The organism is Sphaerobacter thermophilus DSM 20745 (genome assembly GCF_000024985.1).
Classification (GTDB): domain Bacteria; phylum Chloroflexota; class Chloroflexia; order Thermomicrobiales; family Thermomicrobiaceae; genus Sphaerobacter; species Sphaerobacter thermophilus.
This window is the reverse complement of record NC_013523.1, coordinates 686,869-802,211: the sequence shown is the minus strand read 5'-3', so window position 1 is coordinate 802,211 and position 115,343 is coordinate 686,869. Positions and strand designations below refer to the sequence as shown.

General features: G+C 68.4%; 107 protein-coding genes and 1 tRNA gene (1 of these 108 running past the window's edge). 41 read left to right on the top strand and 67 right to left on the bottom strand.

The window, feature by feature from the left end; all coding sequences use genetic code 11:
• The first annotated feature begins 53 nt into the window (after positions 1-53).
• Positions 54-1,235 (top strand): site-2 protease family protein, encoded by a 1,182-nt coding sequence (locus STHE_RS03595; protein ID WP_012871208.1) that lies wholly within the window; start codon positions 54-56, stop codon positions 1,233-1,235.
• A 15-nt stretch (positions 1,236-1,250) separates the two neighbouring features.
• Here the strand turns inward: STHE_RS03595 and STHE_RS03590 are convergent, their stop codons facing one another.
• A complete protein-coding gene (locus STHE_RS03590; RefSeq protein ID WP_148219887.1) occupies positions 1,251-2,465 on the bottom strand; it encodes an MFS transporter in 1,215 nt (404 codons plus the stop codon).
• 304 nt (positions 2,466-2,769) lie between these two features.
• On the opposite strand from STHE_RS03590, the gene STHE_RS03585 reads away from it, so the two are divergent.
• Entirely contained in the window at positions 2,770-4,818 is a 2,049-nt protein-coding gene (locus STHE_RS03585) for an acyltransferase family protein (RefSeq protein WP_012871206.1), read from the top strand.
• A gap of 73 nt (positions 4,819-4,891) precedes the next feature.
• On the opposite strand, the gene STHE_RS03580 is transcribed toward STHE_RS03585, so the two are convergent.
• Positions 4,892-5,395: a fumarylacetoacetate hydrolase family protein gene (locus STHE_RS03580; RefSeq protein WP_012871205.1), complete on the bottom strand. Its 504-nt coding sequence runs from the start codon at positions 5,393-5,395 to the stop codon at positions 4,892-4,894.
• A gap of 261 nt (positions 5,396-5,656) precedes the next feature.
• Here STHE_RS03580 and prfB point away from each other — a divergent pair.
• Positions 5,657-6,767 (top strand): peptide chain release factor 2 gene (gene prfB / locus STHE_RS03575; RefSeq protein ID WP_012871204.1). Its coding sequence is split into 2 segments (ribosomal slippage): positions 5,657-5,728 and positions 5,730-6,767, totalling 1,110 coding nucleotides; the frame shifts between segments, so codons are not numbered across the junction.
• Positions 6,757-7,866: a peptidase MA family metallohydrolase gene (locus STHE_RS03570; RefSeq protein WP_012871203.1), complete on the top strand. Its 1,110-nt coding sequence runs from the start codon at positions 6,757-6,759 to the stop codon at positions 7,864-7,866. Before prfB ends, STHE_RS03570 begins: the two co-directional genes overlap by 11 nt.
• A 22-nt stretch (positions 7,867-7,888) precedes the next feature.
• Here STHE_RS03570 and STHE_RS17760 read toward each other — a convergent pair whose 3' ends face one another.
• A complete protein-coding gene (locus STHE_RS17760) occupies positions 7,889-8,482 on the bottom strand; it encodes an RDD family protein (protein WP_012871202.1) in 594 nt (197 codons plus the stop codon).
• Positions 8,483-8,512: 30 nt separating this feature from the next.
• A complete protein-coding gene (locus STHE_RS03560; RefSeq protein ID WP_012871201.1) occupies positions 8,513-9,055 on the bottom strand; it encodes a DUF3995 domain-containing protein in 543 nt (180 codons plus the stop codon).
• A 225-nt stretch (positions 9,056-9,280) separates the two neighbouring features.
• Between STHE_RS03560 and hrcA the strand changes: the two genes are divergently transcribed.
• From hrcA to dnaK, 3 genes are read left to right on the top strand one after another with little or no spacing between them, the layout of a single operon-like run.
• Positions 9,281-10,324 carry a heat-inducible transcriptional repressor HrcA gene (gene hrcA / locus STHE_RS03555; RefSeq protein WP_012871200.1) on the top strand — a complete coding sequence of 348 codons (1,044 nt, stop codon included), beginning with the start codon at positions 9,281-9,283 and terminating at the stop codon, positions 10,322-10,324.
• Between the two features lie 30 nt (positions 10,325-10,354).
• Entirely contained in the window at positions 10,355-10,942 is a 588-nt protein-coding gene (locus STHE_RS03550) for a nucleotide exchange factor GrpE (protein WP_012871199.1), read from the top strand.
• A gap of 42 nt (positions 10,943-10,984) precedes the next feature.
• Positions 10,985-12,901, top strand: coding sequence for a molecular chaperone DnaK (gene dnaK / locus STHE_RS03545; RefSeq protein WP_012871198.1), 1,917 nt, complete (start codon positions 10,985-10,987; stop codon positions 12,899-12,901).
• A gap of 178 nt (positions 12,902-13,079) precedes the next feature.
• Here the strand turns inward: dnaK and STHE_RS03540 are convergent, their stop codons facing one another.
• From STHE_RS03540 to rny, 11 genes are all read right to left on the bottom strand, one after another.
• Positions 13,080-14,246: a hypothetical protein gene (locus STHE_RS03540; RefSeq protein ID WP_012871197.1), complete on the bottom strand. Its 1,167-nt coding sequence runs from the start codon at positions 14,244-14,246 to the stop codon at positions 13,080-13,082.
• Between the two features lie 17 nt (positions 14,247-14,263).
• The gene (locus STHE_RS03535) at positions 14,264-16,045 is read right to left on the bottom strand and encodes a hypothetical protein (protein ID WP_012871196.1); all 1,782 of its coding nucleotides are present in this window, start codon (positions 16,043-16,045) and stop codon (positions 14,264-14,266) included.
• On the bottom strand, positions 16,042-16,905 hold the full coding sequence (locus STHE_RS03530) for a zinc ribbon domain-containing protein (protein WP_012871195.1): 864 nt from the start codon (positions 16,903-16,905) through the stop codon (positions 16,042-16,044). The genes STHE_RS03535 and STHE_RS03530 overlap by 4 nt, the downstream gene beginning before the upstream one ends.
• A gap of 276 nt (positions 16,906-17,181) precedes the next feature.
• On the bottom strand, positions 17,182-19,725 hold the full coding sequence (locus STHE_RS03525; RefSeq protein WP_052295254.1) for a putative bifunctional diguanylate cyclase/phosphodiesterase: 2,544 nt from the start codon (positions 19,723-19,725) through the stop codon (positions 17,182-17,184).
• A gap of 490 nt (positions 19,726-20,215) precedes the next feature.
• Entirely contained in the window at positions 20,216-20,665 is a 450-nt protein-coding gene (gene dtd / locus STHE_RS03520) for a D-aminoacyl-tRNA deacylase (protein ID WP_012871193.1), read from the bottom strand.
• A gap of 33 nt (positions 20,666-20,698) precedes the next feature.
• Entirely contained in the window at positions 20,699-21,169 is a 471-nt protein-coding gene (ispF, locus tag STHE_RS03515; RefSeq protein WP_041399433.1) for a 2-C-methyl-D-erythritol 2,4-cyclodiphosphate synthase, read from the bottom strand.
• A complete protein-coding gene (ispD, locus tag STHE_RS03510; protein ID WP_012871191.1) occupies positions 21,169-21,873 on the bottom strand; it encodes a 2-C-methyl-D-erythritol 4-phosphate cytidylyltransferase in 705 nt (234 codons plus the stop codon). The genes ispF and ispD overlap by 1 nt, the downstream gene beginning before the upstream one ends.
• The gene (locus tag STHE_RS03505) at positions 21,870-22,967 is read right to left on the bottom strand and encodes a PIN/TRAM domain-containing protein (protein ID WP_012871190.1); all 1,098 of its coding nucleotides are present in this window, start codon (positions 22,965-22,967) and stop codon (positions 21,870-21,872) included. Before STHE_RS03505 ends, ispD begins: the two co-directional genes overlap by 4 nt.
• Before the next feature lie 192 nt (positions 22,968-23,159).
• Positions 23,160-24,011: a PHP domain-containing protein gene (locus STHE_RS03500; RefSeq protein WP_012871189.1), complete on the bottom strand. Its 852-nt coding sequence runs from the start codon at positions 24,009-24,011 to the stop codon at positions 23,160-23,162.
• A gap of 99 nt (positions 24,012-24,110) precedes the next feature.
• Positions 24,111-24,530: a stage V sporulation protein S gene (locus STHE_RS03495; protein ID WP_012871188.1), complete on the bottom strand. Its 420-nt coding sequence runs from the start codon at positions 24,528-24,530 to the stop codon at positions 24,111-24,113.
• A 428-nt stretch (positions 24,531-24,958) separates the two neighbouring features.
• Positions 24,959-26,491 carry a ribonuclease Y gene (gene rny, locus STHE_RS03490; RefSeq protein ID WP_012871187.1) on the bottom strand — a complete coding sequence of 511 codons (1,533 nt, stop codon included), beginning with the start codon at positions 26,489-26,491 and terminating at the stop codon, positions 24,959-24,961.
• Between the two features lie 308 nt (positions 26,492-26,799).
• Between rny and STHE_RS03485 the strand changes: the two genes are divergently transcribed.
• The 3 genes from STHE_RS03485 to STHE_RS03475 all read left to right on the top strand — a co-directional run bounded on the left by STHE_RS03485 (position 26,800) and on the right by STHE_RS03475 (position 29,533).
• A complete protein-coding gene (locus STHE_RS03485; protein WP_012871186.1) occupies positions 26,800-27,471 on the top strand; it encodes a protein-L-isoaspartate(D-aspartate) O-methyltransferase in 672 nt (223 codons plus the stop codon).
• Positions 27,472-27,536: 65 nt separating this feature from the next.
• Positions 27,537-29,186, top strand: a complete 1,650-nt coding sequence (locus STHE_RS03480) for an amidohydrolase (protein WP_012871185.1) — start codon at positions 27,537-27,539, stop codon at positions 29,184-29,186.
• A 74-nt stretch (positions 29,187-29,260) separates the two neighbouring features.
• Complete coding sequence (locus STHE_RS03475; RefSeq protein ID WP_012871184.1) at positions 29,261-29,533, top strand: DUF5808 domain-containing protein; 273 nt, start codon at positions 29,261-29,263, stop codon at positions 29,531-29,533.
• 101 nt (positions 29,534-29,634) lie between these two features.
• Here STHE_RS03475 and panC read toward each other — a convergent pair whose 3' ends face one another.
• From panC to STHE_RS03445, 6 genes are all read right to left on the bottom strand, one after another.
• The gene (gene panC / locus STHE_RS03470) at positions 29,635-30,477 is read right to left on the bottom strand and encodes a pantoate--beta-alanine ligase (RefSeq protein ID WP_012871183.1); all 843 of its coding nucleotides are present in this window, start codon (positions 30,475-30,477) and stop codon (positions 29,635-29,637) included.
• A 16-nt stretch (positions 30,478-30,493) separates the two neighbouring features.
• A complete protein-coding gene (gene panB / locus STHE_RS03465; RefSeq protein ID WP_012871182.1) occupies positions 30,494-31,363 on the bottom strand; it encodes a 3-methyl-2-oxobutanoate hydroxymethyltransferase in 870 nt (289 codons plus the stop codon).
• Between the two features lie 12 nt (positions 31,364-31,375).
• On the bottom strand, positions 31,376-32,254 hold the full coding sequence (locus STHE_RS03460) for a Rossmann-like and DUF2520 domain-containing protein (RefSeq protein ID WP_012871181.1): 879 nt from the start codon (positions 32,252-32,254) through the stop codon (positions 31,376-31,378).
• On the bottom strand, positions 32,251-33,027 hold the full coding sequence (locus STHE_RS03455) for a type III pantothenate kinase (RefSeq protein ID WP_012871180.1): 777 nt from the start codon (positions 33,025-33,027) through the stop codon (positions 32,251-32,253). Before STHE_RS03455 ends, STHE_RS03460 begins: the two co-directional genes overlap by 4 nt.
• A 305-nt stretch (positions 33,028-33,332) precedes the next feature.
• Positions 33,333-34,769: an L-seryl-tRNA(Sec) selenium transferase gene (gene selA, locus STHE_RS03450; protein WP_012871179.1), complete on the bottom strand. Its 1,437-nt coding sequence runs from the start codon at positions 34,767-34,769 to the stop codon at positions 33,333-33,335.
• A gap of 248 nt (positions 34,770-35,017) precedes the next feature.
• A tRNA-Pro gene (locus STHE_RS03445) sits at positions 35,018-35,092 on the bottom strand.
• 493 nt (positions 35,093-35,585) lie between these two features.
• Here STHE_RS03445 and STHE_RS03440 point away from each other — a divergent pair.
• The 7 genes from STHE_RS03440 to STHE_RS03410 all read left to right on the top strand — a co-directional run bounded on the left by STHE_RS03440 (position 35,586) and on the right by STHE_RS03410 (position 42,818).
• Complete coding sequence (locus STHE_RS03440; protein ID WP_012871177.1) at positions 35,586-36,449, top strand: ABC transporter ATP-binding protein; 864 nt, start codon at positions 35,586-35,588, stop codon at positions 36,447-36,449.
• Positions 36,450-36,504: 55 nt separating this feature from the next.
• A complete protein-coding gene (locus tag STHE_RS03435; protein ID WP_012871176.1) occupies positions 36,505-37,344 on the top strand; it encodes an ABC transporter permease in 840 nt (279 codons plus the stop codon).
• Positions 37,345-37,488: 144 nt separating this feature from the next.
• Complete coding sequence (locus STHE_RS03430; protein ID WP_012871175.1) at positions 37,489-38,010, top strand: GNAT family N-acetyltransferase; 522 nt, start codon at positions 37,489-37,491, stop codon at positions 38,008-38,010.
• On the top strand, positions 38,003-38,593 hold the full coding sequence (locus STHE_RS03425; RefSeq protein ID WP_012871174.1) for a GNAT family N-acetyltransferase: 591 nt from the start codon (positions 38,003-38,005) through the stop codon (positions 38,591-38,593). The genes STHE_RS03430 and STHE_RS03425 overlap by 8 nt, the downstream gene beginning before the upstream one ends.
• Before the next feature lie 108 nt (positions 38,594-38,701).
• Positions 38,702-39,412, top strand: coding sequence for a DUF6391 domain-containing protein (locus STHE_RS03420; RefSeq protein WP_012871173.1), 711 nt, complete (start codon positions 38,702-38,704; stop codon positions 39,410-39,412).
• 273 nt (positions 39,413-39,685) lie between these two features.
• Complete coding sequence (locus STHE_RS03415) at positions 39,686-40,894, top strand: diphosphate--fructose-6-phosphate 1-phosphotransferase (RefSeq protein ID WP_012871172.1); 1,209 nt, start codon at positions 39,686-39,688, stop codon at positions 40,892-40,894.
• A 157-nt stretch (positions 40,895-41,051) separates the two neighbouring features.
• A complete protein-coding gene (locus STHE_RS03410; RefSeq protein ID WP_012871171.1) occupies positions 41,052-42,818 on the top strand; it encodes a dynamin family protein in 1,767 nt (588 codons plus the stop codon).
• On the opposite strand, the gene STHE_RS03405 is transcribed toward STHE_RS03410, so the two are convergent.
• Complete coding sequence (locus STHE_RS03405; protein WP_012871170.1) at positions 42,795-43,115, bottom strand: putative quinol monooxygenase; 321 nt, start codon at positions 43,113-43,115, stop codon at positions 42,795-42,797. The two genes, STHE_RS03410 and STHE_RS03405, sit on opposite strands and share 24 nt — an antisense overlap.
• A 212-nt stretch (positions 43,116-43,327) precedes the next feature.
• Between STHE_RS03405 and STHE_RS03400 the strand changes: the two genes are divergently transcribed.
• From STHE_RS03400 to STHE_RS03365, 8 genes are all read left to right on the top strand, one after another.
• Positions 43,328-43,780, top strand: a complete 453-nt coding sequence (locus tag STHE_RS03400) for a M67 family metallopeptidase (protein ID WP_012871169.1) — start codon at positions 43,328-43,330, stop codon at positions 43,778-43,780.
• Positions 43,777-44,520, top strand: a complete 744-nt coding sequence (gene cuyB, locus STHE_RS03395) for a cysteate racemase (RefSeq protein ID WP_012871168.1) — start codon at positions 43,777-43,779, stop codon at positions 44,518-44,520. The genes STHE_RS03400 and cuyB overlap by 4 nt, the downstream gene beginning before the upstream one ends.
• A complete protein-coding gene (locus STHE_RS03390) occupies positions 44,504-44,965 on the top strand; it encodes a DinB family protein (RefSeq protein WP_012871167.1) in 462 nt (153 codons plus the stop codon). The genes cuyB and STHE_RS03390 overlap by 17 nt, the downstream gene beginning before the upstream one ends.
• A gap of 325 nt (positions 44,966-45,290) precedes the next feature.
• Positions 45,291-45,617: a zinc-ribbon domain containing protein gene (locus STHE_RS03385; protein WP_012871166.1), complete on the top strand. Its 327-nt coding sequence runs from the start codon at positions 45,291-45,293 to the stop codon at positions 45,615-45,617.
• A 227-nt stretch (positions 45,618-45,844) separates the two neighbouring features.
• Complete coding sequence (locus STHE_RS03380) at positions 45,845-46,639, top strand: FadR/GntR family transcriptional regulator (RefSeq protein WP_012871165.1); 795 nt, start codon at positions 45,845-45,847, stop codon at positions 46,637-46,639.
• A gap of 112 nt (positions 46,640-46,751) precedes the next feature.
• Complete coding sequence (locus STHE_RS03375; protein ID WP_012871164.1) at positions 46,752-48,455, top strand: ABC transporter substrate-binding protein; 1,704 nt, start codon at positions 46,752-46,754, stop codon at positions 48,453-48,455.
• Between the two features lie 57 nt (positions 48,456-48,512).
• Positions 48,513-49,457: a nickel ABC transporter permease gene (gene nikB / locus STHE_RS03370; RefSeq protein WP_012871163.1), complete on the top strand. Its 945-nt coding sequence runs from the start codon at positions 48,513-48,515 to the stop codon at positions 49,455-49,457.
• A gap of 45 nt (positions 49,458-49,502) precedes the next feature.
• Positions 49,503-50,411 carry an ABC transporter permease gene (locus STHE_RS03365; protein WP_012871162.1) on the top strand — a complete coding sequence of 303 codons (909 nt, stop codon included), beginning with the start codon at positions 49,503-49,505 and terminating at the stop codon, positions 50,409-50,411.
• An 83-nt stretch (positions 50,412-50,494) separates the two neighbouring features.
• Here the strand turns inward: STHE_RS03365 and STHE_RS03360 are convergent, their stop codons facing one another.
• The 4 genes from STHE_RS03360 to STHE_RS03345 all read right to left on the bottom strand — a co-directional run bounded on the left by STHE_RS03360 (position 50,495) and on the right by STHE_RS03345 (position 54,890).
• Positions 50,495-51,886, bottom strand: a complete 1,392-nt coding sequence (locus STHE_RS03360; protein WP_012871161.1) for an aminotransferase family protein — start codon at positions 51,884-51,886, stop codon at positions 50,495-50,497.
• Between the two features lie 188 nt (positions 51,887-52,074).
• Entirely contained in the window at positions 52,075-52,326 is a 252-nt protein-coding gene (locus STHE_RS03355; RefSeq protein WP_012871160.1) for a hypothetical protein, read from the bottom strand.
• Positions 52,326-52,952 (bottom strand): RNA polymerase sigma factor, encoded by a 627-nt coding sequence (locus STHE_RS03350; RefSeq protein ID WP_012871159.1) that lies wholly within the window; start codon positions 52,950-52,952, stop codon positions 52,326-52,328. Before STHE_RS03350 ends, STHE_RS03355 begins: the two co-directional genes overlap by 1 nt.
• A 162-nt stretch (positions 52,953-53,114) precedes the next feature.
• Positions 53,115-54,890 (bottom strand): SulP family inorganic anion transporter, encoded by a 1,776-nt coding sequence (locus STHE_RS03345; RefSeq protein ID WP_012871158.1) that lies wholly within the window; start codon positions 54,888-54,890, stop codon positions 53,115-53,117.
• A 287-nt stretch (positions 54,891-55,177) separates the two neighbouring features.
• Here STHE_RS03345 and STHE_RS03340 point away from each other — a divergent pair, with 287 nt between their 5' ends.
• The 4 genes from STHE_RS03340 to STHE_RS03320 all read left to right on the top strand — a co-directional run bounded on the left by STHE_RS03340 (position 55,178) and on the right by STHE_RS03320 (position 59,953).
• Positions 55,178-55,774 carry a rhodanese-like domain-containing protein gene (locus STHE_RS03340; protein WP_012871157.1) on the top strand — a complete coding sequence of 199 codons (597 nt, stop codon included), beginning with the start codon at positions 55,178-55,180 and terminating at the stop codon, positions 55,772-55,774.
• A gap of 40 nt (positions 55,775-55,814) precedes the next feature.
• Positions 55,815-57,266, top strand: a complete 1,452-nt coding sequence (locus tag STHE_RS03335) for an MBL fold metallo-hydrolase (protein WP_012871156.1) — start codon at positions 55,815-55,817, stop codon at positions 57,264-57,266.
• A gap of 148 nt (positions 57,267-57,414) precedes the next feature.
• Positions 57,415-58,329 (top strand): serine hydrolase, encoded by a 915-nt coding sequence (locus STHE_RS03330; protein WP_012871155.1) that lies wholly within the window; start codon positions 57,415-57,417, stop codon positions 58,327-58,329.
• A 400-nt stretch (positions 58,330-58,729) separates the two neighbouring features.
• Positions 58,730-59,953, top strand: coding sequence for an MFS transporter (locus STHE_RS03320; protein ID WP_012871154.1), 1,224 nt, complete (start codon positions 58,730-58,732; stop codon positions 59,951-59,953).
• A 105-nt stretch (positions 59,954-60,058) separates the two neighbouring features.
• Here STHE_RS03320 and mutS read toward each other — a convergent pair whose 3' ends face one another.
• The 5 genes from mutS to STHE_RS03295 form a co-directional block, all read right to left on the bottom strand.
• The gene (gene mutS, locus STHE_RS03315) at positions 60,059-62,674 is read right to left on the bottom strand and encodes a DNA mismatch repair protein MutS (protein WP_012871153.1); all 2,616 of its coding nucleotides are present in this window, start codon (positions 62,672-62,674) and stop codon (positions 60,059-60,061) included.
• An 89-nt stretch (positions 62,675-62,763) separates the two neighbouring features.
• Complete coding sequence (locus tag STHE_RS03310) at positions 62,764-63,735, bottom strand: phosphotransferase enzyme family protein (RefSeq protein ID WP_012871152.1); 972 nt, start codon at positions 63,733-63,735, stop codon at positions 62,764-62,766.
• Positions 63,732-65,060 (bottom strand): DUF1015 domain-containing protein, encoded by a 1,329-nt coding sequence (locus STHE_RS03305; protein ID WP_012871151.1) that lies wholly within the window; start codon positions 65,058-65,060, stop codon positions 63,732-63,734. The genes STHE_RS03310 and STHE_RS03305 overlap by 4 nt, the downstream gene beginning before the upstream one ends.
• A gap of 120 nt (positions 65,061-65,180) precedes the next feature.
• Positions 65,181-66,902, bottom strand: coding sequence for a gamma-glutamyltransferase family protein (locus STHE_RS03300; RefSeq protein WP_012871150.1), 1,722 nt, complete (start codon positions 66,900-66,902; stop codon positions 65,181-65,183).
• Positions 66,903-67,013: 111 nt separating this feature from the next.
• Positions 67,014-67,403: a hypothetical protein gene (locus STHE_RS03295; RefSeq protein WP_012871149.1), complete on the bottom strand. Its 390-nt coding sequence runs from the start codon at positions 67,401-67,403 to the stop codon at positions 67,014-67,016.
• A 453-nt stretch (positions 67,404-67,856) separates the two neighbouring features.
• Here STHE_RS03295 and nhaA point away from each other — a divergent pair, with 453 nt between their 5' ends.
• On the top strand, positions 67,857-69,521 hold the full coding sequence (gene nhaA / locus STHE_RS03290) for a Na+/H+ antiporter NhaA (RefSeq protein ID WP_245534877.1): 1,665 nt from the start codon (positions 67,857-67,859) through the stop codon (positions 69,519-69,521).
• Positions 69,522-69,546: 25 nt separating this feature from the next.
• Here the strand turns inward: nhaA and STHE_RS03285 are convergent, their stop codons facing one another.
• Genes STHE_RS03285 through STHE_RS03270 form a run of 3 tightly spaced genes read right to left on the bottom strand, consistent with a single transcriptional unit; the run spans position 69,547 to position 73,398 of the window.
• Positions 69,547-70,722 (bottom strand): glycosyltransferase, encoded by a 1,176-nt coding sequence (locus tag STHE_RS03285; protein WP_012871147.1) that lies wholly within the window; start codon positions 70,720-70,722, stop codon positions 69,547-69,549.
• Positions 70,719-72,485: a glycosyltransferase gene (locus tag STHE_RS17755; RefSeq protein WP_012871146.1), complete on the bottom strand. Its 1,767-nt coding sequence runs from the start codon at positions 72,483-72,485 to the stop codon at positions 70,719-70,721. Before STHE_RS17755 ends, STHE_RS03285 begins: the two co-directional genes overlap by 4 nt.
• Positions 72,478-73,398: a glycosyltransferase family 2 protein gene (locus STHE_RS03270; RefSeq protein WP_012871145.1), complete on the bottom strand. Its 921-nt coding sequence runs from the start codon at positions 73,396-73,398 to the stop codon at positions 72,478-72,480. Before STHE_RS03270 ends, STHE_RS17755 begins: the two co-directional genes overlap by 8 nt.
• 188 nt (positions 73,399-73,586) lie before the next feature.
• Here STHE_RS03270 and STHE_RS03265 point away from each other — a divergent pair, with 188 nt between their 5' ends.
• The 3 genes from STHE_RS03265 (at position 73,587) to STHE_RS03255 (ending at position 76,155) form a co-directional block, all read left to right on the top strand.
• A complete protein-coding gene (locus STHE_RS03265; RefSeq protein ID WP_012871144.1) occupies positions 73,587-74,345 on the top strand; it encodes an NERD domain-containing protein in 759 nt (252 codons plus the stop codon).
• Between the two features lie 29 nt (positions 74,346-74,374).
• Complete coding sequence (gene holB, locus STHE_RS03260; protein WP_012871143.1) at positions 74,375-75,415, top strand: DNA polymerase III subunit delta'; 1,041 nt, start codon at positions 74,375-74,377, stop codon at positions 75,413-75,415.
• An 86-nt stretch (positions 75,416-75,501) separates the two neighbouring features.
• On the top strand, positions 75,502-76,155 hold the full coding sequence (locus tag STHE_RS03255) for a hypothetical protein (RefSeq protein WP_148219885.1): 654 nt from the start codon (positions 75,502-75,504) through the stop codon (positions 76,153-76,155).
• Positions 76,156-76,157: 2 nt separating this feature from the next.
• Here STHE_RS03255 and STHE_RS03250 read toward each other — a convergent pair whose 3' ends face one another.
• The 4 genes from STHE_RS03250 to STHE_RS03235 form a co-directional block, all read right to left on the bottom strand.
• Positions 76,158-77,603, bottom strand: coding sequence for a TolB-like translocation protein (locus STHE_RS03250; protein ID WP_012871141.1), 1,446 nt, complete (start codon positions 77,601-77,603; stop codon positions 76,158-76,160).
• 138 nt (positions 77,604-77,741) lie between these two features.
• Positions 77,742-80,183, bottom strand: a complete 2,442-nt coding sequence (locus STHE_RS03245; RefSeq protein WP_012871140.1) for a hypothetical protein — start codon at positions 80,181-80,183, stop codon at positions 77,742-77,744.
• A 263-nt stretch (positions 80,184-80,446) separates the two neighbouring features.
• Complete coding sequence (locus STHE_RS03240) at positions 80,447-82,603, bottom strand: tetratricopeptide repeat protein (RefSeq protein ID WP_245534876.1); 2,157 nt, start codon at positions 82,601-82,603, stop codon at positions 80,447-80,449.
• Positions 82,604-83,596 (bottom strand): threonine ammonia-lyase, encoded by a 993-nt coding sequence (locus STHE_RS03235; RefSeq protein ID WP_012871138.1) that lies wholly within the window; start codon positions 83,594-83,596, stop codon positions 82,604-82,606. It abuts the gene before it with no gap.
• A 154-nt stretch (positions 83,597-83,750) separates the two neighbouring features.
• Here STHE_RS03235 and pyrF point away from each other — a divergent pair, with 154 nt between their 5' ends.
• The gene (gene pyrF, locus STHE_RS03230; RefSeq protein ID WP_012871137.1) at positions 83,751-84,584 is read left to right on the top strand and encodes an orotidine-5'-phosphate decarboxylase; all 834 of its coding nucleotides are present in this window, start codon (positions 83,751-83,753) and stop codon (positions 84,582-84,584) included.
• 70 nt (positions 84,585-84,654) lie between these two features.
• Here the strand turns inward: pyrF and STHE_RS03225 are convergent, their stop codons facing one another.
• The 3 genes from STHE_RS03225 to STHE_RS03215 form a co-directional block, all read right to left on the bottom strand.
• Positions 84,655-84,981 (bottom strand): hypothetical protein, encoded by a 327-nt coding sequence (locus STHE_RS03225; RefSeq protein WP_012871136.1) that lies wholly within the window; start codon positions 84,979-84,981, stop codon positions 84,655-84,657.
• Positions 84,982-85,122: 141 nt separating this feature from the next.
• A complete protein-coding gene (gene rpsU / locus STHE_RS03220; protein WP_012871135.1) occupies positions 85,123-85,335 on the bottom strand; it encodes a 30S ribosomal protein S21 in 213 nt (70 codons plus the stop codon).
• A gap of 178 nt (positions 85,336-85,513) precedes the next feature.
• Positions 85,514-86,677, bottom strand: coding sequence for a citrate/2-methylcitrate synthase (locus tag STHE_RS03215; protein ID WP_012871134.1), 1,164 nt, complete (start codon positions 86,675-86,677; stop codon positions 85,514-85,516).
• Positions 86,678-86,861: 184 nt separating this feature from the next.
• Between STHE_RS03215 and STHE_RS03210 the strand changes: the two genes are divergently transcribed.
• The 3 genes from STHE_RS03210 to STHE_RS03200 all read left to right on the top strand — a co-directional run bounded on the left by STHE_RS03210 (position 86,862) and on the right by STHE_RS03200 (position 87,933).
• A complete protein-coding gene (locus STHE_RS03210) occupies positions 86,862-87,113 on the top strand; it encodes a helix-turn-helix domain-containing protein (RefSeq protein WP_012871133.1) in 252 nt (83 codons plus the stop codon).
• A gap of 87 nt (positions 87,114-87,200) precedes the next feature.
• Positions 87,201-87,635, top strand: a complete 435-nt coding sequence (locus STHE_RS03205; protein WP_245534875.1) for a response regulator — start codon at positions 87,201-87,203, stop codon at positions 87,633-87,635.
• The gene (locus tag STHE_RS03200) at positions 87,607-87,933 is read left to right on the top strand and encodes a hypothetical protein (RefSeq protein ID WP_012871131.1); all 327 of its coding nucleotides are present in this window, start codon (positions 87,607-87,609) and stop codon (positions 87,931-87,933) included. Before STHE_RS03205 ends, STHE_RS03200 begins: the two co-directional genes overlap by 29 nt.
• Before the next feature lie 26 nt (positions 87,934-87,959).
• Here the strand turns inward: STHE_RS03200 and STHE_RS03195 are convergent, their stop codons facing one another.
• From STHE_RS03195 to STHE_RS03115, 18 genes are all read right to left on the bottom strand, one after another.
• Positions 87,960-88,589, bottom strand: a complete 630-nt coding sequence (locus tag STHE_RS03195; RefSeq protein WP_012871130.1) for a DUF1989 domain-containing protein — start codon at positions 88,587-88,589, stop codon at positions 87,960-87,962.
• A gap of 28 nt (positions 88,590-88,617) precedes the next feature.
• Positions 88,618-89,571, bottom strand: a complete 954-nt coding sequence (gene speB / locus STHE_RS03190; RefSeq protein WP_012871129.1) for an agmatinase — start codon at positions 89,569-89,571, stop codon at positions 88,618-88,620.
• Between the two features lie 27 nt (positions 89,572-89,598).
• A complete protein-coding gene (gene fabF, locus STHE_RS03185; protein WP_012871128.1) occupies positions 89,599-90,942 on the bottom strand; it encodes a beta-ketoacyl-ACP synthase II in 1,344 nt (447 codons plus the stop codon).
• 190 nt (positions 90,943-91,132) lie between these two features.
• The gene (locus STHE_RS18690) at positions 91,133-91,279 is read right to left on the bottom strand and encodes a lmo0937 family membrane protein (RefSeq protein ID WP_012871127.1); all 147 of its coding nucleotides are present in this window, start codon (positions 91,277-91,279) and stop codon (positions 91,133-91,135) included.
• Between the two features lie 267 nt (positions 91,280-91,546).
• On the bottom strand, positions 91,547-92,644 hold the full coding sequence (gene apbC / locus STHE_RS03180) for an iron-sulfur cluster carrier protein ApbC (protein ID WP_012871126.1): 1,098 nt from the start codon (positions 92,642-92,644) through the stop codon (positions 91,547-91,549).
• Positions 92,645-92,781: 137 nt separating this feature from the next.
• Positions 92,782-92,982 (bottom strand): PspC domain-containing protein, encoded by a 201-nt coding sequence (locus STHE_RS03175; RefSeq protein WP_012871125.1) that lies wholly within the window; start codon positions 92,980-92,982, stop codon positions 92,782-92,784.
• A gap of 522 nt (positions 92,983-93,504) precedes the next feature.
• Positions 93,505-94,704, bottom strand: a complete 1,200-nt coding sequence (locus STHE_RS03170) for a hypothetical protein (RefSeq protein WP_148219884.1) — start codon at positions 94,702-94,704, stop codon at positions 93,505-93,507.
• 366 nt (positions 94,705-95,070) lie between these two features.
• Positions 95,071-95,337 carry a DUF2249 domain-containing protein gene (locus STHE_RS03165; RefSeq protein ID WP_012871122.1) on the bottom strand — a complete coding sequence of 89 codons (267 nt, stop codon included), beginning with the start codon at positions 95,335-95,337 and terminating at the stop codon, positions 95,071-95,073.
• Positions 95,334-96,686: a hypothetical protein gene (locus STHE_RS03160; protein WP_012871121.1), complete on the bottom strand. Its 1,353-nt coding sequence runs from the start codon at positions 96,684-96,686 to the stop codon at positions 95,334-95,336. The genes STHE_RS03165 and STHE_RS03160 overlap by 4 nt, the downstream gene beginning before the upstream one ends.
• Entirely contained in the window at positions 96,683-97,528 is an 846-nt protein-coding gene (locus tag STHE_RS03155; RefSeq protein ID WP_012871120.1) for a DUF2249 domain-containing protein, read from the bottom strand. Before STHE_RS03155 ends, STHE_RS03160 begins: the two co-directional genes overlap by 4 nt.
• 15 nt (positions 97,529-97,543) lie before the next feature.
• Complete coding sequence (locus STHE_RS03150; protein ID WP_012871119.1) at positions 97,544-97,873, bottom strand: metal-sulfur cluster assembly factor; 330 nt, start codon at positions 97,871-97,873, stop codon at positions 97,544-97,546.
• Between the two features lie 132 nt (positions 97,874-98,005).
• Positions 98,006-98,551 carry a DUF488 domain-containing protein gene (locus STHE_RS03145; protein ID WP_012871118.1) on the bottom strand — a complete coding sequence of 182 codons (546 nt, stop codon included), beginning with the start codon at positions 98,549-98,551 and terminating at the stop codon, positions 98,006-98,008.
• A 62-nt stretch (positions 98,552-98,613) separates the two neighbouring features.
• Complete coding sequence (locus STHE_RS03140; RefSeq protein ID WP_012871117.1) at positions 98,614-98,907, bottom strand: hypothetical protein; 294 nt, start codon at positions 98,905-98,907, stop codon at positions 98,614-98,616.
• Between the two features lie 434 nt (positions 98,908-99,341).
• Positions 99,342-100,301, bottom strand: coding sequence for a DNA-3-methyladenine glycosylase family protein (locus STHE_RS03135; protein WP_012871116.1), 960 nt, complete (start codon positions 100,299-100,301; stop codon positions 99,342-99,344).
• Positions 100,302-100,385: 84 nt separating this feature from the next.
• Positions 100,386-102,281, bottom strand: a complete 1,896-nt coding sequence (gene ctaD, locus STHE_RS03130; protein ID WP_012871115.1) for a cytochrome c oxidase subunit I — start codon at positions 102,279-102,281, stop codon at positions 100,386-100,388.
• A 114-nt stretch (positions 102,282-102,395) separates the two neighbouring features.
• Positions 102,396-102,638, bottom strand: a complete 243-nt coding sequence (locus tag STHE_RS03125; protein ID WP_012871114.1) for a 4Fe-4S dicluster domain-containing protein — start codon at positions 102,636-102,638, stop codon at positions 102,396-102,398.
• A 117-nt stretch (positions 102,639-102,755) separates the two neighbouring features.
• Positions 102,756-102,986 (bottom strand): DUF1858 domain-containing protein, encoded by a 231-nt coding sequence (locus tag STHE_RS03120; RefSeq protein ID WP_012871113.1) that lies wholly within the window; start codon positions 102,984-102,986, stop codon positions 102,756-102,758.
• Between the two features lie 111 nt (positions 102,987-103,097).
• On the bottom strand, positions 103,098-103,844 hold the full coding sequence (locus STHE_RS03115) for a Crp/Fnr family transcriptional regulator (protein WP_012871112.1): 747 nt from the start codon (positions 103,842-103,844) through the stop codon (positions 103,098-103,100).
• 176 nt (positions 103,845-104,020) lie between these two features.
• Here STHE_RS03115 and STHE_RS03110 point away from each other — a divergent pair, with 176 nt between their 5' ends.
• Together STHE_RS03110 and STHE_RS17750 are read left to right on the top strand one after the other, a co-directional pair.
• Positions 104,021-105,469, top strand: a complete 1,449-nt coding sequence (locus tag STHE_RS03110; RefSeq protein WP_012871111.1) for a bifunctional folylpolyglutamate synthase/dihydrofolate synthase — start codon at positions 104,021-104,023, stop codon at positions 105,467-105,469.
• Complete coding sequence (locus STHE_RS17750; RefSeq protein WP_012871110.1) at positions 105,466-106,185, top strand: HAD family hydrolase; 720 nt, start codon at positions 105,466-105,468, stop codon at positions 106,183-106,185. Before STHE_RS03110 ends, STHE_RS17750 begins: the two co-directional genes overlap by 4 nt.
• A 110-nt stretch (positions 106,186-106,295) precedes the next feature.
• On the opposite strand, the gene STHE_RS03100 is transcribed toward STHE_RS17750, so the two are convergent.
• Both STHE_RS03100 and STHE_RS03095 read right to left on the bottom strand, forming a co-directional pair.
• Entirely contained in the window at positions 106,296-106,871 is a 576-nt protein-coding gene (locus tag STHE_RS03100; protein WP_012871109.1) for an HDIG domain-containing metalloprotein, read from the bottom strand.
• Between the two features lie 232 nt (positions 106,872-107,103).
• Positions 107,104-107,700, bottom strand: a complete 597-nt coding sequence (locus STHE_RS03095; protein WP_012871108.1) for a hypothetical protein — start codon at positions 107,698-107,700, stop codon at positions 107,104-107,106.
• A gap of 202 nt (positions 107,701-107,902) precedes the next feature.
• Here STHE_RS03095 and recD2 point away from each other — a divergent pair, with 202 nt between their 5' ends.
• On the top strand, positions 107,903-110,116 hold the full coding sequence (gene recD2, locus STHE_RS03090; protein WP_012871107.1) for an SF1B family DNA helicase RecD2: 2,214 nt from the start codon (positions 107,903-107,905) through the stop codon (positions 110,114-110,116).
• A gap of 212 nt (positions 110,117-110,328) precedes the next feature.
• Complete coding sequence (locus STHE_RS03085) at positions 110,329-110,745, top strand: endonuclease domain-containing protein (protein WP_012871106.1); 417 nt, start codon at positions 110,329-110,331, stop codon at positions 110,743-110,745.
• 85 nt (positions 110,746-110,830) lie between these two features.
• Here STHE_RS03085 and STHE_RS03080 read toward each other — a convergent pair whose 3' ends face one another.
• The 6 genes from STHE_RS03080 to STHE_RS03055 form a co-directional block, all read right to left on the bottom strand.
• On the bottom strand, positions 110,831-111,820 hold the full coding sequence (locus tag STHE_RS03080) for a GerMN domain-containing protein (protein WP_012871105.1): 990 nt from the start codon (positions 111,818-111,820) through the stop codon (positions 110,831-110,833).
• Between the two features lie 122 nt (positions 111,821-111,942).
• Entirely contained in the window at positions 111,943-112,872 is a 930-nt protein-coding gene (cysK, locus tag STHE_RS03075) for a cysteine synthase A (RefSeq protein WP_012871104.1), read from the bottom strand.
• A gap of 101 nt (positions 112,873-112,973) precedes the next feature.
• Entirely contained in the window at positions 112,974-113,855 is an 882-nt protein-coding gene (locus STHE_RS03070) for a sulfurtransferase (protein ID WP_012871103.1), read from the bottom strand.
• A gap of 75 nt (positions 113,856-113,930) precedes the next feature.
• Positions 113,931-114,308: a helix-turn-helix domain-containing protein gene (locus tag STHE_RS17745; protein ID WP_012871102.1), complete on the bottom strand. Its 378-nt coding sequence runs from the start codon at positions 114,306-114,308 to the stop codon at positions 113,931-113,933.
• A gap of 4 nt (positions 114,309-114,312) precedes the next feature.
• A complete protein-coding gene (locus STHE_RS03060; RefSeq protein WP_012871101.1) occupies positions 114,313-114,729 on the bottom strand; it encodes a secondary thiamine-phosphate synthase enzyme YjbQ in 417 nt (138 codons plus the stop codon).
• Positions 114,730-114,744: 15 nt separating this feature from the next.
• Positions 114,745-115,343, bottom strand: the 3' portion of a protein-coding gene (locus STHE_RS03055; RefSeq protein ID WP_012871100.1) for an SDR family NAD(P)-dependent oxidoreductase. It continues 166 nt past the right edge of the window; only the last 599 of its 765 coding nucleotides appear in the window; its start codon lies off the right edge, out of view; the stop codon is at positions 114,745-114,747.

The following is a 115,343-nucleotide window of genomic DNA, read 5'->3' as shown; positions in this document are numbered from 1 at the left end:
CCGAATCCGCAGGACGAACGCCAAACGAACCCGCAACAGGAGGGCCAAAGCCCATGGAAGCCTCAATTCGACTCGGCCGCGTGCGCGGCATCGTTATCGGGATCCACTACACGTGGCTGATCGTCTTCGGCCTGTTGACCTACTCGCTGGCCGTCGGGTTCTTCCCTTCCCTGTACGAGGCATGGTCCACCACCCGTTATTGGCTTGCCGGGGCGCTCGCGACGATTCTCCTGTTCGCCTCGGTCTTGGCTCACGAGTTGGGACACGCGCTCGTCGCACAGTCTCGAGGCATCCCGGTCCGGTCGATCACCCTCTTTATCTTCGGCGGCGTAGCCCAGCTCAGCCAGGAATCGGAGACGGCCGGAGATGAGTTCCGGATCGCCATCGCCGGGCCCGCGGTGAGTCTTGTGATCGGGCTCGGGTCACTGGCCCTGTGGTGGCTCGTTCGCGGGGTGAACACGTTCGCGGCCGCCATCCTGTTCTACCTGGGAGTGGCGAACGTCATCCTGGTGGCCTTCAACCTGATTCCAGGCTTCCCGCTCGACGGCGGACGCGTCTTCCGGGCCATCGTCTGGGGTATCACCAACAGCCTGGAACGCGCCACGAAGATCGCGGCGACCGTGGGCGTCATCATCGGCTATCTCTTCATCGTCGCGGGCATCTTCTATGTGTTTGCCTCCCCGATCCAGGGCATCTGGCTGATCGCCATCGGCTGGTTCCTCCAGAGTGCGGCCGAGCAATCGTACCGGCAGATGCGACTCGAGCGAGCCTTCTCCGGCGTGCGCGTCGGAACGATCATGGACCCGAACCCCGTCGTGGTCCGGCCTGAGGTCACGCTGGACGACCTGGTCGATCGCTACGTGCTGGCTCGCAACGTCCGTGGACTTCCCGTCGTCGACAACGGGTATCTGGTCGGGATCATCACCCTGACCGACCTGCGGGAGATCCCGCGCGAGGACTGGGGTCACATTACGGTGCGCGAGCGGATGACCCCACGCCAGGAGTTGATCACGCTCGGCCCCGACAGCGAGCTGACCGACGCCCTCAAGGCGCTCTCGGCCAAAGACATCCACCAGATCCCGGTCATCGAGGGCAATACGCTGGTCGGCCTGCTGACCCGGAGCGCGGTTATCCGCTACATGCAACTGCGGGATGAACTGCCCGAGTCGGCGGTCCAGCCGCGAGAGCCGGTGCCCGGCGCCGGACGCGAACACGAGCACGGCCCGGCCATGTGACGCAGCCCGCAGCGGCTAGTCGTCGCCGCGGGCTCCCGCCGCCTGCGGGACGGCGGCACGCTGCGATGCGTCACGCGGAATGAGCAGCGCCAACGCCACCGCCAGGACCAGCAGCACCGACAGGGACGACAGCGCCATGGGCATCCCAACCTGATCGGCCAACCGGCCGACGAGCGGGACGCCGATCCCTCCGGTCACGAACCCGAGTCCCAGAATGAACCCGGAGGCCATTCCGGTCCGCCCCGGCAGCGCCCGTTGGGCCATCACCAGCGTAATCGACAACGACGAGTCGGCCAGCATGCCGTACAGCGCGCCGGTTAGCAGCGCGATCGGCCCGGGCACGCCGACGAAGAGAAGCAGCGCGGGGAGCGCCCCCACCAGCGAGAGCATCAACACGCGCCGCTGGCCGAAGCGGTCCGCCAGCAGTCCGCCCAGCAGCGTCCCGAGCGCCCCAGCCCCGATCACCAGCGTCGTCAGCGGCCCGTAGAAGCTCGCACTGTAGCCCAGGTCGGCATACCACAGCGGGATGAACGTGATCAGGGACAGGGTGACCCACGAGCGCAGCATCGTCACCCCCACCACCGGCAACAGCCCGCGCCAGGCAATGCGCTCGCGCCCGTGGGACGCGTCTGCGACCGAACCCCCACGCCCGGCCACTCGCGCGGGCAACCCCCGCAGCGAGCGCGCGATCAGCAGCGCCGAAACCAGTCCGATCGGCAGCATGAACACCGACCCGGCAGGCCCAATCGCGCCGAAGGCCAGCGCGCCGAGGAGCGGTCCGAGGGCGTAGCCCACCGAGCCGCCCACGGTGTAGATCGACATCGCGGTGTTCTTCTGGAGGTCCCCGGTCACAGCCGATGCACTGGCGGCGCCAAGGGGGTGGTAGGCACCCGAGCCCAGTCCCGCAAGCGACGCGGCCAGCATCAGGAAGCCAAGGGTTGGTGCCAGGCCGGCTACGGCCACCATCAGTGCCGCCCAGGCGACGCTCGCCGGGGCCAGCACCCGGCTGCCGAAGCGGTCGGCCAGGTAGCCGAAGATCGGTTGGACGATCGACGAGGTCGCGGTGAAGGCCAGCGCTACGAGGCCGACGGCTTCCTTGGTCAGGCTGAACTCGAGCGCCATCAGGGGGTAAAGGACCGGCAGCAAACCTCCATACATGTCCACCGTGAAGTGGCCCAGCATGAAGGTGAGGAGCGCCCGATTACGCATCAGTTGTCTCAGCGTCTGCACGCTCCCCCTGCCCCCCGACGGAGTCTGACGACGCCCGCGGCGCCGGATGATACCGCCACACCCGTCTCACGACCACTGTACGTACGGACGGGTAACGAAACGCGATGGACATCGTTGAATCTAGTGAGGAACGACGGAGCGAGGCGAATCCTACTCCGGCCTAGGTTAACGGTGATGCGACACTCCCCACGCCGCACGCTCCGCATGCATGGTATCATCAGCGATCCGGTGATGGCCGTCTGCCGGTGGTGGCGCCGGTGGCGTTCGGCTACCGGCTCGGCGTGAGGCCAGGGGAGGATCCTGCGTGCAGCCGCCCGATTTGCGGCGCCTGCGAGCGTCAAGTCCAGCCTTCTGGGAGCGCTACAGCGCTGCGGCGGACTCCTCGGCCGCGCGATCGTCGCCCCCTTCATCCGGGACGCGCGGGCCACGGCTCCCGTATCTGGCCGGGCTCGACGGCGTGCGGGCCATCGCCGTGCTCGCAGTGCTCCTCTACCACCTCGATGTCGCCTGGCTGCCCGGCGGCTTCCTCGGCGTCGAGGTCTTCTTCGTCCTGAGCGGCTATCTCATCACCGCGCTCCTCCTGGCGGAATGGCGGCAGCGCGAGCGGATCGATCTGGTCGCGTTCTGGCTGCGCCGGGCGCGACGGCTCCTGCCGGCCGTCGTCTTCCTCCTGATCGGCACGCTCGCCCTCGCTGTCGTCGTCGCACCGGAGGAGGTGGCGCGCACCCGGTCTGCTGCGCTGGCCGCTGCCGCGTACGTCACCAACTGGTACCTGGTGTACCAGCAGGAGTCGTATTTCGAAGCGATCGGCCGGCCTCAACTGCTGCAGCACCTCTGGTCACTGGCCGTCGAAGAGCAGTTCTACCTGCTGTGGCCGCTCGTCTTCTTCGGGGCGATGCTCGTCGCGCTGAAGCTCGGGCGGCGTTGGGTGGCGCTGGCCATCACGCTGGGCGGTGCCGTCGGCTCGACCGCCCTGATGTGGCTCCTGTACGACCCGAGCGTCGACCCCTCGCGCGTTTACTACGGCACCGACACCCGCGCCGCCGAGCTCCTGTTCGGCGCCGCCTTGGCCTTCGTCTGGGAGCCTGACACGCTTCGCTCTGGGCTTGAGCAGGCCGCCCGCCCGATCCGCTGGCTCGATGCGTATCGCCGCGCGCCACTCCTGCTCGACGGGGCCGGCGTGGCCGCCATCGTCGCCCTGTGCATCGCTTTCTGGCAGTTCGGAGAGTACGATCCCTACCTCTACCGGGGCGGATTTCTGGGCGTCGCCCTCGCCACGGCGCTGCTGGTTGCAGTGGTAGCACATCCACGTGCCCGGATGGTGCCGGGGGTGCTCGGCCGGCAGCCGCTCAAGTGGATGGGGCTGCGCTCCTACAGCATCTACCTCTGGCACTGGCCGATCTTCATGCTCACACGGCCGCACCTCGACATCGCGTTGGACGGCCTCCCGGTCGTCGGACTACGGCTCGGATTGACGTTCCTTCTGGCCGAAATCTCCTATCGCTACGTCGAGACGCCGTTCCGCAATGGTGCCGCGGGACGCGTCTGGCGCAGCCTGCGCGATGCCGACGGCGCCTGGCGCCAGACCCTGCCAGCGCGTTGGGCCGTCTTCGGCAGCACCGTGGGCGTGGCTATGCTGGTCCTGGGGGTCATGGTGGTGCGCGCACAGCCGCCCGGGCCACCGTCCTTCCTGCCCGTCAGCGAAATCCACGCCACGCCGGCCCCATCGCCGACCCCGACACCATCCCCGACAACCGCGATGGGACCGACGCTCGACGACATCCTGCCCGGCCCGCCCGCGCCGACGGTCTTGCCCACCGTCACGCCGACGCCCGAGCCGACGCCGACCCCGACGCCCATCCCGGAGCCGCGCGTGACCGCTGTCGGCGATTCGGTCATGATCGGCGCCGCGCAGGCGCTGCAGGAACAGATTCCCAACCTGAGCATCGACGCGGCCGTCGGCATGGCGCCCACCGCCGCGATCCAGGCGCTCCAGGCCCATCAGGCCGCGGGCAGCCTCGGCGACGTCGTCGTCGTGCACATGGGCAACAACGGGCTCTTCACGCCTGAGGAGTTCGAGCAGATCATGCAGGTTATCGGGCCGGAGCGCCGCGCGATCTTCGTCAACTTGAAAGTCCCGCGCCCGTGGGAGGGGGTCAACAACGCCACCATCGCCGACGGTGTCGCCCGCCACCCGAACGCCGTCCTGGTCGACTGGCACGCCGCCAGCGTCGACCACCCGGAGTACTTCTGGGGAGACGGCATCCACCTGCGCCCCGAAGGCGCCCGCCGCTTCGCCGAGCTGATCCGCGAGCAGATCATCCCGCCGCCCGCGCCGTCTACCGGGAGCTAGCGCCGGCCCCCTGATGCATCGGCCCGAAACCCGCGAAGGTGTCGAACGACTTGCCGAGAAAACTATTGATCCCCTAGCGGCCCAGCCCACGGGCGGACACATCGTTGAACACCGTGTAGCCAAAGACCGCGTCCATCGCCTCGTCGGCCGCGAGGTCCTTCGCCTCGCGGCCGACGATGACCGCCAGCTCGGCCTCATGGTGGAAGATCGTGGCGGGGTGCGGCGGGAGGATTACCGTGTCGCCAGGCCCCACGATCCCCTCCGGCGACTTGAAGAAGATGTCGAGAATTTGCGGCGGACGATCGGTGCCCTCACGGTAGTTGCCGATCAGGCAGATGATCTTCGACGGGCGCACCACCGGCGACCGAAGCCTCACACGCTCGAGTGGTACCCCGCCCCCGGCTGCGACTCGCTGTGAGAGGGTGTCCCGCAGCTCCTGGAAGTGGGTGATGAGGTCCGGCAGGAGGTCCTCGGGACCGAGCGGATCGAACTGTTGCAAGAGATCGCCGACATCGACGAAAGAACTGTCAACCGCGATGACGCCGATCCGACTGCCATCGGCCATAGCGATGCGCATGGCGCCTCCTCACACGCACGCGGCGCCTATTCACTTAGCAGGAATCCTTAGCTGCGATACTCGTATCATCACTTGTACACGCGAACATGTCAATAAATCCTTGGATGACGAACATGTCATCTACGCATCCCTGTTCTGTCAGCAGCTCGACGCGGCCTCCCTGAAACCGCGCGGGCGATGCTATACTTGATCGGATACTGTGAAGCACGACGCGCGGGGGATAGCTGTCAGGATGTTCGCGCGTCATTCGGGAGCTGATGCATGACGATCGAGAACCTGGAAGCCACTGTCACTGGGATGCTTGAGCGCCTCGACCGGATCGGGGTGCGTCTTTGACTTGCCTGCCAAGCAGCGCGAGATTGAAGAACTGGAAGCTCGCTCCGCGGACCCCGAGTTCTGGAACGACGGCGCAGGCGCACAGCGCGTGATGCGCCGCCTCGGCGCGCTCCGTAACCAGGTTGAAACCTGGACGGAGCTCCACCAGCAGGCCGCCGACCTGCGTGAACTCATCGACCTGGCTGAAGCAGACGACGACCTCCGCGACGAGATCGCGGCCGAGACCGAGCGTGTCCTTCGCGGCGTCGAGCAACTCGAATTGAACCTCCTGCTCAGCGGCCAGTACGACGAGCACGACGCCATCATGGCGATCCACGCCGGGACCGGTGGCGTCGACGCCCAGGACTGGGCCGAGATGCTGATGCGTATGTACCTGCGCTGGGCGAGCAACCGGGGATTCCAGGCTCAGGTGCTCGACGTTACCGAGGGGGAAGAGGCCGGGATCAAGAGCGCAACGATTGAGATCCGGGGCCCGTATGCCTACGGGTACACCAAGGGTGAGGCCGGAACCCACCGGCTCGTGCGGCTCTCGCCGTTCGATCAGGCCCACCGGCGGCACACGGCCTTCGCGCTGGTTGAGGTCTTGCCCCAGGTCGAGGAGGATACCGAAATCGTCATCCGCGACGATGAGATCCGCATCGACACCTACCGCTCCTCCGGTGCCGGCGGCCAGCACGTCAACAAGACGGACTCGGCGGTGCGCATCACCCACCTGCCGACCGGGATCGTGGTCACCTGTCAGAACGAGCGGTCCCAGATCCAGAACCGCGAGACGGCGATGAAGATCCTGCGCGCCCGCCTGACCGAGCTCGCCATCCGCAAGCGCGAGGAGGAGCAGGCGAAGCTCAAGGGAGAGCACGTCGCCGTCGGCTGGGGCAACCGGATTCGCTCCTACGTGCTCCAGCCCTACACCATGGTGACCGACCACCGGACCGAGTACAGCACCAGCAATGTCCAGGCGGTGTTTGAGGGGGAAATTGACCCCTTCATCGAGGCCTACCTCCACCAGCAACTCGGTGCTGCCGATGAGCAGTAGCACGCGCGCCCGGCTCAGCCTCGCGCTGATCTTGGCGCTCGTGGCCCTCGCGGCGTCGGCCCTCTTCAGCACGGCCGGCGCCGCGACGCTCACCGTGCACCTGAGCGAAGCGATCCCGGACTTTCCGAATGGAATCACCTTCCGCCTGCAGGCCGATGTCTCCGATCCGGTCACCCGGGTGGAGTTGCGCTACTTCCCCGACGGAGTTCCGGTCATCAACGTCGCCCGTCCTCAGACCCGCACAGGCACCCACGTCGATGTGACACACACCGTGGACCTGCTGCTTGATTACCTGCCACCCGCAGTCGATGTGCGCTACTACTGGCAACTCACGCTGGCAAGTGGCGAGTCGGTCAGGACGCCCGAGCAGCGCCTCTTCTACATGGATGAGCAGCACGACTGGAAGTCGCTCCAGGACGGAATCGTCACCCTCTACTACTACGCGGGCAACCAGAGTTTCGCCCAGCAGGCCCTCGACATCACCGTCCGGGCAATCGAACGGTTCGATCGCGCCTTCGGCGTCACCACCGAAGGCCCGATCCGAGTCGTCATGTACGCCAACGACCGTGACTTTCGCGCCGCGCTCCCGGTCGGCAGCGACGACTGGGTGGGAGGTTTCGCCGAGCCTGACCTCGGCCTGATCGTCGTGGCGATCCAGCCCGGCGACACCGGCGAGGTCGCCCGCATGCTGAGCCACGAGGTCGTCCACGTCGTCATGGCTCAGGCGACCGCCAACCCCTACAATGCGCCGCCGCCCTGGCTCAACGAGGGGATCGCGAGCTACTACCAAGAGGTGCCGGACGATCGCTTCGCGCCGGTGATCCAGCGCGCCGCGCGAGAAGGGCGGCTCGACACCGTCCGCGCGCTCAACTCCGCTTTCCCGGCGGACCCTGCGGCCGCCATCCTGGCCTACGCCGAGAGCGAAAGCATCGCGCGCTTCATCATCGAGGAGAAGGGAACCGACGCGATGGCCGATCTCATCAACGTCTTCCGCGAGGGTGTCTCCTACGACGAGGCCGTCCAGCGCGCGCTCGGCATCAGCCTCGACGAGCTCGACCAGGAGTGGAAAGCCTGGCTCGGCTACCCGGGTGACGCCTGATCCACGCGAGCGGACCTTCTCTCTAACTTGGTATCTCTGCACGCTCGCCGCGCCTCGGCTCCGGCACCACGACCGTCCCGGCGGCCAGATCGTGCAGCGCCTGCCGGCGCGGAGTACGAACCACGGCTACCAGCGTGAGCGCGAGCACCGCATACGCGAGCAGGAATCCAGGACGGAAGTCACCCCGCGTCCAGTCGAGCGCGCCGGTGTTCGGGTCAATGAAGAGTGGCCTCGGCAAAGCAACCGTCACGTGGGCAATGTCCCAGGGGAGCAACTTCACCACCGTGCGGAGGAGCGCCCGCCCCCACCCCACGCGCTCTCCGGTCGCAGTGACGACGCGTAATCCCAGGAGCCGCTTGCCGACCGTCGCCTGCCACCGCGATCCCTCGCAGAGCGTGAAGTAGCACCAGACGGGTAGCGAGATGGTGAGGAAGATATACCCTTCGAGGCGCGGGCCCGATGTCATCCACACCGGGTCAAGCCGGTTGCGAATGGGGGTGAGCGCCGTTTGGACGCCCACAAACACCCCGTAGGCGAGCGCGACGTCGATTGCGTAGGCGAGGCACCGCCGAAGCACGATCCGGGCAGGCAGTGCGGTCGGTACGGAGATGGTCATGAGTCCCCCTCATCCCCGGGCGTGGCCCGGCTACTCGGAATGAGGCCCGGGTGGAACAGGCGCCGAGCCGTCCTGGTCGCGGCGCTGGTAGCGCCAGGTGGCCAGGCCGAAGAGGATCCCGCCGAGCAGCCACCACGGGTCCCAGAGGGCGAGGTGCCAACGGGCGGCCGTCGCGCCGAGGCCAGCCGGGATGTCGATCACCCCGGCCACCATCAGCGCATGCTGCACCAGGCTCGCAGCTCCCTCGTAGACGGCCATCACCGCGACCGCGCCCCACCCCGCCATCAGGAGCAGGCGGCGCGGGAGGAGCCGGCCCCACGGACGCACCAGGGCCAGCGCCAGCAGCGCCGCGGCGACCTTCAACCCGCCGGTGATCCACATGGCCGCGACCCACAGCGGCTCACGCGCCAGCACGGGTTCGGCGATGGCCGGCCCGATCGTCTCCGCTCCCGCCGTCCCGCCTGCCGCGTGGTAGAAGCTCTGCGCCGAGAAGATGAGCGCCCAGGCACAGGCTGCGTAGCCCACGCCGTCCAACCAGGATCGAGGCGGCCGTCCGGGCGGCGATAACGCCATCGTCAACTCATTCCCCTGCCCCAGCCACGAGGGAGATCGACCCACCATGCAAGTCACCCCGGCAGGGTCTAGCCTACGGCCTGGGGGCGCTGGGAGCAAGCGAACCGAGGCGCCGTGCCGAAACTCCCCTGGCTCAGCGCCCGGGAACCTTGACACAAGTAGTATCAACTGGTATCCTACGCTGAGTTGGCACTCGGCAACTAGGAGTGCTAACCGAGGTGAACGGTGCAGCCAGAACTGAGTCAACGGCAGCAGACGATTCTCAAGCTCATCGTGCAGGAGTACATCCGCACGGGGCGCGCGGTGGGCTCAAAAAGCCTGATCGAGCGCTATGACCTGGGGATCAGCCCTGCCACCGTGCGGAGCGAGATGGGCGAGCTTGAGGAGCATGAGTACCTGGCGCATCCCCACACCTCGGCGGGCCGCGTCCCGACGGATCGTGGCTACCGCTACTATGTCGAGTACCTGCTCGATGAGGCACGGCTGCCGATCCCCGAGCAGATCACGATCAGCCACCAGTTCCGCCAGGTGGAGGCTCAGATCGAAAGCTGGGCCAAGCTGGCCGCGGTGGTGCTGGCCGACATGAGCGGCAACCTGTCGCTGGTGACGCCCCCGCGCAGCAGCGTGGAGCGCATGCGCCACTTTGAGTTGATCAACCTGCGCGGGCGAGTCGTCCTCCTGGTCGCGGTCACACAGACCGGCACGGTGCGGGAGGTGGTCCTCCAGCTCCAGGACGAGGTCAGCCAGGAGGAACTGAGCGCCCTCAGCCAGCGGCTCAACCCCGAGATCCGCGATCTGACACACGAGCAGATCCGGCAACTCGCCCCGGGTGCAGGTGGCCTGGCCTCGTTCATCCTGGAGCAACTGGCCGACCTGCTGCGCCTGACCGAGCAGGAGTCGCAGACCGAATTCTTCGCTGAGGGGCTCGACTACGTGCTGCAGCAGCCGGAGATCGAGGGCGGGCCGATCGCCCAGCGTCTCCTCGAACTCCTGCGGGGCGGCGCCATCCTGTCGCTGCTGCTGCCGCAACTCCAACCCGGCGACGATGTCCAGGTCATTATCGGGAAGGAGCACCGGGCGGCCGACCTTCACCCGTTCGCGGTCGTGGCCGCGAGTTACGGGGCGCGAAACCAGGTGGCGGGGCTCCTCGGGGTTGTCGGTCCAACGCGCATGCCGTATGGGCGCTCGATCTCGACCGTGCGCTACATCGCGCAGGTCATGACCAATCTCTTGCGAGATATCTACGACGCAGAGGAAGACGAAGACTAAGTCGCGCGACGTGGAGGGCCGCTGAACGTTATGGACGAGCGACAGGATCCAACCCCGGCGCCGGACGAGACCACTACGACCGGCGACGACCAGGCAGAAGCACCACCGACGGAAGAACCCAGCGCGCAGGAACTGCAGAACCTGCTTGAGCAGGAGCGCGCGCGAGCCGCGGAGTACCTGGAGCAGGCACAGCGCGCGCGCGCCGAACTCATCAACTTCCGGCGCCGCACCGAGCAGGAGGTCCAGGAGATCCGCAAGCATGCTAGTGAGAACCTGATCGCTCGCCTGCTCCCGGTACTGGATGACTTGAACCGCGCTGTGGAGTCGGTGCCCGCCGAGCACCGCGACGACCCGTGGATTCAGGGGATTCTGCTGATCGAGCGGAAGCTCTGGTCGATCCTCGAGGCAGAAGGCGTCCGCCCGATCGAAGCGGTGGGCAAGCCGTTCGACCCGGCGCTGCACGAGGCCGTGACCGTCGAGGAGGGCGCAGAGTCGGCCGACACCGTGGTCCAGGAGTTCCAACGCGGCTATCTGCTGCACGACCGCGTCCTACGCCCCGCGATCGTGAAGGTCGGGCAGGCGACCAGTGGAGATGGGCGGGCCCCCACGGATGCGTAACGCGGGTCGCGCGGACGTTCGAGTGTGACGGAGGACTGCAGCATGGGACGAACAATCGGTATCGATCTCGGCACCACGAACTCGGTCATGGCAGTCATCGAGGGTGGCGAGCCGAGGGTTATCCCCAACGCCGAAGGGGAGCACGTTACCCCATCGGTCGTGGCCATCACCTCCAGCGGTGAGCGCCTCGTCGGGCGCTTTGCCAAGCGCCAGGCCGTGACCAACCCGAAGAACACCATTTTCTCGGTCAAGCGCTTCATGGGTCGCCGCTACGACGACCCAACGGTGCAGCGTGACCTCAAGCTCGTGCCGTACGAGATCCGGCGTGCCCAGAACGGCGGCGTCGAGATCAAGATGGGCGACCGCTGGTACAGCCCGCCGGAAATCTCGGCGATGATCCTGCAGAAGCTCAAGGCCGACGCCGAGGCCTACCTGGGCGAGACCGTCGACAAGGCCGTGATCACCGTCCCGGCCTACTTCGACGACAGCCAGCGTAACGCCACCAAGGACGCGGGCCGCATCGCCGGGCTGGAGGTGCTGCGGATCATCAACGAGCCGACCGCCTCGTCGCTGGCCTACGGCCTGGACAAGAAGGAAGACGAGAAGATCGCCGTCTACGACCTGGGCGGCGGTACCTACGACATCTCGATCCTCGATCTCTCCGAGGGCGTCTTCCAGGTGCTGGCCACCAACGGTGACACCCACCTCGGTGGTGACGACTTCGACCAGCGGATCATCGACTGGCTGGCCGACGAGTTCAAGAAGCAGGAGGGCATCGATCTCCGCGGCGACCGGATGGCGCTGCAGCGGCTCAAGGAGGCCGCCGAGAAGGCCAAGATCGAGCTGTCGAGCACGCAGCAGACGGAGATCACCCTGCCCTTCATCACCGCCGACGCGAGCGGGCCGAAGCACCTCAACATCACCCTGACGCGCTCCAAGCTGGAGCAGCTCGTCGCCGACCTGATCGACCGCACCGTCGAGCCGATGGAGGCCGCGCTCAAGGACGCCGGCCTGACCAAGGCCCAGATCGACGAGGTGCTGCTGGTCGGTGGCCAGACGCGCATGCCCGCGGTGCAGCGCAAGGTGGCCGAGTTCTTCGGCAAGGAGCCGCACAAGGGGCTCAACCCGGACGAGGTGGTCGCGATCGGTGCTGCCATCCAGGCCGGTGTGCTGGGCGGCGAGGTGAAGGACGTCCTGCTCCTCGACGTCACCCCGCTTACCCTCTCGATCGAGACCCTGGGTGGCGTCGCGACGCCGCTGATCGAGCGCAACACCACCATCCCGACCCGGAAGAGCCAGATCTTCAGCACCGCGTCTGACAACCAGACGCAGGTCGAGATTCACGTGGTGCAGGGCGAGCGGCCGATGGCAGCCGACAACAAGAGCCTCGGCCGGTTCATCCTCGACGGCATTCCGCCCGCACCGCGCGGCGTGCCGAAGATCGAGGTGACCTTCGACATCGACGCCAACGGGATCCTGAACGTCACCGCACGGGACCAGGCCACCGGCCGCGAGCAGAAGATCACGATCACCGCCTCCAGCGGGCTCACCGAGGAAGAGATCCAGCGGATGATCCGCGAGGCGGAGCAGCACGCTGCCGAAGACAAGAAGCGCCGCGAGGCGATCGAGTTCCGCAACCAGGCCGAGGCGATGAGCTACCAGGCCGAGCGGACGCTCAACGACTACGGCGACAAGATCCCGGCGGAGCTCAAGGCCGAGCTGGAGCAGAAGATCGGGGTCGTGCGGGACATCCTGGAGAACGACCGGGAGAACATCGAGCGGCTCCGGACCGCCTACGAGGACATGACGCAGACGCTCTCGCGGGTCGGCACCACCATGTACGAGCAGGCAGGTGCCACCAGCACCGGCCCGGATGGTGGCGATGCCGGTCAGCAGGCGAGTGCCGAAGAGGAAGCCACCGTCGAAGGCGAGTTCCGCGAGGTCCGCAACGAGGAGTAGATCCCCGCGGCCAACGCCGAACGCCACACGAAACGAGCCGGAGCGTTGCGCTCCGGCTCGTTTCGTGTGGCGCGGACGCCGCGCTCGTGGTCGTGCCCCGTCACCCTCTGGCCCCCTCTCCTGCAGCGGGAGAGGGGGCCAGAGGGTGACGGGGCTCGGACCGCTCAAGAACAAAGCCTTAGCTCGACTGCGCCTCGGCGGTGAGCAGTTCCAGATTCGCCAGAGGAACGCGACGGCGGGTGCCCGTGGTGAACTCGACCTCCACCACCTCCTGGGCACCGAACGGCCCGCGCTCGAGCAGCACGCCGCCGCGGCAGGTCACGACCGTGCCGAGGTGTGTCGGGTCAACCAGCCGCGCAACCACGCCGTCGGCCGGCTCGATGCGCTGGATGCTCGCGTCGTCCTCAACCGTCGCCACTGTGAAATACAGTTCCGGCGGCGCTTCGGGTGCCGCGCCGTCCCGCGGTACCAGCAGACTGGCGACCTGGCCCTCCCGGCGCGCCAGGAAGTCGAAGATCGGCGCCGCCATCGGCCAGCGGCCGAAGCCCTCGGTGACGAAGACGGTCACCGGTGCCCGTTCGGAACCGGCCGCCAGGGCGCGACCGCGGCCGAGAGACCGCCACACTCCCGCAGGCGGCAGCACCTCCGACGGAGAGAGCACCCTGCGCACCTCGGCCTCGCTGACGCTGCCGACGATGACGGCCCGGGCACTGACCTCGGCCAATCGGCGCATGGCCGCGGCACCGAGGGTCATCCCGCCCAGCACCACCGCCCCGGAAAGGTCGGGCGTAATGGCGTCCGGGGTCAGCTCCCGGTCGGGGCGGTCGATCGCCACCTTCAGCGGGCCCCAGACCTCGCCTCCCACGGCGAATGTGCCGCGCAGCCGGGCACCGCTGGCGCGGATTAGCGCGCCGCGCCCTTCCAGCACCGTGTCCACCTGACCGTAGACCAGGGCCGGCAACTCCCTGGTCGGAGCCTCCGGCGCCAGGGTTGCCGTCCCGGTCGCCTCGTCGACCGCCGTCAGCGTCCCCGCGCTCGGCGCTGAGGCGGTGATGACGCGCAACCCGCGCCGCGTTCGGGCCACGGCCTCGCCGGCCTGGAAGGCCGAACCGATCGGCTTGGTCAGGTAGCGCGATACCGTGTTGGGCGCGACGCCCAGTTCGCGCGCCAGGTGGAGCGTCAAGGTCCGACCGGCCTCACTGGACTCAGTTGCCAGCTTCGTCTCCGGCTCGACCAGGTCGTTCACGCGCGCCGTGACCTCGCCCGCGGTCCTGACTACCCGTTCAATGAGAAAGACCGCGTCCTCGACGATGACGGGCTCGAAGGTCGTCACCTGCAGCGCCATTCGGCCGCTTCCTCCGTCTATTCCGCCGGTACACCGAGGTCTGCGAGCCAGGACTGCAGCCGTGCCACGCGTGCCTCGCGGTCGTCCGGCAGGCTGATCGGCCGGCCGCGGGCGTCGATGATCACGCCCAGCTCTGCCCCGAAGACCTGCTGCTCACCTTCCAGCCGCACTACCTCGCCCGGCTCGCGCTTCCCGACGGCGAAGCCCGGCTCCGGCTCCAGGATCAAGGTAGCAGTTTCCCCCTCGGGCAACGGTAGCCGGTGCAGGCTCCCGGCCGGAACGCTGAAGCGGGTGGACTCGCCGCCCTCGCGCCGCAGTTCGCCGCGCACCGCCAGCGCGCCTTCGGGGGCGCTCCCGGTGATCACGATGCAGGTCGCAAGCGGTGTGAGGAAGTCCTGCTCCAGGACATCGCGGGCGTAGGCCGGGTCGCTGCCGGCGATGGCGCCCGCGGATACCATCATCCCCTCCAGATCCGCCGCCACCGACACCACGCCCGCAGCGGGGGTCGGCTGAATTCCATCGAGCAGCGTGAGAACGGTCAGCATGAGGGACTCGCCGGGGGACGCCGGCCCCGCCGCGATCAGATCCACGTCCGGTTGCTCTGGCAGCCCGGCCTCACGGACCAGCCGCACCAACAACTCCCGCTGCAGCGCGGCGGCCATCAGGCGATCGGCCTGGGATTCCATGACCGTGAACGGGCGAAGGGCACGGTTGAGGATCCACTGGGTGACATCCTCGGTGGAGGTCCGAGCCGGCAGCCAGCGCAGCACTTCTTCAGGCGGGATCGCCAGCAGCGAGCGCACCCCGCTGCCAAGGTCGCGCTCGGCGCGATGCACCGCTGCACCACGGCCTTCCAGCGCCGCCTGGAGGACAGTGCCCTCGCTCATCGATATGGCCAGGACATTCCTGCCCATGCGCCGGTTGAGGAAGGCGGTGACCGACTGCACCGCATGCGGCCGATCCACGAATCGGGCGGCCGCCAGCAACCGCCCGCTGGACGCCTCACTCACCCGCCGAGCGTAGGCGGCGCGCAGCTCCGACTCCAGCGCGCTCGCGATCTCGCGCGCGTCGACCGTGCTCGGATCCGTCCCGCTGAGATCGAGGATGCTGCCGAGCGCAGCCGCTGCCTGCTGCTGGTGTGCGTCGTCGCTGACGACGATCCCCGACCGGACCACACCGTCCCGCGCCAGGTCGGCCACCGCGTCGAGCACCACCGTCCAATCGTCCGGCGTGCCGCCCGCGCAGAGCAGTACGACGGTCTCCGGTCGTGCCAGCGCCAGCCATTCGCGCAGGGCCGTCGACGAGACGGTTCCGTCCCCTTCGGGCAGATCCTCAGTTGAGTCGGCCAGAATGGTCGTCGTCCGCCGAGCCGCAGACGCCAGCTCCCGGCGCAGGTCGGATTGGCCGACGGTGATCAGCGCGGTGCGCAGCGGCGGCACAGGCATTCCGGTCACGAAGCAGGCGTCGATCCCGTCACCGTTCGGGCGCTGCGGGGTGATGAGCTGCTCGCCGTCGATCAATGCGCGCCCGGTCTGCTCCTCCAGGTCGCGGATAGCGCGGACGATCCCAGGAGCGGGGTCATCCAGCGGCGGTACCGCTGTCGAACGGCTCACCCCCACCGCGACGAAGCGCGGCGAGCCCTCGACCATGTCGAATAACAGCGCCCTGGCTGCGGCCCCGTCGACGTCCACCACCAGGACCGCGTCGCGCGTCTGCGGGCCATTCACCCCTGCCTGCGTCGGGAATGTCTCGACGCCGCTGCTGGCGTCGCTCGAGCGCTCCACGTTGATCCCTGTCATGCCAGGCTGCCTTCCGTGTAGAGCACCAGCAGGAGAGCCAGGACCGCCAGCGCCAGCAGCAGAATCAGGATGCGCACCCGGCGCTTCCGCCGCTCGGCGTCGTTCTTGGGCGGCACTACACCAACCGGCTCCGCGGGTACCGGCTCCACGGGACTCACGGATGCGGGCGCTGCCGCGGGCACGGCCCCAAGAGCGACACTCCCCGCGACGGACTCACCTTCAAGGGGAGCGAACTGCTGGCGCGCCGACGCCTCCGCTGCCGGGTCGATCGTCCGCGGCCGCTCGAGCCAGGCGCGACTAACGCGCGGCACCTCCGCCACCGCGGCCACGGGAGCGGGCGACTCGTCGCGCATCGGGGACGCCGGGGCATCGGTCTCTTCCTCGCCCAGCGCGCGTAGCCACTCCGGCAGGTCATCCTCACCGATCAGGGAGAAGCCTCCTGCCGCCCCGACCGGCTCGCTGCTCGTCTCCGCGCCCGGCGGGACCGGCGCCGCGGACGGTCCGAAATCGGGCCGCGTCGCCCGGAGCCATTCCGGCATCTGCTCGCCATTCAGCGACTCGGTCGCCGGCTGGACGGTGGCGGGTGAGCCGTCGACCACGTCCCGCAGCCAGGGCGGAAGCGTCGCCGGATCGACCTCCAGGTTGGAGTCGTCAACAAAGCTCGGCCCCGGCTCGTACCGTGCGGCTTCCGGCCCGACGAGCGACGCCCCACACGACCCGCAGTAGCGGTCATGAACGGAGATCAGTGCGTCGCACGACGGGCAGCGCTCCGGGCCGGCTCCAGCCGTCAGCGGGGCACCACACACATCGCAGGTGTCGCCACCGGGGTCATTGCTCGTACCGCACTGTGCGCAATACACCTGGACCTCCCGTTACCTTCGAAGCCGCCCGTTGCTCTCGCCGCGCCCCGGCGGAGTACCGGGTCGTCGGGGCGTCGAGCCTGTCCCTTCGCGATCCGAGTCTATCATTGGACAGGAGATTGGCACGTTAGCCTAGAAGTCCTGAAACGGGAGAATTCGGGTATGAAGCACCGAGATCCGTCCGCCGAAGCGGGCCCACCCCGGCTCGGTGCCTTGCGCGTTGCGTGTGACTTGTTGTCACGAGTTCCGCGTCAGTGATCCGCGGCGGGGGCTGGTCTAGGCGTCGTGCACGATCAGCATCTCCGTAGTGCCGTCGTTCCCTCGGGAGGCGCCACACGTCTCGCCGCGGAGCAAGCGGTAGATGGCGTCACCGGTCAGCGGACCGGAGAAGTAATACCCCTGCCCCCGGTCGAAGCCAAGTTCCCGGAGCTGGCGCGCCTGTGCCGCCGTCTCCACCCCTTCAGCGATGATGGTCAGACCCTTGGCCTTGGCGAAGGCCACAGCGCCGCGCACCAGAGCCGACTCGCGTGCTCCCTCCCCGAGAGTGGCCACCCAGACTCCGTCGATCTTCAGCGCGTCGACCGGCAGTTGGGTCAGGGGTGTTAGCGCCGCCGCGGTTGCACCGAAGTCATCGATGGCGATGCGGACACCGAGCGCTCGCAGCGCCTGCAGCGTCTTCACCGCTTCCGGCTCGGCCAGGACGACGGCCTCGCTGACCTCCACCCTGAGGTGGCGCGGGTCAAAGTCGGTCCGCGCCAGCACTCGCCCGATCGCGGCCGCGACACCCGGCTCCCGCAGTTGCCGGGCAGACAGGTTCACCGCCAGCGTGAGCGGCAGCGTGCTCGGGCGCTTTTTCTGCCAGGACCGCACCTGCCGGCATGCCTCCTCCAACGCCCAGTAGCCGATCGGCAAGATCAAACCCGTCTCCTCGGCCAGGTCGAGGAACTGGGAGGGCAGGAGCAGGCCGCGCTGCGGGTGATCCCAGCGCAAGAGGGCTTCGACTTCCCCGATCCGCCCATCGAGCAGCACGACGAGGGGCTGGTAGTAGAGCGTGAGCCTGCCGGACTCGAGCGCGGCCCGCAGCTCCCGAGCCAGTTCTCCCTGCTCCAGCGCCGGTCTCGCCAGTTGTTCGTCGTAAAGGGCATAGCAGGACTTGCCGGCCCGCTTCGCAGCGTACAGCGCGCTGTCGGCTTGCCGGAGAACGGTGTCCGGCCGATCGCGACCGGGCGTCCCAAGCGCGATGCCGATGCTGGCGCGGATCGGGATGGGCTGGCCGTCCAGCAGGACCGGCTCCCGCAGGCGGTCCAGGATCCGCTCGGCCGTCTGCACGGCGTCATTCGGTTCCACCACATCGACGAGGACGATGGCGAACTCGTCGCCGCCCAGGCGCGCGATCACGTCCTGTTCGCGCAGGGCGCGACGGAGTCGGTCCGCGAGCTCGACCAGTAGCCGGTCCCCTGCCTCATGGCCGAGGGTGTCGTTGACCTCTTTGAACCCATCCAGGTCCACGAAGAGGACCGCCACCGCGTCGCTCCGGCGCTGTCCCGCTGCGAGCGAGGACTGGAGGCGATCCATGAAGAACGCGCGATTCGGGAGGTTCGTGAGCGGATCGTGATATGCCCGGTGCCGCCACTCGGCCTCGGCGCGCTTCCGCTCCGTGACATCGCGGGTCGTGAGCACGATCCCGCCGACATGCGCGTCGCGCAGCAGGTTGGTGGCGACCGTTTCTGCGTGGAGCCACGAGCCGTCGGCGCACCGGAAGCGCCACTCGGCCGGCCCTAAGCGTCTTTGCGTCGCTGCCACCCTGTCGATGAACGCGGCAACCGTCTGTGCGTCATCTGGGTGAACCAGCTCAACCAGCCGCCGTCCCACCAGCTCGGCAGAGCGGTAGCCGAGCAGTCGCTCCACTGCGGGCGTCTGGTATCGGATGCGGGAGTCCAGGCCGACGATCAGGAGCATGTCGGACGAATGCTGCACCAACGCCCGGAAGGAGGCTTCCCGACGTCGCAGGTCGTCGGTCGACGCCAGCCGGTTGAGCGCCACCAGGGCCGGCTGGGCGAGGGCCTCGGCGGCGTAACGCAGTCCGTCCGGCACTTTCGGGCTGGCGGCTACGACGATCAGCCCGGCGAGGCGACTCCCGTGGACCAGCGGCACCACGACGGCCTGTTCGGCCTCCTCCTCGATCCCGAATGCCCCTCGATCGGCCTCTCCAAGGGCACACTCGACGACCCGCCCGCTCTGGAGGTCGGCCGCATACGTCCAGGGGAGCGAGGGTGGTTCGGCCGGGCCAAGGCGCACAGTCCTTCCCGGACCGGCAACCGCTTCGATCCAACGGCCGCCCCTCACCGCCGCAACAGCCCGCACCGCCACGGAAGCCTGGTCCGCAATGCTCTGGAGCGCCTCCACGACCGACTCCAGGACCTGCTCGGCGCTCGACATGCCCGCCAGCGTCTTCCCGGCACGCAGCAGAACCCGCTCCCCGGCCGCGGCACGCTCGTGCCGCTCCAGCACCTCGGCCAACACCCGGGACACCACCGCCGAAACGGCGAATCCCGGCGCCTGCAACACCCCAGCGAGCAACTCCTGGTCTGCCGGATGTCCTGACGCTGCGGCGATGACTCCCGCCACGTGCGCCACCAGGTAGAGCACCACCCCTCCGACGACTTGCGGCCATGACGCACCCAGCGAGCGGTAGCACAACCCCGCGTAGATCAGCGCCAGCGCCAGCAACCCCTGGGGCGACAGCCACCCGCCACCGGCAGCGGTCACGAGCAACACGGCGAAGGCTTCGAGGACGGTCCAGAGGGGCCGCGGCGGCACGCCCCGGTATCGCCGCAGCCAGCGGTAGACGAAACTGGCGGCTCCGAGCCCGGCGAAGATGGGCGCAAGGGGGCTGGTCGCCGAAACGGGGAGAAGCGCAGTCGTCAGCGTGAGACCCAGGGCGAGGACACCGATGACGACGAGCAGCGCAAGTTGGACACGCCGGGACCACTCGCGCGGACCGATGGTGCGGAGGCGCCCAGACCATGCGCGGCTCCTCGCTGACCTTGCGCGTCCGAGATCCGCGCCCAGAGCCCTTGGGCGGGCCCAGCCTCCCTCGTCCAATCGCCACCCCCGTACCCAGTTCGGCCCGGCTGCGATGACGCGCCGGACGATACCACGTGTCTGCGGCTCCAGCGGGAAAATACACGGTACGGAGCGCGGTACCGGAGGGACATCAGTCCAATCTCAGAGGGCCGATCGTTCCGACGTGCAGGTCCGGCCGGCCAAGGAGGCGGGACGAAGGTACCGCGAGCCGGTTGGCTGGGTATTAGCGAAGCTCGTCCGTGTCGAGCCAGATGGTGACCGGGCCGTCATTGACCAGCGAGACGTGCATATGGGCTCCGAACTCGCCGGTGGCCACATTCAAGCCGAGCTCGCGGAGCTGCTGGGCCAGATAGTCGACCAGGGGACTGGCAACCTCCGGCGCGGCGGCTCGGATGAAGCTGGGGCGTCGGCCCTTGCGGGTGTCGGCGTACAGGGTGAACTGCGAGACAACCAGCGCGCTCAGCCCCAGCTCGAGGGCCGAGCGGTTCATCTTGCCTTCCTCGTCCTCGAAGATACGCAGGTTGGCCACCTTATTGGCGAGGAAGGTGGCCTCCTCCTCAGTGTCCCCATCCGTTACGCCGACGAGGAGCAGCAGACCCGGGCCGATCTCCCCGACGACCCGGTCGTCGACGCGCACCGCGGCCTCGCTCACCCGCTGAATCAGTACCCGCATTCCTCTCCCTCTCCGCAGTCCACGGCCTGGCCGTTACCGCTGCTGCAGCGTCGCGATCGCCAGAGCCGCGATCCCTTCCCCGCGCCCGATGAAGCCCAGCGCCTCGTTGGTCGTCGCTTTGACGTTGACGCGCCCCGGCTCGATCCGAAGCGTGGCGGCGATCGCCGCGCGCATCGCCTCCCGGTGCGGCCCGATGCGCGGCCACTCGGCGATGACGGTGGCATCGACATTGGCGATGACCCATTGCTCGCCAAGCAGCTGCACAACCCGGCGCAGCAGGTCGCGGCTGTCGGCGTCGCGCCAGCGTGGCTCCGAAGGCGGGAAGTGCAGGCCGATGTCCCCCAACCCGGCCGCGCCGAGCAGCGCGTCGGCGATGGCGTGCAGCACCACGTCGGCGTCGGAGTGCCCGGCAAGTCCGCGCTCCGCCGGGATCTCGACGCCACCGAGCACCAGCCGCCGCCCCTCCGAGAAGGGGTGCACGTCGTAGCCGATGCCGGTTCGGATCATCGCACCACCTCATCGAGGCGACGGCGCACGATCGCTTCGGCCAGTGCCAGGTCGGCTGGCGTGGTCAGCTTCAGGTTCTCGTAGCTCCCGGGGTAGACGTGGACCACCCGCCCGGCACGTTCGAGCAGGCTGGCTTCGTCGGTGAAGGCGGACAGATCGTCCCCGACATCGGCATAGGCGGACAGCAGCCAGTCACGCCTGAAGACCTGCGGCGTTTGGGCCGCCCGGAGATCATCGCGTGGGAGCGTCGCCACGATCTCCCCATCGGGTCCAACCTGCTTGATCGTGTCGGCAACCGGGACAGCCGCGACGGCAGCCCCCCAGCGCTCTGCCGCGGCGATCCCATTCTCGATCAGTTCAGGCGTGACCAGCGGCCGAGCCGCATCGTGGATCATCACCAGGTCCACGTCGGGGCTGAGACGAGCGACTCCGGCGGCCACCGACTCCGCGCGCGTCGCGCCGCCCAGGCAGGCAGTGGCCGGTGGCAGTTCCGGCCGAGCGGCGATCTCGCGGCGGACCGCCTCCAGGTTGTCCGGGCTGGCGACCACAACGATCTCATCGATGCCGCGCGCTGCTGCGAAGGCATCCAGCACCCAGCCAATAACCGGGCGTCCCGCCAGGGGCCAGACCGTCTTATCGAGTGCGGCACCCATACGCTGGCTGCGCCCGGCGGCTGCAATCACCGCCCCGCAGCGGCTCACGAGGTGGTCTCCACCGGCTTGAGCTGGGCGAAAGCCATGCGCCCGGCTCCGGTCTGCAACGTCCGCGTCACCACGACCGTCACATCCTGTCCGATGTAGCTCTTCCCCTCCTCGACCACCACCATCGTGCCGTCTTCGAGGAAGCCGATCCCCTGGCCGTACTCCCGGCCCGGCTGGATGATCTTGATCGGGATCTCCTCCCCGGCCACGATCGCAGGCCGCAAGGCGCGGGCAAGCTCGTGCAGGTTCAGCACGGTGACCCCGTGCAGCCCCGCGACCCGGTCCAGATTCTGGTCGCCGGTGAGGATGGTGAAGCCGTACATCGCGGCCAGCTTGACCAGCTTACTATCGACGTCGGGCTCCTCCGGAGCGTCGAGGTCGCTGATCTCGAGCCGCACCCGCTCGTCGCGCCGCATGCGCTCCAGGATGTCGAGCCCACGCCGCCCGCGGACCCGCCGGGACGGTTCGGAGGAGTCGGCGACAAGTTGCAGTTCGCGCAGGACGAAGTGCGGGACGACCAGGTCATCACGGAAGAACCCCAGGTGGGCCAGCTCAGCCACCCGGCCGTCGATAATGGCACTGGTGTCGAGCAACATCCGGCCGCGTTCGATCGGCTCGCCCACCTTGTCGGCCTGGTGAAAGCGCCTGCTGAAGATCCCAAGGATCTCCCGCTTCTTGGTGACGAATGCGACGACCGTGAGCGAGCAGATCAGCACGGCCGCCAGCGACGGCAGCACCTGGCCCCATGGGTTCGGCAGCAAGGAGATCGGCCAGGCCAGCAGCGAGGAGAGGAAACCGCCGACGAGCAGCCCTCCCCCGGCCGCGACCAGGTCGATCGCCGGCAGACCGCGGATCTCACGCCGCAGCCAGCCAAAGAATCCGAGCGTCACGTAGGGAGCAACCAGGAAGAGGAGCGCACCAAAGGACGCGGCGAAGAGGATGGGCATCCCGTAGTAGTCGGCCAGCGGGCCCTCCGGCCGGAGGAGCGAGCCGACCTGCCAGCCGACGGCGATACCGACGAGCAGCCCCAAGTACCGCAGAACGCGACCTAGCGTCGAATTCGCGCGCTGCACGCGGCTGCGTCGGTCAGCCATGACGCGCACCCTCAATGCTAGAAATGCCCCGGCCGAGCGGCCAGGCGACTCCGGCCGGCGCTCTGCGCACCGAGACCGGACAGGAGGAAAGGCTCTGCCACGCAGGGAGCGGGTCGTTGCCGGCCTCGGAACAACGCTCCCAGGTGATACGTGCACCCCGGATGGCAGTGTAGCACCTGGCCGTCGCGACGGTCAACGCGCCCGGCGCGCTGCCTGCCGCAGCCGCTCGACTGTCTCCATCGGCACCGGCGCCGTCCCCAGCTCGCGCCCTTCCTGCTGGCCTGGACCGTGGTAATCGCTCCCTCCGGTCGGGATCAGGCCGTAATGATCCGCCAGGTCACGCAGTGCGTCGCGCTGCTCGTCGCTGTAGATGGCGTAGTACACCTCAAGCCCATCCAGACCCGCGTCAACGAGGTCGGCCAGCGTCTCGTCCAGGTCAGCCACGGTATACGGGTGAGCCAGAACCGCCGCCCCGCCGGCCCGATGGACGAGCGCCACCGCCTCACGCGGGGTCAGCCGGGGCCGCGGCACGTAGGCCGGGCGCCCGAACGCCAGGAAGCGCGCGAAGGCGTCGTCAACCGAGTCTACGTACCTGGCGGCCACCATAACGCGCGCCACGTGGGCGCGCCCAATCGAGCCACCGGCGGCCAGCCGTTGCACCTCCGCGAGGTCGATCGGCATACCGAGTTCGCCGAGGCGTTCCACGATCCGTGCGACCCGGCGCTCCCGCCCCTCGCGGAACTCCGTCAGACGTGCCTGGAGCGCCGGGTCGCGGTGGTCGATGAAGTATCCAAGCAGGTGCACCTCGCCGTGCTCGGTCTCGGTGCCCAGCTCGATACCCGGGATGACCGTCACTCCCAGCCGCTGCCCCGCAGCGATCGCCTCATCGATGCCGTCGGTGGAATCGTGGTCGGTCACGGCGAGAACACGAAGCCCCCGCTGGCTGGCCAGTTCGACCAGCTCAGCGGGGGATATGACACCGTCGGATGCGGTGGTATGTGTGTGAAGATCAACCGTGGAGAGTGACTCGCCCGTCGCTGCCATCTGGTGTCGGTACCCTACGTTAGCGCCCATCAAGTCCGATCCGGTTGCGCTCAGGCGATGGGCAGCACGGCGGACGAGACGCCACGCGGGCGCTCGGCCCTAGCGCGGCTCAACGATGAGCCGGATGGCGGTCCGGTTCTCCTCGTCGATGGTCACATCGATAAACGCCGGCAGGCAGACGGCCTCAATGCCGGTCTCAGCCAGGTAGTCCCGCGCGATGGCAACCGCCTTCACGGCCTGGTTGGTCGCGCCGGCCCCGATGGCCTGGACCTCGGCACGCCCCGACTCCCGCACGACGCCGGCGATCGCTCCGGCAACCGCGCTCGGCCGAGACCGGGCCGACACCTTCAGAACGTCGCTGCGCCGAGTCTCCGTCGCCACCGCGGTCGAGTCACCCGTTTCCCCGTCCCAGGTGCTCACCGACTCCGTGGACTCGTACGCATCCTCGTCCGGCGGAAAGCTCGCCTCGGGATCGATCTTGATATCGCGCAGATCGAGTTTGCTGAAGAACCGATCCATCCTGCTCCTCCATCAGAGCGACAGGAGTCGCCCTGCCCAGTGTACCGTAGCTCTAACGAGGTGACGTCGTGCTGCTTCTGTCGCTCGCAACCCTCCCACGATTGTCCGTTGAACATCACCCGGCTGGGAAGACGGCCACCGCGGTCGAAGAGCGCGGGTCCCCGCATGCGATCGCTGGGCCGGCTGCGTCGCCGTCGCCCGGCGGGTCGTGCCGCCTTCTCCCGGCCTGACGCAGGCACACATGGGCCCACCCCAGACGTTTCCCGGAAAAGGCTTACCACAGCCTTTGAGAGCCCGTCAACCGGCCCAAGCCGGGAAATCTCCTGGTGCGGCAGCCGGCATCCGTTCTTAGAACGGAAAACGCCGGGATCGGACACAAGACATGCCCGATCCCGGCGTTTGTTTGCTACGGGATCACAATGCCCCGGTCAACGCGCGTACTCGACGGCGCGCGTCTCCCGAATGACCGTGACCTTGATCTGACCGGGGTACTCCAGGCTCTCCTGGATCTTCTTGACGATGTCGCGTGCCAGGCGCATCGCACCGAGGTCGTCGACCTTGTCCGGCTGGACCAGGATACGGACCTCGCGCCCGGCCTGGATGGCATAGGCCTTCTCGACCCCCTGGAAGGAGTTGGCCACCCCCTCCAGCGCCTCCAGTCGCTTGATGTATGCCTCAACCATCTCACGCCGCGCACCGGGGCGCGCGCCGCTGATGGCGTCCGCCGTGGCGACGATGAATGCCTCGACGGTCTGCGGCTCCTCCTCACCGTGGTGAGCGGCGATCGCGTGCACGATCTTTGCCGACCGCCCCAGACGGCGGGCGATGTCGGCGCCGATCAGTGCGTGGGGTCCGTCGACCTCATGGTCGACTGCCTTACCGATGTCATGGAGCAAAGCCGCCGTCTTGCACACGTTGACGTCGGCACCCAGCTCGGCGGCCAACGCACCAGCGATTAGGGATACTTCAAGCGAGTGCTGCAGAACGTTCTGTCCGTAGCTTGTGCGGTACTTCAGGCGACCCAGGAGCTTGATCAGATCGGGATGCAAGCCCTGCACGTTGGCCTCCAGGGCCACCCGCTCCCCCTCTTCGCGGATGATCTGCTCCACCTCTTGGCGCGTCTTGTTGACGACCTCTTCGATGCGCGCCGGGTGGATGCGGCCGTCCTGGATGAGTTTGGTCAGGGCACGGCGCGCGATCTCACGCCGCACTGGATCGAAGGATGAGAGCGTGACGGCCTCCGGCGTGTCGTCGACGATGAGATCGACACCGGTGGCCTGTTCGAGCGCGCGGATGTTGCGACCCTCACGCCCGATGATGCGACCCTTCATGTCGTCGCTTGGAAGGGAGACGACGGAGACGGTGGTTTCGGCTACGTAGTCGGACGCGATGCGCTGGATTGCAGTGGCGAGGATGTTCTGCGCGCGCCGCTGGGCTTCCGCCCGGGCCTCGGCTTCCATCTCGCGAACCATCCGGTTCATCTGCTCGCGCATCTCGCGCTCGGTCTGCTCGAGGATCAAGCTGCGCGCTTCGTCCGTCGTCAGTTGCGCGACGCGCTCCAGCTCGGCTCGGCGCTCCGCTTCGATGTCCTGCAGCTTCTCTCGCGCCTCTTCGAGCTCGCGCTCTCGCGCCTGTGCCCGGCGCTCACGCCGCTCGAGCCCTTCCAGTCGCCGGTCGAGTTGCTCTTCTTTCTGCTGGAGCCTGCGCTCGATACGCTCCAACTCCTTGCGGCGTTGGTTGTACTCCCGCTCCAGCTCATCCCTCAGACGGATTGCTTCGTCCTTGGCCTCGAGGATCATCTCCCGGCGCCGGGCCTCTGCCTCGTCGAGTCGTCGCTGGACCTCTGCCTCAGCCTGATGCACCTTCGACATCGCGGTCGAGCGCAGGTAGAGGTGCGTCGCGACTGCGGCGAGGATGCCAACGACGAGCGCCGCGAGGAGGACCAGGATTTCGGTCAGCATACGGTACACTCCTCGTCTCGTTGGACCGTTCGGTTGTTAAGGTTCCAAAAAGTTCTGCGCCACGAGCGCGGCTCGCCTGTCGTGCGCCGCGTCGCGAGGGACCTCTCTCCCTGAGCGCAGATCCTCCCGAATCATAGATGGCGGCTTCCAGCGATGTCAAGGAAAATCGCGCCCCGACGCCCTGCGCACACCCCACGCACTTGGACAATTATTGCGCGTAAGTCCGATCAGCAGAGCCGCCCCTTGCCGGTTCCGTGACATCATGGCACGCTACCGGCGACGCTCAGCGCAACCAAGGAAACCTGGCGATGTCCGACTCACCGCGCACGAGGCAGATCAAGGACCTCCTCCGCTCGCTCAACCGGGCCGGGGTACGCGATCGAGACGTGCTTCTGGCGATCGCCACCGTCCCGCGGGAGTATTTCGTCGCCCCGTCTCTCCGCCCCGTCGCCTGGACCGACCACGCGCTGCCGATCGGCGCCGGTCAGACGATCTCCCAGCCGCTGGTGGTGGGTCTGATGACCCAGGCGCTGCGACTGACTGGCACCGAGCGCGTGCTCGAGATCGGTACCGGCTCCGGCTACCAGACCGCTATCCTATGCGAGCTGGCACGGTGGGTCCTGAGCATTGAGCGCCACACGTCGCTGGCGATCCAGGCACGCCGGCGGCTCGACGCGCTCGGCTACCGGAACGTCGCGATCATTGTGGCCGACGGGTCCGAGGGCTGGCCGCCAGCCGCGCCGTTTGACCGCATTCTGGTCACCGCGGCCGCGCGGGAGGTCCCCGCAGCTCTGCTGGAGCAACTATCCCCCGACGACGGCGCACGCCTGGTGATCCCGGTTGGCCCGCCCGACGAGCAGGAACTGCTCGTCATCGAGCGCCGCGAGGGGCGCTTCCATCGCCATAGCCTCGGCCCCGTCCGCTTTGTCCCGCTCGTGCCCGGCGCTCCCCGGCCGGAGGAGGACGAGCACAACTGGTAGCGGCCACGTCCGCCATCGGCTACCATGTCCCCGCAAAGCCAACCAGTGCAGGAAAGGGAGCGGGCATGGGCACGTCACCGAGCGCCCCGGATCGTATCCTCGTCAACGGCCACATTCTCTGCGTCGATCCGCAGTTCCAGGTCGTCGAGGCTGTGGCGATCCGTGGCGATCGCATCCTGGCGACCGGGCCGTCCAGCGAGATCCGCGCGCTGGCGGGTCCCGACACCACCATAGAAGACCTGGGCGGTGCAGGCGTGTTGCCGGGGCTGATCGACGCACACAACCACCTGCTGTCGACCGGACAGGTCTTACAGCAGGTCACGCTCTACGACTGCCGCTCCATCCCCGAGATCCTGGATCGCGTCGCTGACCGGGCACGCACGATCCGCCCTGGAACCTGGATCATTGGACGGGGATGGGACGAAAGCCTGCTCGCCGAGGGGCGCCACCCGACCCGATGGGAACTCGACCGCGCGGCGCCGGACCACCCCGTCGTCCTCCACCGAGTGTGGAACAAGCTCGTCGCCAACAGCGCCGCTCTCGCCGCAGCGGGCATCACCCGTGAGACCCCCGACCCGCCTAGCGACCAGCGCTACAGCGGCAGTTTCGAGCGGGACCCGTCCACCGGCGAGCCCACCGGGCTCTTCCGCGACCGTGCCAAGGACCTCATCCTCAACGCCATCCCAGCACCCACCGCCGACGAGCTGGTGGCGGCTGTCGCCGCAGCCTGCCGCGCCTACAACGCGGTCGGGCTGGTCGGTGTCGCCGAACCGGGTCTCGACGACGACGGGATCGCCGCGTTCCGGACACTGCGCGAACAGGGCGAGCTGACCGTCCGCACGCTGATGCTCCTCGGCGCCTGGGGCTACGTCCCGGCGGAGCGTGAGGCGGATCTGAAGAGCTGGATCGCCGACGTCCGGTCCCGGCCCGACGAGGCCGACGATCTCCTGCGGATCGACGGCGTCAAGTTCATGCTCGACGGCGGCATCGGCGACCGCACTGCCCGCATGGACGTCCCCTACATGGACGAGCCGGACAATGTCGGCCAGTGGGTCGTCGACCCCGAGGAGTACCCCCACCTGGTCCGCTGGGTACACGACCTCGGCTACTCGATCGACACCCACACCTGTGGCATTGCGGCGCAGGACCTCGCCGTGCGAGCCTATTCCTCAGCACTCGAGGCCGCGCCCAACGAGCGGATCCACCACCGGGTGCACCACGCCTACTTCCCGAGCGCCGACGCCATCGCGCTCATGGCCCGGCACCGCATCCCGGCCCTCGTGAGTAATCCGTTCCTCGTCCACCTGGGCGAGAGCTTCGTTGCCAGCGTCGGGTCGGATCGCGCCGCGCGGGCCATGCCGATGGCCAGCTACCTGCGGGCAGGCGTGCCCTTGGCCGGGACATCCGACTCGCCGATTGCCGACTTCAACCCCTTCGTCGGGATGTACGCCGCCGTCGCCCGCCGTACCGTGGTCGGGCGCGACCTGGCCCCGGCCGAGCGGATCAGCCGTGCCGACGCGCTGCGCAGCTATACAATCTGGGCAGCGGCCGCCACCAGCGACGCAGCCACCCGCGGTTCGATCGAGCCTGGGAAGCTCGCGGATCTGATCGTCGTCGACCGCGACCCGCTGACCGTCTCCGACGAGGAGCTGCGCGACACGCAGGTGCTGCGCACCATGGTCGGTGGTCGCTGGGTCTGGGAACGCACCGGGTGACGCGGTTCGGCACGCGCGTTACCATGCTGGTTGACGAAGCGATCGACGGCACCATACAGGTAGGGAGGGACACAATGGAGCGAGTCCGCAAGCTGATCTCCTGGATCATGTTCGGCTTGGTTGTCGCGGCTATCGCGCAGCAGCTCCGACGCCCGGCGAGCGAGCGCACGTGGCACGGGAACGTCGCCTTCGTGCCCTATGACTTCCGGATCCCCACGCTGGAGCGCATCAAGGCCGCCTGGTGGAACCCGGACGACGAGCGCATCATCACGCCCCGCGCCTTCGGCGTCGGCTGGGCTATCAACCTCTACCAGCTCCGCCGCCGCGCCCTCATGCTCGTCGCCTGATCCAACACCACCCACTTGGAGAACTCTCCCCCTCTCCCACCAGGGGAGAGGGGGCCGGGGGGTGAGGGGGACGTATGACGCATGACGCCTGACGCCCCCTCTTAGTCGCCCTCCCCCAGCACCACGTTGTCGATCAGCCGCGCGCGGCCGACCCGTGCCGCCAGCGACAGGAGCGCCGGCCGGTCTACCACTGTCAGCTCTTCCAGCGTCTCGGCGTCGGCGAGGCTGACGTACTCGGGCTGCACCAGTGGCTCGGCCTCCAGGTGCTCCATTACCACCGCCCGCAGGCGCGCCGCGTCTCGCTCCCCGGCCTGGAATGCCGCCTCCGCCGCGAACAAGCCGCGCGGAATCGCCAGCGCGGCGCGGCGCTCCTCCGGACCCAGGTACACATTCCGGCTGCTGAGCGCCAGGCCGTCCGCGTCGCGCACGGTCGGCACGGTCACGACTTCCACCGGCATGTCCAGGTCGCGCACCATCTGCCGGACCACCAGCACCTGCTGGGCGTCCTTCTGCCCGAAGTACGCCCGGTCGGGTTGAGACTGGTTGAACAGCTTGGCGACCACTGTGGCCACGCCCCGGAAGTGCCCCGGCCGGGCCGCCCCTTCCAGCCGCTCAGTTACGCCGCCGACCTCCACCGCCGTGCTGAAGCGCGGGGGATACATCTCCTCGACCGGCGGCAGGAATACGGCATCCACGCCCTCCCCGCGCAGCAGCGCCAGATCCCGCTCGGTGTCCCGCGGGTAGGCCGCGAAGTCCTCGCCCGGCCCGAACTGGGTGGGGTTGACGAAGATGCTGACCACGACGTGGTCGTTCTCGGCCCGCGCCCTCCGCACCAGCGCCAGGTGTCCCTCGTGGAGGTAGCCCATCGTGGGTACCAACCCCAGCGTGCCGGGCAGCGCGCGCCGCCAGGAGCGCAACGCCGCGACCGTCTCGATGACCCGCATGGCCTGGTTCCCCTCGCTAGTCCTCGCCACCCGCCGCGGCGCCCAGCGCCGCAACATCGTCGGGCGTCACCCCCTTCGGCAGCCGGAAACTCTCCTGTTCCGTCGGGAATGTGCCCGAGGCGACGTCCGCCGCGTACTGGGCGACCGCCTGCTGGATCATCTCTCCGACGTTGGCGTACGCCTTGGCATGCTTCGGCAGCGGGCCCGGAATGAGGTGGAGCAGGTCATGGATCACCTGCACCTGGGCGTCGCAGTCCGGTCCGGCACCGATGCCGATAGTCGGGATCGAGAGGGACTTCGTCACCACCTTGGCGACCGGAGCCGGGATGCACTCCAGCACCACCGCGAACGCCCCGGCCTCCGCCAACGTCTTCGCGTCGGCGATCAACTGCTCGATCGCCTCAAGCGTCCGCGCCTGCACCTTGAACCCGCCGAACTGGTGGACCGACTGCGGCGTGAGCCCCAGGTGGCCCATCACCGGGATACCGGCCGAGGTCAGCCGCCTCACGGTCGGCACAACGTCGGCACCACCCTCGACTTTGACCGCTTGCGCGCCGCCCTCCTGAATCAGCTTCCCGGCGTTGCGCAGCGCCTCTTCGACGCTTACCTGGTAGGTGAGGAAGGGCATGTCGGCCACGACGAGAGCGCGCTTGGTGCCACGCACCACCGCCTTGACATGGTGCAGCATGTCGTCGAGGGTCACCGGCAACGTCGTGTCGTACCCGAGCACGACCATGCCGAAGGAGTCACCCACCAGCAGGGCGGGGATGCCCGCCTCATCGAGCAGGCGCGCCGTGGCGTAGTCGTAGGCGGTGAGCATGGCGAAGCGCTCGCCGCGCGCCTTCATGGCCTTCAGGTCCGCGATGGTGACCCGCGCGTCCTTCATGTTCCGGTCCTCTCATTCCCCACCCTCGCCGCACCCATCGAGGAGAGCGAGGAGGGCGTCCGCCATCCTATCCGCCGCGCCGCCGGGGTCGCGCTCCCGTGCCAGCGGCACGGTATGCCGCCCCAGTTCCCGATAGAGCGGCAACAGGTCCGGCCGATAGTCCGCCAACACGTTCAGGTGCCGCTCGAGCGTCCCGGCGTCGCCCCGGGCAATGGGCCCGGTCAATGCGTTCGGGACTCCATGCTGCTCCAGGTTCGCAACCGTGCCCTGCAGCAGAGGCAACAGCGCCCGGAGTCCGTCCCGGCGGTCCACCCCGAATGCCTCCCACAGCCCGGCGGCCGTTGCCGCCAGCGTCACGGTGTAGTTCGAGATCAGCACCGCCGATGCGTGGTAGAGCGCCTTATCCCGCGCCGACAGGAACACCGGCCGCCCGCCGATGCGCTCCACCAGGTCCGCCAGCATCCCGCGGAGCGGCTCTTCCGCCTCGATCCCGAAGACGCTGCCAGCCAATCGGGCAGCGTCCTCCGGGGCGCCGGTGAGGGTCTGCAAGGGGTGGCAGCCGCCGACCAGCGCTCCCGCTGCCCGGGCCGGCTCCAGCACGTCGAGCGAGTGCGCGCCGCTGCAGTGGACGACCGCCGCGTCCGCACGCCACCGCACCGAGGCGCACACCTCCGCGATGGCCCGATCGGGCACCGCCAGCACAACGAGGTCGGCGCGATCCGCGACATCTTGCGCGGTCGGCACGGCGGCGCACTCGGGGATCGCGGCTGCGAGTGTGTGCGCCCGCTCCGGGCCTTTCCCGGTCACGGCCACCACCGGCACGCCCGCCGCGGCCAGCGCCCTGGCCAGTGCGCCTCCGGCCGCCCCGGCGCCGACAAACCCGACCTTCACCGCGACGATCCTTCCCCCGCGTTCAACTCCCAGATCAGGTGCAGCCCGTCGAGCGTGAGCATCGGGTCGACCACGTCGATGCTCCGCGCTTCCGCCTGGACCGGCCCCACGTCCGGCCCGGTGGCGATCACGCGCCCGCCGCCCAGCTCCGACTTCATCCGCTCGGCGATTCCGTCGACCAGCGCGGCGAACCCGAAGACCAGCCCCGACTGGATGGCAGCCACGGTGTTCCGGCCGATAACCCGCTCCGGCCGGAGCAACTCCACCTCACGCAACTGCGCCGCCCGCTGTGCCAGCGCGCCTGATGCCATGTCCAGCCCCGGGGCGATGGCCGACCCGAGGTAGTCCCCTTGGGCGGAGACGGCGTCGAACGTTGTCGTCGAGCTGAAATCGACCACCACCGCCGGCCCACCGTAGCGGCGGAAGGCTGCCAGCGCGTTGGCGATCCGGTCGGGACCGACCTCGCGCGGGTTGTCGGTGCGCACCCGCACGCCCGTCCGCACCCCCGGCCCGACCACGAGCGGCTCCAGTCCCAGGTAGCGGGCGCACGCCTGGCTGACCGTCCGCGTCAGCGCGGGCACGACCGAGCCCAGGACCGCACCGCGCAGCCGGGTAGGATCGACGCCACGGTGCCGCAGCAACGTCTCCAGCAGGAGGCCGACCTCATCGGCTGTTCGGTTGGGGTCGGTGCTGATCCACCAGGGGCCGGACCGGTCCGCGTCGAAGAGGGCGACCGCGGTCTGCCGGTTGGAGACATCGAGGACGAGAAGCATCCTGCCTCCCAGCTAGGCGCGGCTCCTCCACCGGCCAGGCGCCGATGTGCCCTCCCACTCAGGAGGGCGGAGGCAGGCTTCCCTATTCCTCCGTCTCGGTCACCAAGGATCCAAGCGGAGTGAGCAGCGCGATGCACGGATCACCTGCGGCTGGCGTCCGGACCACCGGTACACCGCCGCAAGGCCATCCTACGATGGACACAGGAAGCCGGTCAACAACGCTCCGCGACCGGTAGCAGAGACGAGAAGCCCCTTCCCCCTCCGTGGAGCGGGACAAGGATGCGAGCCGCCCTCAGCAGCTTCTGTCAATTCATGCTGGGAACCACCACGCCGAGCGCCGTCGCCACCGCCCGCACCACGCCGGCGTCCTGGTCCGGCAGCACGGTGCGCGCGTCGATGAGCAGGTGATCCTCGGCCACGTGGGGCATGAGGGAGGGTGACCCGGTGCGCAGGCGGGCCGCGAGGGCGTCAAGCGTCAGTCCGTGCCGGGCCGCCACCGCAGCGTCGATCGCCAGTGCCCGGCTCTCGAGCGTCTCACCCGGGAGTGAGCCGCCACCGACCGCCGCCCGGCTCGGCACCACCCGCAGCGGCCCGGCCGCCTCCAGCGCGGCCGCCCAGGCGCGACATCGCTCCTCCAGCGCCTCGACCGGCGCCGCGATCATGCGCCAGATCGGCACCGTCTCGGTCACGTCCCCGCGCAGGTAGTGCCGCAGTGTGGCCGCCACGCCGGCCAGTGCCGTCTTGTCTGCCCGGACCGCCCGTGCGAGGGGATGCGCCGCGATCCGGCGGATCAGGTCTGCCCGGCCACTGATGATCCCCGCCTGCGGGCCGCCGAGCAGCTTGTCGCCGGAGAAGCACACCACGTCCACCCCGGCAGCGAGGCTCTCTCCCACTGTCGGCTCGTGCGCCAGCCCGTAGGGTGCCGTGTCGATCAGGCAGCCGCTCCCCAGATCTTCGATCAGCACCAGCCCCCGCCGCCGTGCGATCTCCGACAGCTCCTCCAGCGAGGGCTGGGTGGTGAAACCGATGATGCGGAAGTTGCTCCAATGCACCGCCAGCAGGGCCGCGGTCTCCTCCGTGATGGCGGCCTCATAGTCGCGCGCGTAGGTCCGGTTGGTGGTACCCACCTCAACCAGCCGCGCGCCACTCTGCGCCATCACGTCCGGCACGCGGAAGCCGCCGCCGATCTCGACCGCCTGCCCGCGGGAGAGAATCACCTCGCGCCCGGCACAGAGCGCGCTCAGGGTCAGGAGGATCGCCGCGGCGTTGTTGTTCACCACCAGTGTCGCCTCAGCGCCGGTGAGTGCCCGCATCAGCCGGGTCACCTCGTCCATCCGACCCCCACGGCGGCCCGTCTCGATCTGCAACTCGAGCGGCGTGTAGGTGGTGGCCGCGTCCAGCATCGCCTGCGCGGTCTCCGCGCTGACCGGCGCTCGACCCAGGTTGGTGTGGATGACGACGCCTGTGCCGTTGATGACGGTCGCCAGCCTCGGCTCCAGCAGCCGCGCCAGCTCCGCCCGCACCTCCGGGATCACCTGCTCCGGGTCGGCGCCCTCCTCACCGGCGAGGATGGCCCGTCGCACCCGCTCCACCACCCGCTGCGCGACGGCCGTGACGATCTCCGGCCGCAGCCCACGCGCGACGTCCGCCACCGTCGGGTCCGCCGTCACGGCCGCGATGGACGGCAACCGCCGGAGCGCCTGGTAGTCGATGCTGCTCTCCACGCCGTCACCCTGCCCCATGACTCGCTTCCACCTCCGGCCCGGATCATAGCATTCGGGAGAGCCACCCGCGGGAGTTGCAGGGCACGAAAAAAGGAGCCTTGCGGCTCCCAAAATCTGAGTGAACGACCCTCGGTGGCCCTGGACCGACAGGTCACATTGACCTGATCGTCACGGTCGCCCATCGGTCATTCGTTGTCGACCCTTGTCGGGGAAAGTACCGACCCCGGAGCCCGTTTCCCCTATTACGTACTAGGCAAAATCAAGGGTCGGGGAGAGAGGATTTGAACCTCCGACCTCCGCGTCCCGAACGCGGCGCGCTAACCGGGCTGCGCCACTCCCCGAAACAGTTGGAGTATAGCAGACGAAGCCGGGCAATGCAAAAGCCATGACGCCGCCCGCGGCTCGCACCACTCGATTCCGTTCTACCGGAACGTTTCAACACCCGCCAACCTCGGAGGGACATGGCCCGCCGGCTCGGATCCCCACCCGACTACCGCCCGACTCCACACGTGACCACCTCCCCCTCCTTGACAGCGACCTGCAACGGCCCTAGAATGGCAACGTTGACCCCTAGGGTCGCGCTAACGTGACGTGCCAGGAGGACGCGGGTGTTGAACCGCTTGGCCGCAAACATCAGCCAGGGAGTGAGCTGCTGCCAGGGCGGTAGCGTGCTGGCTGGTGTGCTGGGTCGGAGTGTGCCCGCGTCGGGGGAGCCTTGAGCTAACGTTCTAGAGTCCAGAGTATCCCACCGCGGGCAGAGAGACTCCGTCGTCTCGCCCGCGGTTTTGTTTCTCCCGGCCGTTCATGAAACGTGTCAGGCAGAGAGGACACCCGATGAGCGTTACCGTGCAGTCACCGGCCACCCGACGACCCACCGCTTCGGTCCCGGCCGTCACCGTCGAGCACCTGTCCAAGGTGTTCGTGCGCTACTCGCTGGTGCGTCGCCGGCCGCTGCAGACGGTGCACGCCCTGGATGACGTCAGCTTCGATGTCCACCGCAAGGAGATCTTCGGCATCCTCGGCGTTAACGGCTCGGGCAAGTCGACGCTGATCCGCGTCCTCTCGACGCTCCTGATCCCGGACGCCGGCACCGTCCGCATCTTCGGGCTCGACCTGCGCAAGGATGAAGCGCAGATCAAGCGGTTGATCAACCGGGTCTCGGTCGAGGCCTCCTTCTTCAAGAAGCTCTCGGCCATGGAGAACCTGCTGTACGCACTGCGGCTCTACGGCCGGGCCGGCGGCGGGTTGCGCACCGACATCGTCGAGATCCTGGAGCGGCTCGGGCTGGATCGCAGCCGGGTCAATCAGCCGCTGGAGCAGCTTTCTCGCGGGATGCAGCAGAAGGTCGCCATCGCGCGAGCCTTCCTGACGTCTCCGGTGCTCCTGCTCCTGGACGAGCCCACCACCGGCCTCGACCCGCGCTCGAAGCGGGACGTGCAGGAGTTCATCCTGCAGCTCCGCAACGAGCACGACGCGACGATCATCCTGTGCACCCACGACATGGCCGAAGCTGAGCGGCTGTGTGACCGGATCGCCGTGATCGACAGCGGCCGGTTGATCGCCGTCGACGACGCCGAAGGGTTGAAGCGGCGGGCGGCGGCTATCGCCGGGATGCCGGTCGACACGCTAGAGGAAGCGTTCTTTCACCTCACAGGGCGGGACCTCCACGAGGACGAAGCGCCCAGCGAGGTGGACTAACCCGCGGCGGCCGGCGCAGAGACGGACGCGCGGGCGGACGAATTAGGGAGATAGCATGGCTCAATCAACTCAGGTGCGTCCCCTAAGCCGAAGGTGGCTTCGGCACGAGGCCCTCGCGTCGTACGCCTTCGTTGAGCGCAACTTCTTTCTGGTGCGACGCTACTGGGGCTGGGAGATCGCCTTCCTGATCTACAACGTCACCTCGTCGCTGAGCGTAATGTACATCGGGAAGGCCCAGCAGTTGCCTGGCCAGGATCTGATCCTCTACCTGGGCATCGGCACGCTGGTCTGGTCCTACCTGCGCTCCGTCTTCGCCAACATCAGCGAGATGATCGCGTGGGAGCGCTGGGAGGGCACGATCGAGTACACCATGATGGCGCCCGTGTCGCGGCTGACGCACATGCTCGGCGTCTCGCTCTTCAGCGTGCTCTACGGCATCGCCCGGACGGCGATCCTGTTCATCACGCTGGCGGTGTTCTTCGACGTGAACCTGGCGAACGCGAATCTAGGCGGCGCGCTGGTGGTGATCCTCTTCGGCAGCCTGAGCTTCATCGGCGTCGGGATCATGGCGGCCATCCTCCCGCTGCTGTTCACCGAGCGCGGGGAAGAGATGACGTTCATCATCTCGTCGGTGTTGCTGCTGGTCTCCGGCGTCTACTACCCGATCTCGGTGTTGCCCGGCTGGATGCAGGGTCTGGCCCGCGTGTCCCCCGCCACCTATGTGCTGGAGGGCATGCGCGCGACCGTGCTCGACGGCCGGGCCACGTCCGAACTTGGGCAATACCTGCTGCCGATGGGAGTGATCGGACTCCTGACAATCCCCCTCGGCATGGCGATCTTCACGGCGGTCGAACGCTACGCCAAGCGCACCGGCCGGCTGAAGCGCAGCGGCTAGCGTGCGCGCGGTAGGATGGATTGGCAAAGCCATGAGGAGGAGCCCCGGTTCGAGAGGAGGCATCGGCTCGGACCGCGTTCGTTGGGCGGAGTAGCCGATGAGCATGGATCGAGACGACAGGCTCGGAGTGGAGGAGAGTGCTGAATGCAAGCCGTCTACCTGACGGGTCCGACCGTCTACCTCCGCGCCATGGTGGAGGACGACAAGCATCACGCAGCCGCGTGGTTCGACAGCCGGTTCCCGGTCAACGCCGCTCGTGCCGAGGCGTTCCTCAAGGAGAAGCTCCAGGGTGATCCCTGGGACGCCCGCTGGCATCTCCTTGCGATCGTGCGGCGGAGCGATGAGGCGGTCGTGGGGAGCTGCCGGATCGAATTCGGGAAGCAGACGGCTTCCCTCCGCTTTCACATGGCGCCCTGGCTCGACGACGCCGACGTCCTGCGCGCCGAGGCGCTCGAGCTCGTCGTCCCCTGGCTACGCGACGAGCATGAGTTGCTGGTGATCACGGTCGAGATCGCCGCGGATGAGCAGCGGACGCTGGCGGCGGCGGAGGCGGCGGGGCTCAAAGCTGCCGTGCGCATGCGCGAGGCCATTGCCCGCGCCGGGCACCGCGTCGACCTGCTGATCTACCAGGCTGTCGACCCGAAGGTGGAGGCAGATCATGCGTAATCCGATCATGGTAGGCCAGCGCGTCTATCTCCGCCCCTTGGAGGAGGGTGACGCGGAGCTGCTGGCACAATTCGCGGCCCAGGAGCCCGAGCCCTTCTGGGAGCACCGGATGCCCCTCAGCCCCATCGCGTTCGCGTCTTGGATCCGGGACGCATACACGAAAGAGCCGCCCGAGCACATCGCGTTCGCCGTCTGCCTCAAAGAGAACGACCAGTTCATCGGCACCGTTGACCTGTGGAGCATCGACTGGGTCAACCGTACGGCGGAGACGGGGAGCTACATCGGCCCCGTTGAGTTCCGGGGCAAGGGCTACGGCCCGGAGGCAAAGCATCTCCTGCTGGAGTACGCCTTCGACCGGATTCAATTGCACATGGTCTACTCCTGTGTCTGGGAGCCGAACTTCCGCTCCGCAGCCGCCGTGCGCCGCCAGGGCTATCGAGAGGCCGGCCGGTTCAAGGGCATGACGCGGAGGGACGGGCGCTACCGCGATTGGCTGATGTTCGACTTGCTCCGGGACGAGTGGCTCGCGGCGCGGGAAGAGTACCGGCGGCGGCTCGCGGGACGGACCGAGCGCGAGGGTTGACCCGGGTCATAGTAGCAGTTGTGACACGGGTCAACACGGCGCGGCGCTGGTGTGGCACAATTGCACCAGCGCCGCGCTCGCTCGGCGGCAGACCAAGGTGGGAATCGCATGCTCTTTCTGCTCTTCGTCTTCATGCTCTTCGTCGGCCTGGCCGGCCTGGCGATCCTGACCACGGTCGGGGTAACCCTCGCCTCGCTGGTCACGCTCGTTACCGCGCCCGGCCAGCTCTGGCGGCTGCTACGCGACCGCACGCTTCGGCGCAACCACGCGCTGGAGCACGCCACCGTCAACGTGATCGAGGAACGCTACGGCCGATCCCACCTTGCCGGGCTGGCAAAGCCCGAGGGATTCATCATCCAGGGCGGCGCGCCACCAGCACTGGTGGCGGACGCGGCGCAGGAGGCACTGGCCCGTTTGCGGGCCGGGGAGCGTCGGCTGGCAATTCACCCGCGCTGCGGCACCACGCTCGTCGCCGCCCAGCTCGTGATGGCGCTGGCATTCATCGCCACGCTCGTCATCATTCGGCAGTTCACGCTGCTGCCGTTCCTCGTCGGCATTGTGGCCGCCGTCCTGCTCGGGCCGCGGCTCAGCCCGATCCTGCAGCGCTACGTCACCACCGACGCCGACGTGGGCGACCTCATCATCACCGGCGTCGAGGTGCAGCCCATGACAACCTCGCGCGGCTTCTTCAGTCTCTTGACGTTGAGGCCAATTCTCGTGCGTACCGCACCCGCCTCCGGCGGCCAGTCGTCCGCCGAGGCGACGCTGATCACCGGCGACCGCGAGGAGATCCCGATCGGCGACTTCCGCGTGCGGTAACGAGCCGGCTAACGCCGGGGGCGGGTATCGTCGCGAACCGGAACGGGGACCGGCTGCGGGCGCAGCCGTCGTGAGGGGTCCAGGAGGTCGCGGAGCCGGTTCACACCGTCCCGGATCAGGTCGCGGATCGCATCCAACATCAACACGCTGCCTCTCTGCTCTGCTCGCCGGCCGGTTGCTCGTCCCCGCGCTCTATTGCTATAACGCATCAGCCGTGCCGCGTATGCCCAGCATGGCAAACATCGCATAGTCGGCAGAGGAGCGGAGCAGGGAGTGGGAGCTGGCGGAAACCTCTTAGTGGCGCAGTCGGGCGGCGCGACGGCAGTCATCAACGCCAGCCTGGCCGGCGTCGTCCGGGCAGCCCTGGAGCATCGCCAGTTCGGCGCGATCATCGGTGCTCGCCACGGAATCGATGGCGTTCTGACGGAACGCTTCGTCGATCTGGGCCGCCAGCCAGCAGAGATCCTCGACCAGTTGCTTACCACCCCGTCGGCGGCGCTGGGCACGACCCGAAGGCGCTTGACCGACGAGACGGCGGCGCGGGCCGTGCGCATCCTCGCCCAATACGACATCCGCGCGGTGGCCTACATCGGCGGCAACGACTCGGCCGACACCGCGCTGCGCCTGGCCGCGGCCGCTCGTGATGCCGGCTATGACCTGCGCGTCGTCAGCGTCCCCAAGACGATCGACAACGATCTGCCCGGCACGGACCACTGCCCCGGCTACGGCTCCATCGCCCGGTTCCTCGCACTCGCCGCGCGCGATGCCGTGCGGGATACCGAAGCCACCGCCGCCCTCTACCCGGTCAAGTTCATCGAGGTCATGGGCCGTAACGCCGGGTGGGTTGCTGCGGCTACCGCGCTCGGCCAGGACGGCGACGGCGACGGCCCACATCTGATCTTCTTCCCGGAGCGGCCACCCCGCGACCTGCACGGCCTGCTGGAAGAGGTTCAGCGCGCCTACGACCGCCACGGCCAGGTCGTCGCCGTGGTGCCGGAGACGCTCAAGGACGCTCAGGGTCGCCCCCTTTCCGGCGAAGACCTGAGCTGGACCGACCCGTTCGGTCACCGCTACTACCCGAGTCCCGGCCCGGCCCTCACGCGAGCGGTCGAGGAGCATCTCGGCCTGCGTGCGCGGTTCGACAAGCCCGGCACCATCGCGCGCATGTTCGCCGCGTGCGTCTCGTCGGTCGATCGCCGGGAAGCCTACGAAGTCGGCGCCGCCGCGGTCCGCCTGCTGGTCGAGGGCGCGTCGGAAGTGATGGTTACGCTTGAACGGGTGAGCGACGATCCATACGCCGCCACCACCGGCGTGATCGCCGCGGCCAAGGTCGCCAACCGAGAGCGCCGCATGCCGGACGCCTTCATCGGCCCCGACGGCCGCTCGGTCACCGATGCCTTCCGCACCTACGCGCTGCCACTGATCGACGGCCCGCTCCCGCCCTACGCACGCCTGCTCGACCTCCCCTACCTGCGTGCCTGAGTGCTCGGGCATCCCTGATTCGGCTCTCTGCGTGCTGCCCGGGCAGAGCATGCAACCCTCACTAGTTGCCGAGGCCGCCCGTAACCGGCATACTCCACAATACACGCATGCCCGTAGGTAACTGCAGGCATCGCCTATCCGCGAGGAGCGCCGTGTCATGAGCGACACCCCCGCGTTGCCGCCAGATCGCATCCTCTCCGGCCGCGAGGAGGAGATGCGCCAGCGCGCCGCCGGCATCGTCGAGGAGCTGGCCCGGACTATCCGGCAGTTCCCGGCCGAGGCCGAAGACCTGGACCTGCTGCGCGACGCGGCCGAGCGCCTCGGTGCCCTCTTCCTGCTCGTCATCGCCGGGGAGTTCAACTCCGGCAAGTCGGCCGTCGTCAACGCCCTGCTCAACGACACGGTGATGCCCGAAGGCGTCACGCCGACCACCAGTGCCATCCATATCCTGCGCTATGGGCCGAGTACGAACGAGGTCGTGGGGATCGACGGCATCGTCGAGCACACGTACCCGGCGGACTTCCTGCGCGACGTGAACCTGGTCGACACCCCCGGCACCAACGCCATCATCCGTGAGCACGAGGCGCTCTCCCAGCGCTTCGTTCCCCGCGCCGATCTCGTGCTCTTCGTCACCTCGGCCGACCGCCCGTTCACCGAGAGTGAGCGGCAGTTCATGACCGAGATCCGCGGCTGGGGGAAAAAGATCGTCGTCGTGCTCAACAAGATCGACCTGCTGCGGAACGATGAGGAGATCGCCGAGGTCATCGAGTTCATCCGCACCAACAGCGTCCGTTTGCTCGGGCTCGAGCCACAGATCTTCCCCGTCTCGGCGCGCCTTGCGCGCGAAGCGCAGACCTCCGAGGCCCCGGAGGAGCGCGAGCGGCTGTGGGCTGCCAGCCGCTTCGGCGCCCTGGAGGAGTTCATCCTCTCCACCCTCGACGAGCAGACGCGCATCCGCCTCAAGCTGCTCAACCCGCTCGGCATCGCCGACCGCGTGGGCGGTCGCTACCGCGCCATCGCGGCCGAGCGCCTCGATCTGCTCGACCGTGACCTGCAGACGATCGAGCGCATCGAGCAGCGGATCGCCGTCTTCGAGTCGGAAATGCGCGCCGACTTCACCGCGTACCTGTCGCGCATCGAAGCCATCGTCTATCGCATGAATGAGCGTGCCGACCGCTTCTTCGACCGGACCATCCGCCTTGGCCGCGTCTTCGACCTGCTCGACCGCGAACGCATCCAGCGCGAGTTTGAGCAGGAGGTGATCGCCGACACCGAGCAGCAGATCGACGCGGCGGTCGCGGAGATGATCGACTGGATGGTCGAGCGCGACCTGCGGCTGTGGCAGAGCGTCACCGAGTACATCGACCGCCGCCAGCTCGACCGGCACCAGGATGAGGTGGTCGGCGAGAGCGGCGCACAGTTCACCTACGACCGCCAGGCGCTGCTCGGAGCGGTTGCCCGTCGGGCCGGGGAGGTGGTCGAGCAGTTCGATCCCGGCCGAGAGGCGCAGGTCATCGCCGAGGCACTGCGCGGTGCAGTGACGCAGACCGCGGTGGCCGAGGTAGGCGCGATCGGCCTGGGAGCGGCGGTGATCGCACTCGCGACGACGGCGGCAATGGACGTGACCGGGATTCTGGCGGCCGTGACCGTCGGTGGGCTGGGTCTGCTCATCCTTCCCGCGCGCAAGCGGCACGCGCGGGAGCTGCTGCGGCGCCGCTCCGTCGAGTTGCGCGAGCGGCTGGCGGAGGCGCTGAGCGATCAGTTCGACCGCGAGGTGAGGCGCTCGACGGCGCGGGTGCGCGACGCGCTCTCGCCTTACGCCACCTTCGTCCGGACGGAGCGCGACCGCTTCCAGCGCCTTGCCCAGGCCCTGGAGGCAGTCGACGCCGATATCACCGAGCTACGACGCGTGCTCGAAGGGTGAGGTGCGGTCGACTACGTAGCCCTCAGCTTCGCGCTCGACCAGCCGTGTGGAGTAGCGACCGATGTCCGGCATGTTCGGCAAGGTCTGGCCGAACAGGATCTCATTGAAGGCGTTGTGCTGCTCCCGGCTCTCCCACCGCTCGACCCAGGCGTAGCGCCGCTCTTCTTCCAGCCGGACCAGGTCCGACGACAGGCACCCCTCTTCCGCCCGCGCCCGCTCAACCACCGGGAGGAAGTCGCGCTCGAAGACGCCCTGCATTCCCTCCTCGACTTCGAAGACGCTGATGTCGACGAACATCGACCCACCTCCTCCGCTACGGCGCACGTCGGGGCCAGGCTCCCCACCACCTTGAATGTGTACCCTATCATCCTTTCGTCGCGCCGGGCATCTCCCGCAGTCCGTTAGTGCTTCGCGAGCCGTCTGTTATACTGCAGGGTGCGCACGGCTACCCGTGTCGGGTCTTCGTTCGAGGCTCCCCGCGCACGGAGCCGATCGGGAGTGACGCGGTCATGGCGCGAGACAGGCAGAATGGCGCGCCCGAGGCGCTGAACATCGGCGCCCCGCTCTACCATCAGATGATCGAGCACGTCCGATCGGTTGCGCCGATCGAGGGAGTCGGGTTGATCGCCTTCAGCGGGTCCCGCGCGGTCAAGATCTATCCCGGCACCAACACCGAGCAGAGCACGACCCGCTACAACATGGACCCGGCCGAGGTCATCGCCGCGCTGAACGAGATCGACCGCCAGGGATGGTACCTCGGCGCCATCTTCCACTCCCACCCGCGGAGCGAGGCAACCCCCTCGCCGACCGACCTGCGCCACGCCTACTACCCGGACGCGCTGATGGTCATCATCTCACTCCTGACTGATCCCCCCACCGTTCGCGCCTTCCGCGTCGACGGTGAAGTCCGTGAGGTCCCGGTCCGGGTTCTCCCCGAGGAAGGGACGGCAGCAACGGCATGACAACGAAGCGAACGATCGGGGTGCTCGGCGGCATGGGGCCGCTGGCCACGGCAGACCTTTACCGCAAGATCATCGAGGCGACACCGGCACGTCGCGATCAGGACCACCTGCATGTCATCATCGACGCCGATCCATCGGTCCCCGATCGCACCGAGGCCCTGCTCCACGGCGGTCCTGACCCGACGCCGTGGCTCATTGCCGGGGCACAGCGCCTTGAAGGGGCGGGGGCGAGCTTCATCGTGATCCCGTGCAACACGGCGCACGCCTTCCTCGGCGCCGTGCGTGACGCGGTGGCGATCCCGATCATCAGCATGATCGATGAGACCGCCGCCGAGGTCGCCGCTCTGCTCCCCCGGGGCGCAGCTGCGGGCATCCTGGCTACCTCCGGCACCGTGAGCGCCGGGCTCTACCAGGACGCCCTGGCGGCAGCCGGCCTGCGCGCCCTCGTGCCCAGCCCGGACGCGCAGGCTCAAGTGATGGCCGCCATTGCGGCTGTCAAGGCCGGTGACCTCAGCCGGGCCACGACAGAGAAAGCCCTGGTCGCCGCGTACGAGCTTATCGAGCAAGGGGCCGGGGCGCTCCTGGCCGCCTGCACCGAACTGCCGCTGATCCTGCAGCCCAATGACATTCCCGTGCCACTCATCGACCCCACCGCGGTACTGGCCCGCGCCGCCGTACGGGAGGCGCTCGCCGCCCGCTCACTGCCTGAGGGAGTGACGCCCGATGCCATCCGAACGTGAGGAATTGCTCGAACGCCTTCTCCAGTACCCGGACCGGGTCGCCCGCATCATCGAGCCACAGCCGGTGGAAGTGCTGCGACGCGCAGGTCCGGACGGAGGCTGGGGCGCCGTCGAGATCCTTGCCCACCTCCGTGACTGGGACGAGGTGAACCTCGACCGTGTGCGCCGCATGCTGGAGGAAGACAACCCGAACCTGGAGAACTTCGATACCGACTTCTGGGCGATCGAGCGGGACTACCATGCTCAGGACCCGCGCAAGGCACTCGCCGCCTTCCGCGAGATCCGCGGGCGCCTTGTCCGGCTGCTCTCCTCGCTCAACGAAGCGGACTGGGAGCGGCGGGGGCGACACCCAGTGTGGGGCGAGATCACGCTGGCTAGCTTCGTCCGCCGGATCGAGGACCACGATCAGGAGTACCTTCGGGCGTTGAAGGACGTGCTGTCGTGACACGTCGTGCGGGATGCGTCCACGCAGCAACCTCACGGCAGCACGTCGGGCTACCCCACCACTCGTTTGCCGTCGGACGCATCAACACCGCACTCCATTCCTAACGGGAGACACGAGTAGGCCGGATCCCCTGTTGCGATCGCGATAACCTCCCCCTATACTGAGAGCACGTTTCGCTAGTAGTATCTGATCCGCTCCCCTGTGCCGGGACGGCGAGCCGCGGCGCGGTCGCCACACATCGCCGGTTGGGCAGCGGACTGACCGCGAGCCGCGGCGCGAGGTGCGGCCGCACCACCGCGCCCGTCCGCGAGGGAGTTGCCCCATCATGGAACAACTGGATAAGGTCCTGGTCTGCCGCGACTGCGGCGCCGAGTTCGTCTTCACCGCAGGGGAGCAAGCCTTCTACGCTGAACGCGGCTTCACCGATCCTGCTCGCTGCCCGAGCTGCCGGGCCGCGCGGCGCCAGGCCCGCCTGGCAGCGAACCCCGACGACGCCGGCACGGTTGCGCTAAGCGCGTCCCGTCCCGAGCGCCGGTTCTACCCGGTGGTGTGCGCCGAGTGCGGTCAGGACACGATGGTCCCCTTCGAGCCGCGCCACGGCCGGCCGGTCTACTGCCGCGACTGCTACCAGCGCCTGACCCCCCGGTACTGACGGCCACCCGGCCCAGATCACGATGCGGCCGGTTGCCCCCTCCTCTGGGGCGGGTAGCCGGCCTGGCGGCGTTTGCCCGTGGACGACGGTCGCCCCGCCATCCCTTTCGATTCGTCCCACGTACGATTGACAGGGAAAGAGGTCAACTCTATACTGGCTCTATCACCTAGTGGTATGACCAGTAGACCTCTTTGGTCTACGGGGTGTGCAATCTGGAGGCGCCCTCCGTGGTCGAGCCGATTCGCCGGCCGCGCAGACTTTCCCAACAGATCGCCGCTCAGCTCTGCCAGTTGATCCGGGAGGGACACTACCGCCCGGGCGACCGGCTTCCGGCTGAGCGCGACTTGGCAGAGCAACTCCAGGTGAGCCGCGCCTCGCTGCGTGAAGCGCTGCGCGGGCTGGAGATCGCGGGGATCGTCGAGTCCCACCACGGTGGCGGGACGTACGTCCGCAACGGGTTCGTCCAGGGGCTGATCTCGCCGCTGGCCCTAGTTCTCGAGGCGAGCGGCGATCTGATCGGCGACCTCTGGGAGGTGCGCCTGATGGTCGAGCCCGACGTGGCTGCACTCGCGGCGCTGCGCGCGACGCCCACCGACATGGCCACGCTGGAGGAGGTGCTCCGCCAGCAGGCAGAGGATCTGGACCACCCCGTCCCGCAGCGCGCTCCCAATCTCGACCGACAGTTCCACGTCGCGCTGGCACAGGCATCCGGCAACGAGGTGGCCGTGCAGGTCATCCAGTTGATCAACCGGGTGCTCCAGGAGGGGCGTCGCCACTACCATGCCTCTCCCCAGCGGCACCTGCGGGCCTACCAGATGCATCAGGAGATCCTGGACGCTGTCCGCGCCCGCCAGCCCGATGAGGCGCGAGACAAGATGCTCCAGCACCTGCGCGAGGTGGAGTCCTTCATCCTCGGCAGCGTGGTGGAAGCCAACACCCACCGGACGCATCGAACCGAACGCCACGCACGATCAGGGTCGAGTGTAAGGAGGAGGAGGAGAGGACCAGACCTGACCGAGTAAGTACCGCAGAGCGTGTGACGCGCCCTTCCTGGCGGCGCCGACGCTCCGGAGCGCGGAGGAGATGAGAGTCGTATTTCCGGGGGAACGGTCCCTCGGGACAAGGGGGTGGACCATGCGTTCGCACGAGGACGTTGAGCACACCGTCGAAGAAGCGGTCGACGCAGTGACCAGAACCTCGATGACCCGGCGCACGCTCTTCCGCCGGGCAGCCGGCGTGGGGTTGGCCGGCGCCAGCATGGCCCTGCTCGCTGCCTGCGGCGGCGGCGACGACACGCCTTCGGGCTCGTCCGGCGATGGCGGTGCGGCTTCAACCGCCACGAGTGAGACGTCCGGCGGCACCCCGGCAGCCACCGAACCGGCGGGCGAGGGCGAGCCGAAACGGGGCGGCAAGATCACCGTCGCGCTCAACTCCGACCTCACGACCATGGACCCGCACAAGTCAACCGCGGCGGTCGACCGTCAGGTCTATCAGTTGATTTATGACAAACTGGTCGACATCGACGAGCAGTTGAACATCGTGCCGTATCTCGCCCAGAAGTGGGAGATCTCCGACGACGGCACCCAGTACACCTTCGCCCTGGTCTCCGGCGTGACCTTCCACGACGGTGAGCCCTTCAACGCGGAGGCGGTCAAGGTCAACTTCGAGCGTATGCTCGACCCGGAGACGGCCTCGCCGCGCCGCAGCGAGGTCGCGCAGGTCACCCAGGTCGAGGCACCCGACGACACCACCGTCGTCCTTACCCTTAGCCAGCCCTATTCGCCGCTGCTGGCCACCCTGTCGGACCGCGCGGGCATGATCATCTCGCCCAAGGCCATCGCGGAGCTGGGCGACGACCTCGCGCGCAACCCGGTGGGCACCGGCGCCTTCACCTTCGTCGAGTGGATCAAGGACGACCACCTGACCGTCCGGCGGAACGAGAACTACTGGCGGGAGGGCCTGCCCTACCTCGATGAGGTCACCTACAAGCCGGTGATCGACGCCACCGTGCGCCTCACGAGCCTTCGCACCAACGAGGTGCAGATGATCGACCAGATCTCGGCCAAGGACGTGGAGGCGACCAAGAACGACCCCTCCCTCGTCTACTCCGAGATCCCCGGGCTGGCCTTCCAGTACATCTCGCTCAACGTCTCTCGCCCGCCCTTCGACAAGAAGGAGCTGCGCCAGGCCGTCGCCTGGTGTATCGACCGTGAGGCGATCATCCGGGCCATCTTCTTCGGCATCGGTACCCCGGCGCAGACGCCGATTCCGCCCAGCTCATGGGCCTACGACGAGTCGGTCCAGGTCTACCAGCAGGACTACGACAAGGCCCGGGAGCTGTTGGCGGCAGCCGGGATGCCCGACGGCTTCGAGTTCACCATGCTCGTCACCAATAGCCCGGACGCCATCCAGCTCGCCGAGGCGTACCGCGCCCAGCTCGCCGAGGTGGGCATCATCGCCAATCTGGAGTTGCTGGAGTTCGGCACCCTGCTCGACCGCAACGATGCCGGTGACTTCGAAGCGGTCAGCCTCCAGTGGAGCGGTCGCCCCGACCCGGACGGCAACATCTACAACTACTTCATCACCGACGGCGGGCTGAACCGGGGTGGCTACAGCAACCCCGAGGTCGACGACCTGCTCAACCAGACCCGGGCCGTGTCGGATCCCGACCAGCGTCGGCAGCTCTATTCGGAAGTGTGCCGCCTGATCGCGGAGGACGCGCCGATGATCTTCATCCGCTTCCCGGCGGAGATCAAGGTGTGGCAGCCGGCCATCAAGGGCTTCGTCCACATCCCGGACGGTATGATGCGGCTGAACACGGTCTGGCTGGAGCAGTAGCCGCGAGAGCGCTGGGCGGGGGGCTGATGCCCCTCGCCCGGAGGCGGGGGTTCCGAGATGTTCCGCTACATCGTGCGGCGCATCCTGGCGATGCTGCCGGTCCTGTTTCTGGTCAGCGTGATCGTCTTCTCGCTGATCCATCTCACGCCGGGAGACCCGGCCATCACCATGCTGGGAGAGGAAGCGACGCCCGAGGCGGTCGCCGCGCTGCGCGCCAAGCTGGGGCTCGACCAGCCGCTGCCTGTCCAGTACCTGCGCTGGGTGGGCTCCGTTCTCCAGGGCGACCTCGGCCGGTCGATCCGCTCCAACCAGCCGGTCAGTGAAGCGATCGCGCAGCGCCTGCCCGTGACGCTCGAACTCGCCATCCTCTCCGTGCTGATCGGCGTCGCCATCGCGATCCCGGTCGGAATCGTGTCGGCCATGCGGCGCAACTCGCCGCTCGATACGGCGTCCACCGGCGCGGCGCTGCTCGGCGTGTCGCTGCCCAACTTCTTCCTGGCCATCTTGTTGATCTTCATCTTCTCGGTCCACCTGCGCTGGTTGCCACCCATCGGCTACACGCCCCTCGCCGACGGGGTGCTTGACAACCTCAAACGGATGCTGATGCCCGCCATCACCCTGGGGACCGCACTCTCGGCGATCGTCATGCGCATGACCCGCTCATCGTTGCTGGAAGTGCTGGACCAGGACTACGTGCGAACCGCCCGCGCGAAAGGCCTGGCCGAGATGCGCGTGATCCGCGTCCACGCGCTGAAGAACTCCCTGATTCCAGTCGCCACGGTGGTGGGCCTGCAGATTGGCGGCCTGCTCGGCGGGGCCATCATCACCGAGACAATCTTCGCGCTGCCGGGCATCGGGCGCCTGCTGGTCGACTCGATCTTCCAGCGGGACTTCCCGCTGGTGCAGGGAGTCGTGCTCTTCACCTCCCTGGCGTTCCTGGTCGTCAACCTGCTCGTCGACCTCCTATATGCGTTCCTCGATCCGCGGATCCGTTACAGCTAACATGGTGGGGCCATGCGCGAGCACTACAAGCGAGGGGGCGTAGGCATGCAAGGTACCAGAACCGCGGCGGCACCCGTCGCGGACCCGTTGGGGCAGCAGGCCCGGCGTCGAGCGACCGGCCTGCGGGCCTTCTTCGCCCGTCTGATGGGCACCCGGATGGCCCCGGTCGCCAGCTTCATCATCGCGCTGCTCGTCCTGACTGCCGTGTTCGCACCGATCATCGCCCCCTACGGGGTCGAGGAAGGCGACTTTGCCGCCACGCTGACCCGCCCCAACCGCGAGCATCTGATGGGAACCGATACCCTCGGCCGCGATATCTTCAGCCGCGTTATCTACGGCTCACGCGTCTCGCTGCAGGTCGGGGTGATCGCGGTCGGCATCGCCATGATCATCGGGACCGCATTCGGACTGGTCGCCGGGTACACCCGGATCGGGCTGCTCGAGAGCACCATCATGCGAGCGATGGACGCGCTGCTTGCCTTCCCAACCCTGGTCCTCGCCCTCGCCATCACCGCCGCCCTCGGCCCCAGCCTCACCAACGTCATGATCGCCGTCGGCATCGTGGGCATCCCGGGCTACGCGCGGCTGGTGCGCGGACAGGTTCTCTCCGTGCGCGAGCGGGAGTTCATCGAGGCGGCACGCACGATCGGAGTGTCGGACCTGCGCATCATGTTGCGGCACATCCTGCCCAACGTGACCGCGCCACTGATCGTGCAGGCCTCGCTCGGCGTCGCGTTCGCGATCCTATCCGAGGCCAGCCTCTCCTTCCTCGGGCTGGGCGTGCAGCCGCCGACGCCGAGTTGGGGTGCCATGCTCGCCTTCGGCAAGGATTACCTGAACCACGCCCCCTGGATGGCGATCGCCCCCGGCGCCGCCATCTTCATCACCGTCCTGGCCTTCAACTTCCTCGGTGACGGCATCCGCGACGCGCTCGACCCACACCTCCACCGCTGACATACAGCACACAAACAGACCGGGCGCCGCGAATCGCGGCGCCCGGCGGAGTGACACCTGATCAGCGACCCAACGTCGCGGGGCTACGACCCGATCTCGCTGGCGAACTCGTTCTCGACCTCGGTCAAGGCCTCGTCGAAGATCTGGACCATGCGGTCGATTTCCTCGTAGGTCACCACCAGCGGCGGCGCGAAGTGGACGATGTCCCAGACGCGGGTCACCATCCCCTTCTCGTTCATGAGCTGATCGAGCCGCTTGAGGAACTGCGAGTCCCGGCCCCACTTGGCCTTGGTCTCCTTGTTCCTGACCACTTCGACGCCGCACATGAGGCCCAGCCCGCGCACGTCGCCGACCGTCGGGTGCGACCGCAGCTTGTTGAGCTGCTCCAGCAGGTAGGCGCCCTTCTCCGCGCTCTGCTGGACCAGGCCCTCGCGCTGGATGATCTCGATGTTCTTCAGCGACGCCGCCGCGGCAACCGCCTGACCGCCGAAGGTGAGCAGGTGGCCCAGCGCCACGTCCTTCTTCTCGGTGAAGATCTCAAAGACCTTCTCGCTGACCGCCACCGCCGCCAGCGGCGCGTAGCCGGAGGTGATCCCCTTGGCCATCGTCATCAGGTCCGGCTGCATGCCGAAGTGCTCGGTCGCGAACATCTTGCCGGTCCGGCCAAACCCGTTGATCACCTCGTCCATAATCAGCAGCACGCCGTATTCGTCGCAGATCTCTCGCAGTCGCTGCCAATACTTGGGCGAGGGGACGTGCACCCCGTTGGAGGTGGAGATCGGCTCACCGATCACCGCGGCGACCGTCTCCGGCCCCTGGTTCTCGATCTCCTGCCGGATGTACTCGGCGCACATGAGGTCGCCCTCTTCGCCCTCCAGGCCGAAGTCGTTGCGGTAGCGGTTGGGCGACGGGACATGGATGACACCGTACATGAACGGGCCGAAGTACGTCTCGTTGCGGCTGGCGGTCAGGCTCATGGCGCCGAAGGTCATGCCGTGGTAGCTACCCCGCCGCGCGATGATCTTGTACCGCTTGGGGAAGCCGCGCATCGCCTGCACCTGCTTGGCGATCTTCAGCGCGCTCTCGACCGCCTCCGAACCGCCCGAGCAGAAGAAGATCCGGTTCAGGTCGCCCGGCGTAAGCTCGGCCAGCACGTTCGCCAACTGCACGGCGGGCACCGAGGTGTAGCTGGCGCTGGAGACGTAGGCCACCTGAGCGGCCTGGGCGGCCATCGCCTCGCCGATCTCGGTCCGTCCATGGCCCGCGTTCACGACCCACAGCCCGGCGATACCGTCGAGGTACTCACGGCCGTGGATGTCCACCAGCGTGCTGCCGTGTGCGCTCTTGAAGACACGCAGGCCGTTCTGCTCCGCGAGCCGGACCCACTCCGCGGAATGGATCCAGACGTGGTCCAGCGCTTCCTTTTCCAGAGCCTGAGCCGACCCCACCCCTGCGGCCTGAGCGCCGTTACCCATGAGTTCCCAACTCCCTCCACAAACCGCCCGCTCCGACCGGCGGCGCGGCGGCGGAATCCGACTCAATCCGATGGGCGCAGTATAGCACTGATGCCGGCGAAATCGTCTAGGATCTGCCGAATCCCAACAATGGGACCGGCCCTGCCGCCGATCCGGCATCACAGGGCGGGGCGCTCAGGTGGTCCGCACTATGATGGATCGGAGCCGGTGAGGCACGCTAGGAGGCGCCGTTCGAGATGCTCCGGCAATGAGGGCTGGTCGGTGCGCCGGTAGCGGTCGATCAGCGCGCTCAGCGCCGCTTCTGATGCGGCACAGGTCGGGCACTCCGCAATGTGCTCAGCGATAATCCGAGCAAGCTCCTCATCGCTCTCGGCTTCGCTCCCGTCGACGAGCCGTTCGAGCCAGGCCCGGCACGCGTCGTCCAGATGCTCGATGCCCATCAGGTCGCTTCCTTCCCGCCGGCGCCGGTGTCGTCGAGGTACGGAGCGAGTGCGGCGCGCAAGGCCAGACGCGCGCGGTGCACACGGACCTTCAGCGCACTCTCCGAGATGCCCAGCTCAGCCGCGGCCTCGCGCGTGCTCAGCCCCTCGATCTCCCGCAACACGAACGCCGTCCGCAGCGTGTCGGGCAGATCCGCCAGCGCACGGTCGATCATCGCGCGCAGCTCGGCCCCCATCACCTCGGCGCTCGGCTCCGTCGTGGCGTCTACGAGTGCGGGCGGTACCGCGGCCCGCTTCTGCAACTGCTCGTGCAGGTCGACCGTGACCGGCTTCCGGCGCCGGAGGCGCATGAGCGCGGTGTTCGTCACGATCCGATGCAGCCAGGTACCGAGCCCGCTGCGTCCCTCGAAGTCCTCAATACGCCTACACGCCTGGATGAGCGCCTCCTGCAGCACCCCCTCTGCCTCGTCGGGGTCACCCATCAACCGGATGGCGAGCTGGTACATACGCGGCCCGAAGCGCTTGAGCAAGCAGGTGCAGGCGACCGGCTCCCGGCGACGGAGCCCGTCGAGCAGCGCCTGTTCATCCTCGTAGACGGTGAGATCAATCTCCCAGGGCTTGACCATTGATGCTCCTGCGGCTGCCATGTGCGAGGCGACCGTGTCACGTGAAGCATACCCCACGCCGCCCGAACGGCTCGCCGCGTCTAGCGCAGTGCCAGGGATAACCAACGAACCCCACCCGCGCCGGATCGCTGTCTCCAACGACATTCCCCCCTCCCGTACCGGTCAGGCGCATCCCAGCGACTGCATCGCTTGGTGTGTGCTGAGGAAGACGCGGTCTCGCCCGATCCGGTCGATGAACCCGGCCGCGCGGAGTCGGTCCATGACCGGCCCCTTGAACTCAGCCAGGTGCAGGGTCACTCCCGCGCCTCGCAGCTCGACGTGGAGCGACTCCAGCACCGCAAGCGCGCTGGCATCGATGAAGTTGATGCCGGAGCCGATCAGGACCAGGTCCGTGGTCTCCGGCCGCTCGGCGACCAGCCGGAGCAGCGTCTCTTCGAGGGCCCGCGTATTCGGGAAGTACAGGCTCTCGTCGACCCGGACGGCCATGACGCGTGGGCAGGTCCGTGTCTCGTGGCGCAGTACGTTGCGGTAGGTCTCGCTTTCCCCGACACGGCCGACGACCGCGATGTGCGGGCGACTCGTGCGCCACAAGTGGAGGAAGATCGCGGTAGCCATACCGGCCAGGATTCCGAACTCAACGCCTCGCACCAGCACCGCCATGAAGGTGACGAGCAGGGATACTGCGTCGGCCTTGTCGTAGCGCCACACGCGCGTGAGCGTGGCCACGTCGATCAGTGACGCCACCGCCACGATCACGATGGCCGCGAGTACTGTCCGGGGCAGGTACTGGAAAAGCGGGGTCAAGAAGAGCACCGTCAGTGCAACCAGCCCCGCCGTGATGATCGATGCCAGTTGCGTGTTGGCGCCGGCCGTGAAGTTGACGACCGAGCGGCTGAAGCCCCCGGTGACCGGGTAGCCGCCAGTCAGCGCCGCACCCAGGTTGGCTGCGCCGAGGCCGATCAACTCCTGGTTGGCCTCGATGCGCTGCCGCTGCTTGCTCGCCAGCGCCTTGGCGACCGAGACGCTCTCCATGAAGCTCACAAAGCTGATTGCAATCGCCGTCGGGAGGAGTGCTCGGACCGCGTCGGGATCCAGGCGAGGCACCGTCAACGGTGGCAATCCGGCCGGTATCGAGCCGACCACCTGCACGCTCGCGGTCGCATGCAGCCGCAGCCCCCAGACGATCAGCGTGCCCATTACCACGACGATGAGTGGGCCGGCCTTGGTGACCGCTCCAATGGCCGCAGGCGGCACCCCCCAACGCGCGAGCGGCCGCCCCAGGGCGCGGCGTACAAAGACAAGTAGGAGAATGCTGCCGAGGCCGATTGCAGTGGTGACCGGGTTCGCGTCGCTGAGGTGCCGCACGAGATTGAGCAGGGTCCGATGCAAGGAGTCGCCTGGGATGCTCAGACCCAGCAGGGTCGCGAGCTGGCTCGCTCCGATCACCAATGCGGCGGCGCTGGTGAATCCGGAGAGGACGGGGGTGCTGAGGAAGTTCACCAGGAACCCAACGCGCGCAACCCCCATCACCACCTGCACGACACCGACTAGCAGCGCCAATAGCAGCGCCAGCGCCACGTACTCGGCGGTCCCCTGGGGAGCCAGCGCGCCGACACTCGTCGCCGTCATCAGGGACACGATCGCCACTGGCCCGACCGCCAGCGTGCGGCTCGTGCCGAAGACGGCATAGAGGATGAGAGGCAGGACGCTGGCGTAGAGACCGGCCTGGGGCGGTAGGCCCGCGAGCATCGCGTAGGCCATGCTCTGAGGGACGAGCATGATCGCCACGACCACCCCGGCCATCACGTCGCCGATCAGGTCCTCACGGCGGTAGCGACCGAGCCAGTCGATGATCGGAACGTACCGGCCGAGATGCACGCCCGCCCCGGCGCGCACCGCGCCGGTGTGGGTCTGCTTCGGTTGAACGTCGGATACCACGGAGATCCCTGTCCGATTCGTCGTTCTTACGCGCGGCGGCTTTACCCGCCTCTATCGGTTGGATGCGTCCCCCGACCACTCGGTTACAGGTCGCTCCGTCGACGCGCCGACCCCCGTGCGCTCGGCACGACGCCAGGGCGGGAGCCAGCGCGGCCCCGTCCGACGCCGGCGTTTTCGAATCGCGCCGATGTAACCAGCCGCGAGGGGGCTGCATCTAAGCCCACGAAGCCGGTCGAGCGGCCGGCACGAGTCGATCAACGGTGAACGAAGGAGTGGGTGACAGGGGCATGCTAGACGTAGCGACGTTGCCGACGACGATCGACGTCGAGACCGCGTCCCGCCTTCTCGCGGAGAACTCACGGGTGCGGCTGCTCGACGTGCGGACACCAGCCGAGTTCGAGTCGGTCCACATCCCCGGCAGCTACAACGTGCCGTTGGACCGGCTGTCGGAGTACCGCAACGAGTTGCGTTCCGCGTTGGCGGATCCTGTGATCCTCGTGTGTCGGAGCGGGATGCGGGCACGCCAGGCCGAACAACTCCTGAGCGAGGCCGGGCTCTCGCACATCCATATCCTGGATGGGGGTCTCAACGCTTGGGAGCGCGCCGGGAAGCCCGTGACGCGCGGGAAGCGTCAGAAGTGGTCGATCGAGCGACAGGTCCGCGGCGTCGCCGGGACACTGGTCTTCGTCGGAGCCGTCGGCGGGCTCACGCTCTGGTCACCCCTGACGCTCCTGGCGGCCGCCGTCGGCGGCGCGCTGGCGTTCTCGGCCGTCACCGACACCTGCGGCTTGGCGATTCTGCTCAGCAAGCTGCCCTACAACCAGGGCGCGACATGCGACATTCGGGACGTCATCGCACGCCTGGACGCAGAGCAGGCGTCGTGACCGTATCCGGGCGACAACCCGGAGGAGTAAGGAGGACACCATGATTCTGCGACACATCTACAACCCCGAGCTGGCACAGGCGAGCTATCTGGTCGGCTGCGCCGCCACGGGCGACGCGCTGCTCGTCGATCCGGACCGAAACGTCGACCAGTACATCGAGCTGGCCGAGCGGGAGGGACTCCGCATCACCGCCATCACCGAGACGCACATCCACGCCGACTTCGTCTCCGGCGCGCGAGAGTTGGCGCGCCGTACCGGCGCCCGGCTCTACCTCTCGGATGAGGGCCCGGCGGAGTGGAAGTACGCCTACGCGGACGAGCTCGGCGCCATCCTGGTGCGGGACGGCGACTCGTTCATGGTCGGCAACGTCCGCATCGACGTGGTGCACACGCCCGGCCATACTCCCGAGCACATCTCCTTCCTGGTGACGGACACGGCGAACGCGGACAAGCCGATGGGCATCTTCACCGGCGACTTCGTCTTCGTCGGTGACATCGGCCGGCCCGATCTTCTGGAAGAGGCCGCCGGGATCCGCGGCACCAAGGAACCGGGCGCACGGCAGTTGTTCAGATCGCTGCAGCGCTTCAAGGAGCTGCCCGACTACGTGCAGATCTGGCCGGCCCACGGCGCGGGCAGCGCCTGCGGCAAGGCCCTGGGCGCCGTTCCCCAGAGCACGGTCGGCTACGAGCGCCTGTTCAACTGGGCCTTCCAGATCACGGACGAAGACGAGTTCGTCAAGGCAGTGCTGTCAGGGCAGCCTGAGCCGCCGAAGTACTTCGCGGAGATGAAGCGGGTCAACAAGATCGGCCCGGCGCTGGTGAGCGAGCTTCCGCCGATCCGGACGCTGACCGGCCACGAGGTGCCAGCCCTGCTCGACACCGGGGCCGTGGTGGTAGACACACGCCGCGCGGACGACTACGCCCAGGGGTTCATCCCCGGGACTCTCAACATTCCGCTGGACAACGCGTTTACCACCTGGGCCGGTTGGCTGATCGGCTACGATGTCGACATCGTCCTGCTCGTCGACAACGCCTGCCCGGACTGCGCCGGCCGCGCGGTGCGCAGCCTCCGCTCGATCGGACTCGACCGCGTCGCGGGAATCGCCACGGTGCAGGAAGCGCTCGCTGCCTGGACCGCGAGTGGTCGGGCGCTGGAGTCGTACCAGGGATTGACCCCGGCCGATCTCGACGGGATGCTCCAGGGCGGGCGCGCGACCGTGCTGGACATCCGGGGCAAGGTCGAGTGGGAGTCCGGGCACATCCCCGGATCGCGCCACATCCCGCTCGGTTACCTGATGGATCGGCTGGACCAGATCCCACGGGAGACGCCCGTCGTCCTCTACTGCCAGGGCGGAGCCCGATCGGCCATCGGAGTCAGCCTGCTCCGCGCCGCCGGCGCCAAGGATGTGACCCATCTCGACCGTGGGATCAACGCCTGGGCCGCCGAGGGCCGGCCGGTCGAGCGAAGCGCGGGCCTCGTCGGGGCAGCGTAGCTCTCCCACGCGGCACAACCCACCACGCGTCACCACCAGAGGGGGCCAACACGTGGCCCCCTCGTCTGTTTGTGATCACCGTACGGTCATGCTATTGTGCTGCGGGCTGTCGATCCGGACACAGCGTGAGCACAGGGAGGAGAAGGGAATGGCGACCGATCCCAAGGAGACGATTGAGCGCATCCGCGCGCTCGCGGAGGACTTCGCGGGCACGATCGGGGTGGCGGCACGCGACCTGGATACCGGCACCGAGGTCATGTACAACCCGGACGTCGTCGTCCCCACCGCCAGCACCATGAAGACGGTCCTCCTCTACGAGCTGTACCGGCAGGTCGACGCCGGCCAGATCGACCCGGCGATGCGCATCACCCTGGAGGAGCGACATCGCGTGCCCGGTTCGGGCGTGCTCCAGGACCTCGATGCAGGCGTCGCGCCGACGGTGAAAGATGTCGCCACGCTCATGATCACCGTCAGCGACAACACCGCCACCGACATGATCTATGACCTGATCGGTCGTGAGGCCGTGGCCACCACCCTAGAGCGGCTCGGCATGACCAATACGCACCTGCCGCTCGATACGTGGGAAATCCTGGCCGGACTGCACAACCTCGACCCTGCCGACCCCACGCTGACCTACGACCGGCTCAAGCAGGCGTTGGCGTCCAAGCCGGCCCCGTGGGACTGCGCGGCGCTGCGTGAGACGCCGGACAACGATGTCTCCACTCCGCGCGACATGCTCCGCCTCGTGGAAGCGATCTTCCGCGGGGAAGGACTCAGCCCGGCGTCGCGGGAGGCGGTCATCGACATCCTCAAGCGGCAGAAGTACACCACCATCATCCCCGAGCAACTTCCGTTCGGTGTCAAGGCCGCCCACAAGACCGGCACCCTCCGCGGCGTCCGCAACGACGTGGGGTTGGTCTTCGCCGGTGAGCGCACCTATGCCGTCGCGCTCATGAGCAAGGGCAGCCCCAACCTCGTCGCCTCCCAGCGCCTGCTGTCCGACATTTCACGACTGATCTACGAGTGCTTCATCGGCCCCATTCCGGAGGAGGCCATCCAGTAGAACCGGCCGGGTGTGGAGCGGCCGAGGCTTTGGCGTTTGACGAGGTACCGTGGGAAGCAGTCGCCGTCACCGTCGTCCTGTTTCTGTCATCCTGAGCGAAGCGAAGGATCTCATGCGGGAGCGGCCACCCTACCCCGAGATCCCTGGTCTCGGACGGAGCCGGCCGGCGCTTCCGTCCCGGTGGCTCCGCTCAGGGTAACAGGCATGGTGGAAGGGGCTGCCGGCAGGGATACCGGGCCAATTCCTCAACGGTCATGGCCGCGGCCGCTCCACGCTCAGGCTCAATCACCCTCTAGGAGGGTCGGCGGCGATATGGCACACTGACCGGGACGCTCCAGGACCGATCGAACGCATCGGCGGAGACGGCTGAGCTGCTGAAACAAGGGGGATAGGAGTAGGAGTGGAGGACGGGCGGACGAAGCTGTCGGAGTGGCAGCTTGTACCGTTCCATCTGGGCGCGGCGATCGGCCCGATGGGCAGCAACGTCTTCACCGTCCTGTTCACGATTCTGCTTGGCGCCTTTGACATCGACCGCGCCGTCCTCACGCTCGCCGTCCCGGCCTACCTCATCCCCTACGCGATCGTGCAGTTCGCCTCGGGCGCCGTCTCCGACCTGACGTCCCGGAGGTCGAGCCTCTTCATCGGCTTCGGCGGCTACGGCGCAGCGTCGCTGCTGGCGGCGTTGTCCCCGAACTTCCCGATCTTCCTGGTGTCCCAGGTACTCCAGGGCACGACCAACGCCTTCACCACGCCGATCGTGATGGCGACGCTGGGCGACGTGGTGCCTCGCGAGCGGGTCGGCCGGTCGATGGGCTATTTCTCGGCAGTCAACCAGGCGGGCGCGATGGTCGGGCCGCTCGTGGCCGGCGCGCTGGGGGATCTCAACTGGCGCCTTGCCTATCTCGTCATCACCGCCATGAGCTGGTCACTCGCCGTCTGGTATGCCCTCTGGTTCCGGCGCTACGGGGCACTGGTGCCGCCGCGCGTGCGCGGGGAAAGCATCGGCGCCAGCCTCCGGCAGATTGTCGGGTCGCTCGGCGTGCAGGTGCTGCTGCTGGCGAGCATCGCCTTCCTGGCGAACGGTGCGATGCGCGGGGCGAGCTACCTCTACGCGGAGTATCTGTCGGACACCTGGGGAAGCGGTACCGGGCAGGTCGGGATCATCCTGTCGATGTACGGGCTCGCGGGCCTGCTCGGCGGGCCCGGGGCGGGCCGGTTGGTCGACCGCATTGGACCGTACCGGGGACTGACTTCCGGCATGGTCGGGGTTGCCCTCGCCTTCCTCCTGATGGCCGTGGCGCCCTCCCCGCTCGTCCTGGCGATCGCGCATTTCGGCGTCGGGCTGGCCGGCATCATCGCCTGGTCGGCGTTCAACACCCTGGTTGTCCAGGCCGTACCCGAGAGCCGCGGCACGGTCTCCTCGATCACCGGCAGCGCCAAGTTCATCGGCCAGGGATCGGCACCCCTCTGGTACACACCGCTCTATGGCGTGTCCCCAGCATCCATCTTCGTCGGCGCTGCGGCCATGGCCGTCCTCGTCCTTGCCCCGCTCGCCAGGCTCCGGACGCGGGCAGCCGACCAGGAGCACGCCACGGTCCACGAGCCCGCCGCACGCAGCCGATAGCCACGGTATCCGGACCGCGGGCGTCGTGTCCCGCCCCTGAGTGCTCATCCCTCAAGAGCCAAAGGGGATCGAGCGAGGTTCCGTGCGACGCCCGCGCGGGTAGGATCACCCCGTCCCGTCGAGCGCGCGGCGGCGCAGCTCGTAGAGCGTGGTCAGGGCTTCGAGTGGCGTCAGCGACTCCACGTCAAGCGCCTTAAGGTCCTCGACGATCGGGTCCGGCACACCGAAGAGGGTCAACTGCATCGCTTCCACGCGGGGTGTCGCCATCGCCTTGCGGCGGCGCCCGCGTTCGGTGCGCTCGGCACTCCCCTCCAGGTCGGCCAGGATCTCCCCGGCGCGGCGCACCACCGCGCGCGGCATCCCGGCGAGTTGCGCCACGTGGATGCCGTAGCTGCGATCGGCGCCACCGGGGACAACCCGGTGCAGGAAGACGACCTCGTCTCCCTCCTCCAGCACATCGACCCGATAGTTGCGGACCCGCGGCAGGATCTTCTCGAGTTCGGTCAGCTCGTGGTAGTGCGTGGCGAAGAGCGTCTTACAGCCCAGGCGCGGGCTGTTGTGGAGGTGTTCGACGACGGCACGCGCGATCGCAAGGCCGTCGTAGGTGCTGGTCCCGCGCCCGATCTCGTCCAGCACCACCAGCGAGCGCGGCGTGGCGTGGTGCAGGATCGTCGCGGTCTCGACCATCTCCACCATGAAGGTGCTCTGCCCGGTGGCGATGTCGTCCTGGGCGCCAATCCGGGTGAAGATCCGATCGACCAGACCGATCCGCGCCCGCTCGGCGGGGACGAACGAGCCGATCTGGGCCAGGAGCACGATTAGCGCGACCTGTCGCAGGTAGGTGCTCTTCCCGGCCATGTTCGGGCCGGTCAGGATCGTGATCTGGTTGGATTCGGTGTCGAGGTACGTGTCGTTGGGCACGAACTGGCCTGTCTCCAACGTGACCTCGACGACCGGGTGTCGCCCGCCCACGATCTCGAGCACCGTGCTGTCGTCCAGCTCCGGCCGGACATAGCGCCGCCGCACCGCTACCTCTGCGAGCGCCGACAACACATCGAGCTGCGCTACCGCCTGCGCCGCCGCCCGCACGGAGTCAGCCGCCGCCGCCACCTGAGCCAGCACGCGGCGGTACACCTGCTCCTCCAGGTCGGCGATGCGCTCCTCGGCGTTCAGGACCCGGCTCTCGTACTCCTTGAGCTCCGGGGTTATGTAGCGCTCGGCGTTCACCAGCGTTTGCTTGCGCTGGTAGTCGGAGGGCACCGCGCTGATGTTCGCGCGGCTCACCTCAATGTAGTAGCCGAAGACCTTGTTGAAGCCGACCTTGAGCGACTTGATCCCGGTCCGCTCCCGCTCGGCCTGCTCCAGCCCGGCGATCCACTCCCGCGCCTCACGGGAAGAAGCGCGCAGGCCGTCGAGCTCGGGGCTGAACCCGGCGCGGATTGTCGGCCCGCCCCCGAGGACGGCCGGCGGCTCGTCAACCAGCGCCTGTACGATCAGACGAGCCGTCTCCGAGCAGTCGGGCGGGCCGGCCACGAGGCACGGCCGGTCCCCGTCGCCCAGGATCTCGTTGATCTCGGGCAACCGCTGGAGCGAGCGGGCCAGCGACAGCAACTCCCGCGGGCCGGCTGCGCCGGTCACCACCCGATTGATCAGCCGCTCCAGGTCGGAAACGTGTCCCAACGCGTCACGGAGCCGCGCCCGCACCAGCGCCCGATCGACGAAGTAGGCCACCGCGTCCTGGCGGTCCTGGAGCTCGGCGAGGTCCAGCAGCGGCTGGCCGACCCAGCGCCGCAGCATCCGCGCGCCCATCGGGGTCCGGGTCTGGTCGAGCACGGCGATCAGCGAGTGTCGCCGCTCGCCGCGGCTGCTCTCGGACAACTCCAGGTTGCGCCGCGTCTGCCCGTCGAGCGACATGTAGCGCTCGGTGCTGTAGGTGACGAGGTCGACGATCTGCTTGAGGCTGCCGACCTGCGTCTCCGCCAGGTACTGCAGCAGCGCCCCGGCGGCCCGGATGGCGAACGGCTTGCCTGCGCAGCCATAGGCCTCCAGCGTCTCGACCCCGAAGTGGCGCCGCAGCTCCTCATCGGCTACCTCCAGGCGCCACTCGGATCGGTCCCGCCGGGTGATGTAAGCACCTTCAGGAACGACCTCGGCCGGCAGTGGGTCCTCCGCGTCCGGCGGGCTGGCAGGAGCGACGATCTCGGCCGGGTGGAGCCGCAGCAGTTCGCGATGCACCGCGGCGCGGGCCGCGGCTGGGTCCGCCGCGTTGATCTCGGTCGTGGCGAACTCACCGGTGGAGATGTCGGCCACGGCCAGGCCCGCCCGCGCGCCGTCGAGCAGGACCGCCGCGATGTAGTGATTGGTGTCGCTGTCGAGCATCGCCGGGTCGGTCACCGTGCCCGGTGTGACGATCCGCGTGACGCGCCGCTCGACCAGCTCCCGACCCGTCGGCTCCCCGATCTGCTCGCAGATCGCGACCTTGTGACCGGCCCCGACCAGACGGGCGATGTACCCCTGCGCCGCGTGGCACGGAATGCCCGCCATGGGGATACGATTGCCCCGCCCCATCTCGCGGGACGTGAGGGTGATGTCCAGCACGGAGGCGGCCAGTTTCGCGTCGTCGTCGAAGGTCTCGTAGAAGTCGCCCAGCCGGAAAAAGACGATCGTGTCCGGGTACTGGCGTTTGATCGAGAGGTACTGCCGCCGAATCGGCGTGGACATGGCTGACTCGACCTCCCGTATGCCGCGCAGCACGCGGCATCACTCGAGCCTGCTGCCCCGCGTCGACGCCGGGATTCCGCTGGAGACGGTCAAGCCGCGGCGCGGACGAGTGCGTCCTCTAACCCGCGGTCCAACTGGTCGAGCAGGGCCAGGCGCGGCTCAGCATCGCGCCCCACGAGCAGGCGCTTCAGGACGACCTGTCGAAGGAAGAACGGCAGGAGGGTTTGCTCCGCCTCGGTCAAGGGCCAGCGCCGGCAGTAGGAGCGGACGAAGTAGGCCCCCGGCCTGGCGCCCGGCTGCGGGTAGACCCCCTCCTTGCCCCCGAACTGGAACGCGGCGTAGGCCAGATCGTAGACCCGGCTCTCCCAGAAAGCTGCGTCCAGGTCGATGACGGCGGCGATTTCGCTGTCGTTGATGACCAGATTCCCCGGTCGGTAGTCGCCGTGCACCACCGTCGTCCCGGCCGCCAGCGCGGACTCGTAGGCCGCCGCGTCGAACCGGGCGAGGGTCTCTTCCACACGGTATCGCACGGCGTCCATCAGCTCCGCGTCCGCCGCGGTGCGATCGCCGAAGTCGGCCACCATCTGGTCGACGCGATCGACCCAGGCATCCGCCGGGAGGTACAGCGGCGCCAGGCGGTCTGCCTCCGCCGGATCAGGGCGGAAGTGGCGCGCGGCCCCATGCAGGTCGGCCAGCACGCTGGCGGCCTTGCAGATCATCGGCCCCGACCAGTCTTCGTGCAGCGACCCGCTCTCGCCCGGCACCCACTCGGTCAGCGCCACCGTTCCCAGCGGGGTACCCGCGTAGTCCTGCCCACCCACCGTCTTGACCGGCTGCGGGAGCAGCGTGAAGCCCTGGGCCAGGATGTGCTGCCAGAGGTCGAACTGGAAGTCGCGCGGCGGCTTGCCCGCCTGAGGCCGGAAGATGATCAGGTGCTTGTCGCCGTCGGGGGTCGTGAGGCGAAAGTGGAGGTTGAAGCCAGAGTAGACCTCGCTGGCGGCCGAGGCCGTCACCCCGTAGTGCTGCAGCGCCGGTTCAAGCGCGCGCAATGGCGTCTTCACGACGGTCCGCTGTCCCCCAATCCATCGGTCGTGGCGCAATCATACACCACGAGGCCGATCGGGATCTTCGGGTAGAAGTATGTCGATTTCTGCGGCATCCGCTCCCCCGCACCCGCCACGGCGAGCAGCGTGCGCAGTCGAGTCGGCCGGACGAATAGCGCCGCAGCCGCCGTGCCCGCGCGCGTCTCGGACACGGCTTGCTCGACGTTGGGCGTAAAGTCTACCCGCTCCTCCAGCGAGCCGTCGTCGATCCCGAGCACATGCCGCAGCACTACTGCGTCCGCCACGGTCGCGTCCAGATGCCGCGTCAGCCCGGACGACCCTGGCGGTAGCACATGCTCGACCTCGTCCCAATGCCGCACCCGGAGCGTCGCCAGGCGGCGGCCCCCCGGCTCCAGCAAGAGATAGGCCGGCGGGCCGTCGAGGGCATCGAGCCGCTCGATTTGGCCGGCGATGTCGAGTGCCGGATTCTCCGGCGGTAGCGGTTCCTCGCTGACGCTGAAGTGCTGCCGCAGGTGCCCCAGGACCTCATCCCAGGTCGAGCCGTTCAGTGCGCGCACCACCCGGTGGATCGGCAGAACCATGATGCCCGGATCATCCACCGACGCGATGTGGGTCAGAACGTACTCTGCCGCCCCGGCGTCCCCGGTCGCTGCCCGACGCTCGTCCCGGTAGATCAGGGCCGCGGTGTAGCGGTGGTGGCCGTCGGCAATGTAGAGCGGCCGCCCGGCGACGGTCGCCTGCAGCGCCGCGATTACAGTCTCATCAGTCACGATCCAGAGCCGGTGGCAGCCGCCCTCGTCGTCCATATCCGACTCGGCGGGCGGGGCGGCCATCACCTGGTCGAGGATACTCGCAAGCCGGCCCTCGTCCTCGACCAGCGTGTACACCGCGCTCAGGTTGGCGCGGATGCCGCGCAGTAGCGCGAGGCGCACAGCCACGTTGTGGGGCAGGGTTTCCTCATGCGGCAGCACGACCCCGTCGGCCGGGTCGGCGAGGCGCAGCGCGGCGAAGAACCCGCGACGCCGTCGCAGCCTGTCCCCGATCCGGTACTCGTGCTCGTACGCATAGAACGCGGGCCGCTCGTCCCGAATGAGCACGCCCTCCCGCAGCCACTGCCGGAAGCGCTCCCCTGCCGCGGCGAACCGGTCGGCCGTGTCCGGGTCGTGCATCTCGAGACGCACTGAATGGTAGGGATGGCCGGCCGTCAGCGCCTGCGCCCGCTCGTTGGACGGAATGTCCTCCGCCGGTCCGATCACCTCGCGCAGCCCGCCGACCCGCGCCGTGTTGTAGCGTACACCCCGGAACGGCCGGATCTCGGCCAACGTCGCACCCTCCGCCGCGCACCCGCACGTGACAAGAGCGGGGTGGTCCCCCACCCCGTCTTGCTAAGTCTTCCAAAGGGTATAACCCGCGTCGAGCGTGATTCAGTCCCGGCTGGACGCCTACCACCCCGCGGCATAGGCTTCCGCCCGGGCGTCAGCGCCGCCGGTGAGTGTCCCCCGGTCGTGGTCGATCATGATGGCGCAGACGTTGCCCGTGATCCGGGTCCACTCCGGCCACATGGTCACATCGTAGCCACGCCCACGCAGTTCCTCAGCCACCTCGGGTGGGATGCGTGCCTCCAGCATGAGCGCCCCCGGGCGGTAGGTGTGGGGCCAGAACGACTCTGGGTAGTTGAAGGTCCCGAAGCGCGGCTGCTCGATCGCCTCCTGGATGTCCATCCCGAACTCGAGGACGTTGAGCAGCACCTGGATCATCGACTGCGGCTGCATATCGGCGCCGGGCGTGCCGAACGGCATCCACACCCGCCCGTCGCGGAAGGCGATGGCCGGGTTGGGGGTCAGGCGCGGGCGCTTGCCCGGCTGGAGCGACGACGCATGCTCCGGGATCAGCCAGCTCTGCGAGCCGCGACCGGAGCAGAGCAGGCCCAGGCCGGGCACGACCGGCGTGCTCCCGATCCCGTCGCTCGGCGTGGCCGAAAAGGCGTTCCCCTCCTCATCGACGACGCACACGTAGCTCGTGTCCGGCTGCAACGGCACCCGCGCGTCCGCACCCTCCGGCGTCGCTCCTGCGCGGCCGAGCCCCGGCTCCGGCATCGCGCCGAAGGCCCGGGCGGGATCGATCCGCTCGCGCTGCCGCGCCGCGTATTCCTTCGAAAGCAGGATGTCGAGCGGGACATCGACGAATTTCGGATCCCCGTAGTACGCCTCCCGGTCGGAGAAGGCCAGGTCGAGCGCCGAGACCACCGTATGCACGTAGTCGGCCGAGTTGTGACCCATCGCGCGCAGGTCGAACCCCTCCAGGACGTTGAGCGTCTGCGGGATGACCGGCCCCTGGCACCACGGCCCGCAGGCGAAAACGTCCACGCCGCGATAGCTCGTGTGGACCGGGTCCTCGACGTCGACGTGAAACTCGGCCATGTCCTCTTCGGAGACGAAGCCGCCCTCGCGGGTGATGAACTCGGCGATCTCCTTGCCGATATCGCCCCGGTAGAAGAGGTCGCGCGCGGCTTCGATGCCCGCCACGCGCCCTCGTCCCGCCGCCGCACGCTCGGCCGCGATCATGCGCCGGAAAGTCCGCGCCAGGTCGGGCTGCCGCAGCACGTCGCCGACCGCCGGCACCTCGCCGCCGGGCAGGAAGATCGCCGCCGTCGAAGGCCACCGGGAAATGACGTCCGCTTCCTTGGCGATGTTGCGGTGCAGCGAAGGGTAGACCGGGAAACCGCCCTCGCACAGCTCGATGGCCGGCTGCACCACCTCGGCGAAGGAGAGCTTCCCGTAGCGTGCCAGCGCCGTGAGCCAGGCATCCGGCGCACCCGGCACGACCGACCGCCGCACCCCAACCGGGATCTCCCCCTGCTCTTCCTCCAGGAAGACTTCCAGGCTCGCGCTGCGGCCCCAGCAGCCGAGGCCGGTGATGACCTTCAGCTCATCGGTGGCACGGTGGTAGACCATGATCGGCGCCACACCGCCGAAGCTGGTCAGGTCCGGCAGCAGCACATTGAGGCAGATACCGGCCGCCACGCCCGCATCGATCGCGTTCCCGCCCTGCGCAAGTATCCGCAACGCCGCGGTGGTCGCCAGATAGTGCCCCGATGCCGCGACGTAGTGCCGCGCCTGGATCGGCGGCCGATGCGACGTGCGGCGGACCGGCATGGTGGCCATGTTCGGACCTTCCCTTCTCTGCTCTCCACGGCGGTTGCCGTCCCCGAATCAGCGGTCCCGCCCGGAAGGCTGGGCGGGACCGTCGCATGCAGACGAGGCGGAGCGGACGCGCTACGAATGCGCCTTGACCGACTGCAACTGCGCGACGTTCGCGTCCGAGTCGCCCTCGGCCCCGAGCAGCACGAGCATGACCGCTTCCGGGGCTGGATCGGCGTCGGTCACCGCCTCCTCAGCGTCGTGGATGTAGCGGTCGTCGCCCCACCCTTCGGGATCATCGGGCATGTAGGTCTCACAGAGCCAGCTCCGGCTGACGATGGCATTGCTGCCCAGCTTGCGACGCGGCCGCTCCACGCAGCGATCGATCCGGCCGCTGGGATGGAGGGTAAATACCTCGACGACCCGTCGGCCCTCGTGCCGGCCCTTGCTCAGAATCGCGGCGCCGGTCGCCTCATCGATCTCCTCTGCAGGTGTTCCCCGGCCCGTCTTCAAGTAGTACTTCACCAATGAACCTCCGAATGTGGCGCGGCGCCCGAGTGCCGGGGTCACCGCGCGATACCCTGTCAGGTCTCTCGTCACCCGTTAGTGTACTACGGGTGTGGCCTGCTCCCGCGGCTAACTCGCCATCTTCACGTCTCCGCAAGCCGTCTCTTGCCCCTTTCGCATCCGCCTCAGGGCATTGGGAATGCAGGAGGAGTGCTCAGAGTTGTAGAATTGCGCACTTCTCCGGCGTCCAAGTCAGCGCCCTGCGCTGCCGGTCGCACTAGCGGGGGAGAGACGATGGTGGACCAGCGGATCCACGGTATCCACCACGTCACCGCGTTCACGGGCGACCCACCGGGGGGAACGTGTCCGTCGGCACCAGCCAGCCGGCCCACTGCGATCGCCGCTCGCCCGTCGAGGGGTCGAGGTTCGGTACCGGACGGAGAACCGTACCCGAACGAGAGGGCACACTACGTGGATCGAGCAACTACCCAAGACGCCCTATACCAGCAGCCAATCACGCTCGAGATTCGGATTCAGGCCCGGCAAGGCCGGGAGCGGGAGTTCGAGCAATACCTCCGCAGCGTCAACCAGGCGGCAGCGAATTTCCCCGGATTCCTCGGGGCCCGGGTGCTTCGCCCGCCCCGTGGCAGCCGCGAGTACCGGGTGGTCATGCGGTTCGACAGGAAGGTCAACCTTCAACAGTGGCTCGAGTCGGATGAAAAGAAGGAATGGCACGCGCGCGGAGAGGGGCTGGCGGAGAACAGCCCGCGGATCGAGAACATCACCGGCACCGCCCAGGAGCAGCCCCTTGCCCTGGCACTCGCGCCAGTCAGCGAGTTCGTCCGTACCAGCATCTCGGGGATCGGTCTGTTGCTCATCGGTGCACTCCTGGCACTGATGCTGGCTAACTCCCCATGGGCCGAGGCGTATGAGCACTTCTGGGAGACCGAGTTCACGATCGGCACGGCGTCCTTCGGGATCACCGAGTCGCTCCGCCACTGGATCAACGACGCGCTGATGGCCCTCTTCTTCTTCACCGTCGGACTGGAGATCAAGCGCGAGGTGTTGGTGGGCGAACTTCGGCGCCCGCGTCAGGCAGCGCTCCCGATCGCGGCGGCCATCGGCGGAGCCTTGACTCCCGCGCTCATCTATCTCGTGCTCAACGCGGGCGACGGCACGATGTCCGGGTGGGGTATCCCGATCGGAACCGATACCGCGTTCTCACTCGGTATCCTCAGCCTGCTGGCGGCTCGGGTGCCACCGCTGCTCATCGTCTTCGTCACCGCGTTCGCCATCGTGGATGACATCATCGCGGTGCTGGTGATCGCGGTCTTCTACACCGATCAGATCGCCTGGTCCGCGCTCGGGCTCGCAGCCGTTCTGCTCGGTGCGCTCCTCGTCGCGAATCTCGCCGGATTCCACCGTTGGCCGGTCTATGCGTTCCTCGGCCTGGGTGTGTGGCTGGCGGTCTTCCAATCCGGGATCCATGGCACCATCGCGGGCGTGCTGGTCGCCATGACCGTACCGTCCCGCTCCTGGATCAACCCGAAGGCATTCGTGACGCGGGCGCGCGAACTCCTCGACGAGTTCGAGACCGCCTGTGACAGCACCATGCGCATCCTGAGCAACGAACGCCAGCAGCGTGCAACGCAGGCGCTCGAAGAACTCTCAGAGGACGTCGAGACTCCGCTAACCCACCTGCAGCACCGACTCAACCCCTGGGTGGTCTACGCCGTGCTGCCGCTCTTCGCGTTCGCCAACGCCGGGATTCCGCTGGTGGACGGACTGGGAGACGCCATCCGCAGCTCCGTCACCTGGGGAGTGATCGCGGGCCTGGTGGTAGGCAAGCCCCTCGGGATCAGCCTCTTCGCCTGGCTCGCCGTGCGGACCGGCGTCGCCCTTCTGCCGGCGGACATCTCCTGGAGGGATGTCATGAGCGTCGCCGCGTTGGGCGGGATCGGCTTCACGATGTCGCTCTTCATCTCGGAGCTGGCATTCGGCCCCGACATCTCGGCGGACGACGCGCGGATCGGGATCCTGATCGGATCGGTCGTCATCGGTGCGCTCGGCTACCGCTTCCTCCGCTTGACGCTCCCGTCGACCGGTTCCGAGCCGGAGCTATCCGATGGCGATTGAGGATCGGGATGTGACGCCGGTACCGTCACCCGGTACCGGCGCGCTTCCCCAGCACGCTTTCGTACACCGAGGCGTGCCGTGCCGCGATCCGGGACCAGTCGAACGCGGCGGCGGCCGCCCGCGCCTCCTGACGCATCCGTGCCCGCATTGACGCATCGCGGAGCAGCGACGCGACTGCGTGTGTCAGGGCGCCCACGTCTCCGGGTGGGACCAGCCAGACGCTCTCTCCGCCTACCAGCGGGTCGAGCGCGTCACCAGGGGCCGGAACCGTCGTCACTACCGGCGCGCCCGCGCGGACCGCGGCGATGAGCGTGCCGTTGCGCAGGCTGGCGCCCTGGCAGAACGGGAGCACGACGAGGTCGAGCGCGGCCAGCGCCTCTGCCGCCGCCCGCGGCTCCAGGTGGCCGGTCACCGTGGACGGCACACTGCTCCGGGCGAGGCGCTCGCGCAGCGTCCGGTGGTAGTCCGCGTTGGCGGCGTCGGTGTCTCCCAGTCCGCCGCCAACGATCACCAGGCGGACGCGGTGCTCACTCTGCCGCTCGAGGGCGTCGAGCAGGAGGTCCACCCCTTTGTCGCGCGTGAGGAACCCGAAGAAGCCGACGGCACACTCACCCTCCGCGATGCCGAGCCGCGCCCGGACCGCGCCCGCATCGACGTGCCCCGGGTCGGGCAGGTTGCTCCCGATCGGGATGAGCACGGTCCGCTCGGCGACCCGCGGCCAGCAGTACAGGAGATTCCGGTCGAGCGCGTTGGTCGCGATCACGGCGTCGGCGCTGGTCGCCAGCAGGCGGTTCGCCCACTGCCGGACACGCCCCGCTTTCGGGAAGAGGTACGGGACGCGTAGGTCGTGAAAGGTCACCGCGACCGGGACGCGAGGACCGACGCGCCGCAGGAGCATGGGGAGCAGGTTGATCACCGGGTGCATGGCGAAGGCGCCGGTCTGGTACTGGATGTGCACCAGGTCCGCGCCCGTCGCCTCGACGGCGCGGCGCACGACCCTCCGGGCCGTCCAGTCCCAGCGAGTGACCCAGGGGAGGACGCGCGGGTCGTCGTTGTCTCGGGCGGCCGCCGCTGTCAGGATTGACGCCTGCCAGCCGGTGTCTTCCAGCGCCTGAATCAGCCGCGCCGTGTAGTCCCCGACGCCGCCGCGCATCGGCGGGTACTCGCCGGTGACGAAGAGGACGCGGCCGCGCTGGCTCACGACAGGCGCCTCCCGGGACGTAGGCGGCTGCGGAACGCGCGCAGGTAGAGCGCGACCCGTGCGCGCCGCAGTTCCGGCTTGTGGCCCGCCAGCCCCTTCGCCCCTTCGATGACGACCCGCACGAGGTAACTGGCGAGCAGGAAGGCGCGGAGGAATCGGGCGACGCCGCGGCCGTACAGCCGCTCGAACAGCAGGACCTTCGAGGTGTCGAAGTCCACCTGCCGCGCCGGGATGTCCTGGCTGCTGCTGGCCCCCTCGTAGTGCGTCACCGCTGCCGAGGGGACGTACATGATCTTCCACCCCGCCTCACGGATGCGCCGGCACCACTCGACCTCTTCCGAGTACATGAAGAAGCGCTCGTCGAGCAGTCCCGCCATCTCCACTGCCTCCCGCCGGGCGACCAGGCAGGCGCCGACCAGCCAGTCGACCTCCTGCTCCTCGTCGTCCGACCGGTCGGCGACGTAGTACCGCCGCAGCACCCGGTTGTTCTTCCAGTAGTCCTGGATGATGGTGCTTTCCAGCAGGCCGGTCGCCAGCGTCGGGAAGCGACGCCGGGTCGGTTGGGTGGTCCCGTCCGGGCGGTAGACACGCGGGCCGGCCACGCCGACATCCGGGTGTTCCTCCAGGTAACGGGCCAGCGTGCCGAGCGCATCGCCAACCACTGTGGTGTCCGGATTGAGCAGGGCGATGGCACGACCGCGCGCCAGCCGGATCCCCATGTTGCACCCGGCGGCGAAGCCCCGGTTCGCTCCGGCTTCGACGACCCGGACCGACGGGAAACGACGCCGCACCGCCTCGGCGGTACCGTCGCAGGAGGCGTTGTCGACCACGATGATCTCGGTCGTCATGCCACCCGCCGCAAAGGCCGCCTCGAGCGAGGTCAGGCAGTCCAGCAGCAGGTCGCGCACGTTGTAGCTGACGATCACGACGCTCAGGTCGATCTCCGGCAGCGGCAGCGCGATTGGCTCCACGCTGGACGCCTCGGGCGGCGGGGGCGGGCCTACCCAGATCCAGGTGCGCAACTCGTACCACGCCAGGATGGCGGCGAGAACCAAGCCAAGTGGCCCGTCCCGGTAGCCACGCAGGCGAACGACACGGCGGAAGAACTCGCGCGCCGGCTGGCCGATGTAGGTGCGTCGTCGCGGGAACTGCCCGGCCGCCCGCAGCGACTCCGCGCGCATCCGCGCGTAGTGCGCCTGCTTGGCGCGGAACTCCCGTAGGCTGTCGTAGTTCAGGTGCAGCAGCGGTTCCGAGAGCCACCCCGCCGGGCCATCCAGATCCACGATTTCGTGGACCTCGCGCCCGACGCGATAGTGTGCGCGGTCGCGGCGCAGGAGCCGGAGCTGGTAGTCCGGCCACCAACCGCCGCCCCGCATCTCCCGCCCCCGGATCCAGTTCCGACGGGGCAGCCAGTAGCCCGCCACGTCGGGCGACCCCGTGCGCACGGCGTCGATCACCTCCGCCGTCAATGCCGGGCTCAGCCGTTCGTCGGCGTCGAGGAACAGAACCCACGGCCGGTCGACCATACGGAGCGCGGCCTGCCGCTGGCTCGCGTAGCCGTCGAAGGGCCGCACGGCGACGCGGGCGCCGAATCGCCGGGCAATCGCCACCGTCTGGTCGGTGCTCTCCGAGTCGAGGACGAACAGCAGCGCGCCCGCCGTTACCAGGCCCTGCACGCTCGCCAGGCAATCAGGCAGGTGACGCTCCTCGTCGCGCGTCAGCACGACGACGGCCAGCGGCAGGGGCCCGTTACCCTCAGGCATCGGCCGCCTCCGCGACGGCGTAGATGCCCGCGACCTCCCGCAGTGCCGAAGCACGCGGTCCACCCCGCAGCGTCTCGACCACCGCCGCGGCACGCGCAGCCAGCGCAACGGCGCGGACGAAGCGGGGCGAGTGGTAGCGCCGGAAGTAGCGGGCGCGACTGCGGTGGAGCTGAAGGAACATGGCGTCGGGTACCTGACTCGTACTCTGCCCGCCGTGGTGGATCACCCGCGCGGCGGGAGCGGTCACGATCGTCCACCCTGCCCGGGCGATCCGCCGGCACCAATCAATCTCCTCGCTGTAGAGGAAGTATCCCTCATCCATCCCGCCAACCGTATCGACCACCTCCCGACGGACCAGCATACAGGCCCCCAGCGGGTGGTCGATGGCAACCGGGCTGAGCCCATCTCCCGGGGAGATCCGACCGTTCAGGCGCGAGCCGACGAGGCGCGGGTGGATCGGGAAGAAGTCAAGCAGGACCTGCGTCAGCCCCGGGAAACGATACCCCGCCGACTGCACTGTGCCGTCCGGGTTCAACAGGAGCGCGCCGGCCATCCCGACGTGCGGCGCCGCATGCAGAGCCCGCCACAGAGCATCCAGCGCACCGGGGAGCAACTCGGCATCGGGGTTCAGCAGCAACACGGCCGCGCCACGGGCCCGCGCCAGGGCCAGGTTGTTGGCCGCCGCGAAGCCCCGGTTCTCTTCCAGCGCCACCAGCGACGCGGCCGGGAAGCGCTCCCGCACCATCTTCGCCGTCCCGTCGGTCGAGGCGTTGTCGACCACCACGATTTCGCCGCGGAGCCCGGTCGCCTCCAACTCGCGCTCGACCGACGCCAGGCAGCGCGCCAGCAGGTCGCGCGTGTTCCAGGAGACGACGATCGTGGTGATGTCGATGTCGCCCCCGGTCTCGCTCATCAGCCGTTCCTTCGCGCTTGATATCGGCCTGTTACCACGGTGCGGCCCTCCACGCAATGTCGTGCGCAGCCGGCCCCAGCCACGGGGCTGGTTCGGCGACCACGGCCCGTGCTAGACTCCGCTGGGAGGGAATCGGTCGGCATTCCCCATGATTTTCGCGGACGACGCGGGAAGGCGGGAGTTCGTCGATGCGGCTGGTCGTCCACCGCGGGTTCATGCGACAGCGCCGCCGCACGGCGCGACTGATGGTGCTGACGGGCCTGCTCGGGCTCTTCGCCTCGTTCCCGCTTACCTTGCAGACGCAACTCATCGTGCTGGCCTACGCGGTCCTGATCGTGGGCTTTATCCTGTTCAACACCGGCATGCAACAACTCGCCAAGTGGGGCCGCAGCCCACGACCGGATGAGATCCTCGACCAGCACCTGCGCCGGCTCAACGACCGCTACACACTGATCCACTACCCGCAGATCCCGGGCTTCGCCCCGGAGCACGTCCTGGTCTACCCGGGCGGTCTGGTCGTCCTGACCACGCGCCTGGTCTTCGGCGGCGTACGCGTCGAGAACAACCGCTGGCGCCGGCTCGGTCGCCGCTGGCTGGCACTATTCAACCTGGCAGGGCCGCCGCTCGGCAACCCTACCCTCGAGAACCAGCGCCAGCAGGAAGCCCTCAAGCAATTCCTGGAGTCTCGGCAGTTGCCCGGCGCCGACCTGATCGACGGCATGATCGTCTTCGTCCACCCGCAGGTCCAGTTGGAGGTCATCTCGTCCGACCTGACCGTGGTCCGTGGGGATGAACTCCTGGCAGCAGTGCGCGACCTGGGGACCGAAGCCCTCCTGCACAACAAGCAGCGCGAGGAGATCATCGCCGCCCTCTCGGAGGGCGAAGAGGTCGAGGGGCCGATCTCGATCCCGAGCCGCGACCCCAACGCCCGGCGCGCAGAGGTCTAGGCGGAACCCGAAGCGACGCGGGACAGACGATGGAGATTGCCGCCACCCCCTGGCCGATCGTCGGCCATACCGTCGCCGTTGAGATGCTCGCCCGTGCAGCTCGCACGGGCCAGGTGGCGCACGCCTATCTCTTCTCCGGTCCCGAGGGGATCGGCCGCTTCACGCTGGCGCGCATCTTCGCCCAGGCGCTCCTCTGTGAGGCGCCAGCAGACGAACGCCCCTGCGGCCGCTGCTCTGCCTGCCAGCGGGTGGAGCGGGGAGTCCACCCGGACGTGTCAGTCATCAGCCGCGAGACCCAGGCGGCCACCGAGGAGCGCGGCGACGGGAAGCACACCCGCATCTCCATCGAGACCGTCCGCAACCTTCGCGCATCGATCTCCCTGCGGCCGATGGAGGGCCGCTGGCGCGTCGCCATCATCGCCGAAAGCGACCTCCTCTCCCGCGACGCCTTTGACGCGCTGCTCAAGACGCTGGAGGAGCCGCCGCCCTTCGTCGTCCTCATCCTCATCGCCACCGAGGCGGAGGCCCTCCCGGAGACGATCCGCTCACGCTGCCAGCCCGTGCCGCTCGAGCCGCTAAGCCGCAGTGCCGTTGCCGCCGAGTTGACCCGGCGCGGCATCCCGCCGGAGGACGCTGCGACGATTGCGAGCCTGTCCCGCGGGCGCATCGGCCACGCGCTGGCGCTCGCGGCGGACCCCGAGGCGCTCAACGCGCGGCGTCAGGCGGTCGACGCCGGGCTGGAGATGATCGAGAGCCCGCTCGCGGCCATCGCCGGGGCCCGGCGCCTGGCCGATACCTACCGTCGCGGCCAGCGCGACGTGGTCGAGCGGCAGATCGACCTCCTGCTCGGGCTGTGGCGCGACCTGCTCCTGCTCGCGGGTGGCTGTGACGACGCCATCGTCAACGCCGACCGGCGTGATCGCCTGGCCCGGCTCGCGCGGCAGTGGACGCTGGCCGAGATCCACCGCGGGGTCGTCGCCACCCTCCAGGCGCTCGGCGACCTCGCCATCAACGCGCAGCCACGATTGGTACTCGACCACATGGTGACCCAATGGCCTCAGCCGCGATGAATCCCAACCAATCAGCGAGAACAACCATCCCGGTCCTCGGCGCCCGCACACCAGGACTCGGCCGCCTGCGCTTCTGTGAGGCCCGCGTGCCGGACCCGGTCCTCGGCGAATGGATTGCCATCCCCGGCCCGGCCGGGGAGGAGCCCGCTCAGGTGGTCGTGACGCCGCAGCAGGTGGCCATGGAGCGCCTGCCCCGCCCACTCCCCGCCGTCACCCGCCGCCTCTCGGCGGAGGAGATCGCGCGGGTGGCCGAGCTGACCGAGCAGGCACGCGCGGCACTCGACCGCGCCCTCGACGTCGTGCGCGAGGCCGGGCTGCCCGCCTTCCTGACCGGCCTGCGCTTCACCCTGGACGGCGCCACCGCGCTGGTGTCGTACCGCGGTGACGAGGAACAGATGGCCGTGCTCGCGAGCACCCTGGCCGGCGCACTGGGCCTGCCGGTGCACCCGGAACGGGAGGGGCCACTCGAGCCAGCCGCCGAACACCTCTTCGGCGGCGTCGGCCGGCTCCGCATCCAAGAGGACGACCTCGACGTCATCGTCGCCGCGCGCTTCGATACACTCGGCTCCGAGACCTTCGCACCCGAGGGACTTCCCCGCATCGGCCGCCGGGTCCAGACGCCCGACGGCCCCGGCATCCTCCTGTCCGTCTCGACGCGGCACTGGCATGCGACCGTCCGCCTCGACACCGGCACCGAGGTGACGGTGCCCATCGCCGACCTCACCCCTGTCGGCGGCTAGCATCACTGCCGCTCGAACGGCACGACCCACAGCGCGGGCTCCCACCCGGTTACGATCAGGCGATCGCCGGCTGGAGAGAGACTGCCCGATGCATGCCAACCGGGCTGACTGAGGTCGTAGACCACGCCCGAGTCGGCGTCGACCACCACCAGGCGCCGGCCATTGGCCGGGTAGGTCTGAAGGAACAGCAGCTCGCTGTCCGGCGTCCACTGGGGATCGACGACCCACCCGTCAGGCCCGAGCGGGATTCGCTGCACCAAGGAGCCGTCGCGGTCGAAGAGCAGCAGCAACGGGCGCGCATTTTGGTCGGACTGAACCAGGGCCACGCGCTGGCCGTCGGGGCTCCAGGCGATCCGCAACTTCAGGTTGAGAACATGTGCCCGTCCACGCGACGGGGGGCGCCATGTTCCATCCGGGTCACGCACAATACCCGGCTCCGGATACGGCAATTCCACGCGCTGGGACCAACCAGTGGAGCGATCGAACAAGCAGAGGTCACTCCCGCAGGTGTACGCCAGGCGGTTCCCGCTCGGATCGGGAGCGAGGACACCCGAAGACCAACCGGCAGGGAGATCGATCAGCCGGCGAGCCGTCACATCGCCGGTCGCACCGACCGGGATGTGCCAGAGCGCGCCGGAGCGCACGATGAGCACGCCGTCGGGCACGGGAGCGTACCCGTGCACCTCGCCGCCCACCTCGCGCCAGACGACGGTTCCCGCGCGGTCCACCATCGTGAGCACCGGATCGGGCCCTCCGTCATATCTCGCGTAGACGATCCCCGAGCCGTCCGCCGTCCACTCGGGAAGCGTCACAGCCCCACCCGGCAACGTGAGCGGCTCTCCACCGTCCACAGGCAGGAGGACGAGTCGTATCTCGTGGGGTATGCCTTGCGACACGATCACAGCATCCCCCTGCGGTGACCAGATCAAGCGGTCGACACCGCCGGGCGGCGACGAATCGAAGCCCGCGACCCCGGTGAACACCGGGTCCGCGTGATCGAGGCGACGCGGGGTGCCCAGCCGGACTGGTGCGTCGGGTGAATCGAGGAGCAAGCCGGGCAACTCTTCATGCGGCGTGTTGTAGCGATCGAGGCCGGTATACTGCCAGCCGGGCCGGAGGCGGTATGGATGCGACAGCCACACCCGAACGTCACGGCTGCGGCCGTCCTCATAGATGAAGCGGATCAGAGCCGCGTCGTACTCACCGCGCCCGCCCCGCTCAATGTCCAGCACCCGCGCCTCGGCGAGCGGGCTCACCGGGTCGAACGGATCAAGTCCGGTCTTCCCGATCAGCCCCTTGAGCCGTTGCTCAAGGAAGACCTTGTCGACCGTGTCGTGCAGGATGTCCGCTGCACCGACCGGACCGGCCCCGATCAGCAGGACGACCACCACTGCCAGCAGTACCCATTTGCGTCGCAGCGTCGCTCTCCCCTCATACGCGTTCATCATTGACTATCTGATAGGAGAACGTCGCATCTGGGGATAGGTTGCGAATCGTGTGCAGGGTGAGGTTTTGAATCGTGCGCGATCCGATTCACCCATGACGAAACCGGCCGGGCTTCGCGCCCGGCCGGTTCAGCAACGTCGTCAGTGAGTTGCGCCCTCCTGGGGCGGGGCGGGGAGGCGCACCTGGAGGAGCGCCTGATCGGTAAGGACGTAGGCGACACCCAGCACGTCGTCGACGGCGATGTCGCGAATGTTGGCCAGCTCCGGCACGCCTGACCCGGCCATGAACTGCTGCACGACCGCGCCGTCCCGCGTCAGCCGCAGCAGGCGATTCTCGCCGTCCGCCACGTACATGTACGGCCGCCCTGCCTGTGCCGACAACGCCACGGCGTCGCGAATCGCCGGGGTGACCGACGGCGTGTAGGTGTGGTCCAGCGCGCTCATGTAGAAGTCGAGGATGCGACCGTCGGCCAGCAGCACGTAGATGCGACCATCGATCTCCATATCGACCGCAGACATCAGGTCATTGGCCGCCAGTCCGGCGGTCCAGTCCTCCGGCTGCTGCCCGAACGCGCCGGCGGCGAACTTGAGGATCTGCCCGGAGCCGGGCGAGAGCAGGTAGAGATTGCCGGCGTAGCCGTTCGACTGAACGATGCCACTGTAGGGCGTTCCGAACGTCCCCAGGGGCTGGCGTTGCCAGGTCGCGGTCGTCGGGTCGAACAGGAACGCGGCCGTGCCGGAGAAAGCCACGGGGCTACCGTCACCCCATGCCGCGCCGAGGAGCGTGCCGACCGGCTCGCCGCCCACGACGTCCTCCGGCGCGAGCAGGCGGATCAGCGTTTCCCCGTCGCTGTCGAGCCGGTAGAGCGCGTCGGTGAACACATAGAGTTGCCCGTTGCCGAAGAAGATGCGCGGCGAGACGCCCTCCGGTGCAGCCGGGACACCACCCAGCAACTGGATGTTGGTCAGGCGCTGGATGCCCAGCGCTTGATCCCGCGCGGTGGCGATCGCCGCCAGCTCCTGCTCTGCGCGGGCCTGGTCCAGCCCGGACTCCAGGGCAAGCTGGATCCGCGACTCAGCCGCCTCGAGGTGCGCGTGGGCCGCGATCGGCACGGTCAGTTGCGCCGCCTGCTGACGGAACTCCACCGCTTCCTGGAAGAGTTGTTCGATCTTCGCTTCACGCGCCCGCGCGCGACTCGATTGAACGGAGAAGACCAGCGCACCGGCCAGACACAGAACCAGGATCAGGGTGACCGCACCGGTCAGGCGGCCGGCGGGCACGCGCGGGAGCCGGCTGCGTACCCCCGCCAGGTCGGGCATGCGGGGGCGGTCGGCGTAGCGGTCGAGACGGGGCAGGCCGAGCGTCCCGTCGTCCCGCGGCGGCCCCACGGGCCGGTCACGGCTGACGGTGAGCTGCCAGACACCTACGACGGCGGCAGAGAGCGCCAGCACAGCAGCAGCGAGTAGCTCGCTCAGCGTTCGTCTCCCTTCCCCGTCGTCCGCGTCGGACTCAGCCTCGGCGAGCGGTTCGTCCCCATCCCACTCGGGCGCGGCGGCATCCCTGTCCACCCCATACCGCGCGCCCGGAACCCAGAAGGCGCCGTCACTCCCCGAAAAGCCTACCACGGGCGCGTCGTCCTGGTCGTCCTCCAGCGGCCCGTTCCACCCTACCTGATCCGCCCCAGCGGCGAATTCGTCAGGTGCGGCGTAGCCGGGTTCGATGTCCGGCGCGTCTACTGGGGTTACCCCAGTGTGCACCCCCTGCGGGCTCAGGTCAAGCGCCTCGTGAGACTGTTTCGCCCTGGATTGAAATCGGCGCGCCGTCTCCTCCGGCAGGAGGTGGCTGAACACCTCGGCTGCGCGCCGCAGGAAGCTGATCTGCGAGTGCTGCCCCCCTCCGGCGCCCGCCGCAGTGACCGCGATCGCCGCGCCGTAGGCATCACTCACGCCGAAGGTTTCGATCAACCCCACGAGGTGCTCCGCGACGGCCGCGGCATCCCCCTCGACGAAGACGTCCTGGGGCGCCAGGTCGATGGCCCGCGCCAGGCCGGTCGACACCAGGGTGATCATGTCGCCACGCTCAATGCGTGTGTGGTACAGCTCCGGCTCGATCTCCGGGAACTGGCCGAGGGGCTGTGCCGTCTCATCCAGCCGATGGCGCCCCCGCCACGTCTCGAGGGAGGGAAAGGCGTAGAGCACGCCTTCCTGGCCGATCAGGACTTGACTCGGCGGCACCTGGGCCAGGTAGAGGTCATCGTCCCGCGCCACCAACAGCGTCAGACCGAAGCGCAGCCTGTGCGTCAGCGGCCGGTCGACATTCGCGGCACACAGCCACCCGTTGGCGGCCTCGACCGCCGCGAGGAGCGCAGCCGTCGGAGACTGCCCGCCCCGCCGCGCCATCTCCTCATGGATCAGGTCCAGCACCTCGCGGGCGGCTGACTCCACTCCCGGGACATCGTCGACCGGCTCCAGGATCGCGAACACATGCCGGGAGCCGCGGCAGCCGAGGTCGTCCGCGGGGTCCAGCGAGAGGAAGGGCGAGTCATCCAGGAGCCGTCCCGCGTCGATCGCCACCACGGCCATGGGTGCTTCCCGTGTTTGCAGACGAGGCATGTTCGGCCTTCCCAACACCTGGTCGATTTCCGCCGCAGTTCCACTGCGGCCGCGCACGGCACGCACAATCCCCCAGCGGCGGCCCCTCTCGGTTCCGCCGAGCCATCAATCTCTGCTACCGTGTGGGGATCAGCCTCTGTGACCGGCTGACAAGGGCCAGTCTAACACACGGGTGTACGTACGTCTAGAGTACGTAGGTACAATTTGTACGGACGGTTAGCTAGCCAGAGGCGTTATTCGCGGAACAGGTCCGGCAGCGGTTCCGAGTCGTCGCTGACCGCGATCTCCCCGAGCAGCAGGTCGTCCGCAGCGTCGGGCTGCCCGCCGTTGCCCGGCGCGTTGAGCCAGCGCAGCAACTCTCGCGCCGCGTCGGACGTGGCGAAGTCGCCGGCCATCATCGCCTGCTCGATCGCCTTGTCCAGGTGGCGCCGCGCCTGGTCGTCCTCCTGCCGGTCGTAGAGCAGCGCACCGAGGTTGTAGTGAAGAATCGCCGCACTGGCGCGGTCTCCCAGTTCCTCGGTGACCTTGAGCGCCTGGACGTAGGTCTCGATCGCGGCGTCGGCCTTGCCGGCAGCGTCCTGCACGGTGGCCAACCCACGCAGCGCCCGCGCCAGGAAGCGCTGTGACCCTGCCTCCTCGGCCGCGATCACGGCGCCGCGGTAGTGTTCCTCGGCCTCGGCCAGGTGGTTGCTCGACTGGTACAGCCGTGCCAGTTGCCCGTGGAGCCGGGCACGCATCTCGGGGCTGCCGTCGACCGTCGCGACCTCGAGCGCCTGCCGCAGGTGCTTGATCGCGGCCGGGGTCTGCCCCGCCTGCACGCTGAGCTGCGCCAGGATCTGGAGGTAGTGGAGCTGCTCGCCGGGGTCGCCATACGCGCGCGCGATCGTCAGCGCCCGTTGCAGGTTCTCCTCGGCGTCCCGCAGCATGCCGCGGCTCAGGTTGATCGAGCCGACCAGCGCGTAGCCCTCGGCTTCCAGACGGCTGCTGCCGGCCTCGCGGGCCAGATCGAGCGCCCGGGCGGCGACAGCGAGCGCATCCGCCGTCTCGCCGAACTGCAGGAGCACTTCTCCGATGCCGAGGAGCCAGCGGCACTCGGCCTGGCGGTCGCCACTGCGCCGCGCGTCGTCGAGCGCCTGCATCAGGCACTCCAGCGCCTCGTTGCGCCGCTCCAGCGCACCGTAGGCCAAGCCGAGCAGGCCCAGCACTCGCTGCCGCAACAGCGGGTCGTCCAGGGTTTCGCTCACCTGCGCCGCCGACTCGAGCAGACCACGGGCCCCCTCGGCGTCGCGGAGCTTGATCAGCGCCTCGGCAGCCTCGAGCAGCGCCCGAACCGCCGCCGAGCGGTTGCCCAGCCGCTGCTCCAGCTCGGCCAGCTCGCGGAAGTGATCCGCCGCCTCCGCCAGATAGCCGCCGTGCTGCTCGACCCGCGACAGCCCCGTGAGGCAGCGACTCTCCATCGTCAGGTCGCCGATCTCCCGCGCGCGCTCCAGCGCGCCGAGGAGTTGCGATCGGGCACCGTCGAACTGCCCGGCCTCGGCCATCAGCGCCGCTGCCTGGACCGCGATCTCAACCTGAAGCCGGGTGTCGATCGTGCGCTCCGCCGCGTCCTGCGCCTGCTGTAGCAGCAGCATGGCCTGGTCGCGGTCTCCCTGCTCACGCAGGATCACCACCTGGCGCAGCAGGGCATCGACGACGCCCGCGAAATGGCCGACTCGACGGGCGCTACGCCCGGCCCGGTGGTAGAACTCGCGCGCCGCGGCCTCATCCCCCTCGCCGCGCGCCAGATCGCCCAGCAGCAGAGCCGTCTCGACATCTTCGAGGGTGTCGACATCCTCGCGCCCGGCGTCCAACTGGCGGGCGAGGAGTTCCCGGGCGCGCTCGGTCTCACCCCGCTCAAAGGCGAGGCGCGCAAGGCGGGCCAGGGCACGACGCTGGCCGGGGACGTTGGCGATACGCTCGGCGGCGTGGAGCGCTTCGCGCAGGTGCAGCTCCTGCTCGCGCGTCTCGCCCATCTCCGCCAGGAGTTCGGCCGCGCGCAGGTTGCAGTCGACGAGCACCCGGTCGAAGCCCTTGTAACGCGCCGCCAGGATGGCGAGCCGCGCCAGAACCAGTGCCCGCTCCGGGTCATCCACCGCGGCGCGGGCCGCCTCCCGGTCCAGCTCCCAGAGGTCGCCGTCCGCCAGGCGGTTCAGGATGGAATGCTTCTCGACCTCCTGATAGGCCCGCTCGACCGGAATGCGCCCTTCCCACACATCGGCCGCGAGCCGGTAGACCGGGTTCCGCTCTATCCCTTGCCGCCGGCGCAGCCACCGGCCGACCTGCTCGAACCCAAGGCCCCGCCTCGAGTTCGTCCCCCGCTCGGCGTCGACCCAGTCCCCGTCCATCGCCATCTAGCTCCCCGCCATCGCTAGTGCCCAACGCAACGTGTCAAGCGTAATGTTCCCGCCGCTCACGATCAAGCCGACCTTCCGGCCGGCCAGCTCCTCGCGCATCTGCTCCGCGGCCGCGAATGCCGCCGCGCCGGCCCCCTCGGCGAGCAGATGCGCCGTCTTGATGAGGTGGACGATCGCCGTGCGCAGGGCCTCCTCCGAGACCAGACGCATATCGTCCACAAGATCCCACATGATTCGGAGCGGCAACTCGAAAGCAACGCGCGTTGCCAAACCTTCAGCGAAAGTCATGCCGCCGTCGAGTTCCAACAAGCGGCGTTCCCGCCAGGCGCGGTAGACGACCGGCATCTCCTCCGACTGCACACCGATGACCCGAATTGCCGGGTTGACCGCCTTCATCACGATCGCGGTGCCGCAGACGCCGCTGCCCGCGCCGACCGGCACGATCACGGTGTCGAGGTCCGGCACCGCCTCGATCATCTCCAGCGCGTAGGTGCCGACCCCGGCGATCAAGTCGGGTTCGTTGGCCGAGTGGATATAGCGCATTCCGTCGCGCTCCGCCCGCTCCTCGGCCGCCAGTCGCGCCTCGTCGAAGTCCCGCCCGGTCAGCACCACCTCGGCCCCCAGCCGCCGCATCGACGCGACCTTGTCGGGGTTGGCTCCGTCGGGCGCGTAGACCACGGCGCGCACGCCGAAGAGACGCGCGGCGTACGCGATCGACTGCCCGTGGTTCCCGGTGGACGCCGTCACGACGCCACGCTCGCGCTCCTCAGGCGCGAGCCTGCTCATCAGGTAGAGCCCACCGCGGATCTTGAAGGCATTGATTGGCTGGAGGTTTTCACACTTGAGATAGGCGTCGAAGCCGAGGTGTTCGTTGACGGCCGGCGAGTGGAGGAGCGGGGTTGGGGCCAGGTAGCGCCTCACTACAGTGCGCGCATGAAGAACATCCTGCAGCGTTGGCACACGATACGCCGAACCGATCCCGGTCCCCATTGTCTCTCCATTCCCCCTCGGTGGGCCGCCACGGTCCCCCTCGTTGCTCCGGCTCCACCGGCATTATAGTATCTCGGCGACGCCGTGCATGGCGACCCCGGAGCGCCGGAACGAACGGACACATTGTAAGCGAATGCCGAAGGTGAGGGGCGGAATGAGCTTTCGCGAGCGTTTGCGGGCGGCCAGCGAGCGGAGCGGATCGCTCCTCTGCGTCGGCCTGGACCCAGACCCGGCACGCCTCCCCACCCACCTTGGCCCTGCCGACGACGCGCGCACGGTCCTCGCGTTCAACCGCGCGATCATCGAGTCCACCACCGACCTCGTCTGCGCCTACAAGCCGAACCTGGGCTTCTACCTCGCCTACGGCCCCGCCGGAGTGGAGGCGCTGATCGAGACGCGCCGACTGATCCCGCCGGAGATCCCGGTGATCCTGGACGCGAAGGTCGGCGACCTCGGCAATACCTCGGTCGCCTATGCCCGTGCCTACTTCGATGCCTGGAATTTCGACGCAGTGACGGTGCACCCGTACATGGGCGAGGACAGCCTCGAGCCGTTCCTCTCCCGCTCCGACCGCGCGGTCTTCGTACTCGTCAAGACCTCAAACCCCGGCAGCGGGGATCTGCAAGACCTCCCGGTCACCGACGAGGGCACGACAGAGCCCCTCTACCTCCGGGTCGCGGAGCGCGCCCGGCGCTGGCAGGGCCGCTACGGCACCTGCGGGCTCGTCGTCGGCGCCACCTACCCCCGGCAACTGGCCGAGGTCCGCGAGCGGTGCCCGGACCTACCGATCCTCGTGCCGGGTGTCGGCGCCCAGGGCGGCGACCTGACCACAACGGTCCAGGCCGGACTCGATCCGGCAGGCGGCGGGCTCCTGATCAACGCCGCTCGCGGCGTGATCTACGCCGGCACCGGGCCCGACTTCGCCCAGGCCGCCCGCCGCGCCGCGATAGAACTCCGCGACGCCATCAATCAGGCACGCCAGAGCTAGTCGGCGCACACGCGAGGAACGTCGCCCTGGCATGAGCCGACGACACGACATGGGTGACGGGTACGGCCGGCTACCCGGCGGTGGAGTGTCGGTTGGGGCGGATGACGATCAGCCAGTACGGCAGCAGGGCGAAGATGTTCAGCAGCGCCAGCAAGAGCAGCCAGACCATTCGGGCCTCGTCGGTGATCTGGGTCTTGGGGCGCTGCGTGACATCGACGAAGGCCACAATCAGGGCGATCCAGGTCAGCATCACTGCCGGGAACGCGGGCAGCAGGATCAGCCAAATCGAGATATCGCGCGTCAGCGCCAGCGTGATCGCGCCGCCGATGTAGAGCAGCGCCACGATCGACGCTGTCGGCAGCAGCCAGGTCAGCCCTTTGACGCTTTGGATATTCACGGAATCCTCCGGCCCTCGTGGGCCGACCAGGGCGAGTCAGCACGAGCGCCCGGTGCCGCGGACGGCAACGGGCGCTTCCCTGCATGCACACCAAACTAACGGACGGAGTGATCCGGTCCTGCGCTCCAGTGCAGGCAGCAACTACTGCTGCTGCGCCATCTTGGCGAGCTTGCGCCGGCGCTTGTGCTCGGCCTTGCGGGCCTTGGCGCGCCGCTGCTCGCTCTTGCTCACGAACCGTCGCTTGCTCCGATAGTCGCGCAGCAGGCCCGACTTCTGAACTTCCTTGGTGAAGCGCCGAAGCAGTGAGTCAAAACTCTCGGAATCCCTCAGTTCTACGCGCACGAGCCGGATCACCTCCTCTCCTTGTTAGATGTTGACACACCGTCAGCGACCCACTCGAGGATCGGCGGCGCCGGCGAGCGGTTGCGTCGCGCCGCTCGCGCGCACGCTGAAACGGCCGGCCGTCCGGTGATGTCTTTATCAGTATAGCACACCACCGGCCCGACCGGCCGTCTTGTCGCCACGAAACGCCTTACCCGCGCTGGTCCATCGGCACGAAGGGCCGAGGATCGGGTCCGACGTACGCCGCCTGCGGGCGGATGATCCGGTTGGCCGCCGCTTGCTCCAGCAGGTTCGCCGTCCAGCCGCCGATCCGGCTGATCCCGAACACCGCCGGCATGAGATCGGTTTCCCCGAGCAGCGAGTAGAGCAACGGAGCCGAATAGAACTCCACGTTCGGGAACAGCTTCCGCTCCAGGAAGTAGGGGTGATTGCTCGTGATCTGCTCGAGGCGCACCGCCAGCTCGTGCCAGGTCGTGTCGCCCTTCTCCGCGGCCACCTTCTCGGAGTAGCCCATGAGATGGTCGACGCGCGGGTCGCGGGTCTTGTAGATGCGGTGGCCCATGCCCATCAGCCGCCGCTTGATCCGCAGCGACTCCTCCACGTAGGACTCGGCATTGTCGGCCGAGCCGATGGCCAGCAGCATCTCCATCGCCCGGCGATTGGCGCCGCCGTGGGCATCGCCCTTGAGGGTACCCAGCGCGCTGGAGACGGCCGAGTAGATGTCCGACAGCGCCGACAGCGTGACGCGCGCCGAGAAGGTCGAGGCGTTCATGCTGTGCTCGGCCAGCAGCACCAGGTACGCGTCCATGGCGCGCTCCTGCAGCTCGCTGGCTCGCTCGCCGCGCAGCATGTAGAGGAAGTTGGCGGCATGCCCGAGCGACGGGTCCGGATCGACCGGCTCCTGGCCATGCCGCAGCCGATCGAACGCGGCCAGCATGGTCGCCATCGCCCCGGTGAGCTTGATGGAGCGCTCCAGCAGCGCGTCGCGGGAGAGATTGAAGGCGTCGGCGTCCTCCATCCCCATGACGGTGACGGCCACCCGCAGCGCATCGATCGGCTCCCCGCCGCGCGGGAGCACGCGCAGCGCCTCCATCACGGAGGGGGACAGCACGCGCGCGGCGACGAGCTTCGCGTTCAGCTCATCCAGCTCAGCGCGGGTCGGCAGTTCACCATACCAGAGCAGGTGGAGCACCTCCTCGAAGGACGCGCTCTGCACCAGGTCGTGAATGCTATAGCCCCGGTAGTACAGGCGCCCGTTGGTCCCGTCTACCAGGCTCAGCTCGGACTCGGCGACGACGATGCCCTCGAGCCCTCTGCCCGCGGTGGTCGCCGCGCCTGTCCCTGCATCAGCCATCGATCGAACCTCCTTCAAGGGCGCGCAGCCCCGTGGCGGGGTGCGGCCTGGTGGGAAAAGCGTCCACCCGTATGGTAGCACCGCGGCCGGAACTTGTGTACACATCATGACGAAGGTTGATTCACGTTGAGGCCAGCTTTACGCGGTCCAAACGAGCGCCTATACTGGCCGCAGGAGGCCTGCCATGATCAACATCGACGGTATCGAGTACTTGACTGCGACGGAAGCCGCCGAGTTGCTCGGAGTCAAGGTCACCACACTCTACGCCTATGCCAGCCGCGGCCGCATCCGCAGTTACCGGCGCGGCATCAAGCGCGAGCGCTTCTACCGACGCGCCGAAGTGGAGGCGCTCCTGCGCGTCCGCCCGTCGGCGGCGGGGACTGACGACACCGAACACAATCTCCCCCGAGCCGAAACGTGGATTCCCTATTCGTGAGCTGTGCGGTAGACTCGACGCATGGAGCCGGGCGGAAGGAGCGGCCGCTCGCCCATGCCGTTTTCAGCCGGGAAGGGGACTACCGGCATGCTGGAGCGCGATCCCGCGGGATCAGAGGGAGGTCATGTGGCGCGCATCCTCATCGTCGACGACGATCCCGCGATCCGGACACTGCTCGACGAGCTGCTGCGGGAGGAAGGCTACTCAACGGTCTTGGCCTGTGATGGGCAGTCTGCGATCGAGCAGGCGCGCGCCACGCAACCGCACCTGATCTTGATGGACCTGATGCTTCCGGTGCTTGACGGTGCCACAGCCATCCGGGTTCTGAAGAGCGATCCTCGCACGAACCAGATCCGGATCATCGCCATGTCGGCCGGCCACAACCTGCGCCTGCAAGCGGATGACCTCCCGGCCGACGGCGTGCTCTCGAAGCCATTCGATCTCGACGCGCTGCTGGCCCATGTCGCCGTGTATACGCGCCATGTCGCCAACCATGAGCAGTCAGAAGTCGCCGGAGCCTGACCGCACAAACTACCCACCGCTGTACGTGTGGCTCGACTCCGATCCGCGTGTGGAGCCACCCGACGCTGAGATCGAAGACGTGCCGGGAGTGCCGGACCTGGAGCTTCTCGTGGCCGCGATCCTCGACGGCCGCTTCGGTTCGCTCCTGCCCGCGCGCATGGCCATCTCACCCCACCGCACGCCGACCAGCCCCAACGCGCTCCGGCGCATCGACGTCGGCCGCCTGCTGCGTGACCGCGGCATCCCGCACCGCCAGCGATTCGAGATCCGCCGCCGCCCCGCCGACGCGGAGTCGTGAGCGGAGCGGCGGCGGTGCCGCGCCGCCTAGGCGTAGACGCGGATGAGGATGTCGGTCGGGTGGAAGGCGTTGGTGGCGTTCTGGTCCTGCGGGCACGCCGACACCGCCACGATCAGGTCCATCTGCGCCCGCAGCAGCACGTAGTCGTTCGCCTCGGACAGCGGCTCGCGGATCTCCAGCTCGCCCCGCGCCTTGAGCCCCACGTGCATGAACCAGTTGATCGGATCGGGGATGTGGTCGTAGTGGATGCCGTACGGCCCTAGCACCGAGGCGAAGTTGTCCCGGCAGTTCGGGTGGTCCTCGATCCCATAGTCGTTCAGATAGCGCAGGCGATCGCAGGCCGGCATGAGCATGTCGTGACGCCCCACGGAGTCGTCCAGCAACACCATCATCGGGTTGCGGCGATTGCTGTACAGGCTCATGCCCTTGATCAGCATCATCGAGTTGTTGATGCCCCGGGTGTGGGCGGTCGACAGGTACTCGTCGATGTCGTGCCGGTTGAAGCAGACGAAGTCGCAGACCTGCTGCCCCTGCATATCGGTGATCTGCAGGAACTGCCCCTCCTTCATCGGGAAGGCGATTGGCGACTGTGGCCGCACCTGGGCGGCCCGGATCGGCATCCGCCCGGCCAGGATTTCGCTGCGCTTGAGCACCACCGGGTTCTCCTCCTCCGCGTTCCGCGCACTAGCGGGCGCGCTCGCGCCGGTTGACCGCCAGCACGCTCAGGAACTCGAAGATGACATTGGCGGCAATCAGCGCGGTGATCCCACTTGGGTCGTGAGCCGGCAGCACCTCGACGAGGTCCATGCCCACGAAGTCGATCCCCACCAGTCCACGCACCAGCTCCTGCGCCTCGCGACTGGTGAAGCCACCGATCTCCGGTGTCCCGGTGCCGGGAGCGAAGCTGGGATCGACGAAGTCGATGTCGAACGTCAGGAAGACCGGGCCGGACCCGACCCGCCGCCGGATCGCTTCCAGCACGGCGGGCAGCCCCTCGCGGCGCACGTCGTCGGTGGTCCAGAGTTCGAAGCCGAGGTCGCGCGACTGCTGCAGGTCCCCCGGCCCGTAGAGCGAACCGCGCATGCCGACCTGGATGGCCCGGGACGTGTCGATCAGCCCCTCCTCCACCGCCCGGCGGAAGGGGGTGCCGTGGTTGTACTTCCGCCCGAAATACTCGTCCCAGGTGTCACCGTGCGAGTCGAACTGGATAAAGCCCACCGGCCCGTAGCGCCGCGCGATCGCCCGCAGTTCGGCCAGCGTCACCGAGTGGTCACCGCCGATCCCAACCGGGAACACATTTTCCGCCAGGATCGGCTCCATCGCCGCGACGACCCGGTCGTAGGTGTCTTCGATGTAGCCCGGGACCGTCGGCAGATCGCCGTAGTCCACCACCGAGAGATAGTCGTACACGTTGACGTCGAGCGACGGGTTGTAGGTGCGCAGCATGGCCGACATCTCGCGCACCGCAGCCGGCCCGAAGCGGGCTCCCGTGCGGAAGGTGGTGGCGGTGTCGAAGGGGATGCCGAACACTGCGACGTCGACGCCCGCCAGATCGCGCACATGCGGCAAGCGGGCGAAGGTGCGCAGTCCGCTGAAGCGCGGGCTCTCCAGAGCGTTGATCGGTTCGTAGCGGCCCACCGGCGGCGCTCCTCTCCTCTATCCCGTCTAACGTGCCTCCGCCGGCTCGTAGCGGCGGAAGACCAGGCAGGCGTTCTGTCCACCCAGACCGAATGAATTGGAGATGGCGACCCGCACGGACGCGCGGCGCGCCACGTTGGGCACGTAGTCCAGGTCGCACTCCGGGTCGGGCGTCTCGTAGTTGATCGTCGGGTGGATGATCTGGTCACGGATGGTGAGGACGGTAGCCATGGCCTCAATCGCCCCCGCCGCGCCCATCAGGTGGCCGATCATCGACTTGGCGGAGCTGATCGGGATCTCGGCGGCGCGCTCCCCCAGCGCCCGCTTGATCGCGATTGTCTCCGCTTTGTCGCCCAGCGGGGTGCTGGCCGCGTGGGCGTTGATGTAGTCCACCTCGGACGGCTCGATCCCCGCGTCGGCGAGCGCCGCTGTGATCGCGCGGGCAGCGCCGACGCCCTCCGGGTCCGGGGCGATCGGGTGGTACCCGTCGTTGCTGCTGCCGGAGCCGGCCACTTCAGCATAAATCGTAGCGCCGCGGGCCAGTGCGTGTTCTTCCGCCTCGAGCAGCAGGACAGCCGCTCCCTCACCGATCACGAAGCCCTCCCGGTTGGCGTCGAAGGGCCGGCTGGCGCGCTCCGGCTCGTCGTTGCGGGTCGAAGCGGCGCGCTGCACTGCGAAGCTCGCGACGAACAGCGGGAAGATCGCGTGCTCCGTCCCGCCCGCGAGCGCCACGTCGGCCCGCCCGCTCCGGATCACCTCCATCGCCTCCCCGATCGCCTGGGCGCCGGTGGCGCAGGCGGTGGAGACGGTCAGGCTTGGCCCGAGGAAGCGGAACGTCTGGGCGATGTGGTAGGCCGGGAGGTTGTGGGGGAAGGTCGTCATGAAGAACGGGGAGACGCGCATCAGCCCCCGCCGCTGGGCCACCTCCTGGGCCTCCAGGATCGTGGCCATGCCGCCCGCACCGGTGCCCATGATGACCGCCGCAGTGCACGGGTCGATCGATCCGGGGTCGAGCCGCCCGTCTTGCAGCGCCATGCCCGCTGCCGCGACGGCGAACTGGGTGAAGCGCGCCATCTGCCGCGCTGTCTTGGCGTCGACCCAATCGCCGATGCTGAACCCGCGCACCTCCCCCGCGATCTGCACCGGGAGGTCACTCGGGTCGAAGCCCTCGATGCGGCGGATCCCCGAGCGGCCGTCGACCAGGCCGCGCCAGGTCTCCTCGGCTGTCAGCCCCAGCGGCGAGACCGCGCCGACGCCCGTGACGACGACCCGGCGCCGCCCCGAGGGCGCCTGATCGCGCAACGCATGACCGCACTGCGGACAATAGTTGGCGGCGGCCGGTGTGATCGACTGACATCTCGGACAGCGCACCGGTATCCTCCTGCTTCGCGGAGCGGGTTCATCGCGGGTTCAGTATCTCGACGCATGCCACCGGTGTGGAGTGGCATGCCTGGCAGATCGTACCAGATTCATGGCCTCGTGCAGAGGAGGATCAGGGCACGAAAACGGGCGGAAGGATCGCCCCGCCGCCCGTGGTAGTTCGTCGTCGGTGCCCGGACTACTAGACGGCGCGCCGGCCGGACAGCAACTGCACGATCAAGACGACCAGTGCCACGACCAGGAGCAGGTGGATCAGGCTGCCGCCGATACTCCCCAATAGCCCCAAGAGCCAAAGAATGACCAGGATCGCAATGATAGCCCACAACATCTGTAGATGCTCCTTTTCCGTCAGCCTCGCGTACAGGTGCGAGACCCTTCTACTGGGCTAACCCAAGACGCGTGCCACCGCTGCAGGAAGGCACTCCGCGATCCACGGCACAGCCGCCGTTTTCCGCCACGGACAGGCACAGCCCGCGCTGCGTACCCGTCAAGTCGTTCCTTGTCTGTGGTGGAGACTGACGGTCCCGCGACCATACGACAAACCCCGCCCCGGAGTCACCAGGGCGGGGTGCGTGATCGTGATGTGTCGTGCGCGCTAGGTCGTCGGGCGGAGCATGATGCGCGGTCGGCGTGGCTTGCGCGCCGCCTCGACCGCCAGCCGTGCAGCCGCCTGGCGCGCGGCTTCGCGGAAGGCCACCGCGGGCGCCGAATCCGGGTCCGATACCACGATTGGGAACCCGATATCGCCGCCCTGCCGGATCGAGCCCTCCAGCGGGATCTGTCCCAGCAGCGGCACGTCGTGGCGCGTCGCGGTGCGCTCGCCGCCGCCGAACCCGAAGATCTCGGAGCGCCCGCCGCAGTGCGGGCAGACGAAGTAGCTCATGTTCTCGATGATCCCCAGGATCGTCGTCTTGACCTCGCGGAACATGGCCAGCCCCTTGACCGCGTCCGCGAGTGCCACATCCTGGGGCGTCGTGACGATCACCGCGCCGGAGAGGGGGATGCGCTGCACGAGAGTGAGCTGCGCGTCACCGGTGCCGGGCGGCAGGTCGATCACCAGGTAGTCCAGCTCGCCCCAGTCGACATCGCTGAGGAACTGGCTGATGAGCTGGGAAACCAGCGGACCGCGCCAGATGAGTGCCTTCTCCGGGTCGAGGATGAACCCGACCGACATGACCTTCACCCCGAAGGCGTCCAGCGGCACGATCTTGCCGTCCCGCATCGTCGGGCGGTGCGAGACGCCCATCATGATCGGGATGCTCGGCCCGTACACGTCGGCATCCAGCAGGCCGACCGAGGCGCCGTCCTGCGCCAGCGCGATGGCGAGATTCACCGCCACGGTGGACTTGCCAACGCCCCCCTTGCCGCTGGCAACCGCGATGGTGTTCTTCACCCCGGGGAGCGGCTGGCGATCCGGCATGCCGCTTCCGGCAGCGCGGACCCTGGCGGAAAACTGGACGCTGACCTCGGACACCCCCGGCAAGGCCGTCACGGCGTTGCGCACGTCCGTCTCGATTCGCCCGCGCAGCGGACACGCCGGCGTGGTCAACTCGACGTGGACGTGGACCCGACCGCCCTCAATCGCCACATCCTTGATCATCCCGAGATCGACGAGACTCCGCCCAATCTCCGGATCCTGGACCGGGCGCAGGGCATCAATCACCTGCTCGCGGGTCAACCCTGTGTCCACCATCGAGACTCCTCACTTCCGACGGAGCGGCACACCGCTGACCGGCAGCCGGGGCAGCCTTCCTGGACGGCGCCTCGGCCGGATATTTGTCAACTAAACTGTATCATAAACGGGCGCGCTGCGACGCCGACGAGCTGCGGTTAGCTCTCAGGCTCCTCAGGGATCAGGATCCAGAGGATGATGTAGGGCACGAGCCCCGGCAGGCCGCCCGGCAGCAGCAGGAGCAGCCACAAGACCCGCATCAGCCAGACCGGCACGCCGAACCGTTCGGCGAGGCCACCTGCGACCCCGGCGACGAGCCGGTGCTCCCGCGAGCGGTACAGTCCGCGCGATTTCTCCATCGTTCGTGTCCTCTCTGCGGTTGGCGGCGCTCGGCGGCCCCCTTGCGGAGACCTGAGCTGCCGTCACGCTGCTCCGCTAATCATAACCGTTTCCCCGCCCCGAGCGCCCGCAGCGAGCGCGCCAAGAAGAGGTCAGGGCCTGCTCCACGTTACCGTGCGGGGACGAGCAGGCCCTTCGTCAGGGGTGTCGGTGGAGCACCGGTGGCTGCTCCGACCGTTGGGGAAGGGAGGGGAGTTCGGATGGTCGAGGTTCTGACCACCCGGATCGGTGAGTTCCTCGAATCGTGTCCGTACCACCAGTTGGGACAGGATCGGTTCCGCGTTGAGCCCATCACGGTCACCAATCGGGCTCGGTTCCGGAACGCTACGTCCGCTAGCGAGGCTTGCCTCACCGTCATTTCCTGCTCTTAGGATAGAGAGATCAGCGCCAACTGTCACCCGTCAATGGGACTGTTTCACTGCATATGGTTGGACAGGGGTACAACTGTCCGTTCGGACAGGAGGGGTACTCTGGCCTGTTGCTCACCGCCGCGGGCCGTGCAAGTTGACCATGAAGAGCACCACCGCGAGCACTCCGAGCACCCCCGCCACGCCGCCGAGCCCGGCGCCTCCGTGCCCGATCAGCCCGGCCGCTACGCGCAGCAGGACAGCCAGGTTTCCCGCCAGGAGCGTCACCCACGGCAGCGCAGCGCTCCGCAGTTCTCGCCGGGCGAACCCCGGCAGCATGTGCGATCCGACTCCCAGAATCAGCAGCGTGGCGAAGCCCGCCCCGAGCGCGTGCCACTCGACATCGGACGGGAGGACCGGCACAGCCAGCCCCAACTGGTGCAACCCGATCAGCATCGAAACACCCCCGGCCGCGGCGAGCCACGCATAGGCACTCAGCGCATGCAGTTGCAGCGGATCGCGCAACGGGCGGGCGGGCCGCCGGGGCAGCGGTCGCCGCGGGCCGAAGACGCGTAGGGCCGCAATCAACCATGCGAGCGCCGCCCCGTGCAGGACCTGCCCCGCCCCGACCAGCGTCGGATCCCCGGTTGCCCGGAGTGCGATCCCGCCGACCAACCCGGCTACGGGGAGGACCAGCAGGTGCGCCCGTGGCGGATGAGTCTGGAAGTAGAGCGGGAAGGTCCGGGCAGTCATCGCCGCCGCCACCGGCACGAGGAACCCGTAGAACTCGATCTGGACGATGATCCGGTCCAGCGACGCCGGGACAACGCCGGCACCGCGCGCGGCGGCGACCAGCCCGTAGGCATTCAGGACAGCCCCGATCCAGAGCGAGCCGAAGGACACCAGAAACAGGGGACGCACCGGCCGCAAGGCCCCTGTCTTCCGCGGTGGCGCGTCCCGGATCGTGGCGACCAGCATCGCGACCGCGAGGGTGATCCCCGCGAGCGGCAGCCCGGCCGCGAGGACGAGCCCCACGCTCGCCGCGGGGTCGCCGATGCCTGCGGCAAGGAGCGGCTGTGTGACCCCTCGCAGCACCAGCCCGACGACGATAAGCCACAGCGCAACACGTGCCATCCGGGGCCACCGCAGGGGCACCCCCGCCAGCCGCGGCAGGAAGTGGACCGCCACGCCCAGCACCATCAGCCCGACCCAACCCAGGAGTTGCACCTGCCCGTGCGCCTGGCTAGCCGCAACCCACCAGCGGCCGGTTTCGCCGCCCAGCCACCGCGCGACGAACAGCCCGGCGCCGAGGGCGAAGCCGCCAGTCAGCGCCATCGCGATGGACGCCGCCACGAACGGCGGCCAGACCGCCCCCGACCGGGATCGTCGTTCGCTTGCTGTCGTCCGCGGTTCATGCGTGACTACTTGCCGCGGTCCCCTATCCGACAGGGCCGTCACCACCTTTCCTACCGCCTCCTTGTACCACGCCCTCCCGTCGCGCTGCGCATCTCCCCCGGGACAGTCCCCGGCGCGTCAGTTCGATCACCAACCGGCGAGGGTCGGCAGCGCCGCGCCGCGTCCGGGTGTTCCCAAGAAACACCCCGCGCGATGGCTCGCGCGGGGTGCCCGAAGGGGTGGGAGAGAGGATTGTGGGTGGGAAGCCACGCGCCGCCGCGGGTGTAGCGGCGCGTGGCCCGGCAATCAGCGGGTCAGCCTCGTAATGCGTACCTGCCACACCTCGGGGCCGGACTCGATGTACGCCCAGCCAGCCTGGCCGGGGTACTCCGCCATGAGCTGGTAATACAGCGGCTTCGGGTCGTGGTCGTTGACCAGTCGCATGCTCTCGCCCGGCGCCAGGTCGAGGAACTGCCGGAAGATCAACGCATGCCGGTCGCGCGGTGCGATCTCGCGCACGTCCAGCGTTACCGTCTCCGGGGCTTCCGGCGTCTCCGGGGTCTTTAGCGTCACGATACCACTCCATCCTCCGTCGCACCCGGCCCCACCGGCCGGGTGGGTGTCCGACTCATCCACACGGTCACATTCGGCAGCCCGTGGCCCGCGATGCGGCCCACGTTGGCCAGGAAGCAACCCACGCCTGCGGCCAGCACGACCCCCGCGACGTGCCCCAGCGCCGCGCTCCCGAGCGGAGCGACCGCGAGCGACAGCACCATTCCGGCAGTCCAGAGCAGCCACCCGGCAACCGCCAAACGTCGGTGGTACATCTCTTCCAGACGCGGCACGCGCTGGCGCCCGGCCAGTGGCGCGTAGCGGTGGAGCCAGACGAGGAAGGTCGCGATCTTGTAGAAAAAGCCCTGGATCGCCGTCTCGGCCAGCCCTCCCAACGCCAGCCAAACCACGGCCACCCACAGCGCGGAGGACGGCCGCAGGCCGAGCGCCATCCCGGCCACGAGGAGCACTGCCGCCACCAGCCCACCGGCCGCCGCGACCAGCGCGAAGGGGATGTGCACGTCGAAGCCCCGGCGCCGCCGAACTCGGTAGAGATGCACCAACTGCGCGGCGAAGAGCACCTGTCCCGCGGCGATCGCCAGCGCCCCAGCGAGGCGTAACGCGGCGTCGGTGCGGAGCAAGAACGCCGCGACAAGCAGCCAGGCACCGCCGGCCATCAGCACCAGTCCACCCCACGCTGCCGGGCGCCACAGGGCATCTTCCGCCAGCGTGAACATCCCCACGAGCCGGTAGGCGACGCCGGCCAACAGCACCGGCACCCACCCTGCCAGCAAGAAGGTGACGTGGGCGCCCAGGAGCGGGTAGGTCATCGTGCCGAGGAAGCCGTTCCCCTTGCTGCCTGCCAGCAGCAGTCCGGCCACGATGCCTCCGGCGAGGCCCGCCAGCCCCACGGCCAGGTGCCAGGCCACCACGTCCCAGCGCTCCGCCCGACGCAGCGTCGTGCCGACCACCCAGATGTAGAGGCCGAACGCAACGACCAACAGGGTCGCGCCCGTCCCCATCGCCCAGTGCTGCAGCGTCAGGAGCCCCGGCAAGAGAAAGGCCAGCCCAGCCAGGAACGCCCAGAACGAGGCCCGCCCCACGCGGACCGATGCCAGCGGCGTCTGCAGGACGACCGGCACGAGTTGGTACGTGGCGCCGAGTATCACAGCGGCCACGACCCCGAGGGTGTTGAGGTGCACGAAGGCGAGCAAACGTAGATCGCTGAAGCTCCCCGCGAAGAGCGGCACCGCAAACGGCGCCAGCACTGCCACGGCGAGGAGCCCGACCATGCCGAGTGCCATGAAGCGCGCGGGGAGGTCCCGGTCCGGCGCGTGTGCGCTGCTGATTCCGCCAGGGGGGCGCATCATTGGGCCTCCACGTTGGCGGTCTTCTCGATCAGCAGTTCAACCCGTCCCGGGCCGAGCTCGCGCGTCTCATGACGGTAGCCGAGCGCGTCGAGCCGTGGGTAGAGGTGCATCGGCCGCCGGACGTGGTGCACCAGCAGGGTGCCACCGACAGGCAGCGCTTCGAGCGCTTCCATGATCCGGATCATCGGCTCGGGCGGCACCAGATCGCTCACGTCGATCGTCACCGTGGCGCTCGGGGATTCCCAATCAAGCGCCGGAGCGTCCGCGGCCGGCTGTGATTGCGGTGCCGCGTGACGCCTCCGCCCACCGGCATGGAAGAAGAGGATCTCCCAGTCCTCAGGACCGTGCTGCCGGGCATAGTGGACGAAGCCGCGCTGCCCGAGCACGTCGTAGAGCGGGATCGGCTCGAACGTGTTCCAGAGGCGGAACGCGTGCCCGGGCGCGGTGCTGCGCGCGGCAGCCATGATCGCGCTGAACGGCTCCCGCCCCTCCCGCTGCATCGGCCGGGCATCGACCTCGGCATCGATCGGCACGTTCCCGACCCAGGGCGGCACGTCCGCCGTCGTGGCACTAGCCAGCTGATCCGCGGGCTGCTCGTCGGGGACTTCGATCCCGATGGCGCGGTTCAGCGCCCGCACCAACTCGGCCGGCTCCATGCCGCCGATCGCCGCGGCCTGTTCTACCGTCACGAGCCGGCTCTGGACCCGACGCATGACCGGGTTGCGCAGCAGGCGGAAGGTGGGGTTCAACTTCACCAGCTCATCCACCAGGTGTGGGTACCGGCTGATGACCTCATTCACCTTCCAGGAGGCCAGGATCGGCTCCGGTGCCGTCTCACTCATGCGCCAACGCTCTCCCTATTCCCAGCCCAGCTCACGACGCCCGGCCGGCGTGATCATCTCCGGGCCCCAGGGCGGGTCCCAAACGAGATCGACCACGACGTCCTGTACGACCGGAGCGTAGGTCCGCACCGCCTCCTCGACCGCCGTCGCGATGCTGTCGTGCAACGGGCACCCTGGCGTGGTCAGCGTCATGGTCACGCGCACCTGGCGCCCGTCGACCTCCACCCCGTACACGAGGCCAAGGTCGACCACGTTGACGCCCAGCTCTGGGTCGTAGACCTCATAGAGCGCCGCAAGAACCGTCTCCGGGTTGAGCAGGAACGATGTCACCGCAGGTTCACCCACTGGGTCGCACCCCTCCCTGTGCCGTGTCACGCCGGGCCTACCGCCCGGCTACGTCCGACTATGCCGGAGCCGAAACGGCACGTCTTTGCGCTGGCGCAAACGGAGGCTGAGCAGAACCTACCAGCGGCAGGGTCAACCCTGGCTCGTTGGTTCCTCCGGCGGGTAGGTGATGTCGGTGCCGTCGACGACGGCGAAGGGAGTCATGCGGTGTGGCTGGGTGGAGCGCGGACCCATGATGTGCGCGACGGGGATGCCGCGCACGGTGAGCGCGTCGGCGATGAGCGAGCGGTGGCAGCGCCAGGGGACCGCCTCGGCGCACATGATGGCGATCTGTTCACCGCGGGCGAGGTCGATCAGTTCGTCGAGCGCCGCGGCAAACTCCGGCGTCTGCATGTAGTCGGCAAAGCCGCGGAAAGAGGCGTTGCGCCATCCAGTGTTGGGCGAGTCGGCTCGCGCCCGCCGGAGCCCGCCCAGTTCAGGCGCATGCGTGTAGGCGATCCCGGCCTCCGCCAGTGCCTCGGGCAGCGTCTCCCGGTTGAATTGCGGATTCTTGCGCGACCGGGGCACGGTGCGCACATCGACCAGCCGGGTCACGCCGTTCTCCCGCAGCAGGTCGATCAATTCCTCGACAGACCGCGTCGAGTGGCCGATTGTGAGTACCCGGGTCGCGTCGCTCATGGATCCCGCGCCTTACGTCTCAGGATCGACGTGCTCATCGCGGGAGAGCGACACGAGGCCGCCTACTCCCGGCACGCCCCCGGCGCGTCGTGGCCGAAGCGCATGAAGGGGGATGGGTCGTTGGGCACCCGAACCTCGTGCAACAGCCGCTCCTGCGCGTCGTAGGCCCTGATCGCACAGGTCGTGCTCGCCTCCCTGAAGAGTGCGAAGACACCGTTGGTGAGGCCCGTCTGCTGCACGGCGCCGTCGTCGTACTCCACCTCGACGATCGCCACCTCTGGGCGCAGCGCCCGGCCAATCGTCTTTACAGCGGGGTACCGGACACCGTACCGCGAGGTGACCGCCGCGGGCGGCATCGGTCCACTCAGAACGGTCAGGTATGGGCGCGCACCCGGCAGGCCATCCCCGCTGCCTTCCAGGACACTGTACCACTCGCCTTGAGCTTGCCCTGCAAGAACATAGCCGAGCCCACCAGACGTCCAACCTGGCCGGTGGTAAATCACTACGGCGCTCGGTTCCGCCTTCAAGTACTGGAACCAGCACCACTCGGTGCACCCGATTAGGCTGGTATAAGGCGGGAGAGCCCCTTGGTTTGCCTGTCATCCCGAGTGGAGCCACCCGCCCCAGCGCGGCGCATCTGCTGCGGGTGGTGTGTCATCCTTAGCGCAGCGAAGGATCTCGCGCTGCGGCGACCACCCCGCTTAGAGATCCTTCGACTTTGCCAGGCCCGGCTGGCGCCGGTCCAGGCTCCGCTCAGGATGACATTGGTTCACGCGGTGGCCCGGGTCTGTTATGACGCCTCCCGTGGACCATCCAGCGCCACATGGCCTGCTTCGGCGATCCGGGACAGGAGCAGGTAGAAGTACAGGAGCCCGCCGTAGTCGCGCCAGGCCCCGAGCACGCGCTGCACGCCGTCGTAGTCGAGCGCTTCCTCAATGCCGAGCCAGCGGCGGAGGTTGTTCCGCCCGCCGACGTCATCGCCGGGGAAGATGTGCACCCGTCCGAGTCCGCGTAGCAGGACATACTCCGCCGTCCAGCGCCCGACACCGCGCAGTGCGAGCAGGCGCTCCATCGCCGCGTCGTCCGGCAGGTCCTCCAGAGGCTCCAGGTCCAGCGACCCGTCGACCAGGCGCTCCGATAGCTCCAGCACCGCCCGCGCCTTCTGCCGGCTGAAACCCAACTCGCGCAGGCGGTCCGGGCTTACGGTGAGTACGTCCTCCGGGCGGGGGAAGGCGACGTGAGTCTCGCCGTCGCGTTCGATGGTCATGCCGCATTCTTGGGCTAGGCGCGACAGGATCCGCAGGCCGAAGGTCAGCGTGATCTGCTGGCAGGCGATGGCATTGACCAGTGCCTCATAGACCGTCGGGTAGCGGGTGGGTTTCGCGCCGCGGAGGCGGTCGGCGAGTTCGGCGAGCGCCGGGTCGCCCGCGGCCAGTCGGGAGAAGCCGCTCAGATCCACGCCCGTGCCCAGTGTGCGCATGAGCGTCCGCCGGAGCTCCGGAACCACCGTTTCGTCGGCGCCCGGGCCGGACGCGACAACGTGCAGGCACGGCGAATCCACCGGCCCGGTCTGGGTGACGGCGACCTCGATCGGCTGGCCGTTCACGGGGAGCACCCGCCGGTACGTCCGGCCGTCCCAGCGATCCACCACGTTGTCCGGCCGGCGGCGGAGGACCCAGACCGTCAGGTCGAGCCGGAACGGCGGCAGCGGCTCGATGGTGAAGCTGACTGGTTCGACGCGCGCACCCATTCCGACTCCTCCCCATGTTTTCTCCACAACGACTGAGGACCGGGCTCTACATGCCCGGTCCTCGATTCTCGCACAGCCCGGCGGTCAGTCGCTTGTCGGCTGCTGGATGGGTTGGGAACCGGGTTGCGGCTGCGCGGAGTGGTGCGCCGGGCCCGTGGGGTGATTCGGCTCCAGCGCCCAGGCGACGAGGCTCATGAGGAGGAGCGCCAGGCCGATCCCGACCACCGGGTAGACCTGCCACACCATCCCCGCCGCCGCGATCGTCAGCGACAGTGAGGCGAGCAACGGCACGTACGACGGTAGCGGCAGCTCGATCGGCGCCTTCGGCTGGGTCGCCGGCGGCTGGGCCGACCCGTCCGCAATCTCCTGCTTCCGCCGCCACCAGTCGTCACGCCCACGCACGTGCGGGATCTCGGCGAAGTTGTACTCAGGCGGCGGCGAGGGGATCGACCACTCCAGCGTGCGGCCGTCCCACGGGTCGGCCTTCGCGCGCTCGCCCGAGCGCAGGGACGTCACCACGTTGTAGACCAGGAGGAGCATCGAGAGCCCGAGACCGAACGCCCCGACCGTCTCGACCATGTTCCACAGGTCCCAGCCCATCCCGGAGGCGTAGGTGAAGATGCGGCGCGGCATGCCGTCGACCCCGAGGAAGTGCATCGGGAAGAAGGTAACGTTGAAGAAGATCAGCGTCAGCCAGAAGTGCACCTGCCCCAGCCGATCGTTCAGCATCCGCCCAAAGATCTTGGGGAACCAGTAGTAGATGCCACCCAGGAGGGCCATGATCGTGCCGCCGAAGAGCACGTAATGGAAGTGGGCCACCACGAAGTAGGTGTCGGTCTGCCAGTAGTCGACCGGCACCGAGGCGTGCATCACGCCCGAGATGCCGCCAATGGTGAACATCCCGACGAACCCCACGGCGAACAGCAGCGGAGCGGTGATCCGGATCGAGCCGCCCCAGAGGGTCCCCAGCCAGTTGAAGATCTTCACGCCGGTGGGGATGGCGATCAGCATGGTCGTCGTGCCGAACACCGAGTTGGGTATCGCTCCGAGCCCCACGGCGAACATGTGATGCGCCCAGACGCCGAAGGACAGGAACGCGATGGCGATACCGGAGTAGACCATGAACGGGTAACCGAAGAGCGGCTTGCGAGAGAACGTCGGCAGGATCTCCGAGATGACCCCGAAGGCGGGCAGGATCAGGATATAGACCTCCGGGTGACCGAAGATCCAGAAGAGGTGCTGCCACAGGACCGGGTCACCCGCCGCGGCAGGCTGATAGAAGACGGTGCCGAAGTAGCGGTCAAACATCAACTCGATCAGCCCGATCGTCAGCGGCGGGAAGGCGAGCAGCATCAGGACCGAGGTGATGAAGGTCATCCAGACGAAGAGCGGCATCCGCAGCATCGTCATCCCCGGCGCCCGCATGTTGACGATGGTCACGAAGAAGTTCAGCGCCGACGCCAGGGAGGAGACGCCCAGCACCTGCAGGCTCATCGTATAGAAGTCGAGGTTGCGCCCGGGCGAGAAGGTTTCGCTGGTCAGGTTGGCGTAGGCGAACCAGCCTGCGTTGGGCGCTTCTCCCAGGACCAGGCTGGTGAGGAGGAGGATCGACCCGAACAAGTACGCCCAGTAGCTAAAGGCATTGAGCCGGGGGAACGCCACGTCGCGCGCGCCGATCATGAGCGGGACCAGGATGTTGAAGAAGGCAGCATTGAGCGGCATTGCGACGAGAAAGATCATCATCAGGCCGTGCATGGTGAAGACCTGGTTGTACGCGTCCGGGCTGACGAGCGTGTTGTCCGGCACGGCCAGTTGTGCCCGGATGACGAGTGCAAGCGCGCCCGCTACGAAGAAGAACGAGAGTGAGGTGAACAGATAGAGGATCCCGATGCGCTTGTGGTCGACAGTCGTGATCCAGCTCCAGATCGTGGAACCGAGCGACGGCTGTCGCCGTTCAAGCGTGACGGCTGGCTGCGTCATGGCGACCTCCCCTTGCTCAAGTGTCTGGCGCGCGTCCGGGGTCGTCGACCGGTCCTCACCCCCGGCCCGCGCCTCCGATCCTGGGAGACGAGGCCGGGGAGTGCGGGCCTCCGGTTACTTTTGGAAGTACTCGCGGTTGATGCGCAGGAAGTCGGCCCACTGCTCGGGCAGGTCATCCTCGAAGAAGATGGCCTCGACTGGGCAGACTTCGGCGCATACCCCGCAGTCGATGCACTCATCCGGATCGATGTAGTACTGCTCGGCCTCGTCATCGGAGTGAATGCAGTCCACAGGGCACACCTCCACGCAGGAGGCGTCCTTCACGCCGATGCAGGGCTCCGCAATGACGTAGGTCATGACCTCCCCTGTTCAGCTCGATCAACAACATCCCCGGCGCCCTGAGCACTGATCCCGCAAACTCCTGACCGCGAACTGGACCGTCATGCGCTTCATGGCCGCCGGGGACCAGTCCGGTCAGCCCGCGTGCGCCCCGCCGCGCACGGCGGCGTTCAAGTCCGCCAGCATCGCCTGCAGCGGCTGCCGGTAGATGGCGCACACGTCGGCTATGGTCTCGAAGCGCGCCATGCTGCAACCGACGCAGTGCATTCGGCGGCGGAGGAAGACGGTCGCCGCCACCGGGAACCGGTCGAGCAGGGCCTCCACGTTCGTGTCGGGACCGATCAGCGATGCGTCAGCCGGTGTCATGTCACACTCCAGCCCGAGTACGCCCACGACGCGTGTCGGGGTCCCTGACAGGTTGACACGCCGCACGCACAGCGTCTTTGCGCTTGCGCAAGGAGGCCCTCGCTGCCCGCCTCACTCGCTCTCCAGTTCGTGCAGGTCCTCCGCCAGGGCGACCAACCGGTGCATCTCGCGGATGACCACGCGCTCCCGCCCGGCAATGATCAGCCCGGCACGATCCCAGGCGCTCAGCGTCCGGCTGGCGGTGCCCAACGTGGTCCCCGCCAGCTCGGCCAGATCCTGGCGCGTCAGCCGCAGCCCGATCTCAACCCCATCCTCGGTCTGGACGCCGGTCTTGCTGGCCAGGCGCAGCAGCGCCCGCGCGATGCGGCGCTCGGCCCGCTCGGTCTGCAACTCGCTGATGCGCGCCTCTGCCTCCCGGAGGCGCTGCGCCAGCTCCCGGATCACCGCCAGGGCGACATCAGGATGTTCACCGATCAGCGCAGAGAAATCCCCGACCGGCATCTGCAGCACAACACCTGCATCGAGGGCGACGGCGCTCGCCGGGTAGACCGCCTCACCCCAGATGCCGGCGCCGCCGAAGATCTCCCCCGGCTGGATCACCCGGAGGATGACCTCACGTCCGTCCTCCGTCTCCCGGATGATCTTGATCCGCCCCTCGGCCAGGAGGCTGACATGCGCCGCAGGAGTGCCCGCGAGGAAGACGAACTCGCCCGCCTCGAGCGGCCGTGGTCGCAGGCGGTAGGCGATGGCGGCCAGCGCCTCGGGGGGCAGCTCGCGGAACAGGCGAACTGAGGGGAGGAACGCGGTTCGGCGGGCGGCGTCCCAGCCATTGGGTCGGGGATCATCGCTCTGGCGCATCGCTGTGGACTCCCGTGCCGGCGGCCACGTGGGCGGTGCCCGAGCAGGCTGGCCCCGTGCTCGCCGGCAGTGCAGCAGCACCGGACATGTCTGCTGTTTCTGCCCGACTGCTAGAATTGTCGCGCTGCCCGGCGCGGCGGGCAAGCGACGGGGGAGAGAAGAGCGAGGGACAAACCATGACGGCGTCGGGCGCGACGGCGCTGACCCGCTACCACTGGGCAGCCGGTTTCATCAACGGGTTGATCCAGGCCCCGCCGACTCCGGCACCGGGGACCCCGATGGAGGAGGTACGGGCCAGGGCACGAGCACGTATGGAGCGGCTCCGCGCCTTCCTGTCCGTCCTCGGCAACCCCCAGGAGCGGTACCGCATCGCGCACATCGGCGGCACGTCCGGCAAGGGCTCCACCGCCGCCATGCTGGCCGGGATCCTGCACGCGGCCGGCTACCACACCGGGCTGCACATCTCTCCCTACCTCCAGGTCGAAACCGAGAAACTGCAGATCAACGGGCGGCTCATCGCCGGAGACCGCTTCGCCGACTACGTCGAGCACGTGGCCGCTGCAATGGAGGAGTGGACGCGGTCCGGCGGCCAGCGTCTGACATACGGCGAGTTCTGGTTGGCCCTGGTGTTGTGGGCCTTTGCCCAGGAGCGCGTCGAATTTGCCGTGATTGAAGTCGGCGCCGGGGGTCGCTTCGATCTCACCAACGTCGTCCGCTCCGAGGTGGCCGTCATCACCTCGGTCGGCATTGACCACGTCGCGACCCTGGGGCACACGATTCCCGAGATCGCCTGGCACAAGGCAGGCATCATCAAGCCCGGCCGCCCGGCGATCACCACGGTGGACGACCCGGCCGCGCTTGACGTGATCCGGCACGAAGCGGAAGAACAGGGCGCGCCGCTGACACACCTGGTGCCCGAGCGGGACTTCCGTGTTCTCTCCAGCGACGCGACCGGCACCCAGGTGCTCGACATCGCCAGCGGCACGGTCTTCCACGTCCCGATGCCGGGGGAGTTTCAGGGTGCGAACGCCGCCGCGGCGATTGCGGCAGCCCGCGCGCTGGGAGATCTCCCGCGCGGGCCAATCGACAATGCCGCGATCGCGGCCGGGCTGGCCGCCACACGCTTTCCGGGGCGCATGGAGGTCGTGCAGGAGCGTCCCCGCGTGGTCCTCGACGGCGCACACAACCCGGCGAAGATGGCATCACTGACGCGCAACCTCGATCGGCTCGGACGCCCGCGCCGCCGCATCGTCGTCTTCGGCTCGCTCGACAGCCACGACTACCTGACCATGGCGAACCTCGTCGCCGAGGCGGCCGACGAGGTGATCGTGACCACCCCGATGGCAACGCAGCGCGCCGCGGCCGACGCCCGGGTCCTGGCGGACGCCATCATGGCGGCAGGCAGGCCGGCCGAGGTGGTAGCCGAACCACGCGATGCGATCGTGGCGGCGTTAGAGCGGGCGACCCCCGACGACGAGATCGTGGCTACCGGCTCGCTCTACCTCGTCGGCGCGGTCCGCGAGCACTGGTACCGGGGAGACGATATCGTGCTGGCCTGCAGCAGTTGGCCGCCACAGCGAAGCGGTCACACGAACAACGGGAGCGGAAGCAGGGCTGGGACATGACGCGGCGGTTGGTGCTGTTTGATGTCGACGGCACCCTCATCGAGCGGGGCGACCCGGCGCACGTCGAGGCGATCGACCGTGGAATCCACGCGGTCTTCCCTGCCGCGGCCCACGTCAGCATCCTCCACCTCGACATGGACGGCAAGCTGGACCGCCAGCTCGTGCGCGGCGTCCTGGCCGCCGCCGGGATCGACCCCGCAGTGCCGCCGAGCACCCTGGCCGCCATCTTCGAAACCGGGGCCGAGCTCTACCGGGCGGCCTGGGGCGGGCGGAGCGGCGACCACGACCTGCTTCCGGGTATCCGTCCCCTCCTCGACCGGGTCGCCGCCGACCCGCGCTTCGCCCTCGGCGTGCTTACCGGTGGCATACGGCCGATCGTCGAGATCAAGTTCAGGCGGCTGGGCCTGGCCGACTTCTTCCCCATCGGCGCCTTCGGTGACGACGACGTGGAGGAGCGCCCGGACCTGCTGCCGCTTGCCATTCAGCGGGCCGAGGCACACTACGGCGCGCCGTTCCCGCCGAACCGGGTCGTCATCGTCGGCGACACACCACACGACGTGCGCTGCGCCCATGTAGGCGGCGCCGCGGCGCTCGCCGTGGCTACCGGCCGCTACGCGGAAGACGCCTTGCGAGAGGCCGGTGCCGACGTCGTCCTGCCCGACCTCACCGACACCGACCGCGTGGTCGACGCCCTCCTCACGCTCACCGGCGAGTGACCGTTATGCGTCATACGTCATGCGTCACCCGTACTGCGTAGTGCGCAGTGGGTATCTCCCCCCTCTCCCCTTGTGGGAGAGGGGCTGGGGGTGAGGGGTATCCTCTCCCCTCACGCCACCTTTCGCTCGAGGCCGAGCGCCTCGGCATTGGCCTTCATGGCGTCGAGAACCACCTGGATGTGCTCGTCCAGCGGCATGTTGATCGCCGCGGCCGCCTCTTCGATCTGCTGCCGGTTGACCGCCGCCGCGAACTCCTTGACCTTCCACTTCTTGCGGACGCTCTTGACCTCGACATCCAGGATGCTCTTGGTCGGCCGGACCAGCGCGACGGCGACCAGGAAGCCGGTCAACTCGTCCACCGCGACCAGGGTCCGCTCCATGAGGCTCTCGGGCTTGACGCCGGTGATGTCCTCGGCATGGCTGAGAATCGCGCGGACCACCTCCTCCGAGCAGCCGCGCTCACGCAGGATCTTCGCGCCGACTACGGGATGACCCTCGACGCTGATGTCGGGGTAGCGCTCGTAGTCGAAGTCGTGCAGCAGTCCGACCAGGCCCCAGAGGTCCGGATCCTCACCGAAGCGCTCGGCATAGGCCCGCATCGCCGCTTCCACCGCGAGCATGTGGCGCAGCAGATGCGGTTGTGTGGTGTACTCGGTGACGAGCTGCCAGGCTTCTGCGCGATCCATCAGGTCTCCTCACTCCCTCCACCTACCGGGATGTCCTCATGCCGCCCGGTACTATACCAGCCGACCGAGTCTCGCCCCCGCCTCCGCACGGAGTGCGATCCCTGCCGCGCGGCAGCCGGCGGATCTGCCGGTCAGAGAAGAACACCATGGTGGGAGGGACGAAGCGCCCGGCACAGTACAGCGCCGGCCTTGGCCGACGCCTGCATCGTGTGCGCGATGGTTTGACCCGCTGCTAGCGCTGCGGCCGCTTCTTCGGATCAGGTTGCTCGAGCATGGCGCCGATGGCGCGCACCGACCCGCGCACCCAGCGGTTGCTCATCGCCTTGCGCACGTTGGGGTTCCGCCCCAACTCGCGCGCCGTCGACTCGATGGCCCCTCCCGAGCGCGGAGCGGTGCTCCGCTTGGCGGTGGTGCTCTTCGCCTGCGCGACGGGTGCAGTAGTGGTGGCGGCGGGCTGCTTGGCCGGGGCTGGCTTACGCGCCGAGGCAGGCGTCTTCCCATTGGCACTTGGGGTCGCTCGCATTGCCTGGACGGAGCGGGACGCCGCCTGGAGCCAGCGGTTCGGCTTTCGGTTCAAGTGCCCACCGCGCCGCTTCCAGAGGTAGCGGCTAATTCCCATGCCGACGAACCCGCCCAGGATGGCGAGCGCCGAGCCGGGGCTGTCCGGCCGGTCTCGGATGATGTCGATGTTGCCCCAGTTCGCGATGACGATGACGCCCGCGGTACCGAGATACCCGGCCGCCCAGGCCGCGGTCTCGCTAATGGCCTGGCCGAGGCTGCGGCACGTCCGCCACGACATGAGAAGGATCAGCGGGACGACGATCCACACAGAGCGTTCCTTACATTGGAACCACGCACACATGGGGTCGGAACCACGACGCAAGCCTACCGGATTTCGCGGCGCGACGCCAGGGAAACCGCCATCCTCCGGCCAGGGTCCGGCCCCTACCAGGTAGAATTATGGCAGGAAACCCGGCCGGACACATGCCACGTCGCCTCCAGCCGGCGGTCCAGCACCAGAAGAGAGCAGCATGGCCATCACGTCCTCGTCTCCATCCCCTCCCACGGCGGAGCTGGAAGGCACGGTCGAGCGCATCACCTACCAGAACCCGAGCAACGGGTACACGGTTCTGAAGGTAACCACCCGGCGCGGTGCCGAGGTGACGGTGGTCGGGCAACTCGGCGGGGTCAATCCCGGCGAGACGCTGCACCTAGATGGATTCTGGACCACACATCCACAGCACGGACGCCAGTTCCAGGCGACGGGCTTCCGCTCGATCCTCCCGGCGACGACGGAGGGCATCCGCAAGTACCTCGGCTCCGGGCTCATCCGAGGGGTTGGCCCGGTCACCGCACGGCGCATCGTCGAGCACTTCGGCGCCGAAGCCCTCGACGTGATCGACCAGCAGCCCGAGCGACTCAGCGAGGTGCGCGGGTTGGGGCCGAAGCGGATCAAGGCCATCATCGCCGCCTGGGCCGAGCAGCGGGCGATCAAGGACGTGATGGTCCTGCTCCAGAGCCTTGGCGTGCACACCGGACTGGCGGTGCGCATTTACCGCGAGTACGGCGACGACGCCCTCCACATCGTCCAGACCGACCCCTACCGGCTCGCGCGCGATGTCTGGGGCATCGGCTTCAAGACGGCCGACACGATCGGCCGCTCGCTGGGCATCCCCCACGACGACCCGGGGCGGCTCGCAGCCGGTGTGCGCTACGTCCTCTCCCAGGCCGCCGACCGCGACGGCCACGTGTACCTCCCCCGCGACGAGCTGGTGACAGCCGCCGCCGAACTGCTCGGCTGCGACCCGGCCCAGGTGGACGCCGTGATCCCGGATCTCGTCGCCGCGCGGGATGTGTTCGTCGAAGCGAACGACGGGGTGGAAGCGGTCTACCTCAGCGCGCTCGGCGGCGCCGAGATCGCCGTGGCGCGGCGACTTTCCCGGCTCGCCGCGGCCGATGACGACCGGTTGGCCGCCTTCCAGAGCGTCGATTGGGAGCGCGCCTTCGATTGGCTCCACCACACGCAGGGCATGCCACCCCTGGCCGCACAACAGGTCGCGGCCGTGCGCACCGCCCTTACCCAGCGCGTGACCGTCCTCACCGGCGGGCCGGGGACAGGGAAAAGCACCACCCTGCGCGCGGTCGTGACGCTGGCGCGGGCCAAGCGCGCCAGCGTCATCCTGGCCGCGCCGACCGGCCGCGCCGCCAAGCGCATGGCGGAGGTGACCGGGCGCGAGGCGCAGACGATCCACCGGCTCCTGAAGCTCCAGCCCGGCGGCGCCGCCTTCTTCAACGAGGAGAACCCGCTCCCGGCGGACCTGGTCGTGGTTGATGAAGCCTCGATGCTGGATGTCGCGCTCTGCAACACGCTGTTGAAAGCGATCGAGCCGGGGACGCACCTGCTGCTCGTTGGCGATGTCGACCAGCTCCCATCGGTGGGCCCGGGCAATATCCTGCGCGACGTGATCGACAGTGGCGCAGTGCCAGTGGTACGGCTCGACGAGGTCTTCCGGCAGGCCGAGCAGAGCGCCATCGTCCGCAACGCCCATCGGATCAACCACGGCGAGATGCCGCAGTGGGGTCGGGACATCCGCGACTTCGCGGTGCTGCGCCTCCCTGAGGGGCCCGACGTCATCGAGCGGGCTGCGGAGACGATCATCGAGCTGGTCCAGGAGCGGCTGCCGCGCGCGTACGGGCTGAACCCCGGCGAGATCCAGGTCCTCAGCCCGATGAACCGCGGCCCAGCGGGCACCCGCCGGCTGAACGAGTTGCTTCAAGAGGCGCTCAACCCCGCCGCGCCCGGTAAGCTGGAGACGCGGGCGGCCGGGCGGCTCATCCGCACCGGAGACCGCCTGATCGCCCTGCGCAACAATTATCAACTCGAGGTCTTCAACGGCGATCTCGCCTACGTGCAGAGCCTGGACCCGATTGAGCAGCGGTTCCGGCTCGCACTCGACGACGGCCGCACGGTCGACGTGCCGTTCACCCAGGCGGACGAGTTCGGCCACGCCTTCGCCATCTCGGTCCACCGGGCGCAGGGATCGGAGTTCCGTGCCGTGGTAATGCCTGTGCTGACGGCACACTACCTGATGCTGCAGCGCAACCTGCTGTACACCGCCATCACGCGCGCCCGGGAACTTGTCGTGCTCGTCGCCCAGCCCCGTGCCATCGCGATCGCCGTGCGCAACGACCGCATCGCCCGCCGCTACACCGCCCTCGCCGAACGCCTCCGCTCGCTTGCCTGATGTCGGTACGCCCCTCACCCCGGACCCCGCCCACCACCCTTTAGCTCCGCTCAGGACAGGCTCTCGGGAGTGAGGGAGAGAGCCCTCACCCCCGACCCCTCTCCCAACGTTGGGAGAGGGGGGATTGACGAGGAGGTGAAGGGCGACGATGATGGTCCTATCCTGCGTGGTGAAGAATTGCCGGGGATCGCGCGAGAACCGGGAGGCGCGGCGTGCGGCGGAACACGTCGACGGGTCGGGTGCGGGGCACGACGCAGGCGCTCAATGCGGCGGCGCGACAGCTCCGGCGCACCCAGACCCCGGCCGAGGCTACCCTGTGGCAGGCGCTGCGCGGGCGGAGCTTCCACGGGTTGAAGTTCCGGCGGCAGCACCCGCTTGGCCCCTACGTCGTCGATTTCTACTGTCCCAGCCTGCGGCTCATCATCGAAGTCGACGGCGATGTGCACCATGAGCGCCGGGACTACGACACCGCGCGGACGGAGCACCTCGCCCAGTACCACTACCACGTGGTCCGTTTCCGCAATGAGGAGGTCCTGTGCGACCTCGATGGCGTCCTGCAACGCCTCACCGCGCTCATCACAGAGGACCACCCCGCCGCTACGCTCGAGCAGCCTCGGTCCCCAGGCTGAACCACATGCCGACCGGTGACGAGCAGAACACTCCCCCTCTCCCAAAGTTGGGAGAGGGGGTCAGGGGGTGAGGGCCGTCCCCGGCCTACGGCTGGAACTCGACCGGGATCCGGACCTCGTTGATACGCGAGCCGTCCTTGGCCGAGAGTTCATAGGCGACGACTGTGCCCGATCCAGGCTCGGAGACTTCGAAGGGAATGGTGACATCGAACGTGCCGCGCATACCGCTGCCGGATGTCGCCGTCACCACTTGATGGGCCAACTGGTTCCCCGCTTCGTCGAGTATCTCAATCTGGAACGTGGCCTCGAACACGTTGGCGGTGCCGGACGCCTGGAGCGGCCCCGACACCGTGTCGCCGAAGGCGGGGGTCTCGACCAGGATCGCCGGGGTCAGGTCCTCATAGGCTGCGCGGTTGACCGGTTGATCCAGGACGATCCCCTCGCTGCTGAAGACCTCGACCGGCTGCCCGTCGAGTTCGAACCGCACCTGCTCCACGGTCGGGAACTGCGTCAGGGTGTAGACCACCTGCGCCAGTCGCGCCAGCATCGAGAAACTGCCACCGCCGGACTCGAAATCGCCCGAGAGGTCCACCGTCGCCAGCCCACCCTCGATCGTGATGCCGTTGAGCGTGGTCCCCTCCGGGATCGCCGTCGACATCCCGGCGGCCTGCTCCGCCTCGGTCGGGCCCGCCAGCAGTGCCTGGATCGCCTCGGTGGCCGGGCGCGGTGAGCCCGGGACCAGTCGGTGCGCCGCGGCGATCTTCTCATCGCGGATGAAGTACACGTTGACCTGCCGTTCTGCGGTTGGGGACGGAGACGCTTCCGGAGACGGGGACGCCGGGATCGTGGTCGACTCCGGAGTCGACTCCGGAGTAGCCGCCGGAGACTCTGTGGCGGCTGGCGTACTCGTCGCCGGTGCGCCGCCGGTGGGCGCCGTCGGCTCCTGAGCCGACGGCGTGGGAGTCGTCTCCGCACTCCCACACGCCGCGAGGACGAGTCCCAGCACCATGAACAGGACCAGCACACGTCGCCCCCGCGGCATCGATGCCGTGGCAGAGAACCGAGCCGGTACCATAGTATCCCCTCTCACTGCGCGCCGTGAGCGCATCTGCGCTCACCCCCTTAACGCGCGCCGGACGTGGAGTCATACATGGCTGGCTCGACGCATTCGCGGCGGCTCCTGGCGGCGAACGCCGCTCAGTTCTCGGGCTGCTGGAACAGGGGCGTCGACAGGTAGCGCTCGGCCAGGTCCGGGAAGAGGGTCACGATGTTCAGCCCCGCGCTCTCCGGCCGCTCCGCGATCCGCACTGCCGCCGCGGCCGCGGCGCCGCTGGAGATGCCGACCAGCAGCCCTTCCTCGCGGATGAGCCGGCGGGCCATGGCGAACGCCTCCTCGGTGGAGATCAACACCACCTCGTCGATCACCTCGCGGTCGAGTACCTCCGGCACAAAGCCCGGCGAGATTCCCTGGATGCCGTGCGAGCCACGCCGCCCCTCGGCCAGCACCGGCGACTCGGCCGGCTCAACGACCGCGATCCGCACGCCCGGCTTCTTCTGCTTGAGCACCTGCCCTACGCCCGTGATCGTGCCACCGGTTCCGGCGCCCGCAACGAAGACATCGACCTGCCCGTCGGTGTCCTCCCAGATCTCCAGCGCGGTGGTGCGGCGGTGGATCTCAGGGTTCGCAGGGTTCCAGTGCTGACGGGGCATGAAGGTCTTGGGCAGGCTCGCGGCGATGCGGTTGGCCTCTTCGATCGCGCCAGGAGTGCCCTGATCGGCCGGGGTCAGGATCACCTCGGCCCCGAGCGCCCGCAGCAACGCCACCCGCTCCGGGCTGTTGCGCGCCGACATGGTGATGATCAACCGGTAGCCGCGGATTGCGGCGATCCAGGCGAGACCGATGCCGGTGTTTCCGCTGGTCGCCTCGATGATGACGGTGTCGGGCGTCAGCAACCCGCGCTCCTCAGCGTCCCGGATCATGTTGAGCGCGATCCGGTCCTTCACTGAGAAGCCGGGGTTGAACATCTCCAGCTTCGCCCAGATCGTGGCGCCAGGTGGCGCGACCCGGTTCAACCGTACCAGCGGCGTCCGGCCGACCAGTTCCGTGGCATCGCGGGCAATGCGCATCCTGCGTTCCCTCTCACGTCCCCTCTTGGGCAAGCCACCTACGCTGGTTACAACGGCGCCCCGCTGGTTGCAATTCCTGCAGGATGCGGGCCCCGGAGCGATCAGGCCTCGTCCGCCGGGCCGGTGGCGATCGGCACGTCGTCCCGGTTGCCCCACTCCGCCCACGAGCCGTCGTAGACCCGCACATTGCGGTAGCCGCTCATCCAGAGCGAGAGTGCGGCGTGAGCGGCGCGCACCGCCCCCTGGCAGTAGGTGATGACCGGCGTGTCCGGCGTGACCCCCGCTGCTTCATGTCGTGCCCGGATGCGGTCCACCGGGATGAAGGTGCGATCGCCATCCCAGTTGAGGTTCTCCTGCCAGAACATGTGCAGGGCACCGGGGATGCGCCCACCGTATTTGGCGCGGACTTCCTCGCCGGTGTACTCGCTCAGCCGGCGCACGTCGAGGATCACCGCGCTCCCGCTCTCCCGCGCCTGCATGACGTCCTCGAGAGTAGCAATGATGTTCGGCCGCTCTGCAGCGGGGTCGATGGTGAAGGTCGCCGGTGCAGGCAACGGGGTCGGCTCCATCGTCACCGGTCGCTCTTCCATCACCCAGCGCGTCCAGCCACCATCGAGGATGCGCATCTGTCCCTCTTTGCCGTACCGAGCCAGGATGAGCCAGAGGCGCGAGGCGTAGTGTCCGCCCTCGTCATCGTAGGCCACGATGAGCGTGTCGTCCCCGACCCCCAGTCGGGACATCACCGCCGCCACCTGCTCGGCCGGCGGCATCATGTAATCCACCGGGTGGTTCGGGTCGCTCAGGTCGGCCACCCAGTCGAGGTAGACCGCCCCCGGAATGTGGGATTCGGCGTACACCTCACGGCCCGAGGGACCCTCGAAATAGTAGCGACAATCGATGATCCGCACCGTCGGGTTGTCCAGGTTCCCGGCAAGCCACGCCGTGCTGACGAGCACCCGGCTCCGGTCTATCGAGAAGGACATGGACCCCTCCCTCTCCACTGCTCGCGCCACCTTTCCGCACGGGGCCGTGATCACGTCCGCAGTATACGGCGCCCCCTAACCGCTGTCCTGTTCCCGGCGCCACCGGAGGTAGCGGGCGAAGCGCGCCACCTCCGCTACGTCCTCCTCCGGCAGGCCTTCCAGCGCCGCTCGGAGCTCCTGGCGGGCCGACATGGCCCCATCCGGGGTGTAGCTCGCGTCAATCGCGCGACCGATTTCGCAGAGCAGTGCACCGAGCGACAGATCTAACGCCTCCGCAAGCTGCGCGAGGACGGCTCCGGACGGATCCTTCCGCCCCCGCTCGATCTCGCTCAGGTAGGGTACGGAGATACCCGACGCCTGGCTGAGGTCGCGCAACGACCAACCCCGGGTGAGGCGCAGCCCGCGGATCGTCGCGCCAACCGCCTCGCGGTAGGACTCCCCGCGCTCGCCCATCCGCCTACTCGCCCAGCACCTGCACCACGACCTGCCGCGCCCGCGGGTGCGTGTCGAAGTCGATCAGGACGATCCGCTGCCAGATCCCCAGCGCGAGCCGCCCACGGTCGAACGGCACGGTGAGCGACGGCCCGAGCAGCGACGCACGCAGGTGGCTGTGGGCGTTGTCGTCGCGGTTGATCGCGTCGTGGCGGTATCCCTGGTCGGCGGGGATCAAGCGCTCCAGCATAGCCGGGAAGTCTTCGATCAGCCCCGGCTCAAACTCGCTGATCGCCACCGCGGCCGTCGTATGCGCCACGAAGACCGTAACGATGCCGTCCTGGCACCCACTCGCGGCGATCGCCGACTCGACGCGCGGCGTCAGGTCGTGCATTTCCCCGCCGCCACGCGTCTGGATCTCCCAGCGCTCCGTACGAACCACGCACACCCTCCGCTCTCACCGCGCCGTGAACCCGCCGTCGATGGGGTACGCCGTGCCGGTGGTGAAACTGGCCTCGTCCGACGCGAGGTGCACGACAACCGCCGCGACTTCGGCAGGCGCAATCAGCCGTCCGAGTGGCGTCATGGTCCGCAGTATCGCGTACCCGGCCTCGGCGTCACCTTGGCCGAGCAATCGGGCGACACGCTCCACCATCGGGGTGTCGACCGGCCCCGGACACACAGCGTTAACGCGGATGCCGTCCTTCGCGCAGTCGAGCGCAAGCGCCCTTGTGAACCCGACAATGGCGTGCTTGCTCGTGACATACGCGACGCTGCCCGCGACGCCCGTCAGCCCATTGATGGACGCCATATTGACCACTACGCCGCGGCTCTCCCGCAGCAGCGGCAGCGCGGCCCTGGCCCCCAGGTACATGCTCTTGACATTGACGGCCATGACACGGTCCCAAGCATCCTCCGACAGCGTCTCGACCGTGCCCAGCATCTCGATCCCCGCGTTGTTGACCAGGATGTCGAGGCCGCCGAAGCGCTCACGGGCGAGTGAGACCGCCCGTTCCCAGTCCGCAGCCGAGGCGACATCTGCGGGCAGGGTGACGA

Bases quoted from the DNA above. Each gene is read 5' to 3' on its own strand.
- STHE_RS03210 (WP_012871133.1), top strand. From the start codon at position 86,862: ATGATCAACATCGACGGTATCGAGTACTTGACTGCGACGGAAGCCGCC.
- apbC (WP_012871126.1), bottom strand. From the start codon at position 92,644: ATGGTGGACACAGGGTTGACCCGCGAGCAGGTGATTGATGCCCTGCGC.
- STHE_RS17755 (WP_012871146.1), bottom strand. From the start codon at position 72,485: ATGCCTGAGGGTAACGGGCCCCTGCCGCTGGCCGTCGTCGTGCTGACG.
- STHE_RS03240 (WP_245534876.1), bottom strand. From the start codon at position 82,603: ATGGCGATGGACGGGGACTGGGTCGACGCCGAGCGGGGGACGAACTCG.
- STHE_RS03500 (WP_012871189.1), bottom strand. From the start codon at position 24,011: ATGGCAGCGACGGGCGAGTCACTCTCCACGGTTGATCTTCACACACAT.
- STHE_RS03135 (WP_012871116.1), bottom strand. From the start codon at position 100,301: ATGGGTGCGCGCGTCGAACCAGTCAGCTTCACCATCGAGCCGCTGCCG.
- cysK (WP_012871104.1), bottom strand. From the start codon at position 112,872: ATGCGCATTGCCCGCGATGCCACGGAACTGGTCGGCCGGACGCCGCTG.
- rny (WP_012871187.1), bottom strand. From the start codon at position 26,491: ATGCTGACCGAAATCCTGGTCCTCCTCGCGGCGCTCGTCGTTGGCATC.
- STHE_RS03390 (WP_012871167.1), top strand. From the start codon at position 44,504: ATGCCATCCGAACGTGAGGAATTGCTCGAACGCCTTCTCCAGTACCCG.
- STHE_RS03155 (WP_012871120.1), bottom strand. From the start codon at position 97,528: ATGAGTGAGACGGCACCGGAGCCGATCCTGGCCTCCTGGAAGGTGAAT.
- recD2 (WP_012871107.1), top strand. From the start codon at position 107,903: ATGGCCATCACGTCCTCGTCTCCATCCCCTCCCACGGCGGAGCTGGAA.
- dtd (WP_012871193.1), bottom strand. From the start codon at position 20,665: ATGCGGGTACTGATTCAGCGGGTGAGCGAGGCCGCGGTGCGCGTCGAC.
- STHE_RS03405 (WP_012871170.1), bottom strand. From the start codon at position 43,115: ATGTTCGTCGACATCAGCGTCTTCGAAGTCGAGGAGGGAATGCAGGGC.
- STHE_RS03175 (WP_012871125.1), bottom strand. From the start codon at position 92,982: ATGGAGAAATCGCGCGGACTGTACCGCTCGCGGGAGCACCGGCTCGTC.
- STHE_RS03375 (WP_012871164.1), top strand. From the start codon at position 46,752: ATGCGTTCGCACGAGGACGTTGAGCACACCGTCGAAGAAGCGGTCGAC.
- STHE_RS03125 (WP_012871114.1), bottom strand. From the start codon at position 102,638: ATGACCTACGTCATTGCGGAGCCCTGCATCGGCGTGAAGGACGCCTCC.
- STHE_RS03420 (WP_012871173.1), top strand. From the start codon at position 38,702: ATGCTCTTTCTGCTCTTCGTCTTCATGCTCTTCGTCGGCCTGGCCGGC.
- STHE_RS17750 (WP_012871110.1), top strand. From the start codon at position 105,466: ATGACGCGGCGGTTGGTGCTGTTTGATGTCGACGGCACCCTCATCGAG.
- STHE_RS03480 (WP_012871185.1), top strand. From the start codon at position 27,537: ATGGGCACGTCACCGAGCGCCCCGGATCGTATCCTCGTCAACGGCCAC.
- STHE_RS03365 (WP_012871162.1), top strand. From the start codon at position 49,503: ATGCAAGGTACCAGAACCGCGGCGGCACCCGTCGCGGACCCGTTGGGG.
- STHE_RS03145 (WP_012871118.1), bottom strand. From the start codon at position 98,551: ATGAGCGACGCGACCCGGGTACTCACAATCGGCCACTCGACGCGGTCT.
- STHE_RS03080 (WP_012871105.1), bottom strand. From the start codon at position 111,820: ATGGTACCGGCTCGGTTCTCTGCCACGGCATCGATGCCGCGGGGGCGA.
- STHE_RS03475 (WP_012871184.1), top strand. From the start codon at position 29,261: ATGGAGCGAGTCCGCAAGCTGATCTCCTGGATCATGTTCGGCTTGGTT.
- STHE_RS03595 (WP_012871208.1), top strand. From the start codon at position 54: ATGGAAGCCTCAATTCGACTCGGCCGCGTGCGCGGCATCGTTATCGGG.
- STHE_RS03070 (WP_012871103.1), bottom strand. From the start codon at position 113,855: ATGTCCTTCTCGATAGACCGGAGCCGGGTGCTCGTCAGCACGGCGTGG.
- STHE_RS03440 (WP_012871177.1), top strand. From the start codon at position 35,586: ATGAGCGTTACCGTGCAGTCACCGGCCACCCGACGACCCACCGCTTCG.
- STHE_RS03160 (WP_012871121.1), bottom strand. From the start codon at position 96,686: ATGATGCGCCCCCCTGGCGGAATCAGCAGCGCACACGCGCCGGACCGG.
- STHE_RS03485 (WP_012871186.1), top strand. From the start codon at position 26,800: ATGTCCGACTCACCGCGCACGAGGCAGATCAAGGACCTCCTCCGCTCG.
- STHE_RS03245 (WP_012871140.1), bottom strand. From the start codon at position 80,183: ATGGCCGTGGTGGCGATCGACGCGGGACGGCTCCTGGATGACTCGCCC.
- mutS (WP_012871153.1), bottom strand. From the start codon at position 62,674: ATGTCCACGCCGATTCGGCGGCAGTACCTCTCGATCAAACGCCAGTAC.
- ctaD (WP_012871115.1), bottom strand. From the start codon at position 102,281: ATGACGCAGCCAGCCGTCACGCTTGAACGGCGACAGCCGTCGCTCGGT.
- STHE_RS03505 (WP_012871190.1), bottom strand. From the start codon at position 22,967: ATGGCTGACCGACGCAGCCGCGTGCAGCGCGCGAATTCGACGCTAGGT.
- selA (WP_012871179.1), bottom strand. From the start codon at position 34,769: ATGGGGCAGGGTGACGGCGTGGAGAGCAGCATCGACTACCAGGCGCTC.
- STHE_RS03540 (WP_012871197.1), bottom strand. From the start codon at position 14,246: ATGGCGCTGCAGGTGACGACCTTCGAGCCCGTCATCGTCGAGGACGCG.
- STHE_RS03340 (WP_012871157.1), top strand. From the start codon at position 55,178: ATGCTAGACGTAGCGACGTTGCCGACGACGATCGACGTCGAGACCGCG.
- STHE_RS18690 (WP_012871127.1), bottom strand. From the start codon at position 91,279: ATGTTGTGGGCTATCATTGCGATCCTGGTCATTCTTTGGCTCTTGGGG.
- STHE_RS03200 (WP_012871131.1), top strand. From the start codon at position 87,607: ATGAGCAGTCAGAAGTCGCCGGAGCCTGACCGCACAAACTACCCACCG.
- STHE_RS03360 (WP_012871161.1), bottom strand. From the start codon at position 51,886: ATGGGTAACGGCGCTCAGGCCGCAGGGGTGGGGTCGGCTCAGGCTCTG.
- STHE_RS03100 (WP_012871109.1), bottom strand. From the start codon at position 106,871: ATGGATCGCGCAGAAGCCTGGCAGCTCGTCACCGAGTACACCACACAA.
- STHE_RS03535 (WP_012871196.1), bottom strand. From the start codon at position 16,045: ATGACAGGGATCAACGTGGAGCGCTCGAGCGACGCCAGCAGCGGCGTC.
- STHE_RS03400 (WP_012871169.1), top strand. From the start codon at position 43,328: ATGGCGCGAGACAGGCAGAATGGCGCGCCCGAGGCGCTGAACATCGGC.
- pyrF (WP_012871137.1), top strand. From the start codon at position 83,751: ATGAGCTTTCGCGAGCGTTTGCGGGCGGCCAGCGAGCGGAGCGGATCG.
- STHE_RS03250 (WP_012871141.1), bottom strand. From the start codon at position 77,603: ATGATGAACGCGTATGAGGGGAGAGCGACGCTGCGACGCAAATGGGTA.
- STHE_RS03235 (WP_012871138.1), bottom strand. From the start codon at position 83,596: ATGGGGACCGGGATCGGTTCGGCGTATCGTGTGCCAACGCTGCAGGAT.
- STHE_RS03550 (WP_012871199.1), top strand. From the start codon at position 10,355: ATGGACGAGCGACAGGATCCAACCCCGGCGCCGGACGAGACCACTACG.
- STHE_RS03410 (WP_012871171.1), top strand. From the start codon at position 41,052: ATGAGCGACACCCCCGCGTTGCCGCCAGATCGCATCCTCTCCGGCCGC.
- STHE_RS03455 (WP_012871180.1), bottom strand. From the start codon at position 33,027: ATGCTTCTCGTCCTCGATGTCTCCAACCGGCAGACCGCGGTCGCCCTC.
- STHE_RS03330 (WP_012871155.1), top strand. From the start codon at position 57,415: ATGGCGACCGATCCCAAGGAGACGATTGAGCGCATCCGCGCGCTCGCG.
- STHE_RS03115 (WP_012871112.1), bottom strand. From the start codon at position 103,844: ATGCGCCAGAGCGATGATCCCCGACCCAATGGCTGGGACGCCGCCCGC.
- STHE_RS03205 (WP_245534875.1), top strand. From the start codon at position 87,201: ATGCTGGAGCGCGATCCCGCGGGATCAGAGGGAGGTCATGTGGCGCGC.
- STHE_RS03215 (WP_012871134.1), bottom strand. From the start codon at position 86,677: ATGGCTGATGCAGGGACAGGCGCGGCGACCACCGCGGGCAGAGGGCTC.
- holB (WP_012871143.1), top strand. From the start codon at position 74,375: ATGGAGATTGCCGCCACCCCCTGGCCGATCGTCGGCCATACCGTCGCC.
- STHE_RS03430 (WP_012871175.1), top strand. From the start codon at position 37,489: ATGCAAGCCGTCTACCTGACGGGTCCGACCGTCTACCTCCGCGCCATG.
- STHE_RS03300 (WP_012871150.1), bottom strand. From the start codon at position 66,902: ATGGCCACCATGCCGGTCCGCCGCACGTCGCATCGGCCGCCGATCCAG.
- STHE_RS03385 (WP_012871166.1), top strand. From the start codon at position 45,291: ATGGAACAACTGGATAAGGTCCTGGTCTGCCGCGACTGCGGCGCCGAG.
- STHE_RS03335 (WP_012871156.1), top strand. From the start codon at position 55,815: ATGATTCTGCGACACATCTACAACCCCGAGCTGGCACAGGCGAGCTAT.
- STHE_RS03495 (WP_012871188.1), bottom strand. From the start codon at position 24,530: ATGGATCGGTTCTTCAGCAAACTCGATCTGCGCGATATCAAGATCGAT.
- STHE_RS03270 (WP_012871145.1), bottom strand. From the start codon at position 73,398: ATGAGCGAGACCGGGGGCGACATCGACATCACCACGATCGTCGTCTCC.
- STHE_RS03120 (WP_012871113.1), bottom strand. From the start codon at position 102,986: ATGACACCGGCTGACGCATCGCTGATCGGTCCCGACACGAACGTGGAG.
- STHE_RS03350 (WP_012871159.1), bottom strand. From the start codon at position 52,952: ATGGTCAAGCCCTGGGAGATTGATCTCACCGTCTACGAGGATGAACAG.
- STHE_RS03425 (WP_012871174.1), top strand. From the start codon at position 38,003: ATGCGTAATCCGATCATGGTAGGCCAGCGCGTCTATCTCCGCCCCTTG.
- nikB (WP_012871163.1), top strand. From the start codon at position 48,513: ATGTTCCGCTACATCGTGCGGCGCATCCTGGCGATGCTGCCGGTCCTG.
- STHE_RS03110 (WP_012871111.1), top strand. From the start codon at position 104,021: ATGACGGCGTCGGGCGCGACGGCGCTGACCCGCTACCACTGGGCAGCC.
- STHE_RS03570 (WP_012871203.1), top strand. From the start codon at position 6,757: ATGAGCAGTAGCACGCGCGCCCGGCTCAGCCTCGCGCTGATCTTGGCG.
- STHE_RS03355 (WP_012871160.1), bottom strand. From the start codon at position 52,326: ATGGGCATCGAGCATCTGGACGACGCGTGCCGGGCCTGGCTCGAACGG.
- STHE_RS17745 (WP_012871102.1), bottom strand. From the start codon at position 114,308: ATGGGCGAGCGCGGGGAGTCCTACCGCGAGGCGGTTGGCGCGACGATC.
- STHE_RS03170 (WP_148219884.1), bottom strand. From the start codon at position 94,704: ATGGCGCTGACTGGCGGCTTCGCCCTCGGCGCCGGGCTGTTCGTCGCG.
- panB (WP_012871182.1), bottom strand. From the start codon at position 31,363: ATGAAGGACGCGCGGGTCACCATCGCGGACCTGAAGGCCATGAAGGCG.
- STHE_RS03140 (WP_012871117.1), bottom strand. From the start codon at position 98,907: ATGCCGCCCGCGGCGGTCACCTCGCGGTACGGTGTCCGGTACCCCGCT.
- dnaK (WP_012871198.1), top strand. From the start codon at position 10,985: ATGGGACGAACAATCGGTATCGATCTCGGCACCACGAACTCGGTCATG.
- cuyB (WP_012871168.1), top strand. From the start codon at position 43,777: ATGACAACGAAGCGAACGATCGGGGTGCTCGGCGGCATGGGGCCGCTG.
- STHE_RS03560 (WP_012871201.1), bottom strand. From the start codon at position 9,055: ATGGCGTTATCGCCGCCCGGACGGCCGCCTCGATCCTGGTTGGACGGC.
- STHE_RS03265 (WP_012871144.1), top strand. From the start codon at position 73,587: ATGCGGCTGGTCGTCCACCGCGGGTTCATGCGACAGCGCCGCCGCACG.
- STHE_RS03580 (WP_012871205.1), bottom strand. From the start codon at position 5,395: ATGCGCATCGCTATGGCCGATGGCAGTCGGATCGGCGTCATCGCGGTT.
- STHE_RS17760 (WP_012871202.1), bottom strand. From the start codon at position 8,482: ATGACCATCTCCGTACCGACCGCACTGCCTGCCCGGATCGTGCTTCGG.
- panC (WP_012871183.1), bottom strand. From the start codon at position 30,477: ATGCGGGTCATCGAGACGGTCGCGGCGTTGCGCTCCTGGCGGCGCGCG.
- STHE_RS03435 (WP_012871176.1), top strand. From the start codon at position 36,505: ATGGCTCAATCAACTCAGGTGCGTCCCCTAAGCCGAAGGTGGCTTCGG.